This window comes from Nocardia tengchongensis, from assembly GCF_054781395.1.
Genome location: NZ_BAAGUM010000010.1, coordinates 1 through 102,625 on the forward strand (window position 1 = coordinate 1; position 102,625 = coordinate 102,625).

Consider the following 102,625-nt stretch of genomic DNA (forward strand, 5'->3'; position numbering starts at 1 on the left):
CGTTCCTCGAGGTGAACACCCGCCTGCAGGTCGAGCACCCGGTCACCGAGGAGACCGCCGGAATCGACCTGGTGCGCCAGCAGTTCCGCATCGCCGAGGGCCACGAGCTGTCGATCAAGGAAGACCCGGCGCCGCGCGGCCACTCCTTCGAGTTCCGCATCAACGGTGAGGACGCCGGTCGCGGCTTCCTGCCGGCTCCCGGTCCGGTCGTCGTGTACCGCGAGCCCGCGGGCCCCGGCGTGCGCGTCGATTCCGGTGTGGTCGAGGGCTCGGTCATCGGTGGCCAGTTCGACTCCATGCTCGCCAAGCTGATCGTCACCGGTGAGAACCGTGAGCAGGCGCTGCAGCGCGCCGCCCGCGCGCTCGCCGAGTTCGAGATCGAGGGCCTGGCCACGGTCATCCCGTTCCACCGCCACATCGTCGAGAACCCGGCGTTCATGGGTGACGGCACCAAGTTCGACGTCTACACCAAGTGGATCGAGAACGAGTGGGACAACACCATCGAGCCGTACGCCGGCGCTGTCGCCATCGAGGATGACGAAGAGGCGCCGCGCCAGAAGGTGGTCGTCGAGGTCGGCGGCCGTCGCCTCGAGGTGTCGCTGCCCGGTCAGTTCTCCGTTGGCGCCGCTGCCGGTTCCAACGGCGCGGGTGTCGTCCGCAAGAAGCCCAAGGCGCGCAAGCGCGGTGGCGCGGGCGCGGGCGCTGCCTCCGGTGACGCCGTGACCGCCCCGATGCAGGGCACCGTGGTCAAGGTGGCCGTCGAAGAGGGTCAGTCCGTCGAGGCGGGCGACCTGGTCGTGGTGCTCGAGGCCATGAAGATGGAGAACCCGGTCACCGCTCACAAGGCCGGCGTCATCACCGGTCTCGCGGTGGAGGCCGGTGCGGCCATCACCCAGGGCACCGTGCTCGCCGAGATCAAGTAACACAAGACAATTCGCCAGTGGCCGCCCACCTGCAGGTGGGCGGCCACTCGCGCTAATGTCATGGCATGGCTGAACCACCGGAGATCCGTATCGGCACCGTCGAGCGCGAGGACGCGATGAAGCGGCTGTCGGACCATTTCGCGGCGGGGCGGCTCAGCGTGGCGGAGTTCGACGAGCGCAGCGGGATCGTGGCCGCGGCCCTGACCCGCGGCGACCTGGAGCAGGTGTTCACCGATCTGCCGGAACCGGTGTCGGAGAAGCCCGTTCCGGCGGAGCGGCGGTCGTTGCTCGGCTCGATCCCGCCCGAACGGATCATGCCGGTGGTTCCGATCATCGCGCTGATCCTGTTCCTCGTCACCCATCAGTGGCTGTTCTTCCTGCTGATCCCGCTGGCGGGCGCGGTGCTGTTCGGCGGCCAGGGACGGGAACGCCGCAGGCGGGCCGAGCGCCGGGATCGCCGGCGGCGACCGGCCCGCGGACAGGAGGACTGATGGAACCCATCGAGATCAACGCGGGCAACTGGTACCTGCGTGCCCTGCGCGCCGACGAGCGCATCGACGACCGGCCCGCCCTGGCCGACGGCGGCATCACCGAACCCGATTACGTGGACCGCCGCACCGCGCAGTGGGCCGACGAAACCCATTTCTCCTGGGCGGTCTGCGTCCCCACCACCGCGGAACTGGTCGCCGAGATCGGCGTGCGCCCCAACACCGACGGCACCGCGACCGTGACCGGCTGGGCCCGAACGGGATACGACTCCGCCCTCGAGGACGGCCTGGTGTCGGTCCGCCGGTTCACCGCCGGGGCCCTGGGTCTGGAACCCGTCGACGCCTGATTCCCGGCTCCGCGCGCCGCACCGCTTTCCGGTCCGGACAACGGATCAGTTCCCCAAAAGGCTTATCCACCTGGGCTTATGCCGTTCATCAGCGGAAAATCGGTCGTGCCGAACCCCTGTCGTGCGTCACTCTGGAATCGCATCCGGAACCGACGACCAGGGGAGGCGTTATGTGGAACTGGAGCAGACACCAGGCCGATCGGGCCGTGGCGGCCTCGTTCACCGCGTGGCGGCACCGCGACCCGGAGCCGACCGTGACCGATCCCGAATTCGACGAGGAGGGCGGTGACCAGGCGGGGAACACCGCCGTCGCCGGGTATGCGGATACGCCGGACGGCGCGTGCACGGACATCTCCGAGGACACGCTGGCCGGCTTGTTCGATGCGCTCTCGGCGATGCTGCAAGCCGGATTCGTCCAGGATGGGGTTTCTCGAATGCCACGGTGATTACTGATTTCGTGCCGGTCCGGGTAACTCGCCGGGTACGGCCGAAATCGGTTCGGCTCCTGACCTCCGGCACGGATGTGTAACTGTCGACGGCGCTCGGTCTGCCGCTGAAGCCCCGGAGAGGCGGGACAGGTAGCGTTCCGAGGCATGGAGAGGTTGCCGCTGGACGCCGCCGTGCTGGGCCGCAGTGTTGCCGAGTCGCCGGAGCTGAGATTCTTCTCGGCCATCGAGGTGGTCGAGTCGACCGGCTCGACCAACGCGGATCTGGTTGCGCGGGCCGCTGATTCGAGTGCCGATCGGCTGGTGCTGATCGCGGAGACGCAGGAGCGCGGGCGCGGCCGGCACGACCGGCAGTGGGTGAGCCCGGCGCGGGCGCAGCTCGCGATGTCGGTGCTGGTGCGGGTGCGCGGCATCGACCCGGCGGTGCTGGGCTGGCTGCCGCTGCTCACCGGGGTGGCGGTGGTGGACGCGGTGCGCGCCGAGACCGGTCTGAAGGCGGTCCTCAAGTGGCCCAATGACGTGCTGGTGGACGGTCGCAAGCTGGCCGGGATCCTGGCCGAGATCGCGGCCGTGGGCGCCGATCCCGCGGTGGTGGTCGGCGTCGGCCTGAACGTCTCGCTCACCGAGGCCGAACTGCCGGTCCCGCATGCCACCTCGCTGCTGCTGGCGGGCGCGCCCGGCACCGATCGCACCGCGCTGGTGCAGTCCGTGCTGCGGGAGTTCGCGCGCCGCTTCATCGCCTGGGAAGCCGCGGGCTGGGATATCACCGACCTGTCCGCCGCCTACCGGGAACGGTGCGCCACCCTCGGCGCGCAGGTCCGCGCGGAACTGCCGGGCGGTGAGGTGCTCACCGGAATCGCCACGGGTATCGACGAGAACGGCCGCCTGCTGATCGGCGACCGCGCCGTCTCGGCCGGTGACGTCACCCACCTGCGCGCAGAGTACTGACCGTAAAGCTATCCGCCGCAACCGGATTCGTCAGGGCCCGTGCTGACCGCGCGGCCCGCGGCTGTCGTTGTGGCCGCCGCTCGGCTTCTTGGGGTCGGGATTCAGCGGCCCCAGGTCGAGTTTCGGGATCTTGGACAGGTCGGGGAGGTTGGGGAGCGTCCAGGACGGGAGGGGCGGCGGGATCACCGGTGCGACCACGTTCGTCGGGTCGGGTTCCGGGGCGACCGGTGCGCTCGGCTCGGTCGGGGGCAGCGTCTCCGGAAGTTGCACCGGTTGTTCGGCCGTCGGCGGGATCGTCGTCGGCACAGGCGTTTTCGCGACATTCTCGGCGGGGACGCGGGTTCGGGCGGGGCCGGGTTCGGCGGCGTTACCGGTGATCCAGGCCGCACCCAGCGCGACCGTGATCGCGGCGGCCGCGAAACCGGCCGCCGTGATCCGGCGCCGCCGCGTCCACCGGGCCGGCGGGGGCGTCGTGTCCGGGACCGAATTCATCGGCAGCACAACGGTTCGCGTCTCGACCCCGGACGCGGATGCACCGCGCCGGGCGGCCGCGCGATCGGCGGCTCCCGCTGCGCTGGGGGCTGAGATGACCACTGTCACTTGGTCATCGGGTTGTGCGGTGGTGGACTTCGCGAGGGCGGCTACCGGTTCGGCAGCGGCCGCGACGGATTCGGCCAGGGCGGCGCGGGCGGCGGCGGCGAATTCACCCGCGGTGGCGTAGCGTTCGGCCGGCTGTTTGGCCAGGCCGCGGGCGATGACCCGGTCGAGGGCGGCGGGGACGGCCGGGGCCAGGCTGGACGGGGGTTCCGGCATGCGTTCCAGGTGCGCGCGCATCAGCTGCGCGGGATTGCGGACGCGGAAGGCGCGCTGGCCGGTGAGGCATTCGTAGAGCACGCAGGCCAGCGAGTAGACGTCGGAGCGGACGGAGATGGTGCCGTCGAACCGTTCGGGGGCCATGTAGGCGGGGGTGCCGACCAGCATGCCGGTCTGGGTGATGGCGGTCTGGCCGTCCTGGAACGCGGTGCCGAAGTCGATCAGGTACGCGATGTCGTCGGGGGCGACGATGATGTTCTGCGGTTTCACGTCCCGGTGCACCAGTCCGGCGGCGTGCGCCTCGTCGAGCGCGGAGGCGACCTGGGCGATGAGTTCGACGGCCGTGTCCGGCGTCATCGGCCCTTCCCATTCGAGCACGGCTTCGATATCGAGGCCGTCGACGAATTCGGACTCGATGAAGAGCCGGCCCTCCAGCTCGCCGTAAGTGTGCACGGCGACCACGTGCGGTCCGTGCAGCAGTGATGCGGCCCGCGCCTCGCGCTCGAATCGTTCCCGGTATTCGGGATCGGCGGTCAGCACGGGCGCCAGCACCTTGAGCGCGACGGTTCGGTCCGTCACGGTGTCATGGGCACGCCACACTTCCGCCGACCCGCCGCTGCCGAGCAGTTCGTCGAGGCGGTATCGGCCCAGATAGCCATCCCCCAACGGAGTTCCTCTCGTCACACTGGGGGATTACCATAGCGAACCGAATTTATTTCACCCGCGCACCACGCACTTTTGGGTCAGACCGATTGCAGTTCGCCGCGGGCGGCCTGGCGCGCGAGCAGGCGGTCGCGCTGCTCTTCGAACTTGGTGGCGTCGCGGCCCAGCTTCTCCAGGTGGGCGGCCAGCTCTTCGCGGGCCTGTTCGCCGCGCGGACCGAAGTCGTTGCGTTCGAAGATGTTCCAGTTCTTGATCACCGGCGCGACCACTTCTTCCAGGTGCTGGCGCGGGTCGTAGATGCCGTGCTTGGCCATCATGACGCCGTTGCGCCGGAAGTTGGGCATGCCGGAGCCGGGCATGACGAAGTTGACGAGCACCTTGGTGATGGCGTCCACGGCCTGGTCGGGCACCAGGTCCAGGGCCGAGCCGCACAGGGTGCGGTAGAAGATCATGTGCAGGTTCTCGTCGGCGGCGATGCGTTGCAGCATGCGGTCGGCGATCGGGTCGTCGCAGACGCGGCCGGTGTTCCGGTGCGACACGCGGGTGGCCAGTTCCTGGAAGGTCACGTAGGCGACGTTCTCCAGGAATCCGCCCCACTCGTCGGGGGACTGCGCGCCGTTGGTCATGTGGATCATGCGGGCCTGTTCGAGAGCGACCGGATCCACGCCGCGGGTGACGACGAGGTAGTCGCGCATGACGATGCCGTGGCGGTTCTCCTCGGCGGTCCAGCGGCCGACCCAGGTGCCCCAGGCGCCGTCCTGGGAGAAGTTCTCCGCGATCTCCCGGTGGTAGGAGGGCAGGTTGTCCTCGGTGAGCAGGTTGGTGATCATCGCGACCTTGGCGACCTCGGACAGCTTCGACTGCGATGGATCCCAGTCCTCGCCGCCCATGGCGGCGAAGTTGCGGCCCTGGTCCCACGGCACGTAGTCGTGCGGGTGCCATTCCTTGGCCATTGAAAGATGCCGGTTCAGATTCGCCTCGGCAACGGGTTCGAGCTCGCGAAGTATCTGGTGTTGGGTCAGCTCTCGGGTCACGCACGCCTCCTGTGTCTTACATACCGGGTAAAGCCTGAAAGGTCCTGCTTTGAGGACTACCTCGTAGGTCTTGCGCGGTACAGCTCGGAAGTACGGCAAACACGTGCCGCCGATCCTACCGGCAACCGCACGATTGTGCCCCGGTCCGCAGACGCGCGTGAGGCATTCCGGCATCTGCACGCGATAGGGTTCGGGCATGGGTTATCCGGAGGAGGCATTGGCGCCCGAAGAGGTGCTGCTGCTACACCGCCATCCGCATTGGAAGATGTTGTTCTGGCCCGCTGTGACTTTCATCCTGATCACCGCATTTGCCGGATTCGGCGCGGGGGTCGCGGCGCGCAATACCGACGACGGTCTCCAGACCGGTTTGCTGCTCGGCATTCTGGCCTTGTGGCTGGGGATCGTGCTGTGGCGCAGCGTCGCTCCGCTGATTCGATGGAAGGCGACGCATTTCATCGTGACCGATCGGCGGGTGCTGATCCGGCAGGGCGTGCTCACCCACAGCGGTATCGACATTCCGATGAATCGGATCTCGAATGTGCAGTTCCGCCATGGCCTGTTCGATCGGATGCTGGGCACCGGCACGCTGATCATCGGGTCGGCGTCGGAGGATCCGCTGGAATACGACGACATTCCGCACGTGCAGCGGGTGCACACCTTGCTCTATCACCAGGTCTTCGATGTGGTGCAGAAGAATCCGAATGGCGGCGGCTTCTAGGGTTCCGCCGGTGCGTACCCGTAGTCTGATGCCGTGACCGCAGTACTGCTGGCCGAAGACGACGAGGCCATCGCCGCGCCGCTGTCGCGTGCGCTGGGCCGCGAGGGCTATTCGGTGACCGTGGAGAGCTATGGTCCCGCCGTGCTCGAGCGAGCTCTCGAGGGCGGTCACGACCTGCTCATCCTGGATCTCGGCCTACCCGGCATGGACGGTCTGGAGGTGTGCCGTCAGGTGCGGGCGCGCGGCGCCGAACTGGCGGTGCTGATGCTGACCGCGCGCACCGACGAGGTGGACTTCGTGGTCGGCCTGGACGCCGGCGCGGACGACTATGTGGGCAAGCCGTTCCGGCTGGCCGAACTGCTGGCCCGGGTGCGGGCGCTGTTGCGCCGCAGCGGAATCGGGGACGAGGCGGTGGAGGTCGGCGGTATCCGGCTGGAGCCGGCCGCGCGCCGGGTGCTGGTGAACGGCGTCGAGGTGAACCTGGCCAACAAGGAGTACGAGCTGCTGAAGGTGCTCATCGACCGCGCCGGGCAGGTGGTCTCGCGCGAGACCATCCTGCGTGAGGTGTGGGGTGACGCCGATCTGCGCGGCTCCAAGACCTTGGACATGCACATGTCGTGGTTGCGTCGCAAGATCGGGGACGAGGGCGCGGTGGCGGAGCGGCGTATCGTGACCGTCCGCGGCGTAGGCTTCCGGTTCAATACCGACTAGCCGCTCGATCGTTCCTGGTTGTTGTGCTGTTCCGCGCGCGTGCTCTATTGCATCTTCGCTCACGCACTCTATTGCATCTTCGCTCACGCGAAACCCCCGAAGCCCCGGCGAAGCGAGGCATCTCGACGATGAGACGCAGGATCCTGCTGTCCATGGTGGCCGCGCTGACTCTCACCACCCTGGTTCTCGGTGTGCCGCTGGCGTTCACGGCCTGGAAGTGGGTCGAGGACATCAGCCGCAACGAGCTGCGCAACCGGCTCAACGGCATCTCCGAAGAGGTGATGCGCCAGGAGCGCGACGGCATGATCTACGGCGAGCTCGACACCAAGGCCGTGCGGCTGCTGATTCCGGCCAACGGGAAGCTGACCATCATCTATCCGACGCCGTCGGACAAGAACGCGCAGATCGACATCGGCGCGAACACCGTCGAGGATCCGCTGGCCGAGTCCTGGTCGATGGGCACCAACGGCTCCTTGCGCCTCGAAATCCCCTCGGCCCCCATGCATTCCATGCAGCGGCAGGCGTTGGGAGCGGTGCTGGGCCTGGTGTTGATCTCGCTGGGCGCGGGGATCGCGGTGGCGGTGGTGACCGCGCGGCGGGTGGCCGATCCGCTGCGCGACGTGGCGGCCCGCGCGGCCCGGCTGGCCATGGGTGATTTCCGCGCCGATCCGCGCCGCCACGGCATCACCGAACTGGATCGCGTCTCCGACGTGCTGGATTCGGCCACAGTGGAAATCGCGGGCCGCCTGCAGCGCGAGCACGCGCTGGTCGCCGATGTCTCGCATCAGCTGCGCAGTCGCCTCACCGCGGTGCGGCTGCGCCTCGACGAGCTGTCCGCGCACGCCGATCCGGCCGTGGTGCACGAGGCGGAAGAGGCCATGGCGCAGGTCGATCGGCTCACCGACGCCATCGACGAACTGGTCCGCGCCTCCCGCGACGAGGGCGCGGCCGAACGCGATCCGCTGCCCGTGGTGGCCGAATTGCGCAGTGTCGTAGCGGAATGGCGGCATCCCTTCGCCGAGGCCGGGCGCAAACTGGTGCTGCTCGGTGACCCGACGCTGAAGGCCCCGGTGACCGGTTCGCGGCTGCGGGAGGCGCTGGCCGTACTGGTCGACAATGCCCTCATGCACGGCGGCGGCACCTGCACGGTGTCGGTCCGCACGGTGGCCGGGCGGATGGACGACAGTGAGCCGCTGGTGGTGGTGGAGGTCGCCGACGAGGGCGACGGTGTGCGAGATGAGCTGGCGCCGCACATCTTCGATCGCGGCTTCTCGGCGGCGGGCTCGACCGGGGTGGGCTTGGCCCTGGCCCGCGCGCTGATCGAGGCCGACGGCGGCCGCCTGGAATTGCAGCGTCGCCGGCCTGCCCTGTTCGCGGTGTTCCTCGGCTCGTCGGGGGTGGCGTCGCGGCCGATCGCGGTGGGCACCGAGCCGCGCTGATCTTCTATCGGTTCTCTAACTCTTCGTTAGCGGCCGCTGAGAATTCGGTTCCTACGTTGGGTGCTGCCAACCGGAACCGACGAGCGATCGTCGACGAAGAAGCAGGAGACACCATGCCCACGTTCACCGTTCGCCGCACCGTGACCGCCGGAGTCGTCGGGGCCGCCGCCCTCACGGTGCTGGCGCTGCCCGCGACCGCGCATGCGGACACCCCGGATTCGATTGCCGGACCGGCGGATACGGGCAGCTCGGGACCGGCCCTGGCCACCCAGCCGGCGCTGCCCCTGGAGCCGGCGCTGCCCGCCCTGCCGGGCACCCCGGCCGAGCCGGGCATGGTGGTCATCAAGGACCGCGACGGCAATGTCATCGTGCGCCGGCTCGAGCCCGGTGAGCCGGTCGGCCCGGCGTGCAGCTGCCGGGTGGTCCGGTGGTGACGGTGCCGGGTGGTCACTCGCCCGCCGACACCATCGTGATCGATCCGATTCGCTGACGGGGTTCTCTCAGTTCGCGCCCGTATCGTCTGATCCCGTGACGGGTCCCCGGATTCTGATTGTCGACGACGACGCCAGGGTGCTGGCCTCCGTGGCGCGGGGGCTCCGGATGTCCGGTTTCGAGGTCGAGACCGCGGCGGACGGGGCCACCGCGCTGCGCCACATCACCACCGACGCCCCGCAGGCCGTGCTGCTGGACCTGAACATGCCGAATCTGGACGGGGTGGGCGTGGTGACGGCGTTGCGGGCGCTCGGCAACGACATCCCGATCTGCGTGCTGAGCGCCCGCGCCGAGGTCACCGACCGGATCGACGCGCTCGAGGCGGGCGCCGACGACTACCTGACCAAACCGTTCGATCTCGGTGAGCTGGTGGCCCGGCTGCGCGCCATGCTGCGCCGGGCCCCCGCCCCCGCGCATGTCGCCGACGATCGCATCGTGGTGGGCCCGCTGACCGTGCGGCCCGGCGCCCGCCGCGCGTCGATCGACGGCCGCCCGCTCGAACTGACCAAACGCGAATTCGACCTGCTCGCCGCGCTGGCCTCGGCTCCCGGGCAGGTCTTCACCCGCGCGCAACTGCTGGATCGCGTGTGGGGCTACGACTTCGAGACCCAGACCAAGGTGGTCGATGTGTTCGTTTCCTACCTGCGCCGCAAGATCGAGGACACCGGGTGCCCGCGCCTGATCCACACCGTTCGCGGTGTCGGATTCGTGCTGCGGATCGAGCCGTGATCCGGTTGCTTCCGCGGGGCCGGATCGCCCTGTCCCTGCGCGCCCGGGTCGCGCTGGCCAGTGCGGCGACGGCCGCGGTGGTGGTCGCCGCGATGTCGGTGCTGCTGTTCGTGTTCGCCCCGGCGGAGGCGTCCAACCAGGTGGGCCGGGTCGTGAGCGCGATCGCGCTGGCCCCGGCCGAGGTGGCGCACCCGGAACCCGGGGCTCCGGCGCAGCCGGTTCCCGGCACTCCGGTGCAGCCGCCGTCGGGGTTGCCCGCACTGCCCACGGGGCCGGGCGTGCTCATCACCAGGGTCGATCCGAATGTGGAGTACTCGCGCACGGTGGCCTTCAAAGGCGAGCCGGTGGCGTTGACCGTGCCGACCGAGGTCGCGTCGGATTCGGCCACCCGGCAACGCATCCGGATCGTGCTGATCGGTCTGGCCGGGGTGGCGCTGGCCGCCGTGCTGGGCTGGCTGGCCGCGCATCGCGCCGTGGTGCCGCTGCGGCGGCTGACCGCGGCGACGGCCGGGCTGGGTGAGGGTCTTTCGGTGCAGACGCCGCGTCATCCGGTGGCCAGTGAGACAACGGAATTGGCGCAGGCCATGAACACCATGCTGGGGCGGATCGCCACCGAGCGCCGCCACACCGACGAGGCGTTGGTCACGGCCCGGGATTTCGCCGCCACCGCCGCGCACGAGCTGCGCACCCCGCTGACCGCCATGCGCACCGATCTGCAGGTGCTGCGGTCGATGCCGCTGTCGGAGGCCGAGCGTGCCGAGATCCTGGACGACGTGCTCAGTGCGCAGAGTTCGGTCGAGGACACCCTGCACGCGCTGGAACGGCTGGCGGTGGGCGATTTGACCACCGAATCCGATTGGGCGGATCTGGATCTGGGGGAGGTGGTCGACCAGGTGGTGGATGATGCCCGGCGGCAGTATCCCGGGGTGACCATCGATGCGGACGGGGTCGAGCCGATTCGCCTGCGTGGCTTGGCCGCGGGCCTGCGTTCGGTGGTCGACAACGCCGTCACCAATGCGGTGCGGCACGGGGGAGCGGATCGCATCGAGATCGCGGCGCACCCGGCGGACGGTCACGCGGTGCTGACCATCGACGACAACGGGTGTGGCATCCCGGCCGCGGATCGCGAGCGGGTCTTCGAGCGTTTCTATCGGGCGAGCCCCACCGACGGCAGTGGTCTGGGTCTCGCGCTGGTTGTTCAGCAGGCCCGCTTACACGGCGGAACCGCGACAATTGGGGAAAGTCCGGCAGGTGGTGTCCGCCTGACCGTCACCCTCAGCTGTGGCCCAGCTGCTCCTCGTTCTCGTTGACGAGGTCTTCGAATTCGTCCTGGAGTTCCTTCATTTCGTCGGGGAACACCCACTTCTTCATGGCGTAGAAACGGAACGCCATTTGCAGCAGGTTGCCGATGATGAAGGCGCTGAAGAAGTCCGCGATGTTCTCGACGGTGAAACTCACATTGGGCTGGCGCAGGTCGAACACGTAGCTCGACACCCACAGCGGGAGCGCGGCCAGGCCGACACCGATACCGCTGACCAGGAAGAACAGCAGCGCTTCGTGGTGCTTCTCGCGGCCACCGCGCTTGTCGAAGGTCCATTCCCGGTTGAGGATGTAGGACACGATGACCGCGATGGTGCCCGACATGATGCGGGCCACCGTCGGCTTGGTGTCCATGATCGTCCATTTCAGGACGTAGAAGATTCCTAGATCGATGACGAACGTGGTCGCACCGACAATCGCGAACTTGAGGAGTTCGTAATGGCGGTCCGCGAGGGCCCGCAGGGGTGCGGGCAGGCGATTGACCACTTCATCGACAAATGACACGGTGCGAGTCTACGTCTCTCGCCTGGGCTGTGTCGGGCCGGTACAAATTGGGGCAACGGCCGCTCACACGACTCGCCGATGCCTGTCACGCGACCCACGGGTCAGCCGCCGGTGGGTGTCATGACAACATAGTGCAGCGTGAGCGCCCGTTCCTTCGATTCCTCCGCGATGCCCACCGTCACCATGATCGGCGGCGGCCAGCTCGCGCGCATGACCCACCAGGCGGCCATCGCGCTGGGCCAGCGGCTGCGCGTGCTCGCCGAACGCCCGGACGACCCGGCCGCGCAGGTGACACCGGACGTGGTGCTCGGCAGCCACGGCGATCTGTCCGCGCTGCGCAAGGCCGCGGTCGGCTCGCACGCGCTGACCTTCGACCACGAGCACGTGCCCACCGAGCACCTCGAGGCGCTGATCGCCGAGGGCGTGAACGTGCAGCCGCGCCCGCAGGCGCTGATCTTCGCCCAGGACAAGCTGCGGATGCGCCGCAAGCTGGCGGAGCTGGACGTGCCGATCCCGGCCTACGCCGAGGTGACCTCGGTCGCCGACGCGGTCGCCTTCGCCGATGAGCACGGCTGGCCGTTCGTGCTGAAGGCGGTGCGCGGCGGGTACGACGGCCGCGGCGTCTGGATGCCGGCCGATGCGGCCGAGGCCGCCCCGATCATCGAAGACCAGCTGGCGCACGGCGTCTCGCTGATGGCCGAGGCCAAGGTGGACCTGAAGCGGGAGCTGTCGGCCATGGTGGCCCGCTCCCCGTTCGGTCAGGCCGCCGCCTGGCCCGTGGTCGAGACCGTGCAGCGCAACGGCCAGTGCGCGGTCGTCATCGCGCCCGCCCAGGACCTGCCCGCCGCCAAGGCCACCGAGGCCGAGGCCCTGGCCCTGCGCCTGGCCGCCGAACTCGGCGTCACCGGCGCGATGGCCGTGGAACTGTTCGAGACCCATTCCGGCGACCTGCTGGTCAACGAATTGGCCATGCGCCCGCACAACTCCGGCCACTGGGGCATGGACGGCGCCTGCACCGGTCAGTTCGAGCAGCACCTGCGCGCGGTCCTGGACTACCCGCTGGGCAGCACCAAGCCGCTGGCCCCGGTCACCGTCATGGCCAATATCCTGGGCGCCCCCGAGGCCCCGGCGATGTCCATGGACGAACGCCTGCACCACCTCGCGGCCCGGATCCCCGAGGCCAAGGTGCATCTCTACGGCAAGGGCGAACGCGCCGACCGCAAGATCGGCCACATCAACATCCTCGGTGACGACGTCGCCGGGACCCGGGAGAAAGCCGAGCGCGCGGCGCACTGGATGTCGCACGCGATCTGGACCGACGGATGGGACCACCACCATGACTGACACCGCCCAGGTTGGCCTCATCATGGGGTCGGACTCCGACTGGCCGACCATGGAAGCCGCCGCGGAAGCCTTGGCCGAGTTCGGCATCCGCTTCGAGGTGGGCGTGGTGTCCGCGCACCGCACCCCGCAGCGCATGCTCGACTACGCCAAGACTGCCGCGGATCGCGGCATCAAGGTGATCATCGCGGGTGCCGGCGGCGCGGCCCACCTGCCCGGCATGGTCGCCTCGGCCACCCCGCTGCCGGTGATCGGCGTGCCGGTGCCGCTGAAGTATCTCGACGGCATGGACTCGCTGCTGTCGATCGTGCAGATGCCGGCCGGCGTCCCGGTCGCGACGGTCTCCATCGGCGGCGCCCGCAACGCGGGCCTGCTGGCGGCGCGCATTCTGGCCACCGCCGACCCCGAATTGCGTTCGCGCATGGAGCGTTTCCAGGCGAACCTGGAGACCCTGGTCCTGGAGAAGGACGAAGCGCTGCGCACCAAACTCCTGGGCTGAGACTCTTCGGTCCGCGGTTCCGAGCGACCTCCGCGGCGCGCCCTGATCGATGCGGTCACGGGCTCGCCTCGGAGGTCGCTACCGTTGGCGGATGCCAACTGACCAGCCCGCGCGGTCGCGCGCCGACGCGGATTCGACCGAACGCCGATTGACCGTGGTGGATCAGGCGTTGCGGTTGTTCGCCGAAAAGGGTTACGAGGCAACGACGGTCGACGAGATCGCGGAGGCGGCGGGGATTTCGCGGCGCACCTTCTTCCGGCAGTTCCGGTCGAAGGAGGATGTGGTCTTCGCCGATCACGAGTCGCAGTTGGCGCAGGCGCGGGCGTTCCTGGAGGCGGCGCAGGGCGATCCGTGGGATGCCGTGTGCGAGGCCGTGGCCGAGGTGTTCGAGCGGTTCACGCAGTGGCGGGAGATCGCGGCGCGGCGCTACGGGGTGGTGCGGCAGGTGCCGACCTTGCGGGAGCGCGAGATCGTGACCGTGTTCCGCTACGAGCGGCTGTTCACCGACTATCTGCGCCGAACCGTGCCCGGGACTTCGGATTTGGCGCTGGTGCAGTTCACGGCCGCGGTGACGGCGACCCACAACTATCTGCTGCGCCGCATGGTGCGCGGCGAGTCGGCGGCGAGTGCGGCGGATCTGCGCGCGGCGCTGGCCGCGATTCCGCGTGCGGGCGCCGGGCGGGCGGATGCGGCGGGGTCGGATCAGATGGTGGTTGCGGTGTTCCCGCGTGATCTTCCGGCCCGGCAGGTCGCGGACCTGCTGGCGCGTCGCCTCGCCGGTCCTGATAGAGATAAGCTATGAGTTGGCCACAGTGGCCTAAATGACACTGCGTGCCACAGATTTGTGAGGAAATACCCGCACGTGGTCGCGATATCGCGACGTATACTCGGATTCAACTGGCACTGAGTGCCGCACAAGTTGGCGATGCTGGGCAACCAGCGGCGATCCCCCGATGACCAGGAGACAACCCCATGGCGGGCAACCCCGATTTCAACCTGTTCCAGCTCGAGGACTTCCACAACGAGCTGCGCGAGGCCATCCGCGGCCTGTGTGAGAAGGAGATCGCCCCTTACGCGAAGGACGTGGACGGCAACGCCCGCTTCCCCGAGGAGGCGCTGACCGCGCTCAACGCGGCCGGCTTCAACGCCGTGCACGTGCCGGAGGCCTACGGCGGCCAGGGCGCCGACTCGGTCGCCACCTGCATCGTGATCGAGGAAGTGGCCCGCGTCTGCGGTTCCTCCTCGCTGATCCCGGCCGTGAACAAGCTGGGCACCATGGGCCTGATCCTGAACGGTTCCGAGGAGCTCAAGACCAAGGTGCTCGCCGACATCGTCGCGGGCAAGATGGCCTCCTACGCGCTGTCCGAGCGTGAGGCCGGCTCCGATGCCGCCTCCATGCGCACCCGCGCCAAGGCCGACGGCGACGACTGGATCATCAACGGCTCCAAGTGCTGGATCACCAACGGCGGCAAGTCCGACTGGTACACCGTCATGGCCGTCACCGACGCCGAGAAGGGCGCCAACGGCATCTCCTCGTTCATGGTCCACAAGGACGACGAGGGCTTCGTGGTCGGCCCGCTCGAGCACAAGCTGGGCATCAAGGGTTCCCCGACCGCCGAGCTGTACTTCGAGAACTGCAAGGTTCCCGGCGACCGCATGGTCGGCGAGCCGGGCACCGGTTTCAAGACCGCCCTGCAGACCCTGGACCACACCCGCCCGACCATCGGCGCGCAGGCCGTCGGCCTGGCGCAGGGCGCGCTGGACGCCGCGATCGCCTACACCAAGGACCGCAAGCAGTTCGGCAAGGCCATCGCCGATTTCCAGAACACCCAGTTCATGCTCGCCGACATGGCGATGAAGGTCGAGGCCGCCCGCCTCATGGTCTACACCTCGGCCGCCCGCGCCGAGCGCGGTGAGAAGAACCTCGGTTTCATCTCCGCGGCCGCCAAGTGCTTCGCCTCCGATGTGGCCATGGAGGTCACCACCAACGCCGTGCAGCTGTTCGGTGGCGCCGGCTACACCACCGACTTCCCGGTGGAGCGGATGATGCGCGACGCCAAGATCACCCAGATCTACGAGGGCACCAACCAGATCCAGCGTCTGGTCATGTCCCGCCAGATCCTGCGCTGATCCCCTTCCCGGCAGCGCGATAGACCCCGGAGGCGGTCCCGAGTTTCGTCTCGAGGCCGCCTCCGGCCGCTTCGGTCCAGGGTTGGGCTGGACCGAAGCCTCTCGCCTACTGGCCCGAGGACAGGGTGGGGAGCAGGGCGTTGAGCAGGGTGCTGAGCAGGCTGCCGGAGGGCGACAGGGTGGAGCTGCCGGTGCCGGTGGTGGGCATGCAGGTGGTGCCGCTGGGGGCGGTCTGGACCACGGTGACCGAGATCGGGCCCATGGCGGTCGCGGCGACGTGGGCCTCGGTGACGAAGAGGTTCCAGGTGCCGGTGGCGGTGCCCGAAGCGGGGATGGACTGCGACGGGGTCCACTGGAAGGTGACGTCCTGGCCGGAGACCGAGGCCACCGAGGCGGACCACCAGGTGACATTGGTGCTGGTGTTGGTGGCCTGCAGGACGAAGTTGTTGTCGCCGTACTGGGTCGCCATGGCCGCGGCGTCGGCGGCGGGCAGGGTGACCGTGTAGGTGGTGTCGGCGCAGTACGCCGTCGAGGTGGTGATGGCCGGCTGGGCGGAGGCGGCGGGCGCCAGCGCGAGGGTCATGGCGGCGAGGCCCGCGGCGCCGGCGATTCCGGCGGTCGAGCGAGCGAGGACCGACTTCTTCATAAGGATTGTGTCTCCCGAGTTGTCGAAAACCCCTGTGTCGAGGGGGCTCCGGGACACTAACCCGCTTCCTGAAACGTAAATGCTTCACAGAGCATGGAATGTGCTGTGAATCGGTGTGGACGAACCCACCGGTTGCCCGGGGGACGCGCGGGTGGGCGGCGCGGCGAAAAGTGTTGGATTGCCGGATGATTGCTCTTGGTATGGGTTCGGCGTCGATGTGCGGCGGGACGGTTCGCCGGGGGTTCTCCTGCCGGCTCCCTCAGGTAAAGCACGGGTTCGAGGGCTGTTCGGGCGGGGGTGCTGGGGGCACTATGGAGCCATGTCCGGAGTCGAAATCAACGACACCTTCGTGCGGCGGACCCTCGCCGACGGGCGGGTGGAAGAGGTCGCGTGGACGGAACTGGCCGAGGTGCGGATCATTACGGCAGCGGACGGGCCGTTCGCCGGGGATGTGTTCTTCGTATTGATCGGGGCGACCGGCAAGGGCTGTGTGGTGCCGTACTCGGCCGCCGACACCGCGTTCCTGGCCAAGCTGCAGTCACTGCCGGGATTCGACGAGGCCAAGGTGGGGGAGGCGATGGTGGGCAGCGCCGACCGGCATTTCCGGGTCTGGCAGCGCCCGCACCATCGCGCGAACTAGCGAATCAGGCCACCAGATCGGCGTATTCGGGGTGCTCGCCGATGTACTTCTCCACATACCAGCAGGTGGGGATGATCGAGAAGCCTTCGGCGCGGGCGTCGTTCAACGCGTACTGCACCACCTGCGCGGCCACGCCGCGGCCCCGGAACTCGGGAAAGGTCATGGTGTGCTGGATGTCGCGGACCTTGGCGTCGCCGTCGACGCGCTCCGCGTAGTCGGCGTAGCCCGCGAGAGTGCCGTCCAGGTAGATCTCGTAGCGGGTCGCGTCGGCATTGTGTTCCAGCTTGGTGCTCATGACCTGTGTGAACTCCCTTGTGATGCGGATTGTTCCGGCGGCGCGGTCAGAGGACGGCGCCGGGATTCAGTATTCCGTCCGGATCCAGCGCGTCCTTGATCCGGCGAGTGAGCGCCATCACATCGGGTCCGAGCTGGCCGGGTAGCCACGCCTTCTTCAGGCGGCCGACACCGTGTTCGCCGGTGATTGTCCCGCCGAGGCTGATGGCCAGTTCCATGATCTCGCCGAACGCGAGGTGGGCGCGCTCGGACTCCTCGGGGTCGGCCGGGTCGTGCACGATCAGCGGGTGGGTGTTGCCGTCGCCCGCGTGCGCGATGACGGAGATCAATACCTTCCGGTTCTCGGCGATCTCGGCGATCCCGGTGACCAGATCCCCGAGCCGGGGCAGCGGCACCCCGACGTCCTCGAGCAGCAGCGGCCCCTTGCGTTCCACGGCCGGGATGGCGAATCGCCGTGCCGCGCAGAAGGCTTCCCCCTCCTCCTGATCGTCGGTCCGGAAAGCCTCTGTCGCCCCGGCCTTCTCGCAGGCCGCCAGCATGATGTCGGCTTCGTGCCCGGCATGCTCGCCGGGGGCGTCGGAGCGCGCCACCAGCAGGCCGGCCGCCTGCCGATCCAGACCCATGCGCAGTTCGTCCTCGACGGCGTTGATCGCCACCGAGTCCATGAATTCCAGCATGGAGGGTCGCAGGCGGCCGGTGATGGCGAGGATCGCGTCGGTGGTCGCGGTCAGCGTCGGGAAGCTCGCCACCACGGTGGACTGCGGCGGCTGCGCGGGCAGCAGTCGCAGCGTCAGTTCGGTGATGATCCCCAGCGTGCCCTCGCTGCCGACGAACAGTTTGGTCAGTGACAGTCCCGCCGAATCCTTGAGCCGCGGCCCGCCCAGTCGCACCGTGCTCCCGTCGGCCAGCACCACTTCCATGCCGAGCACGTAGTCGGTGGTGACCCCGTACTTCACGCAGCACAGCCCGCCGGCGTTGGTGGCCGCGTTGCCGCCGATGGTGCAGATCTCGAAGGAGGAGGGATCGGGTGGATACCACAGCCCGTGTGCGGCGACGGCCCGTTTCACCTCCGCGTTCAACAGTCCGGGTTGCACCACGGCGGTCCGGGTCACGGTGTCGACGCTGATCTCGCGCATCTTCTCGGTGCTGAGCAGCAGCGCCCCGTCCTGCGCGGTGGCCCCGCCGGAGAGTCCGGTTCCGGCGCCGCGCGGCACGATCGGCACCCGATGCGCGGCCGCCCAGCGCACGGTCGCCGCGACCTGGTCGGTGGTCAGCGGCCGCACCAGCGCGAGCGCGGTCCCGGCGTCCGGATCGAGGGCCCGATCCTGCCGATATCCGCCCAGCACATCCGGATCGGTCACCACCATGCCCGCGGGCAGCAGTCCGCGCAGCGCATCGAGATCGATGTTCACAGTCCGAAACCTACGCGGTCGTGCGGACGCCGGGGCGGAACCGGACATACCCGGGCAGTACACTGCCGCCGTGTCCGATGCCAAGCTCGAAATCCAAATGCTGCACGACCGCGTGATGGTCAAACTCAGCCCCGAGGCGGGCGAGCGGCGCAGCAGTGGCGGCATCCTGATTCCCGCCACCGCCCAGGTCGCCAAGCGCCTGTCGTGGGGTGAGGTGTGCGGCGTCGGGTCCCACGTCCGCGCGGTGAGCGTCGGCGATCAGGTGTTGTTCAGCGCCGATGACCAGTTCGAGGTGGAGATTCAGGCGCAGGCGTATTACGTACTGCGCGAACGTGATCTGCACGCCGTCGCCAACACCCACCCCGAACACGGCACCGGCCTTTATCTCTGATCAGACGGTCTTGATGATGCCGCCGTCGATGACGTAGTCGGCGCCGTTGATGATGGCGGCCCGCTCGGAGGCCAGGAAGGTGATCAGCGCGGCCACCTCCGTCGCTTCGGCGATGCGGCCGGCGGCGATGTCGAATTGTCCTGGTAGGGCCGCGAGGAACTGTTCCTGCGGAATTCCGTTGGCCGCTGCGAGCTTCGCGCCGATGTGATCGGGACCCCGCCAGATGTCGGTGCCGACCGGTCCCGGGGACACGGTGTTCACCCGCACGCCCTGGGGGCCGTATTGCTCGCTGAGCCGCTTGCCGAACGCGGAGAGCGCGGCCTTGGCCTCGCTGTAGCCCGACGGCCCGGCCGCGGGCAGCCGGGAGTTGATCGAGGAGACCGTGATGATCGCGCCGCGTCGCTCGATGAGGCTGGGCAGGGCCGCGCGGGTCGTGGTGACGACGCCGAACAGGTTGAGGTCGAACAGCTTCCGCCACTGGTCGTCGGAGATGTCGAGGAAGTTGCCCAGATTGAATTTGTCCGCGTCGCCGCCACCCACATTGTTGACGAGGATGTCGATCCCGCCGAGCTCGGCCAGGGCGGCCTCGACCGCGGCCAGCGCGCCCGCGCTGGTGCTGAGGTCCGCTGAAACCGTCTTCGCCGCAACCTTTTCGAGCTCCGGGGTGATGGTCCGGGCGACGCCGACGACCCGCACGCCCTCGTCGGCGAGGGCTTCGGTGACGGCGAGCCCGATGCCACGGCTCGCGCCGGTGACGAGTGCGGTCTTGCCGTTCAGTCCGAGATCCATGATCCGTACCTTTCTTGAACTGTGGGTCAAAAACTAGGGTAAAAGAATGGGCCGCAGGTCGCGGCCCGTGGAACTAGAGGGTGGACAGGGCGGTGTCGATGATCCGGTACAGCGTCTCCGCGTCCGAGACCTTCGTGGTGATGCGCAGTCCGCCAACGGTATTCATCAGGAACTCGCCGCAGGCCCGGGCGTCGACGTCGGCGCGGACATCGCCGTCGCGTTGCCCTTGCTGGATGCGTGCCGTGAAGGCCTCGATCATGTGCTCGACCGCCACGGTCACGGCGGTGGTCGCCGCCGGATCGTGCCCGCCGAGTTCCATGGCGGTATTGGCCACCAGGCATCCGCGCCGCACCGGCCGCTCCAGATCGCTGTCCACGACGTGTCGCATCCAGGCCCTCAGTCGTTCCTTGGTGGTGCCGGGCTGGGACAGGACCTCGTTGGCCAGGTCCGTTCCCATCCGGTCGTAGCGGGTCATGCACAGATCGAACAGTTCCCGCTTGCTCCCGAAGGCGTTGTAGAGACTGCCTTTCGCGACCCCGGTCGCCTCGGCGAGGTGCGAGGGTGAGGTATTGGCGTACCCATGGGTCCAGAACGCGTCCATGGCGCGGTCCACCACGGTGTCCGCGTCGAAGTTGCGTGGCCTGCCCATGGGATCGACCCTAAGCGTTTTGAACCTCTGGGTCAATAACTGTTTCGGGGTAGCCTCGCGCGATGAAACGGAGGCTGTACATCACCGGAGCGCTCACGCTGGTGGTGCTGGTCCTGACCTCGGTCGGGCTGTACGCGCTGATGAATTCGCGCACCTACCAGGTGGCGGGCCGCCTGGTGTCCCGCGTCGACACCACCGACAAGCTCGTCGCCCTCACCCTCGATGACGGCCCCACCGACCGCACCCCGGCGATCCTGAAAGCCCTTGCCGACGCGGCCGTCCCGGCCACCTTCTATCTCATCGGCAGCGAACTGGCCGCCCACCCCGACCAGGGCCGCGCCATCGCCGAGTCCGGCAACGAGATCGGCAACCACACCTACCACCATCAACGCATGGTCTTCGTGACCCCGGGCTTCGTCCGCGACGAGGTCGAGCGCACCGACGCCGAGATCGCGAAAACCGGCTACCGCGGCCCGATCACCTTCCGCCCGCCCAACGGCAAGAAGCTCTTCGCCCTCCCGTGGTACCTCTCCCGCCACGACCGCACCACCGTCACCTGGGACGTGGAGCCGGACTCCGGAAAGACCCCCACCACCGACCGGATCGTCACCGAGACCCTCGCGAAGGTCCATCCGGGCTCGATCATCCTGCTGCATACCATGTATCCGACCGGCGACCCGTCCCTCGCCGCGATCCTCCTGATCGCGAAGGCCCTCCAGGCCCAGGGCTACCGCTTCGTCACCGTCTCCCAGCTGCTCTCTCGCTGACGCGTCAATCCCCCAGAATTAGTGAAATTTATTCGTTTCACAACATCGGTCCGGTGTCTAGCGTTGCGGGGATGAGTTCGAAACGATTGGCCCGCACGGGGCTCGGTGTCCTGACCGCTGTCGCGGCCCTCGCTCTCACCCAGGGGGCGGGCCCCGCTGTCGCCGATATCACCGCGACCACTGTGACGCAGCCGCACGGTGAGGAGGTCCCGGTCCCCATCTCGGAAATCAATATCGCTACCACGGATGCGAATCCGGTGTGGGTCACGCTCAACGGCACTGTGCTGACCGGCGGGCCCATCACGCCGAAGGGACCTTACGTGACCGCGGCGGGAGTCACCTTCTACAGCGTCGTTATCGCGCTCGACTGCGTCAACACGCCGCTCCATGTCGTCGCCGCGCAGAAGAACGCGGCCGGGGCGATCACCAGCCAGATGTCGGCCGATTACACCCCCGCTCCCGCGTCGGGGAGCGCGGCGCTGAACAACTTGACGACCGGCAGCGGAAACGGCGCTGCCCAGGCCGACCAGGGCTGTCACATCCGGTACGTGCTCTGAAAATCTTGTGAATTGCTGAAGGAGCTTGAATGAGTCCGAAATCATTGGTGTGCAAGGGTATCGGCGTTGTGGCCGCTGCGGCGGCGATCGTGTCCGCGGTGGGGGCCGGGCCCGCTACTGCCGATATCATCTCGACCGCCGTGACGTGCCCGAGCGGTGAAATGATCGGCCCGTGCAATGAGACGCAGATTGTAGTCGACACCACGGATGCGAATCCGGTATGGATCACGCTCAACGGCACCGAACTCCCGGGGAGTCCGTTCACTCCGGTGGCTTTCACGCAGACTTCGGGTGCCATTATTCATACCACCCAGGTGCTGCTGGATTGCATCCGCACGCCACTCCATGTCGTTGCCGTGCAAAAGAACTCGGCTGGCGTGATCACCAGCCAGATGTCGGCCGATTACACCCCCGCGCCCACCTCGACAGGGAGCGCGCTGAATAACCTGCTGACCGGCAGTGGAAACCAAACCACCACATCCCCCGATGCGGCCTGCAACATCATACGGCATACATAATCCGCTGAAACATGAATGGCCCGTGTCCCTTTCGGGGCACGGGCCATTCATTCGGCAGCTGGTTACAGCGCCTTCAGTTCCTCGGTGACCGCACCGACGGACTTCTTGGCGTCGCCGAACAGCATGGAGGTGTGGTCGGCGTAGAACAGCGGGTTGTCGATGCCGGCGAAGCCGGAGTTCATCGAGCGCTTGAGCACGATGACCGACTTGGCCTGGTCGACGTTGAGCACCGGCATGCCGTAGATCGGGGACGTGGAGTCCTCGCGGGCGGCCGGGTTGGTGACGTCGTTGGCGCCGATGACCAGGGCGACATCGGTGCGGCTGAATTCGCCGTTGATGTCGTCCATTTCCTTCATGGCGTCGTAGGACACCTCGGCCTCGGCCAGCAGCACGTTCATGTGGCCGGGCATACGACCGGCGACCGGGTGGATGGCGTACTTGACCTCGACGCCCTTGGCCTCGAGCAGGGCCGCCATCTCCTTGACCGCGTGCTGGGCCTGGGCCACGGCCATGCCGTAACCCGGGACCACGATGACCTGGTTGGCGTAGGCCATCTGGATCGCGGCATCGGCCGCGGAGGTGGCCTTGGCCTGCTTCTGCTCGCCGCTGCCGGACGCGCCGGGAGCGGTGCCGCCGCCACCGAATCCACCCGCGACGATGGCGGGGATGGACCGGTTCATGGCCTTGGCCATCAGGTTGGTCAGGATGGTGCCGGACGCGCCGACGATCATGCCCGCCACGATCATGGCGGTGTTGTTCAGCGCCAGACCCGCGGCCGCGGCCGACAGACCGGTGAGGGCGTTGAGCAGCGAGATGACGACCGGCATGTCCGCGCCACCGATGGGCAGTACGACCATCAGGCCGAGGATGCCGGCCAGCACCAGCAGAGCGATCATCCAGTACTGCGGCACACCGTCATTGGTGGCGCCGATGCCGATGACCACGGCCGCGGCGATGGCGCCCGCGAGCAGCAGCAGGTTCAGCGGCTGCTGCAGGCGGCCGACGGTGATCGGGCGGCCGGACAGCAGTTCCTGCAGCTTCGCGAAGGCGATGCAGGAGCCCCAGAACGAGACCGAGCCGATGATGGCCGCGAACAGCGAGGCGATCACGATGTGCACCGACGGCTGCTCGTGCACCTGGGAGAAGCCCTTGGTGTCGAGGAACTCGGCCCACGCGATGAGCGCGACGGTGCCACCGCCGACGCCGTTGAACGCGGCCACCAGCTGCGGCATCGCGGTCATCTTGGTGAACTTGGCGGGCGGCACGCCCAGGCCGATACCGACGACCAGACCGGCGACGATCAGGATCCAGTTGTTGGTGTGGCGGATGGCGATGAGGGTCGCGATGACCGCGATGCCCATGCCGACCGCGGCGATCCAGTTGCCGCGCACCGCGGTCTTGGGGCCGGTGAGGCCCATCAGACCGTAGATGAACAGCGCGAACGCGGCGATGTAGAGAACGTTGACCAGATTGTCCATGGGGTTACTCGCCCGCCTTCTCTTGCGCAGCAGGCTTCTTCGCCTTGAACATGCCCAGCATGCGGTCGGTCACGACGAAACCGCCGATGACGTTCAGGGTTCCGAACACGACGGCCACGAACAGGATGATCTGCATCAGGACCGAGGGGTGCTCGATCTTGCCGAAGACCACCAGCGCGCCGAGCACCACGATGCCGTGAATGGCGTTGGTGCCCGACATCAGTGGCGTGTGCAGGGTGTTGGGCACCTTGGAGATCACGGCGAAGCCGACGAACCCGGACAGCACCAGGATCGCGATGTTCGCCAACAATTCGGTGTACATCAGGCTTCCACCTTCTGAGTGCTCTGCTCGCTTCGCTCGCGCGTGACGCAGGAGTCCGCCAGCACCTGATCCTCGAAGTCGGGTGCCAGGGCACCGTCTTTCAGCATGAGTTCGAGCAAGGCGGAAATGTTCTTGGAGTACAGCTCGCTGGCGTGCTCCGGCATGGTGGCCGGCAGGTTCAGCGGCGAGGCGATGGTGACGCCGTGGCGCACAACGGTTTTGCCGGGTTCGGTCAGCTCGCAGTTGCCGCCGGTCTCGCCGGCCAGGTCCACGATCACGCTGCCGGGCTTCATGCCCTCGACGGCGGCGGCGGTGACCAGGCGCGGGGCTGGGCGGCCGGGCACCAGCGCGGTGGTGATGACCACGTCGAAGCCCTTGATGGCGTTCTCCAGGGCCTGCTGCTGCTGGGCCTTCTCGTCCTCGGTGAGCTCGCGGGCGTACCCGCCCTCACCGGCGGCGTCGATGCCGAGGTCGAGCCACTGCGCGCCGACGGAGCGCACCTGGTCGGCGACCTCGGGGCGGACGTCGTAACCGGTGGTGCGGCCGCCGAGGCGCTTGGCGGTGGCCAGGGCCTGCAGACCGGCGACACCCACACCGAGGACCAGCACGGTGGCCGGCTTCACGGTGCCGGCGGCGGTGGTCAGCATGGGGAAGAATCGGGTGGATTCCGATGCGGCGAGCAGCACGGCCTTGTAGCCGGCGACGTTCGCCTGCGACGACAGCGCGTCCATGACCTGGGCGCGGGAGATACGCGGAATCGCTTCCACGGCAAAGGCCTGCACTCCCGCGGCCTTGAGGGCGCCGATCTTGGTGTCGGCGTTGCGCGGCGCGAGGAACCCGATGAGGGTCTGGCCCGGCGCGAGCTTGGCGATCTCGCCGTCATTGGGCGGCGCGACCTTCACGACGACGTCGGCGCTGTACGGATCGCCCAGCGTCGCACCGGCTTCGGTGTACGCCTCGTCCGGGATCAACGCGCCCAGACCGGCACCGGCCTCGACGATCACCTCGACACCCTGCTTCAGCAGGGCCGGAATGATCTTCGGCACCAATGCGACGCGTCGTTCGTCCGGGTTCGTCTCGCGAACCACTCCGACGCGCGCACCGCGGGGCGCAGCGGTCTGTGCGCTCTGCGTTGTGTCCACTTGTCAAACTTCCTTCTCGTGGTGAGTCCAGGCCACCCTGTCGGTTTCGGCCGTTTCACCGTCCAACGGTGGTCCGAACTTACTGTGCAGTAAGTTCGTGAGAATTCTCGCAACTGTACCTGGTCCGCGGTGAGCGTAGCGGAGATGCCCATCACATGGTGTGGCGAGAAAACCGGACAACTCCGTGCTCGGCCGGGGTTCTGGTGACCTCGAGCACGAGCGAATTTCGGGAGCTACTGGTCAGTAGTTTTGGGTTCGGTTGTGCCCCTTCCGGGGTCGTGTAGGGGGTGTCGCACATCACCTGTACGCCGTAATGTCTGCGGTGTGAGTGGCTGCACTTTCTGCCGGATCGTCGCGGGCGACGCACCGGCGACCAAGATCTTCGAGGACGACCACCTGGTGGCCTTCCTCGACATCCGGCCCATCACCCGGGGGCATACCCTGGTGATCCCCAAGCGGCACGCGACCGATCTCGACGAACTCGACCCGGAGACGGGTGCTCGCCTGTTCGGCTTCGGTCACCGCCTGGCCAAATCCATGCGCCGCGCGGGCCTCACGGCCGACGGCGCGAACCTGCTGATCAACGACGGCAAGGCCGCCTTCCAGACCGTTCATCACGTGCACCTGCACGTGATTCCCCGCCATCACGGCGACACCCTGCGTTTCGCGAAGGGGTTCGTGCTGCGCCGTCCGCACGACACCGAGCGCACCGCCGCGGCACTGCGAGCCGGGCTGGACCGGCTCGCCGACGAGGAGAGGGAGACCACCGCATGACCGACACGGTGCCGGACCGCGCCGAGATCACGGCCCTTTTATCCGACCAGTGGGACGCTCTCACCCGGCTGGTGGACGGGCTGGACGAAAACCGGTGGCGCGCGCCTTCGCCGCTGCCCGGCTGGACGGTCTTCGACGTCATGGCCCACATGATCGGCACCGAATCGATGCTGCTGGGCGAGCCGACCCCGGACGCCGAGGTGTCCGGGGCGCACATCCGCAACGAGATCGGCACGCTGAACGAGAAGTGGATCGAGTCCCTGCGCCCGCTGGCCGGCGCGCAACTCCTGGACCGCTTCCTCGACGTCACCGGCCGCCGGGTGAAGGCGCTCGAGCAGACCACCGACGAGACGTGGGGCGGATTCGTCCCGACGCCGGTGGGCATGGCGCCCTACGGCCGGTTCATGCGCATCCGCCTGTTCGACTGCTGGATGCACGAGCACGACATCGCCGACGCCCTGGGCGTGGCGGTCGAGGAGGGCGGCAGCCGCGGCGCGGTCGCCTACACCGAACTGCTGACCGCACTCGGCCGGGCCGCGGTGAAAGGCGCGGGCGCGCCGGACGGTTCGCGCATCACCTTCGAGCTGACCGGCCCGGTGCCGCAGACCCTGCATGTGGCGGTCGTAGTCGGGCGGGCGAGCCTGGTCGGGACCCTGGACGGGCCGGCCACGACCGTGGTGACCATGGACTCCGGCCTGTTCGCCCGCTTGCGCGGAGGCCGCACCACCGCGGACGCGCACGCGGGGGAGATCTCCCTCGCCGGTGACACCGACCTCGGCAACCGCCTGGTCCGCACCCTCGCCTTCACCATCTGACGTGCGACTGTTCCTGTCCAGCTACCGTTTCGGCGCACACCAGCAGCGGTTGCTCGAACTGACCGGTGCGCCCGGCCCGGTGGCCGTCATCGCCAATGCCTGCGATGCCTGGCCCTCGGCCTGGCAGAGCGCCGTCACCAGTGATCTGGTTCCGCTGCGCCGCTTGGGTTTCCAGCCGGAAGTCCTCGACCTGCGCGAGTACGTCGGTCGCCCGGCCGAGGTGGAGCAGCGGCTGCGCGACTATCCGATGGTGTGGGTGCGCGGCGGCAACACCTTCGTGCTGCGCGCCCAATTCGCCCGCAGCGGAGCCGATCTCGCCCTGATGAAACTGCTCGCGGAGGATGCCCTGGTCTACGCGGGCTACAGCGCGGGGGCCTGCGTCATGACCCCCGACCTGCACGGCATCGAAGCCATGGACGACCCGGAGGAGGTGCGCACCGCCTGCGGTATCGCACCTCGCTGGGACGGGCTCGGTCTGGTCGATCACCGCATCGTCCCGCACCTGGACTCACCGACCGACCCGCAGGGGTTGTCCCGGAAACTGGTGCGCGACTACGTCTCCGACGGCGTCCCGCACTGGGCGCTCACCGACGATCACGTGGTGGTCGTCGACGGCGACCGCACCACCATCCTGACCTAGACCCGAAAAAGCCTGCGCACAACGAGGAATGCGCAGGCTTTCTCGGGTTTTCAGAGGTCGAGCTCTGAGAGCTACGCGAGTTGTCAGTTCCCCTTGTGGCGGATGCCGTGTCCCAGAGCCACGGCCGCCGCGCCGAACGCGCCGATGGCCAGGGTCGCGAAGCTGGCGACGTACGCGCCCTCGGTCGGGACCACGGCGTGCGGTCCGAGGTGCAGGACGTGCGCGGTCAGGATCGAGCCGGTGATCGCACCGGCGATGGAGCCGCCCGCGGTGCGCACCAGGGAGTTGATGCCCGACGCGATGCCGCTCTCACTCATCGGCACGTGCTGCACGGCGAGGGTGCCCAGCGCCGCGTAGCCGATGCCGAAACCGATGCCCTGCAGCGCGTTCGCGATGACCATGTCGTAGCCGTGCCCGTGTGAGAAGGCCAGCCAGCCCATCGACAGTCCGGCGAAGGTCGCGCCGATGGCGAGGGTGTAGGCGGGTCCGATCTTGGCGGAGATGCGGCCGGTGTTGAAGGAGAAGAAGGTCATCAACGCCGCGCTCGGGATGCCGTAGAGGCCGACCGACAGCACGGTCCCGGACAGGCCGTAGCCGACCTTGTCCGCGGGCGTCTGAATGAAGTTGGAGACCAGCGAGAAGGCGCCGAACATGGAGAAGCCGAGCAGTGCGGAGGCCACGTTCGCCGACAGCGACTGCGGGCCGACGAGCAGCTGCAGGCGCACCAGCGGCTGCTCGACCCTGAGCTCCACGAACACCCAGACGGCGGTGAGCACCGCGGCGGCCGCGAACATGCCGATGACCGAGGCGGAGCCCCAGCCCCAGCGCGGGCCCTCGCTGATGCCGAGCAGCAGGCAGATCAGCAGCGCGGCCAGCAGGGCCGCGCCGATGAAGTCGGGCTTGCCGCCGTGGCGCACGCCATTGTTCTGGGCGCTCACCTGGATCAGTACGGTGGCGACCACGCCGAGACCCGCGGTCAGCCAGAAGACCGGGTGCGGGTTGGTGGTGTGGTCGGCGATGACGCCGGTGGCCAGCAGTCCGATGGTGCCGCCGACGCCCATGGTGCCGGACACGACTCCGATTGCGCGGACCAATCGTTCGCGCGGGAAGGTGTCGCGGATGATGCCGATGGCGAGCGGGATCATGGCCGACGAGATGCCTTGCAGCGCACGGCCGATGATGTAGACGGGCAGCGTGGTGGCGAAGGCGCAGACCACCGAGCCGACGACGAGCACGCCCATGGTGACCATGACCATCGGCTTCTTGCCGTACATGTCGCCGAAGCGGGACAGCAGCGGGGTGGCGACCGCGCCGGAGAGCAGGGCGGCGGTGAACAGCCAGGTGACGCCGGCGACGTCGGTGTGCAGCTGGGTGATGAAGCGCGGCAGCAGCGGGATCACGACGGTCTGCTGCAGGGACACGACCAGTCCGGCCGCACACAGCGCGAGCAGGGTGAGGCCGAGGTGGGCCTTCGAAGGTTCGACGGGTTTCGTCACGTCGACCTGACCGACTGCGGTCGTAGTCATGCGGTGGTCCTTTGGGTTACTTACCAAAATTAAGTAAATGGGTTTCGTAAGATAATCACATGCCGCGATCGGAAGCCACAAACGCCAGCCAAGTTGACGCAGGTCACATCGTGGAACTGGAACGCGCGCTGGCCCGTGTCGCCTACCTGCTGACCCGCGTCCGCCGCCACGACAAAGCCATGGTGCAGTGCGGCCTGACCATGGACCGGGCCAGCGTCCCGCTGCTGCGCCTGCTCGCCGACGCCGAGGAACCCATGCGCCTGGGCGAGCTCGCCACCCGGCTCGATGTGGAGGCCCCGCACGTGAGCCGCCAGATCCAGCGCCTGGAGAAGGCAGGCTATGTGGAACGCGTCGCCGACCCCGACGACCGCCGCGCCCAGCGGGTCGGCCCCACCGAGTCGGGCCGCCGCGCCGTCGAAGCCGTGCGCGAGGTGATGCGCGGCTGGATGGCCGAGGCCCTCGCCGATTGGAGCCCCGAGGACCTGAAGGCCGTCGCCGTCCTCAACCACCGCATGGTCGACGCCTTCCTCGACCACGCCGAAGTCATCGGCGACCTCGGCGCGACCGCCCGCGACCGTCCGTCGGCCTGACCCGTCAGTCGCGGACCGATTCCGGAGCCGGCGCCGCCACGGCCCGAGCGCCGCACGCGCACAACACCATCGCGACCAGCGGCACCACCATCGCCGCGGTCAGCGGCACCAGCTTGTCCAGCCAGCCGATGATCGCCGGACCCGCCAGCAGCCCGACGTAGCCGAGCCCGAAGACCCGAGACATATCGGTCGCGGCCGTCGCCGAGCCCAGATTGCCCGCGGCCGTGAACACCTGCGGGACGCCCCCGGCCAGCCCGATCCCGCACAACGCCCAGCCCAGCACGGTCAACGGCAGCCATCCGGACACCACCACCGCCCCGAAACCGATGGCCGCCAGCGCCGTTCCCCAGCGCAGCAGGGCCACCCGGCCGATCCGCCCGGCCACCCGATCCGCGCCGAACCGGCCGACGGTCATGGTCAGCGAGAACCCCGTGAAGGCCAGCGCGGCGGTGCCCGCGTCGACGCCGAGCCGGTCCTTCACCTGTAGTGCACTCCAGTCCGCCGCCACTCCCTCGGCCATCAGCACAGCGAAGGCGATCAGCCCGAGCGCCAGCACCTTCCGCCGGATCCCGGACTGCGGCACGGCCTCCGCGGCGGCGGGTGGTGTGGCCGCGGCGTCGACGTGGGGGAGCAGGTTCGGTATCGCGAGCGCGATCACGACCAGTCCGAAGCCGGTGGCCAGCAGGAAGGTCGCGGTCGGCGACCAGTGCGCGTGCTGGGTGGCCGCGCCGTAGCCGGACCCGAGAAAGCCGCCGCAGGAGAAGAAGGCATGGAACGCCGACATGATCGGGCGGCCGTAGGCGCGTTCGATGTGCACGGCCTGCGCGTTCATGGAGACGTCCAGGGCGCCGTTGGCGAAACCGAAGGCGCCCAGGGCCAGTCCGAGCGTGGCGGGCGAGGTGGCGTGGGCCGGGCCGAGCAGGGTGAGGGCCAGCAGGGTGACAGCCGCGGCGGTGAGGGTGCGGCTGCCGAGGCGGTCGGCGAGCGGGCCCGCGGTCTGCATGCCCGCGATCGCGCAGACCGTCATCAGCAGGATCAGCATGCCGAACGTGGTGGGCCCGACACCGGTGCGCGCGGTGATGGCCGGGATGTGCACGATCCAGACCGCCGAGAGCATCCCGTTGAGGCCGAACACCGCGAACAGCGCCGGGCGGGCCTTCCGGATGCGGGGAACGGGCGTCGCAGCGGCCATCGGTACGACGCTACCGGGTGCACCCGGTCTCTCCCCGGTTTTCGTGGCCCGTCGCGGCAGCGCCGGCGGTCCGGAGCGCGATCCGAATTGTTTGCGGTACAACCTGTTCGATGGTGAGTGTAAGCCGGGCCACCGACACGTTTCGGGGCCCGGCGCACACCGTGCAAACGCCCCGGGGGGCGATTCACACGTCCGCCGTGACCGACCAGACTCCGCTCGCGGCCGCCTCGCGGACGTAGTCGGCGAAGTCGCGGGGCTCCCGCCCGAGCGCGCGCTGCACCCCGTCTGTGACGTGCGAGTTGCGGCCGTCGAGCACCGTGCCGAACAGGTAGTCGAGCAGGCTGACCTCGTCGGCGGGGACCCCGTAGGAGGTCAGCGCGGCCACGAATTCGGTTCGGGTGAGCGGAATGTAGGCGATGTCCCGTCCGGTGGCCGCGCCGATCTCGGCCACGGCTTCGGCGAAGCTGAGTGCGCGCGGGCCGGTCAGTTCGTACACCTGCCCGGCGTGCCGGTCGTCGAGCAGCGCCGCCACCGCCACCTCGGCGATGTCGTCGGTGTGCACGAACGGTTCCGGCACGTCCCCGGCGGGCAGTGCCACCTCTCCGGCGAGGATGAAATCGGTGAACGAGCCTTCGTCGAAGTTCTGCGCGAACCAGGCGCACCGCACCACGGTCCACGTCAGGCCCGAATCCTGCACGATGCCTTCGCATTCCAGGGCTTCGGGTTCGCCGCGGCCGGACAGCAGCACCACCTTGCGCACGCCGGCGGCCGCGGCCCGGTCGCAGAGGGCCTTGATGTCGGCCGGTGCGCCGGGGACCGCCAGATCCGGCTGATAGGAGAGGTAGACGGCGTCGACGCCGTCCAGGGCGGCCGTCCAGGTGTTGCGGTCGGTCCAGTCGAACGGGATTGCGGCCGTGCGCGAACCGGCCCGCACGGGCACGCCGTGCTCGGTCAGCAGGCCGGCCACCCGGCGTCCGGTCTTGCCGGTCGCGCCGAGGACGAGGACGGTGTTTGCGCTGCTGGAGCTGTTTTCGTTGATCATGTATTCAGTACATCGGGAATCGGCGGGCGCGAACATGGTTGAGAAGCGCCCGGGCATTTGCCATCGTCTTTGTCATGGATGCGTTGGCCAGTCTGCTCGAAGGACCACGGGCGCGAGCGGCATTCGTGATGCGCTCGTCGTTCGACCCACCGTGGTCCCTGCGAATCCGGGACGAGGCCCCGCTGACCGTGGTGGCGGTGGTGCGGGGCGGCGGCTGGGTGCTGCCGGAACCCAAGGGCGGCAAGCCGGGTCCGCCCCGGCAGCTGCGTACCGGCGATATCGCCATCTTCCGCGGCCCCGACCACTACACCGTCGCCGACGATCCGGGGACCGCTCCGCAGGTGCTCATCGAGCCCGGCAATATCACCACCACGATGGACGGTGAAGTGCTGTGCGAGGCACTGAGTCTGGGCGTGCGCAGCTGGGGCACCAGCGCCGACGCCGAGACGGTGCTGGTCACCGGCACCTACGAGCACGAGTCGGCGGCCAGTCGCCGGCTGTTGCGCGCGCTGCCGCCGATCGCGGTGCTGGGCCGCGGCGAGATCGACTCCCGGGTGCTGGATCTGCTGGTCGACGAGTCCGCCAAGGACCTGCCCGCCCAGGGCGCCATGCTGGACCGACTATTGGACCTCTTGTTGATCGCCGCGCTACGCGCCTGGTTCTCCCGCGCCGACGCCCCCGCCTGGTATCACGCCTACGGTGATCCGCTGGTCGGCAAGGCTCTGCGCCTCATGCAGCACAATCCCGCCCACCCGTGGACGGTCGCCTCGCTGGCCGCCGAGGTCGGCGTCTCCCGGGCCGCCCTGGCCCGCCGCTTCACCGAACTGGTCGGCGAGCCGCCCATGGCCTTCCTCACCGATTGGCGGCTGGCCCTGGCCGCGGATCTGCTGCACGAATCCGACGCCACCCTGGAGTCGATCGCCCGCCGCGTCGGCTACGGCAGCGCCTTCGCCCTGTCCACCGCCTTCAAACGGCACTACGGCATCAGCCCCCGCGACCACCGCGCCACTCCGGACGAACGCTCCGCGTGATCGCCGGGCCGCGGCGGCGGGTTAGGGTCGCGGAGTGACGCAGGATCCTGGATACCCCGTGCTCTGGCCGGTGCCGACGCGCTGGGCCGACAACGACCACTACGGGCACGTGAACAACGTGACGTACTACTCGTACTTCGACACGGCCGTGAACGCCTGGCTGATCAGCGCGACCGGGACCGATATCCGGGACCTGCACGCCATCGGCGTGGTCGCCCAGACCTCGTGCAAGTTCCTGGGTTCGATCAGCTTCCCGGACATGCTGCGGGTGGGGATCCGGGTGTCGCGGCTGGGCAATTCCAGCATCAACTACGAGCTGGCCATCTTCCGCGACGGCGGCGACCACCTGGACCTGGCCGCCACCGGCACCTTCACGCACGTGTACGTGGACGAGCAGACCCGCAAGCCGGTGCCGATCCCGGCGGTCATCCGCGCGGCCGCCGAGCCGCTGGTGGTGGCCGGGCCCGCCGAGTCCTAGACCCGGCCCAGCAGGGTCAGCGGATCCTCCAGCAGGGCGGCCACGCTCGCCAGGAACCGCGATCCCTGTTCGCCGTCGATCATCCGGTGGTCGAAGCTCATGCCCAGGGTGGTCACCCAGCGCACCGCCAGTTCGTCGCGATGCACCCACGGCCGCTTGCGGATGGAGCCCAGGCACAGGATCGCCCCCTCGCCCGGATTCACCAGCGGCACACCGGCATCCACACCGAACACGCCCACATTGGTGATGGTGAAGGTGCCGCCGGTCAGGTCGGCGGGGGTGGCGGTGCCGGCGCGCGCCTTGGCGGCCGCCCCGGCGATCTCCAGGCACAGGTCGCGCAGCGTGAACCCTTGCGCCTCCTTGAGATTGGGCACCAGCAGCCCGCGCTCGGTGGCGACCGCGAAGCCCAGGTTCACGTAGTGCTTGGTGACGATCTCCTGATTCGCCTCGTCCCAGCGCGCGTTGATCTCCGGGAACTCGGTGAGCGCCGCCAGCGCGGCGCGGGCCACCAGCGCCAGCGGGGTGAGGGTGAGCCCGGTGAAGCTCGGAGTGGTGCGCAGATGCTCGAGCAGTTCGATAGACGCGGTGAAGTCCGTGGTCACGAAGGTGCTGGCCTGCGGAATGTGCTGGGCGCTGGACACCATGGCGGCGGCGGTGCGTTTGCGGATCCCGCTGATCGGGGTGCGGGTCTCGCGCTCGGCGGGGACGGCGCGGCCGCCCGGCGCCGGATGCATCGGTGTCACCTCGGGCGCGACCGGGGTCACCGGCAGCGCGGCGAGGGTGGCGGGCGGCGGGGTGTGGATCGGGATGTGACCGGTGCCCAGCGCTTCGGGCCGCATACCGTGCAGGTCCTCGACGGTGACCGCGCCCTGCGGGCCGGTGCCGATCACCGCACTCAGGTCGATCCCGATCTCGCGGGCCAGTTTCCGGGCGGCGGGCGTGGCGGCGGGCCGTCCGGCCGGGGCCGAGCTGCCGAGCCCTTCCGGACCGTCCGAGCCCATGCCGCGCCGGCTCGAAACACCGGGTGCGTCACCGTTTTTCCCGCGGGCGGCCCGGCGGGACACCGGTTCGGTGTCGGGTCCGTAACCGACCAGCACGGCCTGCCGTTCGGCCGGTGTCTCCGTGGTCGTGCCGCTCGGCTGCGCGGTGCCGTTCGCGGTGGCGGCCGGGGCCTGCGCGGTCACCGCGATGCGGATCAGCGGTGCGCCGACCGGCACGGTGTCGCCGGGCTGGGCCAGCAGTTCCACGACCGTGCCCGCGTAGGGGCTGGGCAGCGCCACCTGGGCCTTGGCCGTCTCGACCTCGGCGATCACCTGATTCAGCGTGACGGTGTCGCCCATCGCGACCGCCCACGACACCAATTCCGCGTCGGCGAGGCCCTCCCCGAGATCGGGCAAACGGAATTCCATGACCTGCTGCTGACTATCCACCGGGCATCCTCCGTGCGGTAACCATTCATGCGGCGAGCGTGCGATCGACCGCGGCGAGAATGCGATCGGGGTCGGGCAGGTGGTGCCGCTCGAGTTTAGCCGGGGGGTAGGGGATGTCGAAGCCACCGACGCGCAATACCGGTGATTCCAGATGGTAGAAGCAGCGTTCCGTGACGCGCGCCGCGATTTCGGCTCCCAGCCCGGCGAATACGGGGGCCTCGTGCACCACGATCAACCGCCCGGTTTTCCGCACCGAGGTCTCGATGGTGTCGAAATCGATGGGGGAGAGGCTGCGCAGATCGATCACCTCGATCGAATGTCCTTCCGATGCCGCGATATCGGCGGCGGTGAGCGCGGTGGCCACGGTGCCGCCGTAGGCGACAATGGTGGCGTCCTCCCCGGAGGCGCAGACGCGGGCCTGGTCGAGCGCTATTCCGTCATCGCGGTCCAGCCGGTCGAAATCCACGTCGGCTTTGTCCCAATACCGGCGTTTCGGTTCGAAGAAGACGACCGGATCGTCGAGTGCGATGGCCTGCCGGATCATCAGATAGGCGTCGGCCGGATTACTGGGCGACACCACCCGCAGTCCCGCGGTGTGCGCGAAATACGCCTCGGGTGATTCCGAGTGGTGTTCGACCGAGCCGATGCCGCCGCCGAACGGAATGCGAATGGTGATGGGCGCGGTCACTTTTCCACGGGTGCGGGCGTGGATTTTCGCGACCTGCGAGACGATCTGGTCGAACGCCGGATACACGAATCCGTCGAACTGGATTTCACAGACCGGACGCAGGCCCCGCAATGCCATTCCGAAAGCCGTTCCCACGATTCCGGATTCGGCCAGCGGCGTGTCGATGACGCGGTTGTTGCCGAAATCCTTCTGCAGCGTGTCGGTGACCCGGAAGACACCGCCCAGCCGGCCGATGTCCTCGCCCATCAGCACGACCTTCGAATCGTCCTCCAGGGCGCGGCGCAGGCCCTGATTGATCGCGCCCGCGAAGGTGGTCTTCATCGTCCGACTCCCTCCAGGTAGGCCGCGTACTCGCGGCGTTCTTCCTCGATCACCCGGTGCGGGGTGGCGTACACGTGGTCGAAGAGCTGGTCGGGTTCCGGGTCGGGCATGGTGAGGGTGGCGGTGCGCAGGCGGGCCGCGACGTCGTCGGCGCGGGCGGTCACCGAGCGCTCGAAGTCGCCGTCCCACAGGTCTTCTCGTTCGAGCAGCCGCCGCATCCGGTCGATGGGGTCGCGGCGCTGCCAGAGTTCGAGTTCGGCCGCGTCGCGGTAGCGGGTGGGGTCGTCGGCGGTGGTGTGCGGGCCCATCCGGTAGGTGATGGCCTCGATGAAACTGGGTCCGCCGCCCGCCCGGGCGCGCCGCAGTGCCTCGCGGGTCACGGCCAGCACGGCGAGCGCGTCGTTGCCGTCGACCTGGACGCCGGGCAGGCCGTAACCGAGGGCGCGGCGCGCGATCGGGGTGGCGCTCTGCACCCGCACCGGCGCGCTGATCGCCCAGTGGTTGTTCTGGCAGAAGAACACCACCGGCGCCGACCAGGTCGCCGCGAAGCCCAGCGCCTCGGCGATATCGCCCTGACTGGTCGCGCCGTCGCCGAAGTAGGCGATGGTGGCGATCTCGGCGCCCTCCAGGTGCGCGGCGTAGGCGTAGCCGGTGGCGTGCAGGCCCTGCGAGCCGACCACGATCGCGGGATTGGTCATCCGCACGGCGTCTGCGTCCCAGCAGGAGTGCGCGACCCCGCGCCAGAGCCGGGTGAGGTCCTCGGGGGCGACGCCGCGGCAGTAGGCGACGCCGGCCTCGCGGTAGCTGCAGAACACGTAGTCGTCGGGTGCGAGGGCGTGGGCGGAGCCGATCTGCGCGGCCTCCTGGCCGAGCAGCGGCGGCCACAGTCCGAGCTGGCCCTGTCGTTGCAGGGCGGTGGCCTCGGTGTCGATGCGCCGGGCCACGACCATGTCGGTGTACATGGCCCGCAGGCGGGTGCCGTCGATGTCGGCGACCAGCGGGGCGTGCACGCGATCGTGGACGCGGTGGCCGTCGGGCTGAACGAGCTGCACCGGATAGGTGTTCTTCTCGGGCATGGGTTTCGCCTCCTGACACCGGGTTGCATCGTTGTCGCCGCGGGATTGTGTCCGTGCGGTCCAGCGATGTGTGTCCTGTATCACAAGCATCCTCTGCTTGGCGATATGTGCAAGTCTGGCGCGCCGGACTGAGCAGAATGCACGGTCAACGCCCGGTCATGGGTGTCATACTGACACCCATGAGCAGCAGGGAGCCCAATGCCGTCCCGCTCGACGCGACCGATGCCCGGCTGTTGCTGGAACTGGTCGCCAACCCGCGCGCGACCGGTGTCGAACTGGCCGCCCGGCTGGGGCTGTCCCGCAATACCGTGCAGGCCCGGCTGGCCCGCTGGGAGTCGAGCGGGGTGCTGGCCAGTTTCGAGCGCCGGGTCGATCCGCGGGCGCTGGGGTACTCGCTGGCGGCCTTCGTCGCGGTCGTGGTGGATCAGCATCGGCTCGACTCGGTGGCGGCCGAGCTCGCCGAGATCCCGGAGGTCACCGAGGTCTGCGGCATGACCGGGCCGACCGATCTGACGGTCCGGGTGGTGGCCGCGGACGCGGAGGATCTGTACCGCGTGGCCGGCAGCATCCTGAAGATCCCCGGGGTGGAGCGCACCAATATGGCGCTGGTCATGCAATCTCTGGTCGGGCCGCGCATCACGCCGCTGCTGGATCGCCTGGCTGCCGGCGGCGGGGCGTAATTCAGGCCAGTTTCGGCGGATTGGCTGGTGACCGTGGGGTGACTGGACCGCGACGATGACTCCATGAGCACCAGCGTCACCGGCACCGCGCAGGTCGAGAGCCCACCGGCGGCGGGCCTCGGCCAGCCCATCGGGGCCGGAATCGTCACCGCGCTGGTCGGATTCACCAGTTCGTTCGCCGTGGTGCTGGCCGGACTGACCGCCATGGGCGCCACCTCGGCGCAGGCCGCGTCCGGACTGCTGGCGGTCTGCGTGACCCAGGCGGTCGGCATGATCGTGCTGAGCCGGCGCTACCGGATGCCGATCACGCTGGCCTGGTCCACGCCCGGCGCGGCGCTGCTGGCGAGCACCGGCGCGGTGGCGGGCGGCTGGGCCGCCGCGGTGGGCGCGTTCGCGGTGGCGGGCGGACTCATCGTGCTGACCGGATTCTGGGATCGGCTGGGCGCCCTGATCGCCGCGATTCCGGTGGAGATCGCGCAGGCCATGCTCGCCGGAGTACTGCTGCCGCTGTGCCTCGCGCCGGTGAAGGCGCTGCCGGTGAGCCCGGCGGTGGTGGTGCCGGTCATCGTGACCTGGCTTGTGCTGCAACGCTTCGCGCCGTGCTGGTCGGTGCTGGCCGCCTTCGCGGTGGCGGCCGTCGGTTCGAGCATCGACATCGCCGTGCACCATCGTCGTCTGGACCTGCCCGCCATGGTGCCGCACCTGGAATGGACTGTGCCGCACTGGAGTTGGCAGGCCATGATCGGCGTCGCGGTGCCGCTGTACGTGGTGACCATGGCCGCGCAGAACATTCCGGGCACCGCGGTGATGCGTACCTTCGACTATCGGGTGCCGTGGCGCGCGGCCATGACGGTCACCGGCCTGGGCACCATGCTCGGCGCGCCCGCCGGCGGCCACGCCATCAACCTGGCGGCCATCAGCGCCGCGCTCTCGGCGGCCCCGTCGGCCCACCCCGATCCGAAGCGCCGCTGGATCGCGGCGTGCACGGCGGGCTGCGCCTACCTGGTGCTCGCGCTGGCGTCCGGAGCGCTGGTCATGCTGGTCGCCGCCGCCCCCAAGGGCGTGCTGGAAACCGTTGCGGGCCTTGCCCTCATCGCCACCCTCGCGAGTGCGCTGACCGCCGCCCTCACCCCCGCCGCCCATCGCTCCGCGGCCGCCCTCACCTTCCTGGTGGCAGCCTCCGGCATCGCACTGCTCGGCATCGGCGCGGCCTTCTGGGCCCTGGTCGCGGGCCTGGTCGTCCGCTGGTTCCTGCCCCTGGTCGCATCCTGACCCGATTCTTTCGAGGGAATGACAGCCGTGGCCTGTCGGCGGCCCCGGGTGCCATTACCGGCGGCCGCCACGGTCAGCGGCTGGGCGTGGCCACCGGCACGCCGCGCACGGGGGCCGGGCGTGGGGTCCTGGTTCCCGCACCCCGTCGGGGGCGGGCGGGCGGCTGCGGGTGCGGCCCGGGCTGGTTAGGGTGGAGCGGAATCGACTTCATGGTGCGGTGAATCGGCGAAGAGGAGTTGGCTTGAGTTCGGTGCTGATTTCGGTTGCGGAGCTTGCGGAACTGCTGGAAGCGGGCGGCAGCCGGGTGCGATTGCTGGATGTGCGGTGGGCGCTCGGGGATCCGGACGGGCCGCAGCACTATTTGGACGGGCACATTCCGGGCGCGGTATTCGTCGATCTGGAAACCGAACTCGCCGATCCGCCCTCCGTCGCCAAGGGCCGCCACCCCATGCCGGAATTGCCGCATTTGCAGAAGTGTGCGCGCAGTTGGGGCGTCTCTGACGGGGACACCGTGGTCGTGTACGACGCCACCGGCGGCATGGCCGCCGCGCGCGCCTGGTGGCTGCTGCGCTGGGCCGGTATCGCCGACGTCCGGATCCTGGACGGCGGCCTGCCCGCGTGGGAAACCGCGGGCGGCAAGGTCGTCGCCGGTGACGAACCCGATCCGGAACCCGGCACCGTGGTGCTGTCCCCCGGCCACATGCCGACCATCGACGCCGATGGCGCGGCCGGCTGGCAGGGCGTGCTGCTGGATGCCCGCGCGGGCGAGCGCTACCGCGGCGAGCTGGAACCCGTCGACCCGCGCGCGGGCCACATTCCGGGCGCGGTCAGCGCGCCGACCGCCGAGAACCTCACCACCGCAGGACATTTCCGGCCGCTCACCGAATTGGCTTCCCGCTTCCAGGGTTTCGGCTCCGGACCGGTCGCGGTGTACTGCGGCTCCGGCGTCACCGCGGCCCACCAGGTCGCGGCGCTGGCCGTGGCCGGCATCGACGCCGCCCTCTACCCGGGCTCCTGGTCGCAATGGTCCAACGACCCGAAGCGCCCGGCCGCCACCGGAGCCGAACCGGCCTGATCAGTCGGGTTTGACGGCGGTGAGGATGCCGGTGGCGAACGGTCCGGTGCGGAATTCGATTGCCGTGAAACCGATGTCGGCGAGCGGACCCCGGTAGCGGCGGACATCGACGGCCGCCAGTGCATCGCCGGGCTCATCGTGGGTGTGCCCGCCGCCGTGGCCCCCGCGGTGCGCGGCCAGCCCCGCCATGGCGCGAATGGCCAGTCCGCGCACGCCGGAGGTCGCGGGGTGGGTGTCGGCCAGCAGGAGGCGGCCGCCGGGCCGCAGCACGCGGAAGATGCCCGCCAGCGCGGTGATTCGATCCGCCTCGGCGATGTGGTGCATGGCGAAGGTGCAGGTGGCCACATCGAAGGAGGCGTCGGGGTAGGGCAGCGACTGGGCCGCCCCGAGCTCGAAGGTGCAATTCGTGGCGGCGTGAGCCCGCGCGTACTCGATCATCGGCGCGGACGCGTCGACACCGACCACCCGGCCCTGCGGCCCGGCCTGGCGGGCCAGCTCGTTGACCAGCCGCCCTGGCCCGCAGCCGAGGTCGATGGCATGGTCACCGGGCCGGATCCCGGCGGTGGCGGCGAAGTGCCGCACCAGGCCCCCGGCGCGGCCCAGGAAATAGACGCCGGTCAGCACTTGATAGCCGCGCGGCCAGGTGATGAGCCCGCCGACGGACCGGCCTTCGATATCGGACACTTGCTTGTTCTGGGTCATGTATTCCATCATCGAAGGATGGGAAAGGCCAGGCCAGAACCAGTTTCCGCACAAGAGTACGTTTCGGGACACTTGCCCGGGAACCGTCCGGAAACCACCGCCGAGCCCGGCGCCGACCGCCGGGTCCGCCGGACCCGCGCGGCCCTGCACCGCGCGCTCATCGAACTCATGCTGACCCGGCCGTATGCCCGAATCACGGTGCGCGACATCATCGATCGCGCCGATGTCGGCCGTTCCACGTTCTACGCGCACTACCGCGACAAGGACGATCTGCTGCTGGTCAGCTGTATCGAGCATGTGCGCGCGGAGATTTCGGCACAGCTGTCCCGCTATCGGGGTGAGCCGCCGCCGCTGCTGCCCGTCGAGATGCTGTTCCGGCTGGTCGACAAGCATCCCGACGTATACCGGCCGCTGATCGGGCAGCGGGCCAACGCCACTGTGTTGCGGTCGATCCGGCAGGTGTACGCCGAACTGCTCACCGAGCACCTGGGTCCGCGGCTGGGTCCCGACCCGGTCGCGGCAGGCGCCACGATCACTTTTCTTTCCTGGGGCCTTTACGGATTGCTGGAATCGGTCCTGGATCCGGCGCAGGGATTGACCGCCGAGCAGGCGTACCGGCATTTCGCGGGGCTATGGGCAACCGCGGGCCACACCGGCGAGGGCGCTGCGGTCGGCGGCGGTGACGGGTAGCCCGTAGCGGTTGGCGGCCGTCAGGTACTTGCCCGCGTAGAAGCAGCGGTTGGCGCGCGCGGGCGGCAGCCAGTCGGCGGGTGTGCGATCGCCCTTGTCCTGGTTGGTTTTTCCGTCCACGGCCAGCAGGTTGTAGTCGACGTCGTTGGCGAACCGCACCCGCCGGGCGGGCGGCCAGCCGGACGCGCCCAGGTCCCAGGCGGCCGCCAGCGGATACACGTGATCGATCTGCACGGCCTTGGCCGCCGCCCGTTCGAAGGTGATGCGCCGCCCGGTGTACGGATCGTCCAGGGCGCCCGCGACCACCACGCAGGTGTCCCCGGGCCGGAAGCTCACCGCGGTGAGCTGGCGGGCCAGCACCGTATTGCGGCTGTCGCAACCGTCGTGGCCGCCCGGACCGTCGTGGTCGTCGGTCCAGGCCGGTCCGAAGACGCAGCCCTGACCGCCGCCGCAGCCGCGCTGGTAACCGCCCGGCCGGGGCCGGTGCGGCACGCTGACCACGCCCGCGAGCAGGCGTTCGAGCTGGGCGCGGGTGGGACTGCCCGGTGCGGGTGTCTCCTGCCCGACGGTCCCGCACCCCAGAACCGTGAACAGGATGACCACCGTGCCGACCAGCCGGATCCACCCCGTGCGCCACACGGCATCAGGTGTACCGCGTCACGCGCGCCGCCGTGTCGTCGTGCGGACTTCGCACCCCGGCGGGCCGGCTAGAGCCAGGCGTGCGCCAGGATGTCGTCGGCGGCCGTCTCCGACAGTTGTGGTGGAAAGCGCGTGGCCGCAATGGAATCCACGTGCGCGCCGTCGTGCCCGATGAGCCACGAGCCGCCCCGGTCCTCGCATTCGGCGATCTTGGCGAACACGGTGAGCAGGAATGTGATGGAGTCGCGTGGGTCCGGGGTGCGGGCGAGTCGCTGTGACTCTCCGGGCCGGGCCAGGTCCAGCCATACGCCGGACTGCCCGTCCAGGCGCATCCCCACGATCTTCGCTGCGTCCACGAAGGTGAACTTCCGGCGTTCCCACGGAGTTGTGGGCGTGAAGCTCTGCTCGAGCACTTGGAGCAGAATCGTCATCTTCACGGCCTCCCTACGGTATCGAAAGTGCCACGGCCCCGGATTGGGTCGCGGTGATTGTCGGGTGCGCACACAGGTGTCACCAACATGCGGTGACCTGCGGATTTATCCAGTATGTTCCGTATCCGATCAGAAATAAAGGGGGATCTGACTCTCGGGTAGTGGGGAGGGCCTCGCGCGGGCAGCCGGGAGGTTGTCGGGGCGGGCTGCTTGGATGGTCGGATGCTGCACGGACTGTGGACGCCCGGGGCCGGGCTGGTGCTGTGGCACGACCCGGACGGCTTCGTACTGGCGGACGAGACGGAGAAGCTGCCCGAGCCGTTGCGGTCGGTGGTGCGCGCGGCCAAGTGGCGGCATCGGGCGGACGTGACGCTGGCGGGGGAGTTCGGCACGGAACGGGCGCGGGTGCCCGCGCATGCCCTGGCCCCGGAGGGGGCGGTGCGGGTGCTGCTGGGGGATTTGCCGCCGCACTGGCCGGTGGCGGGGGATCTGCGGTATCTGGGCCATGTGGCGCGCGGGATCGAGCGCTGGGTGCGGGCCGGCCGGATCGTGCCGGAGGTGCGCCGCGACGACGGCGAGTGGTGGGTGCGGTGGCGCCTGGTGGGCGGGCAGCGGCAGCGGGCCTGGTTGACGGAACTGGCCGTCGCGATGCCGTCGGCGTTGAAGGACAACGGGCGCCCGTCCGACATCCTGGAGAATCTGGTCGCCGAGCTGACCGATCCCATTGCGCGCAAATGGGTTTCCGCGCCCGCGCCCGACATCCCGTCCGCGCCGGGGTCGGTGTCGCATCCCTTGGTGACCGCGCTGCTCGAGGCCACCCCGTTGGAGACCGGCTCGCATCGGGTGGCGTCGGTGCTGGAGGACTGGCGGACCAGTCTCACCGCGGGCGAGCCGGATCTGGTGCTGCGCCTGCTGGAACCCGACGGCGACGAGCCGGGCGAGCTGTGGCGGCTGGAGGTCTGCCTGCGCGCCGAAGGCGAAGCGCCGCAACCGGTGCTGCTGCCGGGTGATCCGGTGCTGACCCGCCTGGCGGGGGAGAAGCTGGCCGCGGCCAAACAGGCCTACCCGCGCCTGCGGGACCTGCCCGGCGATGCCCGCAGCATGGATCTGTTCCTGCCCACCGAGGTCGTGATGGACCTGGTGGCGCACGGCGCGAACGCGCTCGGGTCGGCGGGCGTGCGGCTCATGCTGCCGCGCGCCTGGCGGATCGCCGCCCCGACCATGACGTTGTGCGTGCAGAGTCCGGCCGCTACCGAAACCGCGGTGGGGCTCAAGGGTTTGGTGTCGTTCCGCTGGGAGCTGGCGCTCGGCGACACGGTGCTGACGCCCGCCGAGATGGCGCGGCTGGTGGACGCGAAGTCGGATCTGGTGCGGCTGCGCGGGGATTGGGTGCAGGCCGACCACCGCATGCTGGCCGCGGCGGCCGACTACGTCTCGGGCCGCACCGACGGCACCGAGACCACGATCGGCGGCCTGTTCGCGGAGTTGTCCGCGCATCCGGTGATCGGGGTGCCGCTGGCGGAGGTCACCGCGACCGGCTGGGCGGCAGAGCTTTTCGACGGCGAGCGCACTGCCGAGCCGGTGCCCGACCCGGTCGGTTTGAAGGCCCAGTTGCGTCCCTACCAGCAGCGCGGGCTGTCCTGGCTGGCGACCATGAGCCGGCTCGGCTGCGGCGCGATCCTCGCCGACGACATGGGTCTCGGCAAGACGGTGCAGGTGCTGGCGCTGCTCGTGCACGAGCGGGAGACGGCCGAGGCCACGCCGCCCGGCCCCACCCTGCTGGTGTGCCCGATGTCGGTGGTGGGCAACTGGCAGCGCGAGGCCGAGCGTTTCGCCCCGGACCTGCGGGTGCTGGTGCATCACGGTCCCGGCCGCCGCTCCGGCGCGGAATTGGATGCGGCGGTGGCGGATTCGGATCTGGTGGTCACCACCTACGCCCTGCTGGCCCGCGATGTCGAGGAGTTGAAGCGGCAGGACTGGCAGCGGGTGGCGCTCGACGAGGCGCAGCACATCAAGAACGCGGGCACCCGGCAGGCGCGGGCCGCCCGGCTGGTCCCGGCACGACATCGGCTGGCGCTCACCGGAACTCCGGTGGAGAACCGGCTGGAGGAACTGCGCTCGATCCTGGATTTCGCCAACCCCAAACTGCTGGGCAAGGCGTCGGAGTTCCACTCGCGCTTCGCGGTCCCGATCGAGCGCGAGCACGACGAGAACGCCGTCACCCGCCTGCGCGCCATCACCTCGCCGTTCGTGCTGCGCCGGGTGAAGACCGATCCGGCGGTGATCTCGGATCTGCCGGAGAAGATCGAGATGACGGTGCGGGCCAACCTGACCGTGGAGCAGGCCGCCCTGTATCAAGCGGTGCTGGACGACATGTCGGCGAAGTTGAAGGCCGCCAAGGGTATGGAGCGCAAGGGTGCGGTGCTGGCCGCGCTGACCCGGCTCAAGCAGGTGTGCAACCATCCCGCGCACTACCTCGACGACGGTTCGGCGGTGTTGCGCCGCGGACAGCACCGGTCCGGGAAGCTGGCGCTGGTGGAGGACATCCTGGAATCGGTGATCGCCGACGGCGAGCGCGCGCTGATGTTCACCCAGTTCGCGGAGTTCGGGAAGCTGCTGGCCCCCTTCCTGACCGAGCGATTCGGAACCGGGGTGCCGTTCCTGCACGGTGGGGTGGGCAAGCAGGCCCGCGACGCCATGGTGGAGAACTTCCAGGGCGGCGGCGGCCCGCCGTTGATGCTGTTGTCGCTCAAGGCCGGTGGCACCGGCCTCAACCTGACCGCCGCCAATCATGTGGTGCACCTGGACCGCTGGTGGAATCCGGCGGTGGAGAACCAGGCCACCGACCGCGCCTTCCGGATCGGTCAGCGCCGCGACGTGCAGGTGCGCAAGCTGGTGTGCGTGGACACCATCGAAGAGCGGGTGGACGACATGCTGAAGGGCAAGAGTCAGCTCGCGGATCTGACCGTCGGCACCGGGGAGCACTGGATCACCGAACTGGGTGACGAGGAGCTGCGGGAACTGTTCGCGCTGGGAGCGGAGGCGGTCGGCGAATGAGCAATGTGATCGATTTCGGCGAGTACGGCAAGCGCCGCCCGGTGCGCGGCGGGGTGGCGGCGCGCAGCCGCCGCGGCGCCGCGTTCGCCCGGACCTGGTGGGGCCGTTCGTTTCTGGACGCCGTCGAGGGGGTCGCCGATGCAGGCCGGCTCGCCCGCGGCCGCTCCTATGCCCGCACCGGCCAGGTGATCAACTACCGCCTGGAGGAGGGCGGGGTGAGCGCGGAGGTGCAGGGCAGCCAGCCGCGTCCGTTCGTCGCCGTGCTGACCATGCGAACCTTCGGCCCGGTCGACCTGGAAGAGCTGGCGGACGCCGTGCGCGAGTCGCCGGGGATGCTGGCCGAGATCGCGGCGGGCACGCTGCCGCAGTCGCTGGGCCCGATGTTGTTGCCCACGACGGCGTCCGAGCTCGACTTCTCCTGCAGCTGCCCGGATCACAGCTGGCCCTGTAAGCATGCGGCCGCCATCTGCTACGTGGTGGCCGAGCGTCTCGACGAACACCCGACCGACCTGCTCACCCTGCGCGGGGTACTGCTGGACGACCTCATCGGCGGCCTGTTGCAGAGCGAGACCCTCGACTGCGGGGACCTGTACGGCGAGCATTACGAGCTGCCCAAGCTGCCGGACCCCGAATTCCATCCGGCCCCCGACGATCTCGACCCGGTGCTGCTGCGCCAGGCTCTGCGCATGACCGCCGAGGACGAGCAGTCGGTCGCCGCCGGGCTGCGCGACCTCCGGGCCCTGTACCGCTCCCTCGACCGCTGAGGGTTACGCGGTCGCGGTCCGGGTGGCGGGCCGATCGCTCGTGCGCGGTTTCCCGGGCGCTTCGAAGGTGTAGTCCTCGAGGTCGAAATGGGCTGCGCGCCAGGCGGCTTCGGGTGTGCTCATGGCGCGCAGCGGGACGTCGCCGTTCTTGTCGAAGTAGTAGGAGTTGGCCAGCGTGCAGCTCTCCTGCCAGAAGACCTGGGTGCCGCGGCGCGACAGCATCTCCTGGAAGTACCGCTCGTTGGCGGCGGCGGTGACCTCCACCCGGGTGGCGCCGCGGTGGCGGGCCTGCCGCAGCAGCCGCAGGATGTGGGTGGTCTGCATCTCGATGAGCGTGAAGTAGGAAGCGCCGTTGTAGCCGTAGGGCCCGATGATGGTGAAGAAGTTCGGGAACCCGGGCACGCTGACCCCTTCGTAGGCCTGCAGCCGATGGGTGTCCCACCAGTCCTCCAATCGCAGCCCGCCGCTGCCGTGCAGATCGAAGGTGGGCATATTGCCCGATTCCATGACCTTGAAGCCGGTGGCCATGATGAGCACGTCGACCTGGTGGTGGCGGCCGGTGGTGCGCAGGCCACTGGCGGTGATCTCGGTGATGGGATCGGTTTCGAGGGTGACGTTCTCGCGGTTGAAGGTCTTCAGATAGTCGTTGGAGAACGAGGGCCGTTTGCAGCCGAGCGCGTAATCGGGCGTGAGCTTCGCGCGAATCTCCGGGTCCCGCACCTGATCCCGCAGATGCGCCAGCCCGGTCCGCTCGCCGAGCTTCACGATCGGCAGCACCTTGTAGTAGTGCGCGGACAGCGGGAAGGTGAGTTCCACGAACGCCTGACTGATCCAGCGGGTGAGGAACTGGCCGCCGGGCAGCCGCATCAGGGCGCGGGCCACCGGCGGCATGGGGGCGTCGGGCCGGGGCAGACACCAGATCGGGGTGCGCTGGAAGACGACGAGTTCGGCGACCTGCGGCGCGATCTCGGGGATGATCTGGATGGCGGAGGCGCCCGTGCCGATGATGCCGACCCGTTTGCCCCGCAGATCGATGTCGTGGTCCCAGCGTGCGGTGTGCATGGTGACGCCCCGGAACCGTTCCGCCCCGGCGATATCGGGCAGTTTGGGCCGGGTCAGCACCCCGGTCGCGCCGATCAGGAAGCGGCAGGTCAGTTCGTCGCCGTCGCTGGTGGACAGCCGCCACAGGTGCAGCGTGTCGTCGAAGTCGGCGCGTTCGATGGTGGTGCCGAATCGGATGCGCGGCCGCAGCCCGTACTTCTGCACGCAGCGTTCGGCGTAGGCCTTCAGCTCCCGCCCGGGCGCGTATACCCGCGACCAGGAGCGCTGCTGCTCGAACGAGTACTGGTAGCTGAACGACGGAATGTCCACGGCGATACCGGGATAGGTGTTCCAGTGCCAGGTGCCGCCGGCCCCGTCCGCCTCGTCGATCATGACGAAGTCGTCGAATCCGGCCTTGCGCAGGGCGATCGCGGTCCCGATCCCGGAGAATCCGGCCCCCACGATGACGATCTGATGGTCCACGACGGTTCTTGTCACGATGCGTCCTCCGCGTAGATGATGCAGTCCACCCGATGCTCGACACCGTCCACGGTGCGTATCCCGAGCGGCGCGAGCCGGGCGATGGGCCAGCTGATCAACCGGCAGTTGGGCTGCCGCAGCGCCCGGTAGTAGCGGCCGTGCACCCGCACCGCCGCCCGCTGGTCCGGCGTCAATTGCCGCCGCACCCACGAATCCCCGACCTGTGCCCGCAGATTCGCCGCGGCGACCCGGCGCAATGTTTGCTGCCCACACCAGCGCAGCACGTCGAGCCCGAACCGCACCGGTGTGCCGGGCCCGGCCGCCGACCGCGAGGCCGCGCCGGCGGTGGGGGCGAACGGGTCGCCGGGGAGCGGTGGAGCGGAGCCGGCGGGGAGCGTCCCGAGTGCGTCGGCGGGCATCCGGTCCAGCACCAGCCGCAGGCCGGGCACCGGTGGCGTGGGCAGGATCCACACCGGATCATGCTGGAAGACGGTCACTCTGCGCGCCTGTGCGGCGACCGGCGGTACGACGGTGGCCAGTGCCGCCCCGCCGCCGATCACCGCGACGTGCAGGCGCTCCAGTTCGTACTGATCGCGCCAATGCGTGCAGTGGATCACCGGACCGGCGTAGGCGTCAGGGGCCCGGCCGCCCCGGATCGGCGCGCTCACTTCGCCACCGGCTCATAGGTCAGCGCCTCGGACCAGGACGGGGTGTGGCCGCGCAGCAGCCGGTCGGGGAGGAAGTCGATGGCCTTGTTCAACGCGTCGTTGATGCCCTGGATCGGCTGCAGCCGGTTGATGGTGGCCATCCCGTGCAGCCGGACCACGTGGTACAGCGGCAGGCGTTTGATGTCGGGGCCGCGTTCACCGGCTTTCTCGTAGCGCCGCACGGCGTTCCACAGCTTCTCCTCGTCCAGCCCCATCGCCATGATGTTGGTGGACATACGCGACAGCAGCGGCGTGTACAGCAGCGCCCCCATCAGCAGGGTCGGCCGCAGCGCGAACCCCGCCGTCTCGATGGCGATGCGCCGAAGGGGGCCCGCGCCGAGCTGTTCGAGCACCTGGAAGCCGACCGCCAGGTGCCGGGACTCGTCGCTGTTGATGTGCCGGAACACCTCCTGGCACAGGGGGTCTCGTACCTCGTCGAGCAGGAACTTCACCAGGGCGCCGTCGAGCGCGCATTCGAGTGAGGGGATCACGGTGCCGAGCACCGGCAGCGACAGGCCGTCGCCGTAGCGGTCCAGCCAGTCGATGACGAGCTGAATGTTCTTGTTGGGCACCGGCATCGATTCGCCGTCGAGCATGCCCCAGCGGCGCATCAGGGCCAGTTCGGCATTGGCGTGCTTCTGTTCCTCGGCGTGGAAGTGCCGGTAGATCTCCTTGAGCGGCCCGTCGGGGGCGTGCAGGGTGAGGGCGGCGAAGCCGCGGGCGCCCACGTGTTCGATCCACACCAGGTCGGCCATGAAGGTGGCCAGCGCCGGGCGTTGCTCGTCGGTGATGAGTTCGGCTCCCGGTGCGTCCCAGTCGATGTCGGCCAGGGCCCACTGCCGGTCCCGGACCACGCCGAGCATGTCGGAATACGCGAACGCCATTGTTCTGCTCCTCGCTGAATGGGGGCTATCGCACCAGCCGCTCCAGTAATCCGGCGGCGCGGGTGTAGGTTTCGGGCAGCAGTCGCTTGGACTGCCAGATCGCCTTGGCCTCGAGCTGCGGAACCACATACAGCCGGCCGTGGTCGACGGCGTCGAGGGTGGCGCGGGCGATGGCCGCGGGCGGGCGTCCGGTCCAGCGCAGCAGGCGGTCGCCCCACAGCTGCACGGTCTCGTCGCCGATCGAAACGCCTTCCAGGATATTGGTTCTCACCCCGGTGGGGCACAGTACGGTGACGGTGATGCCGGTGCCGGACAGTTCCGCGGCCAGCGTCTCCGACAGTGCCAGCACCCCGGCCTTGCTCACGTTGTAGGCGGCCATGCGCGGCGCGCTGCCGAAGGCGGCCGCGGAGGCGACGTTCACGATCGCGCCGTGCCCGGCCTCGCGCAGCCGCGGCGCGAAGACGTGGCAGCCGTGGATGACGCCCCACAGGTTGACGTCGATCACCTGATGCCATTCCGCGGGCGGGGTCTCGCCGATCACGGTGCCGCCGCGGCCGATGCCGGCGTTGTTGACGACCAGGTCGGGGCTCTTGCCGAACCATTCCTCGGCGGTGTTCGCGAGCGCGGTGACCTGGTCGAGGCTGCGCACGTCGCAGCCGGTGTCGAAGGCCTTGCCGCCGGTGTCGCCGATCAGCTCGGCGGTATGGCGGGCCCGTTCGGGATCGATGTCGGAGCAGACGATGCGGCCGCCCCGTTTGCCGAGTTCGACCGCGAAGGCGCGGCCGATGCCGCTGCCCGCGCCGGTCACCACCGCGTCCGCCTGCTGGGTGCGGCGGGATCCACCGAAGGGATTGATTCGCATGGGAACTCCCGGGAGCGTGCCATCCGGGCAGTCAAGTGGTGGCGTGTGCCACCACTGGCCGCACCTGCCACCAATTAGGCTCCGGATGCGCTATTTTGTCAACTATGGACGTGCCCGCGACGGCGACGACCGACCTGCCCGCAGCACCCGCGCCGACCCGGCGCGGCGGCACCTGGGGTGGCCGCACCCAGGAGCAGCGCCGCGCCGAACGCCGGGAGCGGCTGATCGCGGCCGCCCTGGACATCTGGCTCGAGCACGGCTGGGCCGCGGTGACCATGCGCGGCGTCTGCACCCGCGCCGGCCTGAACGACCGCTACTTCTACGAGCATTTCGTCGACCGCGACGACCTGCTCGGCGGGGTGTGGGACGACGTCGGTTTCCAAGTGCTGAGCGAACTCTCGGCCGTGGTCGCCGAGAATCTCGCCCACCCGGCCCTGGGCATCCTGCACCTGGCCATCGCCCGCGCGGTCGAGCTGCAGTCGGACGGCCCCGCCCGCATCCTGTTCGGCGATCACGCCGGCAGCCGGATCCTGGAGCAGCGCCGCACCGCCCTGCTCACCGAGGCCACCGACCTGCTGATCGCCACCGCCCGCCCCTACCTGCGCCCGGGTGTCGACGAATCCGACCTGCGGATGGGGGTGCTGATGAGCATCGGCGGCTTCATCGAACTGCTGACCGCCTGGCGAGCCGGCATCATCACCGCCGATGCCGCGCGCATCGTCGACCACGTCAGCCATGCGGCCGATCTGCTCGGCGCCGAATACCTGGCGCTGCCGGGCTGACCGCTATTTGACGGCCCACACCATCGATTCCGGACCGGCCAGGTGCTCGGTCTGCGGGTGCTGGAATCCGGCGTCGGTGAGCCAGCCGTGCAGGTCGGCGGCGGTGTAGTCGAAGCCGCCGGGGGTTTCGATGAGCATGTTGAGGCTCATCAGCAGACCGGGCAGGTTGGTGCGGCGGTCGTCGTCGATGAGGGATTCGTAGACCAGGATCGCGCCGCCCTCGGGCAGGGCGCGGTGCGCCTTCTCGAGCAGCATGCGCTTGGTGGAGAGGTCCCAGTCGTGCAGGACGTGCCCGAAGACCAGGACGTCGGCCTCGGGCAGCTCGCCGTCGAAGAAGTCGCCCGCCTGGAAGGCGCTTCGATCCGCCACGGGCGCAATGTATTCGGTGAAGCCGGGTTCGGCCGCGGCCAGGTCGTAGCCGATGCCGTGCAGGTGCGGATTGGTCTCCAGGACCGTGCGCAGCAGGGCACCCTGCGCGGTCCCGATGTCGGCGACGGTCTTCCAGCGCTGCCACGGGAAGACCTCGGCGATGACGTGCGCGCTGGGTAGCGACAGCCCGGTCATGGCGCGCTGGAAGTCGTTGAGCCGCTGCGGATCCCGGTACAGGGTGGTGAAGAGGTCGCCGCCGTCGCGGGCCTCGTTCTGCGGCTGCCCGGTGCGCAGGCCGTCGGTGAGGTGGCTCCAGAAGGGATACAGCCGGGCGGCCGCCATCTCCAGGAAGCCGCCGATGTACTCACTGCCGGTGCTGTCCAGATAGGTCGCGGTGTCGGCGGTGTTGGCGTATCGATCGTCGGTGCGCCGCAGCATCTCCATGGCGACGAGGGCGTCGAGGAAGTCACGGGCGGACCGCGGGTGCAGGCCCAGTTCGCGCTGGAGCTGCTCGGCGGTCAGCTGACGATGCCCGAGCACAGTGAACACCCCGAGTTCGACAGCACTGAGCAGGGTCCGGGACTCCCAGAAACCCATTCCGATCCGCAGGATCCGCTCCATGGCGACTCACGATAGCCAGCACGGCGCTCCGGCACGGCCGGACCCGGCAAATTCGGAGCACGCCCGGGGGCGACGTGCGCGGATGGTCAGAGCACGTCGATGCCGTAGACCCGTTCGGCGTTGCGGCGGAACACCTGCTCGATGGCCTTGTCGTCGGCCCCGTGCCCGGCCAGCGCGGTGGCCACCGCCTCCGCGGCATTGGGAATGCTCGTAATCGGCTTGTCCACGGGGAAATTCGAGCCCCAGATCAGCCGGTCCGCGCCGAAGACGTCCAGCGCGTGCTCCAGCATCGGCGAAATCCGTTCCAGCAGTACCGGAACCGGTGTCGGCTCGCCGCGCTTGGGCACGGGGTGCCCGAGGATCGGCATCATCAGCCCGCTCACCTTCGACACCACATTCGGGTGCGCGGCCACCGCGGCGAGATCGTCGCGCCAGCGCACGAACAGTTCCCGGCGCTGGCCCGGATTCCGGCCGGTGTCCCGTCCGACCGGCCCGAAAATGCCTGCGGGTGTGGCGAGATGGTTGAGCACGATGGTGGTGTCCGGATACCGCTCCGCGAGCGCCGCCACCTCGGGCAGCTGGCCCGAATACACCCAGGCCTCGAACGCGAGCCCGCGGTCGGCCAGTGCGCCGAAGCCGTTCAGGAAGGCGGCGGAGGTGAGCTTGCCCGGCGTCTTACAGGTCTTCCGCACATCGGGGTCCGGGTGGTACTCGACGCGAGAGCGAATGCCCCGGAACCGGGGCGACGCGGCCTGATGCGCGTCGAGCAGTTCCGCGAACTCGGGCGCGGTGGGATCGGCCGCGCCCATGATCGCGCCCAGCGCGGGGGTGTCCACGCCGAACGGCAGGCTGGCCACCCAGCGGGTCTCGTCGGCGGGCGCGAGCGGTCCCTTGCCGACCCATTCCACCTCGATGTGCACGATCGCCTCGACCGGCAGGTCCCCGGCGTCGGACCGATAGTCGCGCGGCAGGTAGGGGTGCATGACGGGCGTGGGGTCCCCGGCGAATTCGCGATCCCGCTTCGGCGCGAGCCGCTTGGCCAGGTCGATCGGCACCGGCACATACCGGAACAGCTTCGCCAGCCCGCTGAACTCGCGTGGCGTGGTCATCGGATCCCACTGGTGAATGTGCGCGTCCACCACTGTCATGCCCGCAAGCTCCATGAGCTGCCTTCCATCCGGGGTTCGCCTGCCCGAATTGTTCCACGATCACCCGCCGCGGGGTCCGTCAATTCGGTCATGCCACATCTCGGTGTGGCTTCCCCAATACACAGTTGTGCCGCGCCCGGCGAGGTGGACGCGGCACAGACCGATCGAGGACGGCTAGGCGGACATCAGGGCAGGACCTGCGGGATGGCATTGGGGTCCAGGATGCCGACCAGCGCGCCGATGCCGCCGCCGATCAGGGCGCCGAGCGCGGAGCCGCCCAGCGCGCCGGGGATGGATCCGACCACCGAGCCGAGCGCCGCGCCGCCCGCGCTGCCGGTGAGAGCGCCGGCCGCCGCGCCGTTCAGCGCCGGGTCGGGGAACTGGGCGCCGGGGTTGGTGGCCACCGGCTCGAGCGGGACTCCGGCGGTGGACTCGGCCGAGGCCGTGCCCGCGAACAGGGTCGCGGCGGCGACCAGGGGAAGTGCCGCGGCGAGCAGCCCGGCGGTGGTTCTCTTGATGGAATGACGCGTCATGGGGGTTCCTGTCTTCCGATCGGACGAACAATTTCAGGTATAGCCGAGAAATTGCTGCCGATCGGAAATTGACGCGCACCTGAAAATCGAACGGAGACAGAACAATAGCGTTTCGCTATCTCAATAACTGATATAGCAAAACGCTATTGACAGTTCTGGTCAGACATTCCGTCGATACTGGCCGCCCACGGTGAAAAACGTGTCCGTGACCTGCTGAAGAGTGCAGACGCGGGCCGCGTCCATCAACGCCTCGAAGGCATTGTCGTCACTCGCCGCGGCCGCCGCCAGCCGGGCCAGCGCTTCCGGCGCCTCGTCGCGATGCCGTTCGGTGAATTCGCGGACTCGTTGCAGCTGGGACTGCTTTTCCGCTTCGGTACCGCGCGCCAATTCCAGCGCCCGGTGCTCTTCCTCCTGCGGATTGCGGAAGGTGTTGACGCCGATCAGCGGCAGGCTGCCGTCGTGCTTGCGGCGTTCGTAGAGCATCGACTCGTCCTGGATCCGGCCGCGCTGATACCCGGTCTCCATCGCGCCCAGCACGCCGCCGCGTTCGCTGATCCGCTCGAACTCCCGCAGCACCGCCTCCTCCACCAGATCGGTGAGCTCGTCGATGACGAAGCTGCCCTGCAGCGGATTCTCGTTCATCGCCAGGCCCCACTCCCGGTTGATGATGAGCTGGATGGCCAGGGCGCGGCGCACCGACTCCTCGGTGGGCGTGGTGACCGCTTCGTCGTAGGCGTTGGTGTGCAGGCTGTTGCAGTTGTCGTAGATCGCCGTCAGCGCCTGCAGGGTGGTGCGAATGTCGTTGAAGCTCATCTCCTGCGCGTGCAACGACCGCCCGGAGGTCTGCACGTGGTACTTGAGCTTCTGCGACCGCTCGCCGGCCCCGTACTTGTCGCGCATGGCGATCGCCCAGATCCGGCGCGCCACCCGGCCGATCACCGAATACTCGGCGTCCATGCCGTTGGAGAAGAAGAACGACAGGTTGGGCGCGAAATCGTCGATGTCCATGCCGCGCGCCAGATACGCCTCCACATAGGTGAAGCCGTTGGCGAGGGTGAAGGCCAGCTGGCTGATCGGGTTCGCCCCGGCCTCGGCGATGTGATAGCCGGAGATCGACACCGAGTAGAAGTTGCGAACGCCGTTGCGCACGAACCACTCCTGGATGTCGGCCATCATCCGCAGGCTGAACTCGGTGGAGAAGATGCAGGTGTTCTGGCCCTGATCCTCCTTGAGAATGTCGGCCTGCACGGTGCCCCGCACCGTGGCCAGGGTGCGGGCGCGCAGGTCCGCGGCCTCCGCGTCGGTGGGCTCGCGGCCCTGCTCGGCCGAGAACTGCTCCCGCGCTTGATCGATGGCGGCATTGAGGTAGTAGGCCAGGATGGTCGGCGCGGGACCGTTGATGGTCATCGACACCGACGTGCCGGGCGCGTCCAGATCGAATCCCGCGTAGAGCGCCTTCATATCGTCCAGCGTGGCGATGGAGACCCCGGAGGTGCCGACCTTCCCGTAGATGTCGGGCCGTTCGGCCGGATCGTGCCCGTACAGCGTCACCGAGTCGAAGGCGGTCGACAGCCGTTTGGCCTCGGCGTGTTCCGACAGCACCCGGAACCGCCGATTGGTGCGGAAGGCATCGCCCTCACCGGCGAACATGCGCGCCGGATCCTCGTTGTCCCGCTTGAACGGGAACACCCCGGCCGTGAACGGGAATCGCCCCGGCAGATGCTCCGACCGCAGGAACCGCAGCAGCTCACCGTGATCGGTGAACCGGGGCAGCGCCACCCGGGGAATCGAACTGCCGGACAGGGTTTCCCGGCGCAGGGCCGTGCGCAGTTCCCGATCGCGGACCCGCACCACCTGCTCCTCGCCGCGGTAGGACTCCGCCACGGCGGGCCATTCCGCCAGCAGGGCGGCGTTCTCCGGGGCGAGCGCCCGCTCGGCGTCGGCGAGCAGGGCGGCCACCTCCGTCCGTCCGGCGGGTGCCGCTGGGGGATCGAGTTCCGCGAGTACCTGTTCCAGACGCTGCACCCGCTGAGCGGCGGCGATCTGCCGCTCGGTGTCCGCGTGATAATCCCGGACCGTCTCGGCGATCTCGGCCAGGTAGCGCACCCGCGCCGGCGGAATGATCTGCGCGAACCGGGTGGACGCCCGGGTCTCGACACGGGGTAGCACACCTTCCTGCAACGGCAGACCCCGCTCGGCCAGCAGTCCGCTCAGATGCTGGTAGAGCGCCGTCACCCCGTCATCGTTGAAAGTGGCCGCGCTGGTGCCGAATACCGGCATGTCCTCGGGCATGGCGTGGAAGTCCTCGCGATTGCGCACCAGCTGCCGCGACACGTCGCGGAGCGCGTCCTCGCCACCCCGTCGCTCGAACTTGTTGATGGCCACCACATCCGCGTAATCGAGCATGTCGATCTTCTCGAGCTGGGAGGCCGCGCCGAACTCCGGCGTCATCACATAGAGCGACACGTCCACGTGCTCGGCGATGGCCGCGTCGCCCTGCCCGATACCGGGGGTCTCCAGCACGACCAGATCGAATCCCGCCGCCTTGCAGGCGATCACCATGGCGTCGATATTGTTCGGCAGCTCGCGCTCGCCCCGGGTGGCCAGGGAGCGGAAGTAGACGCGCTCCCCGTCGAGGGCGTTCATCCGGATCCGGTCGCCGAGCAGCGCACCGCCGCCGCGCCGCCGGGTCGGGTCCACCGCCAGGATCGCGACCCGCAGCTTGTCCTGCTGATCGGTGCGCAGGCGTCGCACGAGTTCGTCTGTGAGCGAGGACTTTCCGGATCCGCCGGTCCCGGTGATGCCGAGCACCGGCACCTGCCGTGTGGCCGCCGCACCCGTCAACGCCGCGAGATCGCCCTCCGGCAGCGTCCCCTGCTGCAGGCAGGTGAGCGTGCGTGCCAGCGCCGCCCGATCCCCGCTCAGCACCGCCTCCACCGCCGCGGGCGTCCGCGAAAGATCCACGTCGCACGCCGAGATCAGCCGATTGATCATCCCTGGCAGTCCGAGCCGCTGCCCGTCCTCGGGCGAGAAGATGGTCACCCCCGACGCCGCCAGCCGCTCGATCTCCTCGGGAATGATCACCCCGCCGCCCCCGCCGAAGATCTGCACGTGCCCGGCCCCGGCCTCCTTCAACGCCTGCGCCAGGTACTCGAAGTACTCGATGTGCCCGCCCTGGTACGAGCTGACCGCCACCCCCTGCACGTCCTCGGTGACGGCCGCGTCCACGACTTCCTGGACAGCGCGGTTATGCCCTAGATGAATCACCTCGGCCCCCTGCGCCTGGAGGATTCTTCGCATGATGTTGATGGCCGCGTCATGGCCATCGAACAGTGCGGCTGCGGTCACGAACCGCACTGGATGAACCGGGACATGCAGATCGGGCATGCGGTTGCTCCAAGTCTCGGAGGCGCTCTGGTGCTGTGAATTATCCCACAACCAATACTTGGATGTCCAACTATAGGATCGCCACATACCGCGCAAATGGCGCGCAAGCTTCGAGACAGGACTGGCATGGTTCGCGAACTGACTCACTTCATCGACGGCAAGCACGTAGAGGGAACTTCCGGCAAGTTCGGGGATGTCTTCAACCCGAGCACCGGCGAGGTCCAGGCGCGGGTCCCGCTGGCGAGCAAGAGTGAGGTCGAGGCGGTCATCGCCAACGCGGCCGCCGCGCAGCCCGGCTGGGCCGCCACCAACCCGCAGAAGCGGGCCCGCGTGCTGATGAAGTTCCTGACCCTGGTGCAGGACGAGATGGACTCGCTGGCCGCGCTGCTGTCCAGCGAGCACGGCAAGACCATTCCCGACGCCAAGGGCGACATCCAGCGCGGCCTCGAGGTCATCGAATTCGCCTGCGGCATCCCGCATCTGCTCAAGGGTGAGTACACCGAGAGCGCCGGCACCGGCATCGACGTGTACTCCATGCGGCAGCCGCTGGGCGTGGTCGCGGGCATCACCCCCTTCAACTTCCCGGCCATGATCCCGCTGTGGAAGGCCGGCCCGGCGCTGGCCTGCGGTAATGCCTTCGTGCTCAAGCCCTCCGAGCGCGACCCCTCGGTGCCGCTGCGACTGGCCGAACTGTTCCTCGAGGCCGGCGGCCCCGCGGGCATCTTCAACGTCGTCAACGGCGACAAGGAAGCCGTGGACACGCTGCTGCACGACGAGCGGATCAAGGCCGTCGGCTTCGTCGGCTCCACCCCGATCGCGCAGTACATCTACGAGACCGCCTCCGCCAACGGCAAGCGGGCCCAGTGCTTCGGCGGCGCCAAGAACCACGCCATCGTGATGCCCGACGCCGACCTCGACGACGTGGCCGACCAGCTGATCGGCGCGGGCTACGGCTCGGCGGGCGAGCGCTGCATGGCCATCTCGGTCGCGGTCCCGGTCGGTGAGGAGACCGCGGATCGGCTGCGCGCCAAGCTCGTCGAGCGCATCGGCAAGCTGAACGTCGGCCTCTCCGACGACCCGGGCGCCGACTTCGGGCCGCTGGTCGGCCGCGACGGCGTCGACCGCGTGAACAGCTACGTGCAGATCGGCGTCGACGAGGGCGCCGAGCTCGTCATCGACGGCCGCGGCCTGGTGGTCGAGGGCGGCGAGGACGGATTCTTCGCCGGCGCTTCGCTGTTCGACCGCGTCACCCCCGAGATGCGGATCTACAAGGAAGAGATCTTCGGCCCGGTGCTGGCGCTGGTGCGCGCCAAGGACTACGAAGAGGCGCTGCGCCTGCCCAACGAGCACGAATACGGCAACGGCGTCGCCATCTTCACCCGCGACGGCGACACCGCCCGCGACTTCGCGGCCCGCGTGCAGGTCGGCATGGTCGGCATCAACGTCCCGATCCCGGTGCCGATCGCGTACCACACCTTCGGCGGCTGGAAGCGGTCCGGTTTCGGCGACCTCAACCAGCACGGCCCGGACTCGATCCGCTTCTACACCAAGACCAAGACGGTGACGCAGCGCTGGCCCGCGGGGCAGAAGGAGTCCAACGCCTTCGTCATCCCGACCATGGACTGACCTGATGTTCGTACTGGACGACGACGAGAAGGCGATCGTCGAGACCGCCCGCTCCTTCGCCGACGAGCTGCTCGCGCCCAATGCCCTGGAATGGGACGAGCGCAAGCACTTCCCGGTGGACGTCCTGCGCAAGGCGGGCTCGCTCGGCCTGGGCGGCATCTACGTGCGCGAGGACGTGGGCGGCTCGCAGCTGCGGCGGCTGGACGCGGTGCGCATCTTCGAGCAGCTCGCCACGGGCTGCCCGTCGGTCGCCGCCTACATCTCCATCCACAACATGGCGACGTGGATGATCGACACCTACGGCGATGAGACGCAACGCAATCGGTGGCTGCCGGGCCTGACCTCCATGGATCTGCTGGCGTCCTACGCGCTGACCGAGCCGGGCGTCGGCTCCGACGCGGCGGCCTTGAGCACCAAGGCCGTTCGCGACGGCGACGACTACATCCTCAACGGCGCCAAGCAGTTCATCTCCGGAGCCGGGGCCAACGACGTCTACGTCATGATGGTCCGCACCGGAGCCGAAGGCGCACGCGGGATTTCGGCGCTGATCGTGCCCGCCGACACTCCGGGTCTCTCGGTCGGGCCGAACGAGCGGAAGATGGGCTGGAACGCCCAGCCCACCCGGCAGGTCATCCTCGAGGACGCCCGGGTGCCCGCCGCCAACCTGCTCGGCTCCGAGGGCGACGGCTTCCGCATCGCCATGAACGGGCTCAACGGCGGACGGCTCAATATCGCCGCCTGTTCGATGGGCGGCGCGCAGGCCGCGCTGGACCGCACCGTCGCGTACCTGGCCCAGCGCAAGGCCTTCGGCTCGCGACTGCTCGACAACACCGCCCTGCAATTCGAGCTGGCCGACATGCGGACCTCTCTGGAGGCCGCCCGCACCCTGCTGTGGCGCGCCGCGGCCGCCCTGGACGCCGACGCCCCCGACAAGGTGGAGCTGTGCGCCATGGCCAAGCGGTTCGCCACCGACGCCGGGTTCGAGGTGGCCAACAAGGCCCTGCAACTCCACGGTGGCTACGGTTACCTGGCCGAATACGGCATCGAGAAGATCGTCCGCGACCTGCGGGTGCATCAGATCCTCGAGGGCACGAACGAAATCATGCGGGTGGTCGTCGCCCGCTCGGTGGTAGGAGCAGCATGAGCGAAACGGTGAAAGAACCCGAGGTTCTGATCGAGACGCGCGACGGGCTCGGCCTGATCACGCTGAACCGGCCGCGGGCCATCAACGCGCTCAACCACCCCATGGCGCTGACCATCCTGGACGCGCTGCGGGCCTGGGCGGACGACGACGCGGTGCGCGCGGTGGTGCTCACCGGCGCGGGCGAGCGCGGGCTGTGCGCGGGCGGCGATATCGTCGCCATCCACAACGACGCCAAGGCCACGGTGGCACAGGGTGATTCGCCGCAGGTCGCGGCCAACTCGCCCAGTGGGAAGTTCTGGCGCGACGAGTACATCCTCAACGCCCTGATCAAGCGCTACCCCAAGCCGTACGTCGCGGTCATGGACGGCATCGTGATGGGCGGCGGCGTCGGCCTGTCCGGCCATGCCTCGCACCGCATCGTGACCGAGCGGTCCATGGTCGGCATGCCCGAGACCGGCATCGGCTTCATCCCCGACGTCGGCGGCACCTGGCTGCTGGCGCACGCGCCCGGCGAGATCGGCACCCACATCGCGCTCACCACCGCGCGCATGTCCGCCGGGGACGCCATCGCGGCCGGCTTCGCCGACCACTTCGTGCCCTCGGAGCACCTGCCCGCGCTGCTGGAGGCGCTGGGCAGCAGCGACGTCGAGGTGGCCATCGCGAAATTCGCGCAGCCCGCGCCGGTTTCGGAGTTCGTGGCTCAGCAGGACTGGATCGACTCCTGCTACAGCGCCGACACCGTCGAGGAGATCGTGCACCGGCTCGAGCTCGACGGCCGCGGCGAGGCCGCCAAGGCCGCCGCCGACGTGCTGTCGAAATCGCCGGTGGCGCTGAAGGTCACGCTGCGCTCGCTGCGCGACGCGCGCCGGGCCGCCGACCTCGAGCAGGCGCTGGACCAGGAATACCGGGTCTCCGTCGCCGCCCTCAACACCCACGACCTGGTGGAAGGCATTCGCGCCCAGGTCATCGACAAGGACCGCAACCCGCAGTGGTCGCCCGCCACCCTGGCGGGCGTCACCGACGCCGACGTGGACGCCTACTTCGGCGCGCTCGGCGATCGCGAATTGGGTTTGGCCGCAGCTAAGGACGAATGATGAGCAACAACACCAAGGTCGCGTTCCTCGGACTCGGCCACATGGGCGGGCCGATGGCCGCCAACTTGGTCGAGGCCGGATACGACGTCCTCGCCTTCGACCCCGCGCCCGCCGCGCAGGAGCAGGCCCGCCAGGACGGCGCGACCGTGGTCGCCACCGCCGCGGAAGCGGTCTCGGCCTCCGACATCGTGATCACCATGCTGCCCAACGGCCGCATCGTGCTCGACCTCTACGGCGACATCCTGCCGGCCGCCAAGCCGGGCACCCTGTTCGTCGACTGCTCCACCATCGACGTCGGCGACGCCAAGCAGGCCGCGGAACTGGCTGTCGCAGCGGGACATCGGGCCCTGGACGCCCCCGTCTCCGGCGGTGTGGCGGGCGCGGCGGCGGGCACCCTCACCTTCATGGTGGGCGGCGCGGACGCCGACTTCGCCGCGGCGCTGCCGCTGCTCGAGGTGATGGGCGGCAAGGTCGTGCACTGCGGTGGCGCGGGCGTCGGCCAGGCCGCCAAGATCTGCAACAACATGCTGCTGGGCATCTCCATGATCGGACTGTCCGAGGCCATCGTGCTGGGCGAGAAGCTGGGGCTCACCCACGACAAGTTCTTCGACGTGGTGTCCACCGCGTCGGGGCAGTCGTGGGCGCTGACCTCGTATTGCCCGGTGCCGGGACCGGTTCCGGCCAGCCCGGCCAACAACGACTACCAGCCCGGTTTCGCGACGGCTTTGATGAGCAAGGACCTCGGTCTCGCGGCGAACGCGCTGCGTGCCAATGGGGTCGACGGCCAGATCGGGCAGCTGGCGGCGGAGATCTACACCCGCTTCAACCAGGAAGAAGCGGGCAAGGACTTCTCCGCTATCGTCACCGATATCCGCAAGCGATCTGAAGGGGAGACGGCGTGACCGACTTCGAGACCATTCTGCTGGAGCGCAAGGGCCGCGTCGCCCTCATCACGCTCAACCGGCCGAAGGCCCTGAACGCGCTGAACTCGCAGGTGCTGAGCGACATCTCGGCGGCGCTCGACGAGCTCGAGAACGACAACGAGATCGGCGCGGTCGTGCTGACCGGGTCCGAGAAGGCCTTCGCGGCCGGCGCGGACATCAAGGAGATGCAGACCAAGTCCTACATGGACATGTTCGTGACCGACCACTTCGGTGGCTGGGACCGCGTCGCCGCGTTCCGCAAGCCGCTGATCGCCGCGGTCGCCGGCTACGCCCTCGGCGGCGGCTGCGAACTGGCCATGATGTGCGACCTGCTGCTCGCCGCCGACACCGCCAAGTTCGGGCAGCCCGAGATCAAGCTCGGCGTCATCCCCGGCATGGGCGGCTCGCAGCGCCTCACCCGCGCCGTCGGCAAGGCCAAGGCCATGGACCTGATCCTGACCGGCCGCAATATGGGCGCCGAGGAGGCCGAGCGCGCGGGCCTGGTCTCGCGCATCGTCCCGGCCGCGGAACTGGTCGCCACCGCCATGGAGGTCGCCGAGACCATCGCGTCCATGTCGCTGCCGTCGGTGATGATCGCCAAGGAAGCGGTGGACCGCTCCTTCGAGACCACCCTCACCGAGGGTCTGCGCTTCGAACGTCGCGTGTTCCACTCGCTGTTCGCCACCGACGACCAGAAGGAAGGCATGACCGCCTTCGTCGAGAAGCGCCCCGCGAACTTCACCAACAAGTGAGCGAATCGGCTACTCGCTGAAAGGGTTCGGAGACATGGTCTCCGAACCCTTTTGCTATCAGCCGTGTTTGGGCGGGCCGACGACTTCGACGGTCGGGGGTTTGCCGTCGGGGTGGGCTGCGCCGGTGTCCCGGTTCATGGCCAGCCCGCCGACGATGGTGCCGCCCAGCGTGGCGGTAACCGCCACCGCGGCAACGAGTTTGCGGCGGGAGACGGGGGAGTGGGGAACCTCTTGGCAGCTCGCGCCCGGTGTCAGATGGACACTGCGGATGCTGCGGGCGGAGGGGCGTTCGGCGGCCAGCAGGACCGCGCCGCGGGTGGAGACGAGATCCGGTTCGGGATCGTAGATCAACGGATAGCCCAGCTGTTGCTTCAGCTCGTCGCGGATGCTCTTGTTGCGGGTGCAGCCGCCCAGTAGAGCCAGGCCGGCGGGCCGGATGCCGGTCTCGTCGATCATGTGCCGGACGAAGGAGGCCGAGTGGTGGATGCCCGCCTCGACCAGTTCGGCGAAATCACTGCGGGTGATCACGATGCGCTGCCCCGAGATCGGGTCGCAGACGGCCAGCACGCGTTCGGAGGCCAGCGCCTCCTTCTGCCGGCGGGTATCGGCCAGGTCCAGGGTCACGCCGCCGCGGGTGAGCAGCCAGCGCAGCAGGGCGTCGTGGCCGTCGCCGCCCACGACGGTGCTGCGCTTGGTGGCGAGGACGGCATCGTTGCGGCAGTCGATCTGGGTGAGGGTCAGCCCGGACGCGCCGAGGTCGTACAGCAGGACCGAACCCTCGCTGGGTAGCTTCCGGGTGAATCGGAGATATCTGAGCTGGGCCACCGGCTCGTCGATGACGGTGAGGCGATTGCGGCCGGCGGCGGTGCGGATGGCCTCGGCCTGATTGCTGCTGCGGCAGGTCACCGCGATACCGGTGATGAACTCGTCGCGCTTGGCCGCCGACTTCCGCATCAGCCGGATGGCCTCGAAGACCGCCTCTTCCATGCTGCCGCCACCGGAGCGGCGCACCACCTGGCAGCGGTCGATGGGGGGCAGGTGCGGCTGGTCGGAATGGGTGAGCATGGCGCGTGCGCCAGCAGCGCCCGCCGACACCCCGAGGACCAGCACCATGCGCTCAATGGTGAACCTTTTGCGGGCCGAAGCCAAGACTATGACGCAGGAAATTGGCTGTCGGGTCGCTGGTTGGTTACTGGCCGGACCATCGGGTGGGCGAGCTACCCGGATCGAAGTCACCGGCGGTCTGCCGGAACTCCGCCAGCAATTGCAGCAGCAGCTGCAATCGTTCCGGCGCGAGACCGGTGTCGGCGAAAACCCGCCGGTTCAGTTCGGTGGTGGCCTTGGCCACCGATTCCCTTCCGGCATCGGTGATTTCGATGAGCGTTGCCCGCCGGTCACTGGGATGTGGCACACGCTTCACCAACTCCGCGGCCTCGAGCCGGTCCACGGTATTGGTGACCGAGGTGGGATGCACCTGGAGCCGGGCACTGGCCATCGCCATCGGCAGCGCGCCGGTCTTGCTGAAACTCAGCAACATCAGCAGTTCGTAGCGTGAGAAGGTCAAACCGGACGGCTTCAGCGCTTCGTCCACCCGCGCCATCACGATCTGCTGCGCCCGCACCAGTGACGTCACCGCCGCCATTCCGTCGGCGACCTCACCCCAGCCGTGTTCCGTCCACTGACGATGCGCCTCCTCGATCGGATCGAGTGGCAGCGGACGAGGACGGGACATGCCTCCGATCATCGCATGTCGCGCACCGCTCGGGCCCGCCCCATAGGAATCACGGTGATTCAAAACCTCGGCCCCGGGCCTGAACCGGCGCACCATGGAACTCGCCGATGCGGGTGTGACCGAGTGGCCAGGTGGCGGTCTGCAAAGCCGTGTACGCGGGTTCGACTCCCGCCGCTCGCTCCATCGGGGAACGCCTTCCGTGACCGTCACGGGAGGCGTTCTCGCTATTTCCCGTCGGTGGAGCAGACCTTCCAGACGCCGTTCTCCTTGCGCAGGTGCTCGTTGGTGGACCGCTTGCTGTCGGGGGCGCCCGGCAGGCTGAGCGTGCCCAGGGTGACCGCGGTGGCGCGCTCGCCGGTGACGGTGATGCCTTGGACCGCATCGATTTTCATCGACACCTTGCCCTGGTTCATGGCCTGCTTCTGGGCTTCCGGCAGCGCGTCGTACTGGGCCCGATCGCTCGCGCAGGTCTGGCCGACGGCCTGTGCGGCGCCGCCGGTGGCGAGGGTGCCGTAGAAGTCGCGCAGCGTGGTCTCGATCCGCTTGTCGTCGCTGGGGCCGGAGTCCTTGCCGTTCAACGTCATAGCGGTGGCGATCCCACCTCCCACGAGAACCGCGGCCGCTATGCCGATGCCGATGGTGATGGGGGTGCGCCTGTGCCGAGTCATCGACGGCAGACTACAGCGATTCGGCGTCGATCGGAGGGGTGGCATTTCAACCCGTGACGTGGGACTGTACGTTGGTTAGGCAAACCTCAGCGTCGAGTGGAAGGACGGTCATGACGGCGGCTCGATGGAAACTGGTGTCCGGCGCATTGGCGGCGATCGCGGTGCTCGGCGCGACCACGGCATGCTCCGGCTCGTCCGACGGCGACAACGAGATCGTGGTCTACAACGCGCAGCACGAATCCCTCACCAAGGAGTGGATCGACGCGTTCACCAAGGACACCGGCATCAAGGTGACCATCCGCAACGGCGGCGACACCGACCTGGGCAACCAGATCGTCGCCGAGGGCAAGAACTCCAAGGCCGACGTCTTCATCACCGAGAACTCCCCGGCCATGGCGCTGGTCGAGAACGCCGGCCTGTTCGCCGACATCGACAAGGACACCCTCGCGCAGGTGCCCGAGCAGTTCCGCCCCTCCACCGGCAAGTGGACCGGAATCGCCGGGCGCTCCACCGTTTTCGTCTACAACACCGCCAAGCTCCCCGCCGACCAGCTGCCCAAGTCGCTGCTGGACCTGGCGCAGCCGCAGTGGAAGGGCCGCTGGAGCGGCGCCGCCTCCGGCGCGGACTTCCAGGCCATCGTCGCCGCGCTGCTCGCCCAGAAGGGTGAGGACGCCACCCTCTCCTGGCTGAAGGGCATGAAGGAGAACGCGGTCATCTCCCAGAACAACACCACCGTCATGAAGGGCGTCAACTCCGGCCAGTTCGACGGCGGCGTGATCTACCACTACTACTGGTTCAAGGATCAGGCCAAGACCAAGGAGAACAGCAAGAACACCCAGCTGTTCTACTTCAAGAACCAGGACCCGGGCGCCTTCGTCTCGATTTCCGGTGGCGGCGTGCTGAAGTCGAGCAAGCACCAGAACGACGCCCAGAAGTTCCTGAACTACATCACCTCCAAGCAGGGCCAGCAGGTGCTGCGCGACGGCGACTCCATGGAGTACCCGGTGGCCTCCGACGTCGCCGCCAACCCGGCACTGCCGCCGCTGGCCTCGCTGGACGCGCCCAAGATCGATCCCTCGAAGCTGGACTCCAAGAAGGTCACCCAGCTCATGACCCAGGCGGGCCTGCTCTAGTCGTGACCGCTCGGACCGCTGTACCCACCCGGAACTCCGGGTCGACCCGGGTCGCGAAGGCACTCGCCTCGCGGCCCGGGTCGCTCGTCACCGTCGCCGCCCTGCTGATGGTGGCCGCCACCCTGGTGCCGCTGGGCTACATCGTGTCCACCCTCGTCGCCACCGGCTGGCACGAGACGGCCGAACTCGTCTTCCGCCCCCGCGTGGCCGAATTGCTGCGCAACACCGCCGAATTGGTGGTGTTCACGGTGCCGATCTGCGTCGTGCTCGGCGTCGGCCTGGCCTGGATCGTGGAACGCACCGACGTGCCCGGATCGGCCTGGTGGGGACCGGCCTTCGCCGCGCCCCTGGCGGTCCCGGCCTTCGTCAACAGCTACGGCTGGGTCAGCGCCGTCCCCTCGCTGCACGGATTGTGGGCGGGCGTGCTGGTCTCGACCGTCTCCTACTTCCCGCTGGTGTACCTCCCGGCGGCGGCCACCCTGCGGCGGCTCGACCCCGCCGTGGAGGAATCGGCCCGGGCCCTGGGCTCCGGGCCGATCGCCGTCTTCGCCCGCGTGGTGCTGCCGCAGCTGCGCCTGGCCACTCTCGGTGGCGGACTGCTGATCTCGCTGCACCTGCTCGCCGAGTACGGCGCGTTCGCCATGATCCGGTTCGACACCTTCACCACCGCCATCTTCCAGCAGTACCAATCCAGCTTCGCCGGAGCCGCGGGCAGCACGCTGTCCGGCGTCCTGGTGCTGCTGTGCCTGGTGCTGCTCGCGGCCGAGGCCGGGGTGCGCGGGCGCGCCCGCTACGCGCGGATCGGCGGCGGCGCGCAACGCGGCGTCCACCGAATCCGGTTGGGGCTGGGCGCGATTCCCATGCTCGTCGTGCTGCTCAGCGCGCTGGCGGGCACCCTGGGGGTACCGCTGTGGACGATCGGGCGCTGGCTGAAGATCGGCGGTGCGGGCGTGTGGCACAGCACCGAGATCGGCGAATCCCTCGGGCAGACGGTCGGTCTGGCCGCCACGGCCGCCGCGATCACGGTCGTGTGCGCCTTCCCCGTCGCCTGGGTCGCGGTCCGCTCCACCTCGCGGTTCGCCCGCGTCATCGAAGGCGCCAACTACATCACCAGCTCGCTGCCGGGCATCGTCATCGCGCTGGCGCTGGTGACCGTGTCCATCCGCTGGCTGCCCGCGTTCTATCAGACGGCCGCCACCATCCTGGCCGCCTACACCCTGATGTTCCTGCCGCGCGCCCTGGTCAGCGTGCGCGCCGGACTGGCCCAGGTGCCGGTCGGGCTGGAGGAGGCCTCACAGGCGCTCGGAAAATCCCCGGCCGCCACCTTCTTTCGCGTCACCCTGCGCCTGACCGCGCCCGCCGCCGCGGCCGCCGCGGCCATGGTGTTCGTGGCCGTGGCCACCGAACTCACCGCCACCCTGCTGCTCGCCCCCACCGGCACCAACACCCTCGCCATGCAGTTCTGGCAGCTGTCGGGCGAACTGGACTACGCCGCCGCCGCGCCCTACGCGCTGATCATGATCATCGCCTCGGTGCCGGTCACCTATCTGCTGTTCACCCAATCCAGGAAGGCGGCGGGATTGTGAGTCGTCTTGTCGTAGACCAGGTTCGCAAGAGCTTCGGGACCGGCGCACCGGTCCTCGACGGCATCGGCCTCGACGTGCCCGACGGCACCGCCACCGCGGTGGTCGGCTCCTCCGGCTGCGGCAAGACCACCCTGCTGCGGGTGATCGCCGGCTTCGAGAACCCCGACACCGGCACCGTGTCCATCGGCGGGGAAACCATTACCCGCGAAGGCTTCTCGGTGCCCTCGCACCGCCGCCGCATCGGCTACGTCGCCCAGGACGGCGCACTGTTCCCGCACCTCACCGTGGGACAGAACATCGCCTACGGGCTCGGCGGCGGCCTCGGCGCCCGCCGCAAGCACCGGCGGCAGGTGGCCGAACTGCTCGAGATGGTCTCCCTCGACCCGGCGTACGCCGACCGGCGGCCGCACCAGCTCTCCGGCGGACAGCAGCAGCGCGTGGCCCTCGCCCGCGCCATGGCCCGCAAACCCGCCCTCATGCTGCTCGACGAACCCTTCAGCGCCCTCGACACCGGACTGCGCGCCGCCACCCGGCAGGCCGTCGCCGAAACCCTGCGCGCCGCGGGCATGACCAGCATCCTGGTCACCCACGACCAGGAAGAGGCGCTGTCCTTCGCCGATCAGGTGGCCGTCATGTGCTCGGGCCGCTTCACCCAGGTCGGCACCCCCGAACAGGTGTACGCAGCCCCCGCCGATCTGTTCACCGCCGGATTCCTCGGCGACACCGTGCTACTCGACGCCAAAATCGGATCGGCCGGATCCGCCGAGACCGTCCTGGGCCGCCTGCCCGTGCAGGCCGATGCCCCGACCGGCGCGGGCGCGGTCATGCTGCGCCCCGAACAACTGCTGGCCCACGCGGCCACCGACGGCCGGGCCACCGTGCGCGCCCTCGAATTCCGCGGCGCGGACGTCATGCTCACCCTCGATCTCGACGGCCGCCCGGAACCCATCCAGGTCCGCCGGGTCAGCGTCGGCGCGCCCGCGGTCGGCGACCGGGTCGACCTCGAAGTCCTCGGCGCGGCAGTCGCTTTCACCTCCGAGCAGTGCGCGGCCGCGGGCCGCCCGGCCGGGAACGGCGCGGCCACCCTGCCGGACGCGGTCTCCGCGGTGTGAACGGCCCGCGCCACCAAGGAATGTGACCGAATGGTCTGGGGAGCACCTATATTGGCGCGGAGGCCGAATCACCGGCCGGCTCGTCCCGAAGGAGACCCCGTGCGCCGCACGCTGCTCGTCACATCCGTACTCGCCGCCGCCTGTGCCCTGGCGCCGTCGGCCGCCGCCGAGCCGCCCGCCGACCCGGCACTGAAGGTGCAGGCCGTCTACGGGACCGAGCAGTTCCCGATGGCCGGGGTGGCCGCCGACATCACACCCTGCGGCGGCGGCGCGAACCCGGCCACCATCACCACCGGCATCGACGGCTCGGCCGTCTACCCGGGCGCGCCCGGCTGCTACCGGGTCCAGATCAGCACCCCGGTCGGCTGCTCGCTCGACAGTGACGCCGCCCTCGAGGTCACCTCGGTCCCGGGCGTGACCCCGGTCGCGACCTTCCGCTTCCGCTGCGCCTGAGTTCTTCCCGGGCCCGCGCCCGCGCCTCCCTCGCAGTTTCGTGTGATCAGGCCGTAGTGTGACCGACTCCACATCTCAGAATTCCCACAGTTCGGGGCTGTTAGCCTCGGTCACACATAGCTGCTCGACATTGCTGTACGCGTAGGCGTCGCATCACCGAGGGAGTAGGTGACATATGGGCGCGAGAATCGCGTCGGCACACCCGCCGGGCATGGCCGCGCCCCTGTCGATCCGCCGCTACACGGTACCGATCGAGACGCTCGCGGCCCTGCTGGGCGCCGCCGTCGCGGGGCTGCTGCTGATGGCCCCCCTCGATCTCAACGGAACCTCCGGCAGCCCGGTGCTGCAATTCGATCTGCTGGTGCTCAATATGCCGCGGGCCGCGGCCGCCGGAGCCGCGCTGGCCGTGGTGTCCGCGGCGCTGGTGGTGGCGCTCGGGCGGCGCAGCGCCTGGATCACCTCCTGCGGCAGCGCGATGATGCTGCTGGTCGACCAGTTCTGGAACCGCGGCGCGCCCACCATGGACAGCCTGACCACCGCCAATTACATCGACTCCATCTTCGCCGGCATCCTGCTCGGCGCGCTCGCCGTGGCCGTCTTCGGCAAACCCCTTGCCACCGGGGCCTTCCTGGCCGGCGCCCTCGGCTCGATCCTGATCGGCGACCAGACCTCGCTGCCACCCGGGGAAGGCCACGGCAACCCGCTCAGCCAATTGGCTTCGGTCGGCACCCCGCCGGTGTGGCTGCTGCTGCTCACCGCGGTCCTGCTGGCCGCCGGAATCGTGCTGCAGCAACCCGATCCGGTGGCCGAGGGCGAGAGCACCGACCTGGCCATCGGCACCATTCTGTCCGCGCTGGTGGTGATCACCGCGACCGTACTGTCCACCGAATGGTTCGTGCGGCACGCGGGCACACCGCTGCAGATCGGCGCGGCGGTGGCCGTCACCGTGGGCGCGGGCATGACGGCGGCGCTGCTGCTGCCCGGCCGCGAGGGCACGCTGGTGCTGCTGGCGGTCGCGGTGGCCAACGCGGGCAGCGCGATCATCGCGGTGCCGCGGCCGGATTGGTCCGCGCCGTTCCCGGTCATCGCCCTGCTGGCGGGGCTGGCCGCCGGCCGCCGGTGGCGGTCGCCGTGGATCGCGCTCGCCGCGACCGGAGCCCTCGCGGTATTCGCGGCGGGCACCGCGGGCGTGGCACACCAGTATTCGGCGATCCCGGTGATCGGAGTCGCCGCCACCGGATTCGTCATCGGCCTCTGCTTCGGGGCGGTCGTGCCCAAGACCGCGGGCAGCGCCGTGGTGGCCATCGCGGTGCTGATCGTGCCGTGCCTGGTGGTCGCCCTGCGCGGCAGCGATTTCGGGCGAGTCGCGTATTCGCCGCGCTGGTACCGGGATCCGAGCGGCGTGGTGTCCGCGCTACCCGGCTGGGCGGCGCTGATCATCACGCTCGGCTGCGCGGCCGGGGTGTACCTGCTGTGGCGGATCCGGCCCACACGCACCGCCGCGGTCCTGCATGTCCGGCCGGATGAACCGCGTGCTGTCGTACCGCAGGGCTAGCCTGGCCTGATGGGCGAAAACTCACCGCGGGACCCGGTCGTGGATCTACTCGAACAGGCCATCGCGCAGATGGGCGACATCATCGCCGTCATCACGCCGGACCAGGCGACCTGGCCGACCCCGTGCGAGGACTGGCCGGTGCGGCGGCTGATCGACCACGTCATCGGGCAGATCCTGCGCGACTTCACCGTCTCCGCCCGCGGCGAGATGCCCGCATGGGGCGCCCCCGCCGAAGCGGTCGGTGACGACTGGGCCGTCGAGTTCGCCACCCGCGCACAACCACTGCTGGACCAGTGGCGGACCGCCGACCTGGACCGGCTGGTGCCCGGCATGGGCGGGGAGGCTCCGCTGCGCGGCCGCGCCGACCAGCAGATCGCCGAATTCGCCATGCACGCCTGGGATCTCACCCGCGCCACCGGCCAGGGCCGCGCCCTGGAGCCGGACCTCGCCGAACACGCGCTGGCCTGGTCACGGCAGGTGCTGAAGCCGGAATACCGCGGCCAGGGAAGGGCTTTCGGGCCCGAGTGGCCGATCGCCGCCGACGCGCCCGCCTACGACCGGCTCGCCGCCTGGTTCGGCCGCGACCCGGGCTGGACCCCGGGCCCGGACCAGAACTGAACGCCGAACCGGTCGCTCAGCGCCCGAAGCGGGAATCCACCCAGGCCAGAGCGTCATCGAACGAAGCGTCCAGCACGCCGCGGTGATCCGCGCCCGGGTAGACGCGATACTGCACCGGCTGCCCGCCCGCCCGCTGCTGCACCACCATGGCATCGGTGGCCGCGGCCGGGACGACGGTGTCGGAGCGGCCCTGCAGGACCAGCAGCGGCTGGGCGAAGGACAAAGTGCTGGGGTCGTTCTCGTTCAGCACCCGGGTCAGCGTGGCGGTGTCGCCGGCATGCGGGAAGACGTCCTCGGCGCTCAGTCCGCCCCAGGAATCCGGTTGCCGCAGTTGGCCGATGCAGCGGGTGTCGGCCTGATCCAGCATGGATTGCGCACGCGGCGTGAGAATTCGGGTGGTATCGAGATCGCTGACCGTCTGGGCGCCGCGAATGATCAAGGGCAGGAACGACACCGTGCCGCCGGTCAGCGGCGACACCGCGCCCGCCACGCCCGCCGTGGTGGCCAGCTGTGAGGCCTGTAGTCCGAGCCCCTGATGGGAGGCCGGGGCGAGCGCCACCGCACCCAGCAACTGGAGCTCCGGCGCCCACTGCTGGGCCTGCGCATCGGTGAAGACCGCGGCCTGCCCGCCCTGCGAATGCCCCATCGCGACCCACCGCGTCCCGACGTCCGGGTCGATTTGCCGTGCCGCCCTGGCCATGTCGGTGACGGCGCGCTGCTCGGCGGTCCCGATCAGATAGCCGTGCGGGCCGGGCGTGCCCAGCCCCTGATAGTCGGTCTGCGCGACCGCGTACCCGGCCGCCACCCACCGCTCCTGCACCCGGCGCACCATCGAGGTGTAGTCGTGGGCGGGGAAGTCGGGGGAGGTGTCCTGGGAGGGCGCGCACCCGTCGGCGACCCCGGTGGTGCCGTGCGCCCACGAGATCAGCGGCCAGCCGCCCGGCGGCGCGGTGCTGTCGGGCACCGCGAGGGTGCCCGAGACCGCCACCGGATTGCCCCGCATGTCGATCGAGCGGTACACCATCAGATAGTTGCGCGCCCCCGCCAGCGCGGGATCGCCTGTGAGCGGCCGCAATTGGATCACCGACCCGTGCGCCCCCGGAACCCGGTCCGCGGCCGGCGCATAGAACGAGGCATCGGTCGCCTCATCCGGCCGGACGGGCGTGGCGCCGACGGGAGCGGCCAGGGTCAGTCCCGCGATACCGGCGAGCACGGTGGCGAAGAATCCGGCGCGTGGGCGCGGGGCGTGCCGCGTCAGCTGTCCTGCACGAGCGCTCTCGTTCTCCGGCACCTCTCAGAAGATACCGGCTCGCCGGTGTTTCACACGGCAAGGCGGGGCCGCACGACATCGGTCGGAACGCGGTCCGGAACGCGCTCGCGGTGTCCGGCTGCCTCCTGCACAACCGGACACCGCGTGCACCCCACTACCTTCCCGCCCCGGCCCGCGAATCGGAATACAGATCGGTCACGATGGCACGATAAGTCAGTCGTCAGGTGGGCGAACGAGTAAGGCCCCGACCGTGGTTCACGGTCGGGGCCTTACTGTGGTGCCCTCGGCAGGAATCGAACCTGCGGCCTTCTGCTCCGGAGGCAGACGCTCTATCCCCTGAGCTACGAGGGCGGGGATGGTCCCGTCCGGTCTCCCGGTCGGGCGGGGAAAGCGTATCGCATCGGGTGCGCTGCGCCAAAAACCTGGATGGACCGGGCGTTTCTGTACGCCCGGTCCATCCAGATCAATTCATCGGCAGCGCCGCGACCTTGCGTTCGGCCAGCATCTGCGTCATCAGATCGGCCTCACCCTGCTGGGTCTTGGCCATGCTCGCGGCCAGCGAGCGCACCGCGTCGGTGTCGGCGCGCTGCTCGGCGTACTCGATCATCGGCATGCCGCCCTGATGGTGACGCAGCATGAGTTGCAGGAACAACGCGTCCAGGGCCGGGCCGGTGGCCTGACCGAGGGCCGCCATCTCCTGCTCGGAAGCCATGCCGGGCATGGTCTGCACCGCACCCATGTGCATGGCGGTGCCCGAATGCTGGTGTGCCGACATGTCGGTCATCCAGCCCATGTAGCCGTCGGGGGAGATGAGCGGCTTGTCCCACTGCTGCAGCCAGCCCTGCATGCGCCCGGCCTGATTGGCCTGCGTGGTCAGGATGTCGTAGGCCAGCCGCTTCACCGCGGGATCCGTGGACCCGGCCAGCGCCAGACTCGACATCTGCACCGCCTGCGTGTGGTGCACCGACATGTCCTGGGAGAAGCCGACATCCACGGCGCCGGGCGGCTCGGTCTGATGCCGCAACGGATTGCCGACCAGGATGCCGGCCAGGAAACCGGCGAGCAGCACCCCGACCACGCCGAGGATGGCCAGCAGCTGCCGCTGGTTGCGGCGCGGCTGCTGGGCGGGCTCGGCGGCGGGATCCGGCTCGGAGCTGCGATCGGGAACGTCGGCCATGAACGGCGGCACTACTGGGTCGGAGCCGGCTGCTCCGGCTGCGTCGGGCCGTCGGTCGGGGCCGGGATGGTCGGAATGCCGCCGGGCAGGCCGGAATCGGTGGGCGCGCCGGGGGTTTCACCGGGCAGGCTCGGGATGCCGCCGGGGAGGCCGGGGATGCCGCCGGCGGGCATGCCGGGGATGCCCGGGGTGGCGCCGGGGGACTCGTTCTGCGCCTTGGTCGCACCGGTGCCGTCCATCGGGACCGCGTCGGGGCCGGGCGCGCTCGCGTCGAACGGCGGCGGGTTGTCGGTCTTGAAGGTCGGGTTCGCGCAGTCCGCGCCGACCTCGGGGTAGGCGTACTGGTTCAGGCGCAGCGCGGTGATGAACTGGGTGATGCGCTTGTCGTCGGAGCTGTTCAGCTTCAGCTGGTGGCCCCACGACTGCAGCGAGATCGGCGAATCCAGGCCCGGGTACGGCGACATCAGGCTGTACGGCTTGCCCTTGACCTTGGCCGCGAGCGCGTCGACGCCCGCCTTGTCGACCTTGTCCGGGTTATAGGTGATCCAGACCGCGCCGTGCTCGAGCGAGTGCACCGCGTTCTCGGTGCGGATGGCAGTCGGGTACACCACGCCGGTGCACGCCGCCCACGAGCCGTCGTGCGGACCGCCGAAGGGCGGGGCCTGGTCGTAGGCCACCCGCTGGGTGCCGGTGATGTGGAGCCCGGCCGGGTACTCCTTCTTCACCACGCCCGAGATCTGATCCGAGGGATCCTTCTTCTGGGCGGAGGGGGTGTACTTGCTCTGCTCCTGCTTGTCCTGGATCTTCGGGACCAGCACCCAGGCGATGCCGCCGATCAGGGCGAGGACGCAGACCACGGCCCCGATCATGAGCCAGGGGATCTGGCGTTTCCCGCCCAGGCCGCCGCCTCCGCCGCCCTTGCGGGACGCTCCGGCGGACTTGCCCGCTGCCTTGATGGCTTTGGCCGACTTGGCACTGGTCTTGCTCGGCATGCTTGTTGTGCTCTTTTCGACGTGTCGGACAATCAAACGACGCGGCCGCATCGTTTGCTGGGCACCTGCCCGGTGGTGCCCGCTCGCGGCGTTCACCTGCTCAGACCATAGGATAGTGACTCGTGACTCCAGCTGACCTTGCAGATCTCCTTCGTGCTACCGCGGCGAAGGTACTTGTCGAACGTGGATCCGACCCTGCGGTCCTGCCCGACGAGGTCAAGGTGGAGCGTCCCCGCAACCCCGAGCACGGTGACTATGCCACGAATGTGGCCATGCAGGTAGGGAAGAAAGCGGGAATGAATCCCCGCGAGTTCGCAACTTTGCTGGCCGACGCGCTGACCGCCGCCGAGGGCATCGACGTCGCCGAGGTCGCGGGCCCCGGCTTCCTCAACATCCGGCTGGCCAAGTCCGCGCAGGGCGCGATCGTGGCGAAGATCCTCGAGGCGGGCGCGAACTTCGGCACCGCCGACACCCTCGCCGGCACCAAGATCAACCTCGAATTCGTCTCCGCCAACCCGACCGGCCCGATCCACCTGGGCGGCACCCGCTGGGCCTCGGTCGGCGACGCGCTGGGCCGGATCCTGGCGTCGCAGGGCGGCGACGTCACCCGCGAGTACTACTTCAACGACCACGGCGCGCAGATCGACCGCTTCGCCAACTCGCTGGTGGCCGCCGCGCTGGGGCAGCCGACCCCCGAGGACGGCTACGCGGGCGACTACATCGACGACATCGCCGACACCGTCGTGAAGGCCAACCCGGGCGTGCTGGAACTCCCGGAGACCGAGCGCCACGAACTGTTCCGCAGCGCGGGCGTCGAGCTGATGTTCACGCACATCAAGAAGACGCTGCACGAATTCGGCACCGACTTCGACGTCTACTTCAACGAGAGCTCGCTGTTCGCCTCCGGCGCGGTCGAGAAGGCCCTGGACGAACTGAAGGCCTCCGGCAACCTGTACGAGAAGGACGGCGCCTGGTGGATCGCCTCCACCGAGTACGGCGACGACAAGGACCGCGTCGTCATCAAGAGCGACGGCAACTCCGCCTACATCGGCGGTGACATCGCGTACTTCCAGAACAAGCGCTCCCGCGGCTTCGACCTGTGCATCTACATGCTGGGCGCCGACCACCACGGCTACATCGGGCGTCTGAAGGCCGCAGCCGCGGCGTTCGGCGACAACCCCGACACCGTCGAGGTGCTGATCGGCCAGATGGTGAACCTGGTCAAAGACGGTGCCGCCGTTCGCATGTCGAAGCGCGCCGGCACCGTCGTCACGCTCGACGACCTGGTCGAGCAGATCGGCGTGGACGCGGCCCGCTACTCGCTGGTGCGGTCCTCGGTGAACTCCAGCATCGACATCGACCTGGACCTGTGGACCCGCCAGGACAGCGAGAACCCGGTCTACTACGTGCAATACGCGCACGCCCGCACCAACCAGATCATCGGCAACGCCGCCGCCTTCGACTACGCCTCGGTCGCACCGGATTTCGCGCTGCTCACCGATGCCCGCGAAGGCGAGCTGATCCGCACCCTCGGCGAGTACCCGCGCGTGGTGGCCACCGCCGCCGAGATGCGCGAGCCGCACCGCGTGGTCCGCTACCTCGAGGAGCTGGCCGGCGCGTACCACCCCTTCCAGTCCGACAAGACGCTGCGCGTCATCCCGCAGGGTGACGACATCGTCACCCCGCTCAATGCCGCCCGGCTCGAGCTGGTCAAAGCCACCCGTCAGGTTCTCGCCAACGGCCTCGGCCTGCTAGGCGTCAGTGCTCCGGAGCGTATGTAGATGAGTGCCCACCCCGCCGGTCCCCGCCACGCGGACATCCCGCACGCCCCCACCCTGGCCGAGCGTCCCAGCGCGCCGGCGCAGATGATCGAGCTGCCCGCGAACGTGTGGCCGCGCAACGCCTCCCGCGACGCCGACGGCGTGGTGCGGCTGGCCGGTGTGCCGGTGCACGAGCTGGCCGCCGAGTACGGCACCCCGGTGTTCGTCATCGACGAGGACGACTTCCGTTCCCGCTGCCGCGACATGGTGCGCGCCTTCGGTGACGGCTCGCGAGTCCACTACGCCTCCAAGGCGTTCCTGTGCGGCGAGATCGCGCGCTGGATCCGCGACGAGGGCCTGCACCTGGACGTGTGCTCCGGCGGCGAGCTGGCGGTGGCGCTGCACGCCGGTTTCCCGGCCGAGCGAATCGCGCTGCACGGCAACAACAAATCGGTGCCGGAACTGGAGCTGGCGGTCGAGGCCGGCGTCGGCGACGTGGTCGTCGACTCGCTGATCGAGATCGAGCGCCTGGAAGCCGTGGCCAAGCGCGCCGGCAAGGTGGTCGACGTGCTGGTGCGCGTCACCGTCGGCGTGGAAGCCCACACCCACGAATACATCTCGACCGCGCACGAGGACCAGAAGTTCGGGTTCTCCATCGCGGGCGGCGACGCCATGCAGGCCATCGCCCGGGTCTTCGAATCCGACAACCTGCGCCTGGTCGGCCTGCATTCGCACATCGGCTCGCAGATCTTCGAGATCGACGGCTTCGAGATCTCCACCCGCCGCATGCTGGGCCTGCTGCGCGAGGTCACCGACAAGTTCGGCATGGAGCGCGCCGAGCAGATGAAGATCCTGGATCTCGGTGGCGGCCTGGGTATTTCGTACCTGCCGCACGAGGACCCGCCCGCCCTGGAGGACTTCGCGGCCAACCTGCGCCGCATCGTCGCCGAGGAGGCCGAGCGGGCCGGGCTGCCGGTGCCGACCATCGCGGTCGAGCCGGGCCGCGCCATCGCCGGCCCCGGCACCGTCACCCTCTACGAGGTGGGCACCATCAAAGATGTTGTGCTCGACGGCGGCAATCGCCGACGCTATGTGAGCGTCGACGGCGGCATGAGCGACAACATCCGTCCGGCCCTCTACCAGGCCGAGTACGACTGCCGGTTGGTCTCGCGTTCCAGCGAGGCCGGACCGGTGGTGGCCCGGGTGGTCGGAAAGCATTGCGAGAGTGGGGATATCGTCATCCGCGATACCTGGCTCCCGGCCGATGTGGGCCCGGGCGACCTGGTGGCGGTGGCCGCGACCGGCGCGTACTGCTACTCGATGTCGAGCCGATACAACCTGCTCACCCGGCCCCCCGTGGTCGCTGTGCAGGACGGCAAGGCGCGCTTGATCCTCCGCCGTGAAACGGTGGAGGACCTACTCAGCTTGGAGGTGAAGGCATGACCGAGGCGAACAACGCCAAGAACGGCGTGTGGGGATCTGATCACCCGATCGGTGTCGCGGTCCTCGGCATGGGCACGGTCGGTACCGAAGTGGTCCGCATCATTCGTGACCACGCCGACGACCTGTGCAACCGAGTGGGCGCGCCCGTCGTGCTGCGCGGTGTCGCGGTGCGGGACCTGAGCAAGGATCGCGGTCTCCCGGCCGACATGCTGACCACCGACGCCCAGGCCCTGGTGACCCGCGACGACGTCGACATCGTGGTCGAGGTCATGGGCGGCATCGACCCGGCCCGCGCCCTCATCGCCGCGGCCCTGAACTCGGGCAAGTCCGTGGTCACCGCCAACAAGGCGCTGCTCGCCGACTACACCGGCGAGCTGGCCGCCGCCGCCGAGAACCACCGCGCCGACCTCTACTTCGAGGCCGCCGTCGCCGGGGCCATCCCGGTGGTGCGCCCGCTCATCCAGTCGCTGTCCGGCGACCGGGTGAATCGCGTGGTCGGCATCGTGAACGGCACCACCAACTTCATCCTCTCGGCCATGGCCGAGACCGGCGCCGACTACGACGACGTGCTGGCCGAGGCCACCCGCCTGGGCTACGCCGAGGCCGACCCGACCGCCGACGTCGAGGGCTACGACGCCGCCGCCAAGGCCGCGATCCTGGCCTCGGTCGCCTTCCACACCCGAGTCACCTCCGGCGACGTGTACCGCGAGGGCATCTCCAAGATCACCTCCGAGGATCTGGAGACCGCGGCGGCCGTGGGCTGCACGGTGAAGCTGCTGGCCATGGCCGAGCGCGTCACCGACGAGGGCGGCAAGGAGAAGATCTCGGTGCGCGTCTACCCGGCGCTCATTCCGCGCAAGCACCCGCTCGCCGCGGTCAGCGGCGCGTTCAACGCCGTGGTCGTGGAGGCCGAGAACGCCGGCCGCCTGATGTTCTACGGTCAGGGCGCCGGCGGCGCTCCCACCGCGTCGGCCGTGATGGGCGATCTGGTGATGGCTGCGCGCAACAAGTTCTACGGTGGCCGCGCGCCGGGCGAATCGGTTTATGCTGAGTTGCCGATCGCTTCGATCGGCGACACCCCGACCCGCTACCACGTGAACCTGCAGGTAGCCGACCGCACCGGCGTGCTGGAAGCGGTCGCCGGGGAATTCGCCAAGCACAGTGTGAGCATCTCGACGGTCCGCCAGGAGGGACACGACGAGGGTGCGCGCCTGGTTGTGGTGACCCACCACGCGCTGGAGTCCGCGCTGGCGGATACCGTTGCCGCATTGGCCGAACTGGACTCCGTCACGTCCGTGACCAGTGTTCTGAGATTGGAAGGCACCGAGGAATGAGTGCAACCGCACGCGCTGCTGCACCTGTGCACACGCCGTGGCCGGGCTTGATCGACGCGTATCGCGACCGGCTCGCGATCCCCGCCGACTGGAAGGCCGTCACTCTCTTCGAGGGCGGCACCCCGCTGGTGCCCGCGCATCACCTCTCCGAGCTGACCGGCTGTGAGGTGTACCTCAAGGTCGAGGGCGCGAACCCGACCGGCTCGTTCAAGGACCGTGGCATGACCATGGCCATGACCGACGCCAAGTACACCGGCAAGAAGGCCGTGCTGTGCGCCTCCACCGGCAACACCTCGGCCTCGGCCGCGGCGTACGCCACCCGCGCCGGACTGCACTGCGCGGTGCTGATCCCGTCGGGCAAGATCGCCATGGGCAAGCTGGCCCAGGCGGTCATGCTGGGCGCCAAGATCATCCAGGTGGACGGCAACTTCGACGACTGCCTGGAGCTGGCCCGCAAGGTTACCTCCGACTTCCCCGAGGTCGGCCTGGTGAACTCGGTGAACCCGGCCCGCATCGAGGGCCAGAAGACCGCGGCCTTCGAGATCGCCGACGCGCTGGGCAAGGCCCCCGACGTGCATGTGCTGCCGGTCGGTAACGCGGGCAACATCACCGCGTACTGGAAGGGCTACAGCGAGTACTTCGCCGACGGCGTCACCGCCTCGCGCCCGCGCATGCTGGGCGTGCAGGCCGCCGGCGCCGCGCCGCTGGTCTACGGCGCTCCGGTGCCGAACCCGGAGACCATCGCCACCGCCATCCGGATCGGCGCGCCCGCGTCCTGGAACCAGGCCGTGGCCGCCAAGGAGGAGTCGGGCGGCGCGTTCCGCGCGGCCACCGATGACGAGATCCTCGCCGCGTACCGCCTGGTCGCGGCCAAGGAAGGCGTCTTCGTGGAGCCCGCCTCCGCCGCGTCGGTCGCCGGTCTGCTGGCCGCGCGCGCCGAGGGCTGGCTGGATTCCGGCCTGACCGTGGTGTGCACGGTGACCGGCAACGGTCTCAAGGATCCGGACAACGCGCTCAAGGGCATGCCCGAGGTCAAGCCGATCGCGGTCGACCCGGTCGCGGTGGCCCACGAACTCGAGCTGGCCTGAGTTGACCGCGCGCGATGCTCAGCTCATGACCCGTACGCTGCCCGCCGGAATCTCCGTCACCGTGCGGGTTCCGGCGTCCAGCGCGAATCTGGGTCCGGGATTCGATTCCCTGGGAATCGCGCTCGGGCTCTATGACGAGATCACGGTGTCCACCACCGACTCCGGGCTCACCATCCGGGTCGAGGGGGAGGGCGCCGATGACGTGCCCTGGGGCCCTTCGCATCTGGTGGTGCGCGCCATCGAACGCGGCCTGCAGGCCGCGGGCGTGTGGGCCGACGGACTGGATGTGGTGTGCCACAACGTGATTCCGCATTCGCGCGGGCTGGGCTCGTCGGCTTCGGCGGTGGTCGGCGGTCTGGCCGCCGGCCGCGGCCTGGCCGCGAAATTCGATGCCGGCCTGGCCTACGGCGATGACGTGATGGTGCAGCTGGCTTCGGAATTCGAAGGCCACCCGGACAACGCCTCGGCCAGCATTCTGGGCGGGATCGTGGTGTCCTGGTCCGAAACCGACCGTCCCGCAGACGGAAACGGTGTCGTCGAGCATCCCGGCCGCACCTATCGCGCGGTCCGGCTGGAACCGCACGCCACGTTGCGCCCGGTGGTGCTCATCCCGGAGGAGCGTTCCTCCACCGCGCACACCCGCGGCCTGCTGCCGGATTCGGTGCCGCACGGCGACGCCGCCTTCAACGTGAGCCGCGCCGCGCTCGCGGTAGTCGCCTTGACGCAGCGTCCTGACCTGCTGATGCCCGCCACCGCGGACCGGCTACATCAGGGCTACCGCGCTTCGGCGCTGCCGCTCACCACGAAATGGATCGAACGGCTGCGCGCCGCGGGCATTCCCGCCACCGTGTCGGGTGCGGGCCCGACCGTGCTGGCCTTCGCGACCAGCGAATTCCCCGAGGAACTGCGCGAACTCGCGATCGCGGACGGGCTGCGTGTGCTCGAGCCCGGAATCGCCGACGGCGTCTTGGTGGATTGACAGCGCGCCTGCCTTGCCGATGCAAAAGGTGGGAGCTATCCTGAGCGAGTCCGTACATCGTGCGCGTCAGACGCCGGTGCTTCATCAGGGCAAATCGCTCCAGAGGCTCCTTGCTCGGGCTCGAGGCTTGAGGCTCGAAACTTGGGGGTAGCCAGTCAACTGGAATGATCTCTCCCACCTTTCTTGTTCGATGAGCACTAGCACTCTCGGTGGTGAAGCCCACGTGTTGGGGAGCCCACCGGCCCGGCGGGATAGGCGATACGGCATCCGAGCCCGGCATTGGACCGGACTGCAGGAGGAACCCTCGAACTGGCACACGGCGGTCGAGGGAAGGAAAGGATTTCCGTGACAGATACGGACCTGCTCGCGACACCCGGGGTGGACAGTGATCCAGATTCCTCGGGGAGTCGCGATAGTGACTCCGGACAGATTTCGAAGATGAGCGAACAAACTGACGTCGCACGATCGGGGCTGACTGGAATGTTGTTGCCGCAGTTGCGTGCGCTTGCGGGAGAACTCGGTATCCGAGGTACTTCCGGGATGCGTAAGGGTGATCTCATCGCCGCCATCAAGGAGAACCAGGTCGGGGCCACCACCAAGGCGCCCGCCACCTCCGGCGGCAAGGCCACCACGGGGAAGGCCAAGGCCAAGGCCGAGGATGCGCCGACCGGCGGGGAGTCCGCGTCGGCCGTTGACGTGGAGTCCGTGAAGAAGTCCGCTCGGGCCGCCGACACCGCTCCGGCCGAGTCGAAGACGGAGGCGAAGACCGACCGCGCCGAGCCGGCCGAGTCGCGCCAAAACGCTTCGGAGACGCGCGAATCCAAGGTTTCGGAGTCGCGCGAAGCCAAGCGCGAGGAGGGCGAGAACGCCCGCGCCGAGGGTGGTGAAGACAATCGCGACGGCGGCCAGCGCGGCCGTGGTCGTCAGCGTCGGGGTCGCGAACAGCGCGGCGCCGCCGAGAACACCGGCACCGAAGCCCCCGCCGCCGACAAGGGCGAGCAGGAGGGCGGCGAGCGTCGCCGGGAGCGCAACAACCAGGGCGACCGCAACCAGGGCGAGCGCGGCCAGCGCGGCGACCAGGGTGGCCGCAGCCAGGGCAGCGGCCAGCAGAGCCAGAACGGCGCCGGCCGCGATCGCAACGACCGTGACGACCGTGGTGGTGACGACGAGGAGGGCCGCGGCCGCCGTGGCCGTCGCTTCCGTGAGCGTCGCCGCGGGCGGGACCGGGACGGCGCCACCGGTGGCGGCGGCGAGGCCCGCGAGATGGAGATCCGCGAGGACGACGTCCTGCAGCCGGTCGCCGGCATTCTCGACGTGCTCGACAACTACGCGTTCGTCCGCACCTCCGGCTACCTGGCCGGCCCGAACGACGTGTACGTGTCGATGAACCTGGTTCGCAAGAACGGCCTGCGCCGCGGTGACCACATCGTCGGTGCGGTGCGCGCTCCGCGCGACGGGGATCAGAGCAACCAGCGGCAGAAGTTCGATCCGCTGGTGCGGCTGGACTCGGTCAACGGCGGCGATGTCGAAACCGCCAAGCGCCGACCGGAATTCACCAAGCTCACCCCGCTGTACCCGAATCAGCGACTGCGCCTGGAGACTCAGGCCAACAAGCTGACCACGCGCATCATCGACCTGATCATGCCGATCGGTAAGGGTCAGCGCGCGCTGATCGTGTCCCCGCCCAAGGCGGGTAAGACGATGGTCATCCAGGACATCGCCAACGCGATCGCGACGAACAACCCCGAGTGCTACCTGATGGTGGTGCTGGTGGACGAGCGTCCCGAGGAAGTGACCGACATGCAGCGCTCCGTGCGCGGCGAGGTCATCGCCTCCACCTTCGACCGTCCGCCGAGCGACCACACCTCGGTCGCGGAGCTGGCCATCGAGCGGGCCAAGCGCCTGGTCGAGGCGGGTCAGGACGTCGTCGTGCTGCTCGACTCGATCACTCGACTGGGCCGCGCGTACAACAACTCGTCCCCGGCCTCGGGTCGAATCCTTTCCGGTGGTGTGGATTCCACCGCGCTGTACCCGCCCAAGCGGTTCCTCGGCGCGGCCCGCAACATCGAGAACGGCGGCTCGCTCACCATCATCGCCACGGCGCTGGTGGAGACCGGTTCCACCGGTGACACGGTCATCTTCGAGGAGTTCAAGGGCACGGGTAACGCCGAGCTCAAGCTCGATCGCAAGATCGCCGAGCGCCGCGTGTTCCCGGCGGTCGACGTGAACCTGTCCAGCACCCGTCGCGACGACCTGCTGATGTCCCCGGACGAGGCGGCCGTGCTGCACAAGCTGCGTCGCGTGCTGTCCGGCCTGGACTCGCATCAGGCCATCGACCTGATGGTGGACCGGTTGAAGAAGACCAAGTCCAACATCGAGTTCCTGATGACGGTCTCCAAGACCGCCCCGGGCGCGATCGACGAATGATGAAACGGGGGCCTCGCTGCGGCGAGGCCCCCGTTCTCGTTTCGCAAGCGCAACAACTGATTTCGTGCCGATCCGGGTAACTCGTCGGGTACGCCCAAGGTTGGTGGGGTTACGGACCGCCGGCACGGGTCGGGAATTTCGCGGCACATGGCCGCCCGCTGAAGTCCCGGAGAGGCGGGGGAGCAGCAGAACAGCCCGATCATCGCTGCGCCGCCGATCATGAAACCGAGGATGAGCGCGGTCACGGCACCGGTGTTCTCCGATGCCGTGACCGCCCGATAGGCGAGTGTGTCGTCCCCCTGCGGCGGGATCGGGGCCGGATTCACGGTCCCCGCCGCAGTGCCGGACTTTCCGGGAGTCATCCACCAGCCCGCGACGACCATCAGGGCCAGCACGGTCAGGATTCCCCCAGCTGTCGCTTCGTTCCTGGTCACCGCCTCGCTCCTTCGATCGTCGCGTGCTCTCACCTGGGAAAACTCTATGAACATGGGTGTTCGCGTTCCTGAGTAGCGGGCTACTCGACTTTCGGGGAACAAACCGTTCCGACTGCCTGTTCTGCACCATGTCACCCCTCGCGGTGACCACTCGGTAGCAGCGCATAGACTGTTCCGTCGGCAACCATGCCTCTAGTCGGTTCCGGTTCACGTCTTCACGAAGGCGACCCGGCGACCATTGAAAGGACACCCAATGAGGGCAGGAATTCACCCCACTTACGTGGACACCACCGTGGTCTGCGGTTGTGGAAACACCTTCCAGACCAAGAGCACCAAGGAGTCGGGCCAGATCTCGGTCGAGGTCTGCTCCCAGTGCCACCCGTTCTACACGGGTAAGCAGAAGATTCTGGACACCGGCGGCCGCGTGGCCCGCTTCGAGGCCCGCTACGGCAAGCGCACCAAGTAGCTGTCCCGCCGACGCCCGTCCTGCGTACCGCAGGCCGGGCGTTGGTGCGTTTATGGACCTACCAGCTGCGAGCTGAGACAGCTCACACATACTTTCCGGGTGTGCCTGCCCGGCACCCCGACGGGAGGAACCGCGATGGCCGACAAGACGGCCCCCAACGCGATCGACGACATCCTGGCCGAGTACCAGGGGCTGGAATCCCAGCTCGCCGACCCCGCGCTGCACAATGACCCGGGCGCGGCCCGTCGCGTCGGCAAGCGTTTCGCGGAACTCGGCCCGATCATGTCCACCTACAACAAGCTGACGTCCGCGCGCGACGATCTGGCCGCCGCGCAGGAGCTGGCCGCCGACGACTCGTCCTTCGCGGCCGAGGTGCCCGGCCTGGCCGCCCAGGTGGAGGAGCTCGACAAGCAGCTCACCGACCTGCTCGCGCCGCGCGACCCGCACGACGGCGACGATGTCATCCTCGAGGTGAAGTCCGGCGAAGGCGGCGAGGAATCGGCGCTGTTCGCCTCCGACCTGGCCCGCATGTACATCCGGTACGCGGAACGGCACGGCTGGAAGGTCGAGGTGCTCGGCGTCACCTACTCCGATCTGGACGGCTACAAGGACGCCAGCTTCTCCATCAAGAGCAAGGAGGCCACCCGCGACGGCGTGTGGTCCAAGCTCAAGTTCGAGGGCGGTGTGCACCGCGTGCAGCGCGTCCCGGTCACCGAATCCCAAGGGCGCATTCACACTTCGGCCGCCGGCGTGCTCGTCTACCCGGAACCGGACGAGGTCGAGGAAGTCGAGATCGACGAGAAGGACCTGCGCATCGACGTCTACCGGTCCTCCGGCAAGGGCGGTCAGGGCGTCAACACCACCGACTCCGCGGTGCGCCTCACCCACCTGCCCACCGGCCTGGTGGTGACCTGCCAGAACGAGCGGTCGCAGCTGCAGAACAAGATTCGCGCCAAGCAGGTCCTCGCGGCCCGCCTGCAGGCCCTGCTCGAGGAACAGGCCGACGCCGACGCCGCGGCCGGGCGCGCCACCCAGATCCGCACCGTGGACCGCTCCGAGCGCATCCGCACCTACAACTTCCCGGAGAACCGGATCGCGGACCACCGCATCGGATTCAAGGCCCACAACCTCGATTCCGTGCTCGACGGCAACCTCGACGACCTGTTCACCGCCCTGGGCGAGGCCGACCGCGCCGCCCGCCTCGCCGCCGAATAACCGGCCCCGCCGCCCGCGCCACGCCCGATGCCCCGGGCGCGCGCGGGGTTGGGCGGGAGCGGGTTCGGGGCAGGGCAATTCGTGCGAGCATGTGCGTGGGGAGAAAGGTGCGAACAGTGAGTCGTGCACCATTGCGGCCGGCCATCCGGGAGGCCGCCGACATCCTGGCCGCGGCCGGTGTGCACAGTCCCCAGGCCGACGCGGAATTCCTGGCCGCCCACGTGCTGGGCGTCGACCGCGGCCGGCTGGCCCTGATGCCCATGCTCACCCCCGATCAGCTCGAGGAGTTCCGCAAGCTGGTCGCCCGGCGCGCGGAACGCGTTCCGCTGCAACACCTTACGGGCACCGCCGCGATGGGTGAGATCGATCTCGCCGTGGGCCCGGGCGTCTTCGTGCCACGTCCGGAGACCGAGTTGCTGTTCGCCTGGGCACTGGCCCGGCTCGAGCAGATCGGCCACGCGCACCCGCCGATCGTGGTCGACCTGTGCACCGGTTCCGGCGCCCTGGCCCTGGCCATCGCGCACGCCCGCCCCGACGCCCAGGTGCACGCCGTCGAACTCGACCCCGAAGCCCTGGCCTGGGCCCGCCGCAACGCCCTGCAACTGGCCGACGAGGGAGACACCCCCATCGACCTGCACGCCGGCGACGTCACCGACCCCGCCATCCTCGACGACCTCGACGGCCGGGTCGACGTGGTCGTCTCCAACCCGCCCTACATCCCCGAGGACGCGCAACTCGACCCCGAGGTCATGGACCACGACCCGCACCGCGCGCTGTTCGGCGGCCCGGACGGCCTCTCCGTCATCCGCCCCATGGTCGACACCATCGCCCGCCTGCTCCGCGAGAACGGCGTCGCGGCGGTCGAACACGATGACACCAACGGCTCCGGCGTCGCCGCCCTCTTCGCCGCCCACGGCGGCTTCACCGACATAGTCGAGCACCCCGACCTCGCGGGCAAACCCCGCTTCGTCGTCGCCCGCCGTATAGCCGGCTGACGCTCAGCCGGGTTCGTCCGTCACCGTGACGCCGTGCCAGAAGGCGACATGGTTCTTGATCTTGCGGGCCAGCGGACTCGGATGCGGGTAGTACCAGGCCGCATCCGGATTCTCCGCGCCCTCGACCGTCACGGTGTAATAGCTCGCGATGCCCTTCCATGGGCAGACCGTGTGCTTGGCGCTCTCCCTGAAGTATTCGCTCTTCAGCGACTCCACCGGAAAGTACTGATTGCCCTCGACCTCCACGGTCGTGGCGGCCTCGGCGATGACCGTTCCGTTCCAGATCGCACGCATCATGAGTCCGTGCCTCCTTCGTCACCCAGAGCCTACGGAGATTCCCGGGTGCTTTCCTGGGCTCGCCCCGGCGTCGGGAGGGGGAGCCGCGAGCTGTCGGGACTTGATCCGTGCCAAGATGTCAGCCGTGAGTACCGTCTACGACTGTGCCGATCCCGACTCCCGCGCTGCCGGACTGAGTGCCGCGCGGAGCACGCTGAAGTCCGGGCGGTTGGCAGTCATTCCGACCGACACCCTCTACGGGATCGCCGCCGACGCGTTCGACAGCCAGGCTGTCGGCGCGCTGCTGGCCGCCAAGCGGCGGGGGCGGGACATGCCGGTGCCGGTGCTGGTCGGATCGTGGACCACGATCGACGGTCTCGTCTACTCGGTGCGGCCGCAGGCGCGTGAGCTGATCCGGGCGTTCTGGCCGGGCGGGCTGAGTCTGGTTGTGCAGCAAGCTCCTTCGCTGGCCTGGGATCTGGGTGACGCGCGCGGCACGGTGATGCTGCGCATGCCGCTGCACCCGGTCGCGCTGGAGCTGTTGCGTGAGGTCGGCCCGTTGGCGGTGTCGAGCGCGAACGTGTCGGGGCAGCCGCCGGCCGCCACGGTGGGGGAGGCGCAGGCGCAGCTGGGCGATCTGGTCGGGGTGTACCTCGACGGCGGTCCGGCCGATCACGCGGTGGCGTCCACCATCGTCGATCTGACCGCGGACGCGCCGCGGGTGCTGCGCGAGGGCGCGGTGCCGATCGAGAAGGTCGCGGAGGTGCTCGGCATGTCGCCGGAGGAACTCCGCCAGGCCGGCGCGCACTGACGGCCGCTAGATGCTGCTGAGTCAGGGCGTATTCAGCCAGGGCGCGGTCGTCCCGCTGCGGGAGCTGCTGCTCGTGCTGCTGGTCGCCGCGGTGATCGCCTTCCTGAGCACCGGCGGAATCCGCGTGCTGGCCATCGCCTTCGGCGCGGTGGCCATTCCCCGTGAACGCGATGTGCACGTGAAGCCGATTCCGCGGATGGGCGGCCTGGCCATCTATCTGGGTCTGCTGGCGGCGGTGTTGTTCGCGCACCAGCTGCCCGCACTGCGCCGTGGCTTCGACTATCCCAAGGACATTCCCGCGGTACTTGCCGCGGCCACGCTGATCGTGCTGGTCGGCATCATCGACGACCGCTGGGGGCTGGACTGGCTGACCAAGCTGGTGGGGCAGATCACCGCGGCGGGCGTGATGGCGGTGATGGGCCTGAGCTGGGTGGCCATCTACAACCCGTTCACCAACGAGACGGTGGTGCTGGATCCGCTGCAGGGCGGTCTGGTGACGGTGGGCATCACGGTGACCGTGGTGAACGCCATGAATTTCGTGGACGGCCTGGACGGATTGGCGGCGGGGCTCGGTTTCATCGCGGCCGTCGCGGTTTTCGTGTTCACGGTGGGTTTGCTCTACGAGGTGGGCGGTTCCACCGACACCTATCCGCCCGCGTTGCTGGCCGCCGCGCTGGCCGGCGCGTGCCTGGGATTTCTTCCCCACAATTTCTCACCGGCCCGCATTTTCATGGGCGATACCGGATCCATGCTGATCGGATTGATGCTGGCGGCGGTGTCGACGGGTGCGTCCGGGCGAATTCCGCTGCAGGGTTACGGCCCGCGCGACATCGTGGGTCTGTTGTCACCGTTGTTGCTGGTGGGTGCGGTGATGTTCATTCCGGTTCTCGATCTTGTCCTCGCGGTGGTTCGCCGGGTGCGCGCGGGTGTGAGTTTCTCCACTCCCGACAAAATGCATCTGCATCACCGTTTGCTGCAGATCGGCCATTCGCAGCGCCGCGTGGTGCTGGTGATCTATCTGTGGGTGAGCGTGTTCGCATTCGGCGCGGTCGGCACCTCGTTGATCGGTGATCGCCGGCTGGTGGTGCTCTTGTTCGCGGCCGGGCTGGTTTTCGCGTTGATCGTCACCGCGGTGCCGTCCTGGCGGGAATTGAAGATCAACTCGGTCCGGAAACCGCCCCGCGGCTCCGATCACGCCGCCCGGTAGAGTTTCCGATCGTGAGCACGCCTTCGAACCCCGGTCCCGACGCCCCGCTGCGCGCGGCCCTGCGCTACGGCATCGCCGGTTTGGCTGTGCTGGTTGTGGTTTCGGCCATCCTGTCGTCCCTCATCGCCGGTCTGCCCGGCCTGTGGGGCGCCCTGATCGGCTCCGCCCTGGGTGGCGCCTTCATCCTGACCACGGCCGCCTCGGTGCTCTTCAGCGCCAAGATCGAATCGGGCCTGCAGGGCCTGGTGCTGCTGGGCAGCTGGGTCGGCAAGCTGCTGCTGGCCGTGATCGTCGTCGCGGTGCTGCAGAACTACGACTTCTACAGCCGCGGCGCGCTCTTCCTGACTGTGGTCGGCGCCCTGCTCATCGTGCTCGGCGCGGAGACCTACGGCCTTCTGCGCCAACGGGTTCCGACCGTGCACGTCGACCGCGACCTGTAGCTGGAGGCGCTCCGGACGGGGTTCGAAACACCGTTCATCCAGCGTTTCCGCGACCCCCTACGCATTGTCGTAGATAACTTGATAAACTCTTTACCTGTAGCCAACCGAATCAACAGGGGGGGTCGCCTGAGACCCACCTGAGAGCAGGTTATGCTTACAGCCGTACCGGACCCTTTCGGGTCACGGTTCTGCACCGTCGACGATGTCGCCGACGCGCGTACAGACGCCAGGGCGTGACTGCCACAGCTGCTGACGAACTTCGAGCCGACCTGAGTCGACCCACCAGATCGTCAATGTCCGATCGAACCGCAGGAGAAAACTATCTCCTGGCGGCCGACCACGGGAGAGAACGCTGAGCGTCACCTTTTTGGCAGGCGAGTTCCACGCGCCGTCACTCAACGACTTCTTCCCTCCAGCAGTGCTGTTCGAGGGGACGCCTTTCGAGCTCGACCGTTTGATGCTCATTCGCATCCTGATGTCGGTCGTTCTCGTGGCAGTCATGTACGCCGCTTTCCGGCGGCCGCAGCTGGTTCCGCGCGGGCTGCAGAATGTCGCCGAATCGGGTCTGGTGTTCGTCAAGGAGCAGATCTGCGACGAGGTGCTGGGCAAGGAATCCGGTAAGAAGTTCTTCCCGCTCATCGCGTCGATCTTCTTCACCGTGCTGTTCCTGAACATCTCGGGTGTTATTCCGGGGCTGAACATCTCGTCGAACGCGCGCATCGGCATGCCGCTGGTGCTGGCCGTCGTCGCCTACCTGACGTTCAACTACGTCGGTATCAAGAAGTACGGCTTCCTGAAGTACATGCGCTCGTCCATCGTGGTGCCGAATGTGCCGCCCGCCTTGCACGTGCTGCTGATCCCGATCGAGTTCATCTCGACCTTCGTGCTGCGCCCGTTCACGCTGACCGTCCGTCTTATGGCGAACATGCTGGCAGGCCACATCATGTTGGTGCTGTTCTTCAGTGCCACCCAGTTCTTCCTGTTCGATGCCGTCTCCTGGATGAAGGTGTTCTCGCCGTTCTCGCTGCTCGCGGGCTTCGGCTTCACCCTCTTCGAGCTGCTGGTGGTTTTCCTGCAGGCGTACGTGTTCGCGCTGCTGACCGCTGTCTACATCGGTCTCGCGCAGCACGCCGACTCTCACTGACCGACCGCACCAACTCCATAAACCTGCCTTCCACGCCGCCCGGCGGGTGGGCGACAGAAAGGGAATGAAACACACATGAGCACCCTCTCGTACCTGGCTGCCGAAGTTGCCGAGTCCAAGTCCAAGGGTTTCGGCGCCATCGGTTACGGCCTCGCCGCGATCGGCCCCGGCATCGGTGTGGGCATCGTCGTCGGTAAGGCCATCGAGGGCATCGCCCGTCAGCCCGAGCTGCAGGGCACCATCCGGACCAACATGTTCCTGGGTATCGCGTTCACCGAGGCCCTGGCGCTGATCGGTCTCGTCGCCGGCTTCATTTTCTGATTCCGGCCAAAGACTAGGAATCAACGATGAACAGCATTGTTTTGCTCGCGGCCGAGGAGGACATCAACCCCCTCGTCCCGAAGACCTATGACATTGTCTGGTCTGCGATCGTCTTCATCGTTATCGCCTTTGTCTTCGCCAAGTACGTCGTCCCGCGTCTGACCAAGGTGCTGGACGAGCGGACTCAGAAGATCGAGGGCGGTATCGCCAAGGCCGAGGCCGTGCAGGCCGAGGCGCAGGCCACCCTGCAGCAGTACCAGGAGCAGCTGGCCGAGGCTCGCCTCGAGGCCGCGCGTATCCGTGAGGAAGCCCGCACCCAGGGTGCGGCCATCCTGTCGGCGATGCGTTCCGATGCGCAGGCCGAGGCCGACCGCATCGTGGCCGCCGGTCACTCGCAGCTGGAGGCTCAGCGCCAGCAGATCGTGACCGAGCTGCGTTCCGAGCTGGGCCGTACCGCGGTCGACCTGGCCGAGAAGATCATCGGTCAGTCGGTGGCCGACGAGGCCAAGCAGTCGGCGTCGATCGACCGGTTCCTGGCGGAACTGGACGCGAACGCCGGCATCGGGGTCGGAAGGTAACGAGCCGAAAGTGGGAAGCATGTACGCAGCGAGCCGTGAGGCGAGTTCCCGTGCGCGGGAAGCTCTTCGGGCCGCTCTGACCGGTAGCGACACCGTCGCGGCTACTACGGGGTCGGAACTGTTCGCCGTTGTCGCCGTCCTCGACGACCAGCGTTCGCTGCGTGTGGCGCTCGCGGATAAGTCGGTGTCGAGTTCGGCGCGCGCCGAGCTGGCCGAACGCGTCTTCGGCGGCAAGATCAGCGGAACCACGCTGGCCGTGCTGACCACGGCCGTGGCTCAGGACTGGTCGCGGGCCCGTGACCTGGTCGACACGCTGGTCCTGCTCGGCCGCGAGGCGCTGCTGCGCGCCGCGGACGAGCGTGGCCGCCTGACCTCGGTCGAGGACGAGCTGTTCCGGCTGGCCCGGATCATCGACGACAACCCGGACCTGGAGCAGGCGCTGCAGGACCACGGCAAGCCGGCGGAAGCCAAGCGGGCCCTGGTGCAGCGTCTGCTCGCGGGCAAGGTCGAGGACATCACCCAGCAGCTGGTCGAGCAGGCCGTGCTGCGCCACAAGGGCGATTCCGGCCAGGCCATCGACGAGCTGTCCGACCTGGCGGCGTCGCTGCGGGACCAGATCGTGGCGCACGTGCGCGCCGCGGCGGCCCTGACGCCGCAGCAGCGCGAGCACCTGGCGACTTCGCTCCAGCGCATCTACGACAAGCCCGTCACGGTGCACGTGCAGGAGGATCCGACCTTGCTGGCCGGTGTCGTCGTGCGCGTGGGCGACGACCTGATCGACGGCAGCGCCGTCGGCCGACTGCAGCGTTTGCGTCAGTCTCTCGCCTGAGACTCACCGGCCCGCCGGTAAGTCCGCAGAGACGCGTAAACCGCACCAACACACCGACATTCGAGACCACAGCGAGAGCAGGAAGAACATGGCGGAGCTGACGATCTCCCCCGATGAGATCCGTAGCGCGATCGAGAGCTACACCCAGAGCTACACCCCGGAAACCTCCATCGAGGAAGTGGGCGTAGTCACCGACACCGGCGACGGTATCGCCCACATCAGCGGCCTCCCCGGCGCGATGGCCAACGAGCTGCTGGAATTCCCCGGCGGCGTGCTCGGCGTCGCGCTGAACCTGGAGGACACCGAAATCGGTGCCGTCGTCCTGGGTGAGTTCGACACCATCGAGGAGGGCCAGCAGGTCCGCCGTACCGGCGACGTGCTCTCGGTCCCGGTCGGTGACAACTTCCTCGGCCGCGTGGTGAACCCGCTGGGCGCCCCGATCGACGGCCTCGGCGAGATCGAGGCCGACGAGCGTCGCGTGCTCGAGCTGCAGGCCGCGACCGTGCTGGAGCGCCAGCCCGTCGGCGAGCCGCTCGCCACCGGCATCACCGCCATCGACGCCCTGACCGCGATCGGCCGTGGCCAGCGTCAGCTGGTCATCGGTGACCGCAAGACCGGCAAGACCGCGGTCTGCATCGACGCGATCATCAACCAGAAGGCCAACTGGGCCACCGGCGATCCGTCGAAGCAGGTGCGCTGCATCTACGTCGCGATCGGCCAGAAGGGCTCCACCATCGCGGGCGTCAAGGCTGCCCTCGAGGCGCACGGCGCGATGGAGTACACCACCATCGTCGCGGCTCCGGCCTCCGACTCCGCCGGCTTCAAGTGGCTGGCGCCGTACACCGGTTCGGCCATCGGCCAGCACTGGATGTACCAGGGCAAGCACGTCCTGATCGTGTTCGACGACCTGTCCAAGCAGGCCGAGGCCTACCGTGCCATCTCGCTGCTGCTGCGCCGCCCGCCGGGCCGCGAGGCGTACCCGGGTGACGTCTTCTACCTGCACTCCCGTCTGCTGGAGCGTTGCGCGAAGCTGTCCGACGAGCTCGGCGCCGGTTCCATGACCGCGCTGCCGATCATCGAGACCAAGGCCAACGACGTCTCGGCGTTCATCCCGACCAACGTCATCTCGATCACCGACGGCCAGGTGTTCCTGGAGTCGGACCTCTTCAACAAGGGTGTCCGTCCGGCCATCAACGTCGGTATCTCGGTGTCCCGTGTCGGTGGTGCCGCGCAGACCAAGGCCATGAAGCAGGTCGCCGGTTCGCTGCGTCTGGAGCTCGCCTCCTACCGCGAGCTGGAAGCCTTCTCCGCCTTCGCCTCCGACCTGGATGCGGCCTCGCTGGCGCAGCTGGAGCGTGGCGCGCGCTGGGTCGAGCTGCTCAAGCAGGACCAGTACTCCCCGGTTTCGGTCGAGGACCAGGTCGTCTCGCTGTTCCTGGTGGACGCGGGCTACTACGACTCGGTGCCGGTCGGCGACGTGCGTCGCTTCAACGGCGAGCTGCTCGAGTTCCTGCACGGTTCCGTGCAGTCCTCCTTCGACGCCCTCCAGGGTGGCGCGAAGAAGATCGAGGGCGAGCCGGCCGACGCGATCAAGGTCGCGACCGACAAGTTCAAGCAGGGCTTCCTGGCGTCCGACGGCAGCCGTGTCGTCGAGGCCGAGGCCGGCAAGCTCGATCACGAAGAGGTCGAGTCGCTGTCCGTCACTCGCAAGCACGTCGAGAAGTAAGAGCGGCGAAGCGAATGCGACTGTCTGACTCGAGGAATGAAGGGAGTGTGAACCGCTAATGGCAAGCGTGCGCGAACTGCGCTCCCGAATTCGTTCCGTGAGCTCGATCAAGAAGATCACCAAGGCGCAAGAGCTGATCGCGACCTCGCGAATCAGCAAGGCGCAGGCCCGGGTCGCGGCTGCCAAGCCGTACGCGGAAGAGATCACCAAGGTGCTCGCCGAATTGGCCAGCGCCAGTGGCAATCTCACCCACCCGCTGCTCACCGAGCGGCCGAACGCGCGCCGTGCCGCGGTCCTGGTGATCACCAGTGACCGCGGGATGTGCGGTGGCTACAACTCCAACGTGCTCAAGCGCACCGAAGAGCTGCTGACCACCCTGCGCTCCGAAGGCAAAGAGCCGGTGCTGTACGTGATGGGCGCGAAGGGCCTGACCTACTACACCTTCCGTGGTCGCTCGACCAGCGGTTCGTGGACCGGGTTCTCCCAGGCGCCCAACTACGTCGACGCTTCCGCCGCGTGCAACCACCTGGTGGAGGCATTCATGGCGGGCGCCGACGGCGAGGTGGCCGCCCCCAACGGGGTCGGCACCATGGCCGGCGTCGATGAACTGCACATCGTCTACACGCGTTTCGTGTCGATGCTGTCGCAGGTTCCCGAGGTGCGTCGTCTGGCTCCCATTCAGGTGAGCTATGTCGACGAGAACTTCGAACTCGGTGAGGACAGCTTCTCCGACGGCAACTCCAATCCGGTTGCCCAGTACGAGTTCGAGCCGGACGCGGACCGCCTGCTGGGCGCGCTGCTGCCGAAGTACATCAACACCCGGATCTACTCGTCGCTGCTCGACGCTGCGGCATCGGAGTCGGCTGCGCGCCGCACCGCGATGAAGGCGGCCACCGACAACGCGACGGATCTGGTGAATTCACTGACCCGTACCGCGAACTCGCTGCGCCAGGCCGGAATCACGCAGGAAATCACGGAAATCGTCGGCGGCGCCAACGCGCTGGCGTCGAGCTCGGACCGCGACTAGACACGGAAGAGAACCAATGACCGCAGCTGTCACTAACGAAACCCGGGTTGGCGCCGGCACTGGCCGCGTCTCCCGCGTCATCGGCCCCGTCGTGGACGTCGAGTTCCCGCGCGGCTCGATCCCCGAGCTTTACAACGCGCTGAACGTGGACATCGCGCTCGCGTCCGTTGCGAAGACCCTGACCCTCGAGGTCGCGCAGCACCTGGGCGACAACATCGTCCGCACCATCTCCATGCAGCCGACCGACGGTCTGGTGCGTGGCGTCGAGGTGCGCGACACCGGCAAGCCGATCTCGGTGCCGGTCGGCGATGTCGTCAAGGGCCACGTCTTCAACGCGCTCGGCGACTGCCTCGACACCCCCGGCCTGGGCCGCGACGGCGAGCAGTGGGGCATCCACCGCCAGCCGCCCGCCTTCGACCAGCTCGAGGGTAAGACCGAGATCCTGGAAACCGGCGTCAAGGTCATCGACCTGCTCACCCCGTACGTCAAGGGTGGCAAGATCGGTCTGTTCGGTGGTGCCGGTGTCGGCAAGACCGTTCTGATCCAGGAGATGATCACCCGTATCGCTCGCGAGTTCTCGGGCACCTCGGTGTTCGCGGGCGTCGGTGAGCGTACCCGTGAGGGCACCGACCTCCACCTGGAAATGGAAGAGATGGGCGTCCTCCAGGACACCGCCCTCGTCTTCGGCCAGATGGACGAGCCGCCGGGCACGCGTATGCGCGTCGCCCTGTCGGCCCTGACCATGGCGGAGTACTTCCGTGACGTGCAGAACCAGGACGTTCTGCTCTTCATCGACAACATCTTCCGCTTCACCCAGGCCGGCTCCGAGGTCTCGACCCTGCTGGGTCGTATGCCCTCGGCCGTGGGTTACCAGCCCACCCTGGCGGACGAGATGGGTCAGCTCCAGGAGCGCATCACCTCGACCCGTGGCCGTTCGATCACCTCGATGCAGGCGATCTACGTCCCCGCCGACGACTACACCGACCCGGCGCCGGCGACCACCTTCGCCCACCTGGACGCGACGACCGAGCTTTCCCGCCCGATCTCGCAGAAGGGCATCTACCCGGCCGTCGACCCGCTGACCTCGACCTCTCGTATCCTTGAGGCTTCGATCGTCGGCGAGCGTCACTTCCAGGTGGCCAACGAGGTCAAGCGGATCCTGCAGAAGTACAAGGAGCTGCAGGACATCATCGCCATCCTCGGTATGGACGAGCTCTCCGAAGGCGACAAGGTCCTCGTCGGCCGTGCCCGTCGTCTGGAGAAGTTCCTCGGCCAGAACTTCATCGTGGCCGAGAAGTTCACCGGTCAGCCGGGTTCGGTCGTGCCGCTGGAGCAGACCATCGACGACTTCGATCGCGTCTGCAAGGGCGAGTTCGACCACCTGCCCGAGCAGGCGTTCAACTCCTGCGGTGGCCTGGACGACGTCGAGGCTGCTGCGAAGAAGATCGCCGGGAAGTAGTCACCCATGGCTGATATGTCCGTTGATCTGGTCGCCGTCGAGCGACTGCTGTGGTCGGGCCGGGCGTCCTTCGTCTCGGCTCAGACCACGGAGGGTGAGATCGGCATCATGGTCGGCCACGAGCCGCTGCTCGGCCAGCTGGTCGAGGGCGGCACCGTGACCATCGTGTCCGACGACAACGAGCGCGTTGTCGTGGCCGTGCACGGCGGATTCTTCTCCGTCACCGCCACTTCGGTGCGCGTGCTGGCCGAGTCCGCCGACTTCGCCTTCGACATCGACGAGGCGGCCGCCAAGGCCGTCATCGCCGACGAGAACGCGAGCCCGGCTGCCCTGGCCAAGGCACAGGGTCAGCTGCGGGCGGTCGAGAAGGCCGCTGCGGCCCACTAGCTCGACGCTGAGACAACGGCGGCGGCCCCGGGGAAATCCCCGGGCCCGCCGCTGTTTTCGCTGCTTCCCCTGCGAATCACACGCGCGCCCGGCAACAGCCGGGCGCGCGTGCTACTTCTCACTGGAAAGTGAGAATCGGCTTGATCGTGGTGCCGTGGTGGGCGTCGGCGAGCGCGGTGTCGATGTCGCTGAACGCGTAGGTCTTGCTGATCTTCTCGATCGGGAACTTGCCGTCGGCATGCCACTGCAACAGCTGCGGAATGAACTTCTGCGGATCGCCGCTGCCCTCGATGCATCCGCGAACGGCCTTGCCGTTGCCGGTGAGGTGGCCGATCTCGAGATCCATGCTGGCCTCGCCGAGTCCGACGAGCACCAGGGTGCCCATGGGCGCCAACGCTTCCAGGCCCTTGGCGATCACGGCATTGACGGCCGTGGTGTCGAGGGCGAAGTTCGCGCCGCCACCGGTGGCCGCGACGATCTGCGCGACCACGTCCTCGGCCGCGCCGTCGATGGTGACGTCCGCGCCCAGCTCCTTGGCCACGGCCAGGCGGTCCGCGGAAAGATCAATGGCCACAATGGTTCCCGCGCCGATGGCCCGGGCCGCCATGAGCGCCGCCATGCCGACGCCGCCGACGCCGAAGATGGCGATGGAGTCGTCCGGGCCCGGCTTCATGACATTGGCGACCGCGCCCGCGCCGGTCTGCACGCCACAGCCGAACGGGGAGGTGGCGACCAGGTCGACATCCTTGTCCACGACCACGATGCTGCGCGCCGGCACCAGTGCGTGGGTGGCGAAACTCGACTGCCCGAAGAACGCGCCCATGACGCGTTCGCCATTACTGCTCAGCGGCGACGTGAAATCGCTGCGCCCGCCCGAGGTGTTCAGAATGACGAAATTCTCGCAATAGGGCGGAAGCCCGTTGGCGCATCGGGAACAGGTACCGCAACTGGCGTAGGTGAGCAGCACATGGTCGCCCACTTCGATTCCGGTTACCTCCGAGCCGATCTGCTCGACGACGCCCGCGCCCTCGTGTCCCAGAACGATCGGCAGCTCGGCCGGAAATACGCCCTTGGTGACCAGGTCGGTGTGGCAGACGCCGGTCGCGACGATGCGGACCAGCACTTCGCCCGGACGTGGCTCCTCGAGGGTGAGGGTCTCCATCGAGAACGGTACGTCGGCACCTCGGGCCACCGCAGCGGTAATTTCCAACGGAATCTCCTTCCAAGACATCCCAATTGTCGGGAGCATAAGAACGTGTTCCAGTTTACGGCCATGTGTGATCCCGCTCAGCGGTCCGGTGGGTGGCCGCATCGACGGCGGACCTGGTAGGCCCGCCACGGATTTCGGATCGTCCGCCCGGTAATTGCCCTCCCTCCAACCCCGTGTGGTTGAATGCATTCGCCGGACTCCGAAGTGTGATCTGAAGCACTCGGCAATGGGTCGGCTATTCCCGCATTCTCAGCTTTACCTCCACGATGCGACAGCGCGATGAGCGAGGGGTTGATGAGCAGGCTTCGAATTGGCAAATGGGGCGTCGCCTTCGCCGTCGTCACGATCGTGGTGGGGTTCTTCGGGCCGGGTTCGGCCTCGGCGGACGTCACCGTCCCGCTGCCCGACGGGCACATCGAGGGCCCGGGGGTCAGGATCACGAGTGTTGGTGAGCGAGCGATCATTTCGCCATCGCTCGCTTCGAACGGCGCCGGCCGCACCTCCTGGGTGACCGGCAATGTCACCGCCGAGGTGGAGACCCCGGACGGGGATGTCGGACCCAATAACGGCCCGCTGAATTCTCCGGGCACCAACAATTCGGGCACCCACGGATCGTCCAATCTCACCACCGGCTACATCGTCGGCTGCCAGGTCGCGCTGGGTCAGTTGAGCGCGAACGCCGCGTTGGTCGTTAGCTCTTCGCCCAGCCTGGCCGGTGGATTCAGCTTCCCGCTCTCGCCGGGCCAGGTGCAGTGGGTGGCGATCAACAACATCGAGTTGATCAAGAGCGGCGCCTACACCATCAACTATCAGGACATCCCGATGGAGATCCAGGGCTGCGGCGGCTACGCGCAGGCCCGCCAGGCCTCCGTGGTCGAGATCATCGGCGTCGACTACCACAAGGTGACCCTGTACGGTCAGCCGTTCAGCATCGGCTGACGACTCCGCTCCGAAGGAAGGGATCGTATGCACGGCAAGGGAATTCGCGCGCGGAGCGGCCGGGTCCTCGGGGTGGCGGTGGCCGTGGCGGCGGGCCTGTCCGGTTTCGGCCCGGCGGCTCCGGTGCGGGCCGACACCTTCATTCCGCTCCCCGGTGGCTCCATCACCCGGCAGCTCGCCGACGGCACCAACCTGACGGTCCGGATCACCGGGGAGTCGGCCAAGATCAGCGGATCCATGGGGTCCACCCCCGTGCATCGCAATGTCTGGACCACGGCGGTGGCCGCCATCGACCTCGACGGCCCGAGCGCCTCGACCGCGACCATCAAGATCAGTCCCGGTTATGTCGTGGGCTGCCAGGTCGATATCAGCGGTCTCACCGCGAACAACACGGGTGGCGGGGGCTACAACGCGGACCTCACCGGCACGACCCTGGGCACGTTGGGCGCCAACGAGCAAATGGGTAGCGGCATCACGCTCGGACCCGGTCAGGCCGTCGCGCGCCTGATGCTCGATCTGGAGCGACCCGACGATTACGGCCAGGAATCGCACAAGCGCTACAGCAAGGTGCCGGGTCCGCACGCCAGCGTCAGCTGGACCGACGAGACCTTCTCGGTGGACGGTTGCGGCGGTTACGCCCAGGCGCGGACCTTCGTCGCGGCCGAGGTCGACAGCACGACGTTCATCGGCAACCTGGTGCTCTACGGGGAGCCGTTCACCATCGGCTGACATATATCTTGGACGCCGCGCTGAACAGCGCATTCGTCACATTCGGTGGATGGCCGGACCTCGCCATTCCGCGGTCGCTACTATCGACCGAAAGCGGGGCCCGGTCTCTGACCGGTCGGTGATCGACAGCAACGCGGATGTGAAGGGACGGAGCGGCATTGCAAACCGGGATGTGGCTTCTGATCATTCTGGTATTGCTGCTGGTCGGACTGGCCTTGGCCTCGACCTATCGCCTGGTCATGCTGCGCCGCGGCGGGACCGCCGCACTGTTGCGGGTGCTGCCCGCGCGCGGCCACGGCGGCGGCTGGCGGCACGGCCTGATCCGCTACGACGAGGACACGCTCCTCTTCTACAAACTCTCCAGCCTCAAACTCGGCCCGGACTCCACCATGCGCCGGCTCGCCATCGAGGTGGGCCCGCGGCGCTCCCCGGAGGACGACGAGTACGACATCATGACCGACGAGCTGATCGTCATGGTGTCCGACGGGCACGGCAACTACGAGCTGGCCTTGGACCGCGGCGCCATGGCCGCCTTCCTGTCCTGGGTGGAATCGCGCCCGTCCGAGCGCATCCGCCGCCGGCGCGCGGGCTAGTCCGGTCCCGGGAGCGTTAGGGTGGCCCTGTGAGCGTTCACTTGACGCGGATCTACACGCGCACCGGCGATGACGGCACCACGGGACTGAGCGATTTCTCCCGGGTGGCCAAGACCGACCCGCGGCTGATCGCGTACGCCGACTGTGACGAAACCAATGCGGCCCTCGGAGTCGCCATCGCGCTCGGGCAGCCGGACGCCCGGATCCTGGGTGTGCTGCGTTCCATACAGAACGATTTGTTCGACGCCGGTGCGGACCTGTCCACGCCCGTGGTCGCCGAGCCCAAGTACCCGCCGCTACGCATCACCCAGGACTACATCGACCGCCTCGAGCGCTGGTGCGATGAGTTCAATGAGCCTCTGGCGCCGTTGAATTCGTTCATCCTGCCCGGCGGCACCGCGCTGGCCGCGCTGCTGCACACCGCCCGCACCGTCGCGCGACGCGCCGAGCGTTCGGCCTGGGCCGCGGTCGCCGCTAACCCGGAATCAACGAGCGTGCTGCCCGCCAAATACCTCAACCGCCTGTCCGACCTGCTGTTCATCCTGGGCCGGGTCGCCAACCCGGACGGCGACATACTGTGGCGGCCGGGCGGAGACGCCGCGAGTGCGGGAACGGACCACTAGGCTGACCCCCGTGAGTGAACGGTTTCTGGTGACCGGGGGCAGCAGGCTCGTCGGTGAGGTCGCGGTAGGCGGCGCGAAGAACAGCGTCCTCAAGCTGATGGCTGCCGCCTTGCTGGCCGAGGGGACGACCACCATCACGAACTGCCCGGACATCCTGGATGTGCCGTTGATGGCAGACGTGTTGCGCGGCCTCGGCTGTGATGTCGTCATCGAGGGCGCGACGGTCCATATCGCGACCCCGCCGGAACCGAAGTATCACGCGGACTTCCCGGCCGTCACCCAGTTCCGTGCCTCGGTGTGTGTGCTGGGTCCGCTGATGGCGCGCTGCAAGCGGGCCGTGGTGGCATTGCCCGGTGGTGACGCCATCGGTTCGCGCCCGCTGGACATGCACCAGCAGGGGCTGCGACTGCTCGGCGCGACCTCGGAGATCGAGCACGGCTGCCTGGTAGCCCGGGCCGACGAGCTGCAGGGCGCGCGGATTCGACTGGACTTCCCGTCGGTCGGCGCGACCGAGAACATTCTGATGGCCGCGGTGCTGGCCGACGGTGAGACCGTCATCGACAATGCCGCGCGCGAACCGGAGATCGTGGATCTCTGCAACATGCTGATCCGGATGGGCGCGAAGATCGCCGGCGCCGGCACCTCGGTGCTGACCATCGAGGGCGTGGACAAGCTCGCGCCCACCACCCACCGGGTGATCGGCGACCGCATCGTCGCCGCGACCTGGGGCATCGCCGCCGCCATGACCACCGGTGACGTGCGGGTGACGGGCATCAACCCCAAGCACCTGTCCCTGGTGCTGGACAAGCTGCGTTCCGCGGGCGCCCGAATCTCGTTCGAACCGGACGGGTTTCGCGTGGTGCAGGCGGATCGTCCGCGTGCCGTGAACTTCTCGACCCTGCCGTTCCCCGGTTTCCCCACCGACCTGCAGCCGATGGCCATCGGCCTGGCCGCCATCGCGGACGGCACCTCGATGATCACCGAGAACATCTTCGAGGCGCGTTTCCGTTTCGTGGAAGAGATGATCCGGCTGGGCGCCGATGCGCGCACCGACGGGCATCACGCTGTGGTGCGCGGTATTCCGCGACTGTCCTCGGCGCCGGTGTGGTCCTCCGACATTCGCGCCGGCGCGGGTCTGGTGCTCGCGGGTCTGGTCGCCGACGGTGTCACCGAAGTCCACGATGTCTTCCACATCGACCGGGGTTACCCGTCTTTCGTGGAGAACCTGCGCGGGCTCGGGGCCGAAATCGAACGCGTCGGAACCACCGACTGAACGGCCGGTGTCGGGACGTGTTCGCGAAAACCCGTCCTGAACAGGCGATTTGACATGAGAACAACCAACACGTAACTTATTCCAGGTCAGAGCGACACGGACACCGACCCGGAGCCCAAGGGCTTAGGGAAACGAGGTAGTACGAGGAGCGCCTGATGATCACATTAGCTTCGACCGACCAGCGGATTTGGTTCTGCTGC

104 protein-coding genes, 2 tRNA genes and 1 pseudogene are annotated in these 102,625 nt (G+C 68.7%); 70 read left to right on the top strand and 37 right to left on the bottom strand.

All coding sequences use genetic code 11. The features are described from left to right. The 5 genes from ACYVKL_RS24050 to ACYVKL_RS24070 all read left to right on the top strand — a co-directional run. Positions 1–923: biotin/lipoyl-containing protein (locus tag ACYVKL_RS24050; RefSeq protein WP_460772885.1), on the top strand; the 923-nt coding region annotated here is incomplete at its 5' end. 65 nt (positions 924–988) lie between these two features. Further along, complete coding sequence (locus ACYVKL_RS24055; protein WP_379173956.1) at positions 989–1,414, top strand: DUF1707 SHOCT-like domain-containing protein; 426 nt, start codon at positions 989–991, stop codon at positions 1,412–1,414. Then, on the top strand, positions 1,414–1,758 hold the full coding sequence (locus ACYVKL_RS24060) for a hypothetical protein (protein ID WP_213557822.1): 345 nt from the start codon (positions 1,414–1,416) through the stop codon (positions 1,756–1,758). Before ACYVKL_RS24055 ends, ACYVKL_RS24060 begins: the two co-directional genes overlap by 1 nt. Positions 1,759–2,012: 254 nt before the next feature. After that, entirely contained in the window at positions 2,013–2,204 is a 192-nt protein-coding gene (locus tag ACYVKL_RS24065; RefSeq protein WP_379173955.1) for a hypothetical protein, read from the top strand. Positions 2,205–2,351: 147 nt separating this feature from the next. Continuing rightward, positions 2,352–3,152, top strand: coding sequence for a biotin--[acetyl-CoA-carboxylase] ligase (locus tag ACYVKL_RS24070; protein ID WP_379173953.1), 801 nt, complete (start codon positions 2,352–2,354; stop codon positions 3,150–3,152). Between the two features lie 30 nt (positions 3,153–3,182). Here ACYVKL_RS24070 and ACYVKL_RS24075 read toward each other — a convergent pair whose 3' ends face one another. Further along, positions 3,183–4,631 (bottom strand): serine/threonine-protein kinase, encoded by a 1,449-nt coding sequence (locus ACYVKL_RS24075; RefSeq protein ID WP_379173952.1) that lies wholly within the window; start codon positions 4,629–4,631, stop codon positions 3,183–3,185. 77 nt (positions 4,632–4,708) lie between these two features. Beyond that, positions 4,709–5,662: an acyl-ACP desaturase gene (locus ACYVKL_RS24080; RefSeq protein ID WP_379173951.1), complete on the bottom strand. Its 954-nt coding sequence runs from the start codon at positions 5,660–5,662 to the stop codon at positions 4,709–4,711. A gap of 196 nt (positions 5,663–5,858) precedes the next feature. Between ACYVKL_RS24080 and ACYVKL_RS24085 the strand changes: the two genes are divergently transcribed. The 6 genes from ACYVKL_RS24085 to ACYVKL_RS24110 all read left to right on the top strand — a co-directional run bounded on the left by ACYVKL_RS24085 (position 5,859) and on the right by ACYVKL_RS24110 (position 11,061). Further along, positions 5,859–6,380 carry a PH domain-containing protein gene (locus ACYVKL_RS24085; RefSeq protein WP_213557817.1) on the top strand — a complete coding sequence of 174 codons (522 nt, stop codon included), beginning with the start codon at positions 5,859–5,861 and terminating at the stop codon, positions 6,378–6,380. A gap of 33 nt (positions 6,381–6,413) precedes the next feature. After that, complete coding sequence (locus tag ACYVKL_RS24090; RefSeq protein ID WP_213557816.1) at positions 6,414–7,091, top strand: response regulator transcription factor; 678 nt, start codon at positions 6,414–6,416, stop codon at positions 7,089–7,091. A 128-nt stretch (positions 7,092–7,219) separates the two neighbouring features. Further along, entirely contained in the window at positions 7,220–8,530 is a 1,311-nt protein-coding gene (locus ACYVKL_RS24095; RefSeq protein WP_379173950.1) for a sensor histidine kinase, read from the top strand. 113 nt (positions 8,531–8,643) lie between these two features. Next, positions 8,644–8,964 (top strand): hypothetical protein, encoded by a 321-nt coding sequence (locus tag ACYVKL_RS24100; RefSeq protein ID WP_379173949.1) that lies wholly within the window; start codon positions 8,644–8,646, stop codon positions 8,962–8,964. Between the two features lie 94 nt (positions 8,965–9,058). Beyond that, positions 9,059–9,751, top strand: a complete 693-nt coding sequence (locus tag ACYVKL_RS24105; RefSeq protein WP_379173948.1) for a response regulator transcription factor — start codon at positions 9,059–9,061, stop codon at positions 9,749–9,751. Continuing rightward, a complete protein-coding gene (locus ACYVKL_RS24110) occupies positions 9,748–11,061 on the top strand; it encodes a sensor histidine kinase (RefSeq protein ID WP_379173947.1) in 1,314 nt (437 codons plus the stop codon). The genes ACYVKL_RS24105 and ACYVKL_RS24110 overlap by 4 nt, the downstream gene beginning before the upstream one ends. Here the strand turns inward: ACYVKL_RS24110 and ACYVKL_RS24115 are convergent. Continuing rightward, positions 11,027–11,575 carry a GtrA family protein gene (locus ACYVKL_RS24115; RefSeq protein ID WP_357203139.1) on the bottom strand — a complete coding sequence of 183 codons (549 nt, stop codon included), beginning with the start codon at positions 11,573–11,575 and terminating at the stop codon, positions 11,027–11,029. The genes ACYVKL_RS24110 and ACYVKL_RS24115 overlap by 35 nt on opposite strands. 138 nt (positions 11,576–11,713) lie before the next feature. Here ACYVKL_RS24115 and ACYVKL_RS24120 point away from each other — a divergent pair, with 138 nt between their 5' ends. The 4 genes from ACYVKL_RS24120 to ACYVKL_RS24135 all read left to right on the top strand — a co-directional run bounded on the left by ACYVKL_RS24120 (position 11,714) and on the right by ACYVKL_RS24135 (position 15,545). Next, positions 11,714–12,919: a 5-(carboxyamino)imidazole ribonucleotide synthase gene (locus ACYVKL_RS24120; RefSeq protein WP_379173946.1), complete on the top strand. Its 1,206-nt coding sequence runs from the start codon at positions 11,714–11,716 to the stop codon at positions 12,917–12,919. After that, positions 12,912–13,415: a 5-(carboxyamino)imidazole ribonucleotide mutase gene (gene purE, locus ACYVKL_RS24125; RefSeq protein ID WP_213557810.1), complete on the top strand. Its 504-nt coding sequence runs from the start codon at positions 12,912–12,914 to the stop codon at positions 13,413–13,415. Before ACYVKL_RS24120 ends, purE begins: the two co-directional genes overlap by 8 nt. 91 nt (positions 13,416–13,506) lie before the next feature. Next, the gene (locus tag ACYVKL_RS24130; RefSeq protein WP_379173945.1) at positions 13,507–14,217 is read left to right on the top strand and encodes a TetR family transcriptional regulator; all 711 of its coding nucleotides are present in this window, start codon (positions 13,507–13,509) and stop codon (positions 14,215–14,217) included. A 170-nt stretch (positions 14,218–14,387) separates the two neighbouring features. Beyond that, the gene (locus ACYVKL_RS24135; protein ID WP_213557808.1) at positions 14,388–15,545 is read left to right on the top strand and encodes an acyl-CoA dehydrogenase; all 1,158 of its coding nucleotides are present in this window, start codon (positions 14,388–14,390) and stop codon (positions 15,543–15,545) included. Between the two features lie 106 nt (positions 15,546–15,651). Here ACYVKL_RS24135 and ACYVKL_RS24140 read toward each other — a convergent pair whose 3' ends face one another. After that, positions 15,652–16,191 (bottom strand): hypothetical protein, encoded by a 540-nt coding sequence (locus ACYVKL_RS24140; RefSeq protein WP_379173943.1) that lies wholly within the window; start codon positions 16,189–16,191, stop codon positions 15,652–15,654. Between the two features lie 319 nt (positions 16,192–16,510). On the opposite strand from ACYVKL_RS24140, the gene ACYVKL_RS24145 reads away from it, so the two are divergent. After that, complete coding sequence (locus ACYVKL_RS24145) at positions 16,511–16,831, top strand: hypothetical protein (RefSeq protein ID WP_357203125.1); 321 nt, start codon at positions 16,511–16,513, stop codon at positions 16,829–16,831. A 4-nt stretch (positions 16,832–16,835) separates the two neighbouring features. Here ACYVKL_RS24145 and ACYVKL_RS24150 read toward each other — a convergent pair whose 3' ends face one another. Both ACYVKL_RS24150 and ACYVKL_RS24155 read right to left on the bottom strand, forming a co-directional pair. Beyond that, positions 16,836–17,126 carry a GNAT family N-acetyltransferase gene (locus tag ACYVKL_RS24150; protein ID WP_357203122.1) on the bottom strand — a complete coding sequence of 97 codons (291 nt, stop codon included), beginning with the start codon at positions 17,124–17,126 and terminating at the stop codon, positions 16,836–16,838. A gap of 46 nt (positions 17,127–17,172) precedes the next feature. Further along, positions 17,173–18,492, bottom strand: coding sequence for an FAD-binding oxidoreductase (locus ACYVKL_RS24155; protein WP_379173961.1), 1,320 nt, complete (start codon positions 18,490–18,492; stop codon positions 17,173–17,175). Positions 18,493–18,607: 115 nt separating this feature from the next. Between ACYVKL_RS24155 and ACYVKL_RS24160 the strand changes: the two genes are divergently transcribed. Then, positions 18,608–18,928, top strand: a complete 321-nt coding sequence (locus tag ACYVKL_RS24160) for a GroES family chaperonin (protein WP_033085091.1) — start codon at positions 18,608–18,610, stop codon at positions 18,926–18,928. Here the strand turns inward: ACYVKL_RS24160 and ACYVKL_RS24165 are convergent, their stop codons facing one another. Both ACYVKL_RS24165 and ACYVKL_RS24170 read right to left on the bottom strand, forming a co-directional pair. Continuing rightward, on the bottom strand, positions 18,929–19,717 hold the full coding sequence (locus tag ACYVKL_RS24165) for an SDR family oxidoreductase (RefSeq protein ID WP_379173942.1): 789 nt from the start codon (positions 19,715–19,717) through the stop codon (positions 18,929–18,931). It abuts the gene before it with no gap. Between the two features lie 73 nt (positions 19,718–19,790). Beyond that, positions 19,791–20,366, bottom strand: coding sequence for a TetR/AcrR family transcriptional regulator (locus ACYVKL_RS24170; protein WP_379173941.1), 576 nt, complete (start codon positions 20,364–20,366; stop codon positions 19,791–19,793). 62 nt (positions 20,367–20,428) lie between these two features. Here ACYVKL_RS24170 and ACYVKL_RS24175 point away from each other — a divergent pair, with 62 nt between their 5' ends. The 3 genes from ACYVKL_RS24175 to ACYVKL_RS24185 all read left to right on the top strand — a co-directional run bounded on the left by ACYVKL_RS24175 (position 20,429) and on the right by ACYVKL_RS24185 (position 22,208). Next, entirely contained in the window at positions 20,429–21,133 is a 705-nt protein-coding gene (locus tag ACYVKL_RS24175; RefSeq protein WP_379173940.1) for a polysaccharide deacetylase family protein, read from the top strand. A 71-nt stretch (positions 21,134–21,204) separates the two neighbouring features. Continuing rightward, entirely contained in the window at positions 21,205–21,690 is a 486-nt protein-coding gene (locus ACYVKL_RS24180) for a hypothetical protein (protein WP_379173939.1), read from the top strand. Positions 21,691–21,719: 29 nt separating this feature from the next. Continuing rightward, entirely contained in the window at positions 21,720–22,208 is a 489-nt protein-coding gene (locus ACYVKL_RS24185; RefSeq protein WP_379173938.1) for a hypothetical protein, read from the top strand. Positions 22,209–22,270: 62 nt separating this feature from the next. On the opposite strand, the gene ACYVKL_RS24190 is transcribed toward ACYVKL_RS24185, so the two are convergent. Genes ACYVKL_RS24190 through ACYVKL_RS24200 form a run of 3 tightly spaced genes read right to left on the bottom strand, consistent with a single transcriptional unit; the run spans position 22,271 to position 25,150 of the window. Further along, on the bottom strand, positions 22,271–23,686 hold the full coding sequence (locus ACYVKL_RS24190; RefSeq protein WP_379173937.1) for an NAD(P)(+) transhydrogenase (Re/Si-specific) subunit beta: 1,416 nt from the start codon (positions 23,684–23,686) through the stop codon (positions 22,271–22,273). A gap of 4 nt (positions 23,687–23,690) precedes the next feature. Then, positions 23,691–24,008, bottom strand: coding sequence for an NAD(P) transhydrogenase subunit alpha part 2 (locus tag ACYVKL_RS24195; RefSeq protein WP_357097688.1), 318 nt, complete (start codon positions 24,006–24,008; stop codon positions 23,691–23,693). Next, positions 24,008–25,150, bottom strand: coding sequence for a Re/Si-specific NAD(P)(+) transhydrogenase subunit alpha (locus ACYVKL_RS24200; RefSeq protein ID WP_357203102.1), 1,143 nt, complete (start codon positions 25,148–25,150; stop codon positions 24,008–24,010). The genes ACYVKL_RS24195 and ACYVKL_RS24200 overlap by 1 nt, the downstream gene beginning before the upstream one ends. Before the next feature lie 324 nt (positions 25,151–25,474). On the opposite strand from ACYVKL_RS24200, the gene ACYVKL_RS24205 reads away from it, so the two are divergent. Genes ACYVKL_RS24205 through ACYVKL_RS24215 form a run of 3 tightly spaced genes read left to right on the top strand, consistent with a single transcriptional unit; the run spans position 25,475 to position 27,379 of the window. Further along, entirely contained in the window at positions 25,475–25,924 is a 450-nt protein-coding gene (locus ACYVKL_RS24205; protein WP_213557794.1) for an HIT family protein, read from the top strand. Beyond that, entirely contained in the window at positions 25,921–26,739 is an 819-nt protein-coding gene (locus ACYVKL_RS24210; protein WP_379173935.1) for a maleylpyruvate isomerase family mycothiol-dependent enzyme, read from the top strand. The genes ACYVKL_RS24205 and ACYVKL_RS24210 overlap by 4 nt, the downstream gene beginning before the upstream one ends. Position 26,740: 1 nt before the next feature. After that, positions 26,741–27,379, top strand: a complete 639-nt coding sequence (locus ACYVKL_RS24215) for a Type 1 glutamine amidotransferase-like domain-containing protein (protein ID WP_379173934.1) — start codon at positions 26,741–26,743, stop codon at positions 27,377–27,379. A gap of 83 nt (positions 27,380–27,462) precedes the next feature. Here the strand turns inward: ACYVKL_RS24215 and ACYVKL_RS24220 are convergent, their stop codons facing one another. Continuing rightward, the gene (locus tag ACYVKL_RS24220; RefSeq protein WP_379173933.1) at positions 27,463–28,905 is read right to left on the bottom strand and encodes an MFS transporter; all 1,443 of its coding nucleotides are present in this window, start codon (positions 28,903–28,905) and stop codon (positions 27,463–27,465) included. Between the two features lie 110 nt (positions 28,906–29,015). Between ACYVKL_RS24220 and ACYVKL_RS24225 the strand changes: the two genes are divergently transcribed. Further along, on the top strand, positions 29,016–29,495 hold the full coding sequence (locus ACYVKL_RS24225; protein WP_379173932.1) for a MarR family winged helix-turn-helix transcriptional regulator: 480 nt from the start codon (positions 29,016–29,018) through the stop codon (positions 29,493–29,495). 4 nt (positions 29,496–29,499) lie between these two features. Here ACYVKL_RS24225 and ACYVKL_RS24230 read toward each other — a convergent pair whose 3' ends face one another. Together ACYVKL_RS24230 and ACYVKL_RS24235 are read right to left on the bottom strand one after the other, a co-directional pair. Continuing rightward, on the bottom strand, positions 29,500–30,687 hold the full coding sequence (locus ACYVKL_RS24230; protein WP_379173931.1) for an MFS transporter: 1,188 nt from the start codon (positions 30,685–30,687) through the stop codon (positions 29,500–29,502). Between the two features lie 184 nt (positions 30,688–30,871). Next, a complete protein-coding gene (locus ACYVKL_RS24235; protein WP_379173930.1) occupies positions 30,872–31,729 on the bottom strand; it encodes an NAD(P)H-binding protein in 858 nt (285 codons plus the stop codon). Positions 31,730–31,803: 74 nt separating this feature from the next. Between ACYVKL_RS24235 and ACYVKL_RS24240 the strand changes: the two genes are divergently transcribed. Then, a complete protein-coding gene (locus tag ACYVKL_RS24240; RefSeq protein WP_213557788.1) occupies positions 31,804–32,760 on the top strand; it encodes an AraC family transcriptional regulator in 957 nt (318 codons plus the stop codon). A 34-nt stretch (positions 32,761–32,794) separates the two neighbouring features. Further along, positions 32,795–33,238, top strand: coding sequence for an acyl-CoA thioesterase (locus tag ACYVKL_RS24245; RefSeq protein ID WP_379173928.1), 444 nt, complete (start codon positions 32,795–32,797; stop codon positions 33,236–33,238). Here ACYVKL_RS24245 and ACYVKL_RS24250 read toward each other — a convergent pair. The 3 genes from ACYVKL_RS24250 to pdhA are packed head-to-tail and all read right to left on the bottom strand — an operon-like array spanning position 33,235 to position 36,753. Continuing rightward, entirely contained in the window at positions 33,235–34,647 is a 1,413-nt protein-coding gene (locus ACYVKL_RS24250; RefSeq protein WP_379173960.1) for a dihydrolipoamide acetyltransferase family protein, read from the bottom strand. The two genes, ACYVKL_RS24245 and ACYVKL_RS24250, sit on opposite strands and share 4 nt — an antisense overlap. A gap of 46 nt (positions 34,648–34,693) precedes the next feature. Beyond that, positions 34,694–35,677 (bottom strand): alpha-ketoacid dehydrogenase subunit beta, encoded by a 984-nt coding sequence (locus tag ACYVKL_RS24255; RefSeq protein WP_379173926.1) that lies wholly within the window; start codon positions 35,675–35,677, stop codon positions 34,694–34,696. Next, the gene (gene pdhA, locus ACYVKL_RS24260; RefSeq protein WP_379173925.1) at positions 35,674–36,753 is read right to left on the bottom strand and encodes a pyruvate dehydrogenase (acetyl-transferring) E1 component subunit alpha; all 1,080 of its coding nucleotides are present in this window, start codon (positions 36,751–36,753) and stop codon (positions 35,674–35,676) included. Before pdhA ends, ACYVKL_RS24255 begins: the two co-directional genes overlap by 4 nt. Before the next feature lie 179 nt (positions 36,754–36,932). Here pdhA and ACYVKL_RS24265 point away from each other — a divergent pair, with 179 nt between their 5' ends. The 3 genes from ACYVKL_RS24265 to ACYVKL_RS24275 all read left to right on the top strand — a co-directional run bounded on the left by ACYVKL_RS24265 (position 36,933) and on the right by ACYVKL_RS24275 (position 39,780). Beyond that, a complete protein-coding gene (locus tag ACYVKL_RS24265) occupies positions 36,933–37,433 on the top strand; it encodes an Lrp/AsnC family transcriptional regulator (protein WP_213557785.1) in 501 nt (166 codons plus the stop codon). 63 nt (positions 37,434–37,496) lie between these two features. Then, positions 37,497–38,705: a benzoate/H(+) symporter BenE family transporter gene (locus ACYVKL_RS24270; protein WP_379173924.1), complete on the top strand. Its 1,209-nt coding sequence runs from the start codon at positions 37,497–37,499 to the stop codon at positions 38,703–38,705. Between the two features lie 241 nt (positions 38,706–38,946). Next, on the top strand, positions 38,947–39,780 hold the full coding sequence (locus ACYVKL_RS24275) for a sulfurtransferase (RefSeq protein ID WP_379173922.1): 834 nt from the start codon (positions 38,947–38,949) through the stop codon (positions 39,778–39,780). Here ACYVKL_RS24275 and ACYVKL_RS24280 read toward each other — a convergent pair whose 3' ends face one another. After that, positions 39,781–40,482, bottom strand: coding sequence for a class I SAM-dependent methyltransferase (locus tag ACYVKL_RS24280; protein WP_379173921.1), 702 nt, complete (start codon positions 40,480–40,482; stop codon positions 39,781–39,783). A 72-nt stretch (positions 40,483–40,554) separates the two neighbouring features. Here ACYVKL_RS24280 and ACYVKL_RS24285 point away from each other — a divergent pair, with 72 nt between their 5' ends. Then, on the top strand, positions 40,555–41,172 hold the full coding sequence (locus ACYVKL_RS24285; RefSeq protein ID WP_379173920.1) for a TetR/AcrR family transcriptional regulator: 618 nt from the start codon (positions 40,555–40,557) through the stop codon (positions 41,170–41,172). Here ACYVKL_RS24285 and ACYVKL_RS24290 read toward each other — a convergent pair. Together ACYVKL_RS24290 and ACYVKL_RS24295 are read right to left on the bottom strand one after the other, a co-directional pair. After that, positions 41,113–41,811, bottom strand: coding sequence for an HNH endonuclease family protein (locus tag ACYVKL_RS24290; RefSeq protein WP_379173919.1), 699 nt, complete (start codon positions 41,809–41,811; stop codon positions 41,113–41,115). The genes ACYVKL_RS24285 and ACYVKL_RS24290 overlap by 60 nt on opposite strands. Positions 41,812–41,879: 68 nt before the next feature. Continuing rightward, positions 41,880–42,242: a hypothetical protein gene (locus ACYVKL_RS24295; protein WP_379173918.1), complete on the bottom strand. Its 363-nt coding sequence runs from the start codon at positions 42,240–42,242 to the stop codon at positions 41,880–41,882. A gap of 222 nt (positions 42,243–42,464) precedes the next feature. Here ACYVKL_RS24295 and ACYVKL_RS24300 point away from each other — a divergent pair, with 222 nt between their 5' ends. Together ACYVKL_RS24300 and ACYVKL_RS24305 are read left to right on the top strand one after the other, a co-directional pair. Continuing rightward, entirely contained in the window at positions 42,465–45,299 is a 2,835-nt protein-coding gene (locus ACYVKL_RS24300) for a DEAD/DEAH box helicase (RefSeq protein ID WP_379173917.1), read from the top strand. Beyond that, complete coding sequence (locus tag ACYVKL_RS24305) at positions 45,296–46,063, top strand: SWIM zinc finger family protein (protein ID WP_379173916.1); 768 nt, start codon at positions 45,296–45,298, stop codon at positions 46,061–46,063. Before ACYVKL_RS24300 ends, ACYVKL_RS24305 begins: the two co-directional genes overlap by 4 nt. A gap of 3 nt (positions 46,064–46,066) precedes the next feature. Here the strand turns inward: ACYVKL_RS24305 and ACYVKL_RS24310 are convergent, their stop codons facing one another. From ACYVKL_RS24310 to ACYVKL_RS24325, 4 genes and pseudogenes are all read right to left on the bottom strand, one after another. Further along, positions 46,067–47,605 carry a flavin-containing monooxygenase gene (locus ACYVKL_RS24310; protein ID WP_379173959.1) on the bottom strand — a complete coding sequence of 513 codons (1,539 nt, stop codon included), beginning with the start codon at positions 47,603–47,605 and terminating at the stop codon, positions 46,067–46,069. Positions 47,606–47,613: 8 nt separating this feature from the next. Continuing rightward, positions 47,614–47,832: pseudogene (locus tag ACYVKL_RS24315) on the bottom strand (4-hydroxyacetophenone monooxygenase); the annotation flags it as partial. A 416-nt stretch (positions 47,833–48,248) separates the two neighbouring features. Beyond that, positions 48,249–49,175, bottom strand: a complete 927-nt coding sequence (locus ACYVKL_RS24320) for a ferritin-like domain-containing protein (RefSeq protein WP_379173914.1) — start codon at positions 49,173–49,175, stop codon at positions 48,249–48,251. A 25-nt stretch (positions 49,176–49,200) separates the two neighbouring features. Then, complete coding sequence (locus tag ACYVKL_RS24325; protein WP_379173912.1) at positions 49,201–50,037, bottom strand: SDR family NAD(P)-dependent oxidoreductase; 837 nt, start codon at positions 50,035–50,037, stop codon at positions 49,201–49,203. Positions 50,038–50,141: 104 nt separating this feature from the next. Between ACYVKL_RS24325 and ACYVKL_RS24330 the strand changes: the two genes are divergently transcribed. Then, positions 50,142–50,819: a TetR/AcrR family transcriptional regulator gene (locus tag ACYVKL_RS24330; RefSeq protein WP_379173911.1), complete on the top strand. Its 678-nt coding sequence runs from the start codon at positions 50,142–50,144 to the stop codon at positions 50,817–50,819. Positions 50,820–50,822: 3 nt separating this feature from the next. On the opposite strand, the gene ACYVKL_RS24335 is transcribed toward ACYVKL_RS24330, so the two are convergent. The 4 genes from ACYVKL_RS24335 to icmF form a co-directional block, all read right to left on the bottom strand. Continuing rightward, a complete protein-coding gene (locus ACYVKL_RS24335) occupies positions 50,823–51,809 on the bottom strand; it encodes a methyltransferase (RefSeq protein ID WP_379173909.1) in 987 nt (328 codons plus the stop codon). An 86-nt stretch (positions 51,810–51,895) separates the two neighbouring features. Then, positions 51,896–52,957 (bottom strand): amidohydrolase family protein, encoded by a 1,062-nt coding sequence (locus ACYVKL_RS24340; RefSeq protein WP_379173908.1) that lies wholly within the window; start codon positions 52,955–52,957, stop codon positions 51,896–51,898. A gap of 185 nt (positions 52,958–53,142) precedes the next feature. Next, positions 53,143–53,490, bottom strand: coding sequence for a hypothetical protein (locus tag ACYVKL_RS24345; protein WP_379173907.1), 348 nt, complete (start codon positions 53,488–53,490; stop codon positions 53,143–53,145). Between the two features lie 159 nt (positions 53,491–53,649). Continuing rightward, positions 53,650–56,877 (bottom strand): fused isobutyryl-CoA mutase/GTPase IcmF, encoded by a 3,228-nt coding sequence (gene icmF, locus ACYVKL_RS24350; RefSeq protein WP_379173906.1) that lies wholly within the window; start codon positions 56,875–56,877, stop codon positions 53,650–53,652. A 126-nt stretch (positions 56,878–57,003) separates the two neighbouring features. Between icmF and ACYVKL_RS24355 the strand changes: the two genes are divergently transcribed. Genes ACYVKL_RS24355 through ACYVKL_RS24375 form a run of 5 tightly spaced genes read left to right on the top strand, consistent with a single transcriptional unit; the run spans position 57,004 to position 62,416 of the window. After that, positions 57,004–58,503 carry a CoA-acylating methylmalonate-semialdehyde dehydrogenase gene (locus ACYVKL_RS24355; protein ID WP_213557772.1) on the top strand — a complete coding sequence of 500 codons (1,500 nt, stop codon included), beginning with the start codon at positions 57,004–57,006 and terminating at the stop codon, positions 58,501–58,503. 4 nt (positions 58,504–58,507) lie between these two features. Further along, the gene (locus ACYVKL_RS24360) at positions 58,508–59,647 is read left to right on the top strand and encodes an acyl-CoA dehydrogenase family protein (RefSeq protein ID WP_379173905.1); all 1,140 of its coding nucleotides are present in this window, start codon (positions 58,508–58,510) and stop codon (positions 59,645–59,647) included. After that, positions 59,644–60,741, top strand: coding sequence for an enoyl-CoA hydratase/isomerase family protein (locus tag ACYVKL_RS24365; RefSeq protein ID WP_379173904.1), 1,098 nt, complete (start codon positions 59,644–59,646; stop codon positions 60,739–60,741). The genes ACYVKL_RS24360 and ACYVKL_RS24365 overlap by 4 nt, the downstream gene beginning before the upstream one ends. Then, on the top strand, positions 60,741–61,643 hold the full coding sequence (gene mmsB, locus ACYVKL_RS24370) for a 3-hydroxyisobutyrate dehydrogenase (RefSeq protein ID WP_379173903.1): 903 nt from the start codon (positions 60,741–60,743) through the stop codon (positions 61,641–61,643). The genes ACYVKL_RS24365 and mmsB overlap by 1 nt, the downstream gene beginning before the upstream one ends. Continuing rightward, positions 61,640–62,416: an enoyl-CoA hydratase gene (locus ACYVKL_RS24375; RefSeq protein ID WP_213557769.1), complete on the top strand. Its 777-nt coding sequence runs from the start codon at positions 61,640–61,642 to the stop codon at positions 62,414–62,416. The genes mmsB and ACYVKL_RS24375 overlap by 4 nt, the downstream gene beginning before the upstream one ends. A 57-nt stretch (positions 62,417–62,473) precedes the next feature. Here the strand turns inward: ACYVKL_RS24375 and ACYVKL_RS24380 are convergent, their stop codons facing one another. Together ACYVKL_RS24380 and ACYVKL_RS24385 are read right to left on the bottom strand one after the other, a co-directional pair. After that, the gene (locus ACYVKL_RS24380; RefSeq protein ID WP_379173902.1) at positions 62,474–63,529 is read right to left on the bottom strand and encodes a hypothetical protein; all 1,056 of its coding nucleotides are present in this window, start codon (positions 63,527–63,529) and stop codon (positions 62,474–62,476) included. Positions 63,530–63,605: 76 nt separating this feature from the next. Beyond that, positions 63,606–64,148 (bottom strand): MarR family winged helix-turn-helix transcriptional regulator, encoded by a 543-nt coding sequence (locus tag ACYVKL_RS24385; RefSeq protein ID WP_379173901.1) that lies wholly within the window; start codon positions 64,146–64,148, stop codon positions 63,606–63,608. A 109-nt stretch (positions 64,149–64,257) separates the two neighbouring features. On the opposite strand from ACYVKL_RS24385, the gene ACYVKL_RS24390 reads away from it, so the two are divergent. After that, positions 64,258–64,331 (top strand) — tRNA-Cys (locus ACYVKL_RS24390). A 41-nt stretch (positions 64,332–64,372) separates the two neighbouring features. Here ACYVKL_RS24390 and ACYVKL_RS24395 read toward each other — a convergent pair. Continuing rightward, the gene (locus ACYVKL_RS24395) at positions 64,373–64,816 is read right to left on the bottom strand and encodes an Rv0361 family membrane protein (protein WP_379173900.1); all 444 of its coding nucleotides are present in this window, start codon (positions 64,814–64,816) and stop codon (positions 64,373–64,375) included. A 110-nt stretch (positions 64,817–64,926) separates the two neighbouring features. On the opposite strand from ACYVKL_RS24395, the gene ACYVKL_RS24400 reads away from it, so the two are divergent. The 6 genes from ACYVKL_RS24400 (at position 64,927) to ACYVKL_RS24425 (ending at position 71,273) form a co-directional block, all read left to right on the top strand. Beyond that, positions 64,927–65,949 carry an iron ABC transporter substrate-binding protein gene (locus tag ACYVKL_RS24400; RefSeq protein ID WP_379173898.1) on the top strand — a complete coding sequence of 341 codons (1,023 nt, stop codon included), beginning with the start codon at positions 64,927–64,929 and terminating at the stop codon, positions 65,947–65,949. Positions 65,950–65,951: 2 nt separating this feature from the next. Further along, positions 65,952–67,535: an ABC transporter permease gene (locus tag ACYVKL_RS24405; protein ID WP_379173896.1), complete on the top strand. Its 1,584-nt coding sequence runs from the start codon at positions 65,952–65,954 to the stop codon at positions 67,533–67,535. After that, positions 67,532–68,647, top strand: a complete 1,116-nt coding sequence (locus tag ACYVKL_RS24410; RefSeq protein ID WP_379173895.1) for an ABC transporter ATP-binding protein — start codon at positions 67,532–67,534, stop codon at positions 68,645–68,647. The genes ACYVKL_RS24405 and ACYVKL_RS24410 overlap by 4 nt, the downstream gene beginning before the upstream one ends. A 99-nt stretch (positions 68,648–68,746) precedes the next feature. Further along, a complete protein-coding gene (locus tag ACYVKL_RS24415; protein WP_379173893.1) occupies positions 68,747–69,100 on the top strand; it encodes a hypothetical protein in 354 nt (117 codons plus the stop codon). A 175-nt stretch (positions 69,101–69,275) separates the two neighbouring features. Further along, positions 69,276–70,655: a hypothetical protein gene (locus ACYVKL_RS24420; protein ID WP_379173891.1), complete on the top strand. Its 1,380-nt coding sequence runs from the start codon at positions 69,276–69,278 to the stop codon at positions 70,653–70,655. A 9-nt stretch (positions 70,656–70,664) separates the two neighbouring features. Further along, the gene (locus tag ACYVKL_RS24425) at positions 70,665–71,273 is read left to right on the top strand and encodes a TIGR03086 family metal-binding protein (protein ID WP_379173890.1); all 609 of its coding nucleotides are present in this window, start codon (positions 70,665–70,667) and stop codon (positions 71,271–71,273) included. 16 nt (positions 71,274–71,289) lie between these two features. Here the strand turns inward: ACYVKL_RS24425 and ACYVKL_RS24430 are convergent, their stop codons facing one another. The 4 genes from ACYVKL_RS24430 to ACYVKL_RS24445 form a co-directional block, all read right to left on the bottom strand. Continuing rightward, entirely contained in the window at positions 71,290–72,564 is a 1,275-nt protein-coding gene (locus ACYVKL_RS24430; RefSeq protein WP_379173889.1) for an alpha/beta hydrolase family protein, read from the bottom strand. 254 nt (positions 72,565–72,818) lie between these two features. After that, positions 72,819–72,894 (bottom strand) — tRNA-Arg (locus tag ACYVKL_RS24435). A 112-nt stretch (positions 72,895–73,006) separates the two neighbouring features. Continuing rightward, positions 73,007–73,720, bottom strand: a complete 714-nt coding sequence (locus ACYVKL_RS24440; protein WP_379173888.1) for a DUF305 domain-containing protein — start codon at positions 73,718–73,720, stop codon at positions 73,007–73,009. A gap of 11 nt (positions 73,721–73,731) precedes the next feature. Further along, positions 73,732–74,712, bottom strand: coding sequence for a DUF3105 domain-containing protein (locus ACYVKL_RS24445; RefSeq protein ID WP_379173887.1), 981 nt, complete (start codon positions 74,710–74,712; stop codon positions 73,732–73,734). Positions 74,713–74,834: 122 nt separating this feature from the next. On the opposite strand from ACYVKL_RS24445, the gene argS reads away from it, so the two are divergent. The 9 genes from argS to prmC all read left to right on the top strand — a co-directional run bounded on the left by argS (position 74,835) and on the right by prmC (position 86,853). Further along, a complete protein-coding gene (gene argS / locus ACYVKL_RS24450; protein ID WP_379173886.1) occupies positions 74,835–76,493 on the top strand; it encodes an arginine--tRNA ligase in 1,659 nt (552 codons plus the stop codon). Continuing rightward, positions 76,494–77,915, top strand: coding sequence for a diaminopimelate decarboxylase (gene lysA, locus ACYVKL_RS24455; protein WP_379173885.1), 1,422 nt, complete (start codon positions 76,494–76,496; stop codon positions 77,913–77,915). It begins immediately after the preceding gene. Next, positions 77,912–79,249, top strand: coding sequence for a homoserine dehydrogenase (locus tag ACYVKL_RS24460; protein ID WP_379173884.1), 1,338 nt, complete (start codon positions 77,912–77,914; stop codon positions 79,247–79,249). Before lysA ends, ACYVKL_RS24460 begins: the two co-directional genes overlap by 4 nt. Continuing rightward, the gene (thrC, locus tag ACYVKL_RS24465) at positions 79,246–80,337 is read left to right on the top strand and encodes a threonine synthase (protein WP_357202988.1); all 1,092 of its coding nucleotides are present in this window, start codon (positions 79,246–79,248) and stop codon (positions 80,335–80,337) included. The genes ACYVKL_RS24460 and thrC overlap by 4 nt, the downstream gene beginning before the upstream one ends. A gap of 25 nt (positions 80,338–80,362) precedes the next feature. Further along, positions 80,363–81,316, top strand: a complete 954-nt coding sequence (thrB, locus tag ACYVKL_RS24470) for a homoserine kinase (RefSeq protein WP_357202985.1) — start codon at positions 80,363–80,365, stop codon at positions 81,314–81,316. Positions 81,317–81,661: 345 nt separating this feature from the next. After that, the gene (gene rho, locus ACYVKL_RS24475; RefSeq protein WP_379173882.1) at positions 81,662–83,743 is read left to right on the top strand and encodes a transcription termination factor Rho; all 2,082 of its coding nucleotides are present in this window, start codon (positions 81,662–81,664) and stop codon (positions 83,741–83,743) included. A 687-nt stretch (positions 83,744–84,430) separates the two neighbouring features. Continuing rightward, the gene (rpmE, locus tag ACYVKL_RS24480; RefSeq protein ID WP_213557749.1) at positions 84,431–84,643 is read left to right on the top strand and encodes a 50S ribosomal protein L31; all 213 of its coding nucleotides are present in this window, start codon (positions 84,431–84,433) and stop codon (positions 84,641–84,643) included. A 135-nt stretch (positions 84,644–84,778) separates the two neighbouring features. Beyond that, entirely contained in the window at positions 84,779–85,858 is a 1,080-nt protein-coding gene (prfA, locus tag ACYVKL_RS24485; protein WP_379173881.1) for a peptide chain release factor 1, read from the top strand. A 116-nt stretch (positions 85,859–85,974) separates the two neighbouring features. Then, positions 85,975–86,853: a peptide chain release factor N(5)-glutamine methyltransferase gene (prmC, locus tag ACYVKL_RS24490; RefSeq protein ID WP_379173880.1), complete on the top strand. Its 879-nt coding sequence runs from the start codon at positions 85,975–85,977 to the stop codon at positions 86,851–86,853. A 3-nt stretch (positions 86,854–86,856) separates the two neighbouring features. Here prmC and ACYVKL_RS24495 read toward each other — a convergent pair whose 3' ends face one another. Next, positions 86,857–87,150 carry a DUF427 domain-containing protein gene (locus tag ACYVKL_RS24495; protein WP_379173879.1) on the bottom strand — a complete coding sequence of 98 codons (294 nt, stop codon included), beginning with the start codon at positions 87,148–87,150 and terminating at the stop codon, positions 86,857–86,859. A 124-nt stretch (positions 87,151–87,274) separates the two neighbouring features. Between ACYVKL_RS24495 and ACYVKL_RS24500 the strand changes: the two genes are divergently transcribed. The 11 genes from ACYVKL_RS24500 (at position 87,275) to ACYVKL_RS24550 (ending at position 97,058) form a co-directional block, all read left to right on the top strand. Further along, positions 87,275–87,940, top strand: a complete 666-nt coding sequence (locus ACYVKL_RS24500) for an L-threonylcarbamoyladenylate synthase (protein ID WP_357202972.1) — start codon at positions 87,275–87,277, stop codon at positions 87,938–87,940. A 10-nt stretch (positions 87,941–87,950) separates the two neighbouring features. Beyond that, a complete protein-coding gene (locus tag ACYVKL_RS24505; protein WP_357202969.1) occupies positions 87,951–89,147 on the top strand; it encodes an MraY family glycosyltransferase in 1,197 nt (398 codons plus the stop codon). 11 nt (positions 89,148–89,158) lie between these two features. Continuing rightward, entirely contained in the window at positions 89,159–89,587 is a 429-nt protein-coding gene (locus ACYVKL_RS24510; protein WP_379173878.1) for a Cg1360 family ATP-synthase-associated protein, read from the top strand. 418 nt (positions 89,588–90,005) lie between these two features. After that, entirely contained in the window at positions 90,006–90,731 is a 726-nt protein-coding gene (gene atpB / locus ACYVKL_RS24515; RefSeq protein ID WP_246598789.1) for a F0F1 ATP synthase subunit A, read from the top strand. 75 nt (positions 90,732–90,806) lie between these two features. Then, positions 90,807–91,052, top strand: a complete 246-nt coding sequence (locus ACYVKL_RS24520) for an ATP synthase F0 subunit C (RefSeq protein ID WP_040856073.1) — start codon at positions 90,807–90,809, stop codon at positions 91,050–91,052. A gap of 26 nt (positions 91,053–91,078) precedes the next feature. Beyond that, the gene (locus tag ACYVKL_RS24525) at positions 91,079–91,630 is read left to right on the top strand and encodes a F0F1 ATP synthase subunit B (RefSeq protein ID WP_213557742.1); all 552 of its coding nucleotides are present in this window, start codon (positions 91,079–91,081) and stop codon (positions 91,628–91,630) included. 19 nt (positions 91,631–91,649) lie between these two features. Continuing rightward, positions 91,650–92,459 carry a F0F1 ATP synthase subunit delta gene (locus ACYVKL_RS24530; protein ID WP_213557741.1) on the top strand — a complete coding sequence of 270 codons (810 nt, stop codon included), beginning with the start codon at positions 91,650–91,652 and terminating at the stop codon, positions 92,457–92,459. A gap of 88 nt (positions 92,460–92,547) precedes the next feature. Beyond that, complete coding sequence (gene atpA, locus ACYVKL_RS24535) at positions 92,548–94,185, top strand: F0F1 ATP synthase subunit alpha (RefSeq protein WP_379173875.1); 1,638 nt, start codon at positions 92,548–92,550, stop codon at positions 94,183–94,185. Between the two features lie 58 nt (positions 94,186–94,243). After that, positions 94,244–95,212 carry a F0F1 ATP synthase subunit gamma gene (locus tag ACYVKL_RS24540; protein WP_379173873.1) on the top strand — a complete coding sequence of 323 codons (969 nt, stop codon included), beginning with the start codon at positions 94,244–94,246 and terminating at the stop codon, positions 95,210–95,212. A 16-nt stretch (positions 95,213–95,228) separates the two neighbouring features. After that, a complete protein-coding gene (gene atpD, locus ACYVKL_RS24545; RefSeq protein WP_213557738.1) occupies positions 95,229–96,671 on the top strand; it encodes a F0F1 ATP synthase subunit beta in 1,443 nt (480 codons plus the stop codon). 6 nt (positions 96,672–96,677) lie between these two features. Next, entirely contained in the window at positions 96,678–97,058 is a 381-nt protein-coding gene (locus ACYVKL_RS24550; RefSeq protein WP_379173872.1) for a F0F1 ATP synthase subunit epsilon, read from the top strand. Between the two features lie 118 nt (positions 97,059–97,176). Here ACYVKL_RS24550 and ACYVKL_RS24555 read toward each other — a convergent pair whose 3' ends face one another. Beyond that, positions 97,177–98,268 carry an NAD(P)-dependent alcohol dehydrogenase gene (locus ACYVKL_RS24555; protein WP_379173871.1) on the bottom strand — a complete coding sequence of 364 codons (1,092 nt, stop codon included), beginning with the start codon at positions 98,266–98,268 and terminating at the stop codon, positions 97,177–97,179. Positions 98,269–98,562: 294 nt separating this feature from the next. Here ACYVKL_RS24555 and ACYVKL_RS24560 point away from each other — a divergent pair, with 294 nt between their 5' ends. The 5 genes from ACYVKL_RS24560 to murA all read left to right on the top strand — a co-directional run bounded on the left by ACYVKL_RS24560 (position 98,563) and on the right by murA (position 102,425). Further along, complete coding sequence (locus ACYVKL_RS24560; RefSeq protein ID WP_379173869.1) at positions 98,563–99,207, top strand: MspA family porin; 645 nt, start codon at positions 98,563–98,565, stop codon at positions 99,205–99,207. 27 nt (positions 99,208–99,234) lie between these two features. Then, entirely contained in the window at positions 99,235–99,936 is a 702-nt protein-coding gene (locus ACYVKL_RS24565) for an MspA family porin (protein ID WP_379173867.1), read from the top strand. 170 nt (positions 99,937–100,106) lie between these two features. Beyond that, positions 100,107–100,529, top strand: a complete 423-nt coding sequence (locus tag ACYVKL_RS24570; RefSeq protein WP_213557733.1) for a DUF2550 family protein — start codon at positions 100,107–100,109, stop codon at positions 100,527–100,529. A 29-nt stretch (positions 100,530–100,558) separates the two neighbouring features. Then, the gene (locus ACYVKL_RS24575; protein WP_379173866.1) at positions 100,559–101,152 is read left to right on the top strand and encodes a cob(I)yrinic acid a,c-diamide adenosyltransferase; all 594 of its coding nucleotides are present in this window, start codon (positions 100,559–100,561) and stop codon (positions 101,150–101,152) included. A gap of 10 nt (positions 101,153–101,162) precedes the next feature. Beyond that, complete coding sequence (gene murA / locus ACYVKL_RS24580) at positions 101,163–102,425, top strand: UDP-N-acetylglucosamine 1-carboxyvinyltransferase (RefSeq protein WP_357202945.1); 1,263 nt, start codon at positions 101,163–101,165, stop codon at positions 102,423–102,425. Positions 102,426–102,625 lie beyond the last annotated feature (200 nt).

Coding starts and splice junctions, on each gene's coding strand:
- ACYVKL_RS24055 (WP_379173956.1), top strand. CDS start 989: ATGGCTGAACCACCGGAGATCCGTATCGGCACCGTCGAGCGCGAGGAC.
- ACYVKL_RS24060 (WP_213557822.1), top strand. CDS start 1,414: ATGGAACCCATCGAGATCAACGCGGGCAACTGGTACCTGCGTGCCCTG.
- ACYVKL_RS24070 (WP_379173953.1), top strand. CDS start 2,352: ATGGAGAGGTTGCCGCTGGACGCCGCCGTGCTGGGCCGCAGTGTTGCC.
- ACYVKL_RS24085 (WP_213557817.1), top strand. CDS start 5,859: ATGGGTTATCCGGAGGAGGCATTGGCGCCCGAAGAGGTGCTGCTGCTA.
- ACYVKL_RS24095 (WP_379173950.1), top strand. CDS start 7,220: ATGAGACGCAGGATCCTGCTGTCCATGGTGGCCGCGCTGACTCTCACC.
- ACYVKL_RS24100 (WP_379173949.1), top strand. CDS start 8,644: ATGCCCACGTTCACCGTTCGCCGCACCGTGACCGCCGGAGTCGTCGGG.
- purE (WP_213557810.1), top strand. CDS start 12,912: ATGACTGACACCGCCCAGGTTGGCCTCATCATGGGGTCGGACTCCGAC.
- ACYVKL_RS24130 (WP_379173945.1), top strand. CDS start 13,507: ATGCCAACTGACCAGCCCGCGCGGTCGCGCGCCGACGCGGATTCGACC.
- ACYVKL_RS24135 (WP_213557808.1), top strand. CDS start 14,388: ATGGCGGGCAACCCCGATTTCAACCTGTTCCAGCTCGAGGACTTCCAC.
- ACYVKL_RS24140 (WP_379173943.1), bottom strand. CDS start 16,191: ATGAAGAAGTCGGTCCTCGCTCGCTCGACCGCCGGAATCGCCGGCGCC.
- ACYVKL_RS24145 (WP_357203125.1), top strand. CDS start 16,511: ATGTCCGGAGTCGAAATCAACGACACCTTCGTGCGGCGGACCCTCGCC.
- ACYVKL_RS24150 (WP_357203122.1), bottom strand. CDS start 17,126: ATGAGCACCAAGCTGGAACACAATGCCGACGCGACCCGCTACGAGATC.
- ACYVKL_RS24155 (WP_379173961.1), bottom strand. CDS start 18,492: ATGGTGGTGACCGATCCGGATGTGCTGGGCGGATATCGGCAGGATCGG.
- ACYVKL_RS24165 (WP_379173942.1), bottom strand. CDS start 19,717: ATGGATCTCGGACTGAACGGCAAGACCGCACTCGTCACCGGCGCGAGC.
- ACYVKL_RS24170 (WP_379173941.1), bottom strand. CDS start 20,366: ATGGGCAGGCCACGCAACTTCGACGCGGACACCGTGGTGGACCGCGCC.
- ACYVKL_RS24175 (WP_379173940.1), top strand. CDS start 20,429: ATGAAACGGAGGCTGTACATCACCGGAGCGCTCACGCTGGTGGTGCTG.
- ACYVKL_RS24180 (WP_379173939.1), top strand. CDS start 21,205: ATGAGTTCGAAACGATTGGCCCGCACGGGGCTCGGTGTCCTGACCGCT.
- ACYVKL_RS24185 (WP_379173938.1), top strand. CDS start 21,720: ATGAGTCCGAAATCATTGGTGTGCAAGGGTATCGGCGTTGTGGCCGCT.
- ACYVKL_RS24190 (WP_379173937.1), bottom strand. CDS start 23,686: ATGGACAATCTGGTCAACGTTCTCTACATCGCCGCGTTCGCGCTGTTC.
- ACYVKL_RS24195 (WP_357097688.1), bottom strand. CDS start 24,008: ATGTACACCGAATTGTTGGCGAACATCGCGATCCTGGTGCTGTCCGGG.
- ACYVKL_RS24210 (WP_379173935.1), top strand. CDS start 25,921: ATGACCGACACGGTGCCGGACCGCGCCGAGATCACGGCCCTTTTATCC.
- ACYVKL_RS24220 (WP_379173933.1), bottom strand. CDS start 28,905: ATGACTACGACCGCAGTCGGTCAGGTCGACGTGACGAAACCCGTCGAA.
- ACYVKL_RS24230 (WP_379173931.1), bottom strand. CDS start 30,687: ATGGCCGCTGCGACGCCCGTTCCCCGCATCCGGAAGGCCCGCCCGGCG.
- ACYVKL_RS24235 (WP_379173930.1), bottom strand. CDS start 31,729: ATGATCAACGAAAACAGCTCCAGCAGCGCAAACACCGTCCTCGTCCTC.
- ACYVKL_RS24240 (WP_213557788.1), top strand. CDS start 31,804: ATGGATGCGTTGGCCAGTCTGCTCGAAGGACCACGGGCGCGAGCGGCA.
- ACYVKL_RS24250 (WP_379173960.1), bottom strand. CDS start 34,647: ATGGAATTCCGTTTGCCCGATCTCGGGGAGGGCCTCGCCGACGCGGAA.
- ACYVKL_RS24255 (WP_379173926.1), bottom strand. CDS start 35,677: ATGAAGACCACCTTCGCGGGCGCGATCAATCAGGGCCTGCGCCGCGCC.
- pdhA (WP_379173925.1), bottom strand. CDS start 36,753: ATGCCCGAGAAGAACACCTATCCGGTGCAGCTCGTTCAGCCCGACGGC.
- ACYVKL_RS24265 (WP_213557785.1), top strand. CDS start 36,933: ATGAGCAGCAGGGAGCCCAATGCCGTCCCGCTCGACGCGACCGATGCC.
- ACYVKL_RS24270 (WP_379173924.1), top strand. CDS start 37,497: ATGAGCACCAGCGTCACCGGCACCGCGCAGGTCGAGAGCCCACCGGCG.
- ACYVKL_RS24280 (WP_379173921.1), bottom strand. CDS start 40,482: ATGACCCAGAACAAGCAAGTGTCCGATATCGAAGGCCGGTCCGTCGGC.
- ACYVKL_RS24295 (WP_379173918.1), bottom strand. CDS start 42,242: ATGACGATTCTGCTCCAAGTGCTCGAGCAGAGCTTCACGCCCACAACT.
- ACYVKL_RS24300 (WP_379173917.1), top strand. CDS start 42,465: ATGCTGCACGGACTGTGGACGCCCGGGGCCGGGCTGGTGCTGTGGCAC.
- ACYVKL_RS24305 (WP_379173916.1), top strand. CDS start 45,296: ATGAGCAATGTGATCGATTTCGGCGAGTACGGCAAGCGCCGCCCGGTG.
- ACYVKL_RS24320 (WP_379173914.1), bottom strand. CDS start 49,175: ATGGCGTTCGCGTATTCCGACATGCTCGGCGTGGTCCGGGACCGGCAG.
- ACYVKL_RS24325 (WP_379173912.1), bottom strand. CDS start 50,037: ATGCGAATCAATCCCTTCGGTGGATCCCGCCGCACCCAGCAGGCGGAC.
- ACYVKL_RS24330 (WP_379173911.1), top strand. CDS start 50,142: ATGGACGTGCCCGCGACGGCGACGACCGACCTGCCCGCAGCACCCGCG.
- ACYVKL_RS24335 (WP_379173909.1), bottom strand. CDS start 51,809: ATGGAGCGGATCCTGCGGATCGGAATGGGTTTCTGGGAGTCCCGGACC.
- ACYVKL_RS24340 (WP_379173908.1), bottom strand. CDS start 52,957: ATGACAGTGGTGGACGCGCACATTCACCAGTGGGATCCGATGACCACG.
- ACYVKL_RS24345 (WP_379173907.1), bottom strand. CDS start 53,490: ATGACGCGTCATTCCATCAAGAGAACCACCGCCGGGCTGCTCGCCGCG.
- icmF (WP_379173906.1), bottom strand. CDS start 56,877: ATGCCCGATCTGCATGTCCCGGTTCATCCAGTGCGGTTCGTGACCGCA.
- ACYVKL_RS24355 (WP_213557772.1), top strand. CDS start 57,004: ATGGTTCGCGAACTGACTCACTTCATCGACGGCAAGCACGTAGAGGGA.
- ACYVKL_RS24360 (WP_379173905.1), top strand. CDS start 58,508: ATGTTCGTACTGGACGACGACGAGAAGGCGATCGTCGAGACCGCCCGC.
- ACYVKL_RS24365 (WP_379173904.1), top strand. CDS start 59,644: ATGAGCGAAACGGTGAAAGAACCCGAGGTTCTGATCGAGACGCGCGAC.
- mmsB (WP_379173903.1), top strand. CDS start 60,741: ATGAGCAACAACACCAAGGTCGCGTTCCTCGGACTCGGCCACATGGGC.
- ACYVKL_RS24380 (WP_379173902.1), bottom strand. CDS start 63,529: ATGGTGCTGGTCCTCGGGGTGTCGGCGGGCGCTGCTGGCGCACGCGCC.
- ACYVKL_RS24385 (WP_379173901.1), bottom strand. CDS start 64,148: ATGTCCCGTCCTCGTCCGCTGCCACTCGATCCGATCGAGGAGGCGCAT.
- ACYVKL_RS24395 (WP_379173900.1), bottom strand. CDS start 64,816: ATGACTCGGCACAGGCGCACCCCCATCACCATCGGCATCGGCATAGCG.
- ACYVKL_RS24400 (WP_379173898.1), top strand. CDS start 64,927: ATGACGGCGGCTCGATGGAAACTGGTGTCCGGCGCATTGGCGGCGATC.
- ACYVKL_RS24420 (WP_379173891.1), top strand. CDS start 69,276: ATGGGCGCGAGAATCGCGTCGGCACACCCGCCGGGCATGGCCGCGCCC.
- ACYVKL_RS24425 (WP_379173890.1), top strand. CDS start 70,665: ATGGGCGAAAACTCACCGCGGGACCCGGTCGTGGATCTACTCGAACAG.
- ACYVKL_RS24440 (WP_379173888.1), bottom strand. CDS start 73,720: ATGGCCGACGTTCCCGATCGCAGCTCCGAGCCGGATCCCGCCGCCGAG.
- ACYVKL_RS24445 (WP_379173887.1), bottom strand. CDS start 74,712: ATGCCGAGCAAGACCAGTGCCAAGTCGGCCAAAGCCATCAAGGCAGCG.
- lysA (WP_379173885.1), top strand. CDS start 76,494: ATGAGTGCCCACCCCGCCGGTCCCCGCCACGCGGACATCCCGCACGCC.
- ACYVKL_RS24460 (WP_379173884.1), top strand. CDS start 77,912: ATGACCGAGGCGAACAACGCCAAGAACGGCGTGTGGGGATCTGATCAC.
- thrC (WP_357202988.1), top strand. CDS start 79,246: ATGAGTGCAACCGCACGCGCTGCTGCACCTGTGCACACGCCGTGGCCG.
- thrB (WP_357202985.1), top strand. CDS start 80,363: ATGACCCGTACGCTGCCCGCCGGAATCTCCGTCACCGTGCGGGTTCCG.
- rpmE (WP_213557749.1), top strand. CDS start 84,431: ATGAGGGCAGGAATTCACCCCACTTACGTGGACACCACCGTGGTCTGC.
- prfA (WP_379173881.1), top strand. CDS start 84,779: ATGGCCGACAAGACGGCCCCCAACGCGATCGACGACATCCTGGCCGAG.
- ACYVKL_RS24495 (WP_379173879.1), bottom strand. CDS start 87,150: ATGATGCGTGCGATCTGGAACGGAACGGTCATCGCCGAGGCCGCCACG.
- ACYVKL_RS24505 (WP_357202969.1), top strand. CDS start 87,951: ATGCTGCTGAGTCAGGGCGTATTCAGCCAGGGCGCGGTCGTCCCGCTG.
- ACYVKL_RS24520 (WP_040856073.1), top strand. CDS start 90,807: ATGAGCACCCTCTCGTACCTGGCTGCCGAAGTTGCCGAGTCCAAGTCC.
- ACYVKL_RS24525 (WP_213557742.1), top strand. CDS start 91,079: ATGAACAGCATTGTTTTGCTCGCGGCCGAGGAGGACATCAACCCCCTC.
- ACYVKL_RS24530 (WP_213557741.1), top strand. CDS start 91,650: ATGTACGCAGCGAGCCGTGAGGCGAGTTCCCGTGCGCGGGAAGCTCTT.
- atpA (WP_379173875.1), top strand. CDS start 92,548: ATGGCGGAGCTGACGATCTCCCCCGATGAGATCCGTAGCGCGATCGAG.
- ACYVKL_RS24540 (WP_379173873.1), top strand. CDS start 94,244: ATGGCAAGCGTGCGCGAACTGCGCTCCCGAATTCGTTCCGTGAGCTCG.
- atpD (WP_213557738.1), top strand. CDS start 95,229: ATGACCGCAGCTGTCACTAACGAAACCCGGGTTGGCGCCGGCACTGGC.
- ACYVKL_RS24550 (WP_379173872.1), top strand. CDS start 96,678: ATGGCTGATATGTCCGTTGATCTGGTCGCCGTCGAGCGACTGCTGTGG.
- ACYVKL_RS24560 (WP_379173869.1), top strand. CDS start 98,563: ATGAGCAGGCTTCGAATTGGCAAATGGGGCGTCGCCTTCGCCGTCGTC.
- ACYVKL_RS24565 (WP_379173867.1), top strand. CDS start 99,235: ATGCACGGCAAGGGAATTCGCGCGCGGAGCGGCCGGGTCCTCGGGGTG.
- ACYVKL_RS24570 (WP_213557733.1), top strand. CDS start 100,107: ATGTGGCTTCTGATCATTCTGGTATTGCTGCTGGTCGGACTGGCCTTG.